The sequence below is a fragment of the Rhizobium sp. TH2 genome, from assembly GCF_024707525.1.
GTDB lineage: Bacteria > Pseudomonadota > Alphaproteobacteria > Rhizobiales > Rhizobiaceae > Rhizobium_E.
In genome coordinates this window covers 1807304-1918803 of record NZ_CP062231.1, presented here as the reverse complement: position 1 = coordinate 1918803, position 111500 = coordinate 1807304, and the positions used below count along the sequence as shown (strand labels likewise).

Annotated in this window: 121 protein-coding genes, 1 tRNA gene and 1 pseudogene (2 of these 123 running past the window's edge); 71 read left to right on the top strand and 52 right to left on the bottom strand. The window is 61.0% G+C overall.

The annotated features are described in order from the left end of the window. From IHQ71_RS09690 to IHQ71_RS09640, 11 genes are all read left to right on the top strand, one after another. On the top strand, window positions 1-763 hold the end of the coding sequence (locus IHQ71_RS09690) for an iron ABC transporter permease (RefSeq protein WP_258161763.1). It extends 1472 nt beyond the left edge of the window; 763 of the gene's 2235 nt are visible here — the last part of the coding sequence; its start codon lies off the left edge, out of view; it ends in the stop codon at window positions 761-763. Beyond that, on the top strand, window positions 760-1821 hold the full coding sequence (locus tag IHQ71_RS09685) for an ABC transporter ATP-binding protein (RefSeq protein WP_258161762.1): 1062 nt from the start codon (window positions 760-762) through the stop codon (window positions 1819-1821). Before IHQ71_RS09690 ends, IHQ71_RS09685 begins: the two co-directional genes overlap by 4 nt. Before the next feature lie 21 nt (window positions 1822-1842). Beyond that, window positions 1843-2643, top strand: a complete 801-nt coding sequence (locus IHQ71_RS09680; RefSeq protein WP_258161761.1) for an inositol monophosphatase family protein — start codon at window positions 1843-1845, stop codon at window positions 2641-2643. Between the two features lie 319 nt (window positions 2644-2962). Then, window positions 2963-3457: an NUDIX hydrolase gene (locus IHQ71_RS09675; protein WP_258161760.1), complete on the top strand. Its 495-nt coding sequence runs from the start codon at window positions 2963-2965 to the stop codon at window positions 3455-3457. Between the two features lie 166 nt (window positions 3458-3623). After that, window positions 3624-5033: an adenylate/guanylate cyclase domain-containing protein gene (locus IHQ71_RS09670; protein WP_258161759.1), complete on the top strand. Its 1410-nt coding sequence runs from the start codon at window positions 3624-3626 to the stop codon at window positions 5031-5033. Between the two features lie 384 nt (window positions 5034-5417). Beyond that, entirely contained in the window at window positions 5418-6164 is a 747-nt protein-coding gene (gene lipB, locus IHQ71_RS09665; protein WP_258161758.1) for a lipoyl(octanoyl) transferase LipB, read from the top strand. A 76-nt stretch (window positions 6165-6240) separates the two neighbouring features. Beyond that, entirely contained in the window at window positions 6241-6918 is a 678-nt protein-coding gene (rpe, locus tag IHQ71_RS09660; RefSeq protein ID WP_258161757.1) for a ribulose-phosphate 3-epimerase, read from the top strand. Between the two features lie 197 nt (window positions 6919-7115). Beyond that, window positions 7116-7832, top strand: coding sequence for a DUF2259 domain-containing protein (locus IHQ71_RS09655; protein ID WP_258161756.1), 717 nt, complete (start codon window positions 7116-7118; stop codon window positions 7830-7832). Window positions 7833-7834: 2 nt separating this feature from the next. Further along, window positions 7835-8389: a hypothetical protein gene (locus tag IHQ71_RS09650; RefSeq protein ID WP_258161755.1), complete on the top strand. Its 555-nt coding sequence runs from the start codon at window positions 7835-7837 to the stop codon at window positions 8387-8389. 61 nt (window positions 8390-8450) lie between these two features. Beyond that, window positions 8451-9752, top strand: a complete 1302-nt coding sequence (purB, locus tag IHQ71_RS09645) for an adenylosuccinate lyase (protein WP_258161754.1) — start codon at window positions 8451-8453, stop codon at window positions 9750-9752. 28 nt (window positions 9753-9780) lie between these two features. Next, window positions 9781-10548, top strand: a complete 768-nt coding sequence (locus IHQ71_RS09640; RefSeq protein WP_258161753.1) for an SDR family NAD(P)-dependent oxidoreductase — start codon at window positions 9781-9783, stop codon at window positions 10546-10548. Between the two features lie 11 nt (window positions 10549-10559). Here IHQ71_RS09640 and IHQ71_RS09635 read toward each other — a convergent pair whose 3' ends face one another. Together IHQ71_RS09635 and IHQ71_RS09630 are read right to left on the bottom strand one after the other, a co-directional pair. Next, complete coding sequence (locus IHQ71_RS09635) at window positions 10560-11369, bottom strand: DUF2189 domain-containing protein (RefSeq protein ID WP_258161752.1); 810 nt, start codon at window positions 11367-11369, stop codon at window positions 10560-10562. 164 nt (window positions 11370-11533) lie between these two features. Continuing rightward, the gene (locus IHQ71_RS09630; protein ID WP_258161751.1) at window positions 11534-13162 is read right to left on the bottom strand and encodes a long-chain-fatty-acid--CoA ligase; all 1629 of its coding nucleotides are present in this window, start codon (window positions 13160-13162) and stop codon (window positions 11534-11536) included. A 134-nt stretch (window positions 13163-13296) separates the two neighbouring features. Here IHQ71_RS09630 and IHQ71_RS09625 point away from each other — a divergent pair, with 134 nt between their 5' ends. Next, entirely contained in the window at window positions 13297-13851 is a 555-nt protein-coding gene (locus tag IHQ71_RS09625; protein WP_258161750.1) for an alpha/beta hydrolase, read from the top strand. Window positions 13852-13915: 64 nt separating this feature from the next. Here IHQ71_RS09625 and IHQ71_RS09620 read toward each other — a convergent pair whose 3' ends face one another. Further along, window positions 13916-14236, bottom strand: coding sequence for a DUF1476 domain-containing protein (locus IHQ71_RS09620; protein ID WP_258161749.1), 321 nt, complete (start codon window positions 14234-14236; stop codon window positions 13916-13918). Window positions 14237-14461: 225 nt separating this feature from the next. Between IHQ71_RS09620 and purC the strand changes: the two genes are divergently transcribed. Genes purC through IHQ71_RS09585 form a run of 7 tightly spaced genes read left to right on the top strand, consistent with a single transcriptional unit; the run spans window position 14462 to window position 17630 of the window. Continuing rightward, window positions 14462-15229 carry a phosphoribosylaminoimidazolesuccinocarboxamide synthase gene (purC, locus tag IHQ71_RS09615; RefSeq protein ID WP_258161748.1) on the top strand — a complete coding sequence of 256 codons (768 nt, stop codon included), beginning with the start codon at window positions 14462-14464 and terminating at the stop codon, window positions 15227-15229. Between the two features lie 24 nt (window positions 15230-15253). Beyond that, window positions 15254-15496 carry a phosphoribosylformylglycinamidine synthase subunit PurS gene (gene purS / locus IHQ71_RS09610; protein WP_258161747.1) on the top strand — a complete coding sequence of 81 codons (243 nt, stop codon included), beginning with the start codon at window positions 15254-15256 and terminating at the stop codon, window positions 15494-15496. 15 nt (window positions 15497-15511) lie between these two features. After that, window positions 15512-15712 (top strand): hypothetical protein, encoded by a 201-nt coding sequence (locus IHQ71_RS09605; protein WP_258161746.1) that lies wholly within the window; start codon window positions 15512-15514, stop codon window positions 15710-15712. Then, on the top strand, window positions 15709-15969 hold the full coding sequence (locus tag IHQ71_RS09600) for a hypothetical protein (protein ID WP_258161745.1): 261 nt from the start codon (window positions 15709-15711) through the stop codon (window positions 15967-15969). The genes IHQ71_RS09605 and IHQ71_RS09600 overlap by 4 nt, the downstream gene beginning before the upstream one ends. Then, window positions 15966-16523: an RNA 2'-phosphotransferase gene (locus tag IHQ71_RS09595; RefSeq protein ID WP_374990012.1), complete on the top strand. Its 558-nt coding sequence runs from the start codon at window positions 15966-15968 to the stop codon at window positions 16521-16523. Before IHQ71_RS09600 ends, IHQ71_RS09595 begins: the two co-directional genes overlap by 4 nt. Then, complete coding sequence (gene purQ, locus IHQ71_RS09590; protein WP_258161743.1) at window positions 16520-17191, top strand: phosphoribosylformylglycinamidine synthase subunit PurQ; 672 nt, start codon at window positions 16520-16522, stop codon at window positions 17189-17191. Before IHQ71_RS09595 ends, purQ begins: the two co-directional genes overlap by 4 nt. A gap of 52 nt (window positions 17192-17243) precedes the next feature. Beyond that, window positions 17244-17630, top strand: a complete 387-nt coding sequence (locus IHQ71_RS09585) for a hypothetical protein (protein ID WP_258161742.1) — start codon at window positions 17244-17246, stop codon at window positions 17628-17630. Between the two features lie 12 nt (window positions 17631-17642). Here the strand turns inward: IHQ71_RS09585 and IHQ71_RS09580 are convergent, their stop codons facing one another. Then, the gene (locus IHQ71_RS09580) at window positions 17643-17885 is read right to left on the bottom strand and encodes a DUF1127 domain-containing protein (RefSeq protein ID WP_258161741.1); all 243 of its coding nucleotides are present in this window, start codon (window positions 17883-17885) and stop codon (window positions 17643-17645) included. 82 nt (window positions 17886-17967) lie between these two features. On the opposite strand from IHQ71_RS09580, the gene IHQ71_RS09575 reads away from it, so the two are divergent. The 8 genes from IHQ71_RS09575 to IHQ71_RS09540 all read left to right on the top strand — a co-directional run bounded on the left by IHQ71_RS09575 (window position 17968) and on the right by IHQ71_RS09540 (window position 26746). Continuing rightward, entirely contained in the window at window positions 17968-19383 is a 1416-nt protein-coding gene (locus IHQ71_RS09575) for a PLP-dependent aminotransferase family protein (protein ID WP_258162791.1), read from the top strand. A 129-nt stretch (window positions 19384-19512) separates the two neighbouring features. After that, a complete protein-coding gene (gene purL / locus IHQ71_RS09570) occupies window positions 19513-21744 on the top strand; it encodes a phosphoribosylformylglycinamidine synthase subunit PurL (RefSeq protein ID WP_258161740.1) in 2232 nt (743 codons plus the stop codon). A gap of 11 nt (window positions 21745-21755) precedes the next feature. Continuing rightward, on the top strand, window positions 21756-21989 hold the full coding sequence (locus IHQ71_RS09565) for a BolA family protein (protein WP_258161739.1): 234 nt from the start codon (window positions 21756-21758) through the stop codon (window positions 21987-21989). 155 nt (window positions 21990-22144) lie between these two features. Continuing rightward, complete coding sequence (locus tag IHQ71_RS09560) at window positions 22145-23212, top strand: calcium-binding protein (protein ID WP_258161738.1); 1068 nt, start codon at window positions 22145-22147, stop codon at window positions 23210-23212. Window positions 23213-23297: 85 nt separating this feature from the next. After that, window positions 23298-23576 carry a hypothetical protein gene (locus IHQ71_RS09555; protein ID WP_258161737.1) on the top strand — a complete coding sequence of 93 codons (279 nt, stop codon included), beginning with the start codon at window positions 23298-23300 and terminating at the stop codon, window positions 23574-23576. A gap of 109 nt (window positions 23577-23685) precedes the next feature. Further along, on the top strand, window positions 23686-24024 hold the full coding sequence (gene grxD, locus IHQ71_RS09550; RefSeq protein WP_258161736.1) for a Grx4 family monothiol glutaredoxin: 339 nt from the start codon (window positions 23686-23688) through the stop codon (window positions 24022-24024). A 99-nt stretch (window positions 24025-24123) separates the two neighbouring features. Further along, complete coding sequence (locus IHQ71_RS09545) at window positions 24124-25404, top strand: multidrug effflux MFS transporter (RefSeq protein WP_258161735.1); 1281 nt, start codon at window positions 24124-24126, stop codon at window positions 25402-25404. A gap of 103 nt (window positions 25405-25507) precedes the next feature. Beyond that, on the top strand, window positions 25508-26746 hold the full coding sequence (locus tag IHQ71_RS09540; protein ID WP_258161734.1) for a multidrug effflux MFS transporter: 1239 nt from the start codon (window positions 25508-25510) through the stop codon (window positions 26744-26746). On the opposite strand, the gene IHQ71_RS09535 is transcribed toward IHQ71_RS09540, so the two are convergent. From IHQ71_RS09535 to rpsD, 5 genes are all read right to left on the bottom strand, one after another. Continuing rightward, a complete protein-coding gene (locus tag IHQ71_RS09535; protein ID WP_258161733.1) occupies window positions 26736-27557 on the bottom strand; it encodes an inositol monophosphatase family protein in 822 nt (273 codons plus the stop codon). The genes IHQ71_RS09540 and IHQ71_RS09535 overlap by 11 nt on opposite strands. Then, window positions 27554-28444: a tRNA 2-thiocytidine(32) synthetase TtcA gene (ttcA, locus tag IHQ71_RS09530; protein WP_258162790.1), complete on the bottom strand. Its 891-nt coding sequence runs from the start codon at window positions 28442-28444 to the stop codon at window positions 27554-27556. Before ttcA ends, IHQ71_RS09535 begins: the two co-directional genes overlap by 4 nt. Window positions 28445-28515: 71 nt before the next feature. Continuing rightward, a complete protein-coding gene (locus IHQ71_RS09525) occupies window positions 28516-29082 on the bottom strand; it encodes a YceI family protein (RefSeq protein WP_258161732.1) in 567 nt (188 codons plus the stop codon). 24 nt (window positions 29083-29106) lie between these two features. Next, window positions 29107-29664 carry a cytochrome b gene (locus IHQ71_RS09520; RefSeq protein ID WP_258161731.1) on the bottom strand — a complete coding sequence of 186 codons (558 nt, stop codon included), beginning with the start codon at window positions 29662-29664 and terminating at the stop codon, window positions 29107-29109. Between the two features lie 100 nt (window positions 29665-29764). Beyond that, complete coding sequence (gene rpsD, locus IHQ71_RS09515) at window positions 29765-30382, bottom strand: 30S ribosomal protein S4 (RefSeq protein WP_258161730.1); 618 nt, start codon at window positions 30380-30382, stop codon at window positions 29765-29767. A gap of 404 nt (window positions 30383-30786) precedes the next feature. On the opposite strand from rpsD, the gene IHQ71_RS09510 reads away from it, so the two are divergent. Together IHQ71_RS09510 and IHQ71_RS09505 are read left to right on the top strand one after the other, a co-directional pair. Then, window positions 30787-31770, top strand: a complete 984-nt coding sequence (locus IHQ71_RS09510; RefSeq protein ID WP_258161729.1) for a TerC family protein — start codon at window positions 30787-30789, stop codon at window positions 31768-31770. Window positions 31771-31875: 105 nt separating this feature from the next. Then, the gene (locus IHQ71_RS09505) at window positions 31876-32241 is read left to right on the top strand and encodes an MmcQ/YjbR family DNA-binding protein (protein ID WP_258161728.1); all 366 of its coding nucleotides are present in this window, start codon (window positions 31876-31878) and stop codon (window positions 32239-32241) included. A gap of 31 nt (window positions 32242-32272) precedes the next feature. Here the strand turns inward: IHQ71_RS09505 and IHQ71_RS09500 are convergent, their stop codons facing one another. The 3 genes from IHQ71_RS09500 to IHQ71_RS09490 form a co-directional block, all read right to left on the bottom strand. Beyond that, window positions 32273-33121: a VOC family protein gene (locus IHQ71_RS09500; RefSeq protein ID WP_258161727.1), complete on the bottom strand. Its 849-nt coding sequence runs from the start codon at window positions 33119-33121 to the stop codon at window positions 32273-32275. Window positions 33122-33201: 80 nt separating this feature from the next. Further along, on the bottom strand, window positions 33202-34707 hold the full coding sequence (locus IHQ71_RS09495; protein WP_258161726.1) for an ATP-binding protein: 1506 nt from the start codon (window positions 34705-34707) through the stop codon (window positions 33202-33204). An 83-nt stretch (window positions 34708-34790) separates the two neighbouring features. Continuing rightward, on the bottom strand, window positions 34791-36476 hold the full coding sequence (locus IHQ71_RS09490; protein WP_258161725.1) for an SDR family oxidoreductase: 1686 nt from the start codon (window positions 36474-36476) through the stop codon (window positions 34791-34793). A gap of 218 nt (window positions 36477-36694) precedes the next feature. Between IHQ71_RS09490 and IHQ71_RS09485 the strand changes: the two genes are divergently transcribed. After that, a complete protein-coding gene (locus IHQ71_RS09485) occupies window positions 36695-37648 on the top strand; it encodes a flagellin (protein ID WP_258161724.1) in 954 nt (317 codons plus the stop codon). Between the two features lie 64 nt (window positions 37649-37712). On the opposite strand, the gene IHQ71_RS09480 is transcribed toward IHQ71_RS09485, so the two are convergent. Continuing rightward, window positions 37713-38927, bottom strand: coding sequence for an NADP-dependent isocitrate dehydrogenase (locus IHQ71_RS09480; protein WP_258161723.1), 1215 nt, complete (start codon window positions 38925-38927; stop codon window positions 37713-37715). Window positions 38928-39388: 461 nt separating this feature from the next. Between IHQ71_RS09480 and IHQ71_RS09475 the strand changes: the two genes are divergently transcribed. From IHQ71_RS09475 to IHQ71_RS09450, 6 genes are all read left to right on the top strand, one after another. Further along, window positions 39389-39979, top strand: coding sequence for a hypothetical protein (locus IHQ71_RS09475; protein WP_258161722.1), 591 nt, complete (start codon window positions 39389-39391; stop codon window positions 39977-39979). Then, complete coding sequence (locus tag IHQ71_RS09470) at window positions 39976-40497, top strand: hypothetical protein (RefSeq protein WP_258161721.1); 522 nt, start codon at window positions 39976-39978, stop codon at window positions 40495-40497. The genes IHQ71_RS09475 and IHQ71_RS09470 overlap by 4 nt, the downstream gene beginning before the upstream one ends. A 69-nt stretch (window positions 40498-40566) precedes the next feature. Beyond that, window positions 40567-41370 (top strand): RNA methyltransferase, encoded by an 804-nt coding sequence (locus IHQ71_RS09465; protein WP_258161720.1) that lies wholly within the window; start codon window positions 40567-40569, stop codon window positions 41368-41370. Beyond that, window positions 41363-42157, top strand: coding sequence for a glutamate racemase (murI, locus tag IHQ71_RS09460; RefSeq protein ID WP_258161719.1), 795 nt, complete (start codon window positions 41363-41365; stop codon window positions 42155-42157). Before IHQ71_RS09465 ends, murI begins: the two co-directional genes overlap by 8 nt. Window positions 42158-42192: 35 nt before the next feature. After that, complete coding sequence (locus IHQ71_RS09455) at window positions 42193-42987, top strand: AraC family transcriptional regulator (protein ID WP_258161718.1); 795 nt, start codon at window positions 42193-42195, stop codon at window positions 42985-42987. Between the two features lie 64 nt (window positions 42988-43051). Beyond that, complete coding sequence (locus tag IHQ71_RS09450) at window positions 43052-43942, top strand: DMT family transporter (protein WP_258161717.1); 891 nt, start codon at window positions 43052-43054, stop codon at window positions 43940-43942. A 3-nt stretch (window positions 43943-43945) separates the two neighbouring features. On the opposite strand, the gene IHQ71_RS09445 is transcribed toward IHQ71_RS09450, so the two are convergent. The 3 genes from IHQ71_RS09445 to recA all read right to left on the bottom strand — a co-directional run bounded on the left by IHQ71_RS09445 (window position 43946) and on the right by recA (window position 49234). Then, a complete protein-coding gene (locus IHQ71_RS09445) occupies window positions 43946-45196 on the bottom strand; it encodes a GGDEF domain-containing protein (RefSeq protein WP_258161716.1) in 1251 nt (416 codons plus the stop codon). A 123-nt stretch (window positions 45197-45319) separates the two neighbouring features. After that, the gene (gene alaS / locus IHQ71_RS09440) at window positions 45320-47977 is read right to left on the bottom strand and encodes an alanine--tRNA ligase (protein ID WP_258161715.1); all 2658 of its coding nucleotides are present in this window, start codon (window positions 47975-47977) and stop codon (window positions 45320-45322) included. Between the two features lie 171 nt (window positions 47978-48148). After that, window positions 48149-49234 (bottom strand): recombinase RecA, encoded by a 1086-nt coding sequence (recA, locus tag IHQ71_RS09435; RefSeq protein ID WP_258161714.1) that lies wholly within the window; start codon window positions 49232-49234, stop codon window positions 48149-48151. Between the two features lie 232 nt (window positions 49235-49466). Here recA and IHQ71_RS09430 point away from each other — a divergent pair, with 232 nt between their 5' ends. Next, window positions 49467-50405 carry a carbohydrate kinase family protein gene (locus IHQ71_RS09430; protein WP_258161713.1) on the top strand — a complete coding sequence of 313 codons (939 nt, stop codon included), beginning with the start codon at window positions 49467-49469 and terminating at the stop codon, window positions 50403-50405. 31 nt (window positions 50406-50436) lie between these two features. Then, a complete protein-coding gene (locus IHQ71_RS09425) occupies window positions 50437-51363 on the top strand; it encodes a pseudouridine-5'-phosphate glycosidase (protein ID WP_258161712.1) in 927 nt (308 codons plus the stop codon). On the opposite strand, the gene cckA is transcribed toward IHQ71_RS09425, so the two are convergent. Further along, complete coding sequence (gene cckA, locus IHQ71_RS09420; RefSeq protein WP_258161711.1) at window positions 51360-53942, bottom strand: cell cycle histidine kinase CckA; 2583 nt, start codon at window positions 53940-53942, stop codon at window positions 51360-51362. The two genes, IHQ71_RS09425 and cckA, sit on opposite strands and share 4 nt — an antisense overlap. Window positions 53943-54229: 287 nt before the next feature. Between cckA and IHQ71_RS09415 the strand changes: the two genes are divergently transcribed. Then, window positions 54230-55681 carry a flagellar biosynthetic protein FliO gene (locus tag IHQ71_RS09415; protein ID WP_258161710.1) on the top strand — a complete coding sequence of 484 codons (1452 nt, stop codon included), beginning with the start codon at window positions 54230-54232 and terminating at the stop codon, window positions 55679-55681. A 66-nt stretch (window positions 55682-55747) separates the two neighbouring features. Next, on the top strand, window positions 55748-56662 hold the full coding sequence (locus IHQ71_RS09410; RefSeq protein ID WP_258161709.1) for a PfkB family carbohydrate kinase: 915 nt from the start codon (window positions 55748-55750) through the stop codon (window positions 56660-56662). Here the strand turns inward: IHQ71_RS09410 and IHQ71_RS09405 are convergent, their stop codons facing one another. Next, a complete protein-coding gene (locus IHQ71_RS09405; protein ID WP_258161708.1) occupies window positions 56663-57091 on the bottom strand; it encodes a CoA-binding protein in 429 nt (142 codons plus the stop codon). Between the two features lie 103 nt (window positions 57092-57194). Between IHQ71_RS09405 and IHQ71_RS09400 the strand changes: the two genes are divergently transcribed. Next, window positions 57195-57482, top strand: a complete 288-nt coding sequence (locus IHQ71_RS09400) for a hypothetical protein (RefSeq protein ID WP_258161707.1) — start codon at window positions 57195-57197, stop codon at window positions 57480-57482. 13 nt (window positions 57483-57495) lie between these two features. Here IHQ71_RS09400 and IHQ71_RS09395 read toward each other — a convergent pair whose 3' ends face one another. Beyond that, the gene (locus tag IHQ71_RS09395) at window positions 57496-57927 is read right to left on the bottom strand and encodes a VOC family protein (protein WP_258161706.1); all 432 of its coding nucleotides are present in this window, start codon (window positions 57925-57927) and stop codon (window positions 57496-57498) included. Between the two features lie 297 nt (window positions 57928-58224). Here IHQ71_RS09395 and IHQ71_RS09390 point away from each other — a divergent pair, with 297 nt between their 5' ends. Together IHQ71_RS09390 and IHQ71_RS09385 are read left to right on the top strand one after the other, a co-directional pair. Beyond that, on the top strand, window positions 58225-59061 hold the full coding sequence (locus IHQ71_RS09390; RefSeq protein WP_258161705.1) for a DMT family transporter: 837 nt from the start codon (window positions 58225-58227) through the stop codon (window positions 59059-59061). Between the two features lie 33 nt (window positions 59062-59094). Continuing rightward, window positions 59095-59526 (top strand): PaaI family thioesterase, encoded by a 432-nt coding sequence (locus tag IHQ71_RS09385; RefSeq protein WP_258161704.1) that lies wholly within the window; start codon window positions 59095-59097, stop codon window positions 59524-59526. A gap of 55 nt (window positions 59527-59581) precedes the next feature. Here the strand turns inward: IHQ71_RS09385 and IHQ71_RS09380 are convergent, their stop codons facing one another. Continuing rightward, window positions 59582-59914 (bottom strand): hypothetical protein, encoded by a 333-nt coding sequence (locus IHQ71_RS09380; protein WP_258161703.1) that lies wholly within the window; start codon window positions 59912-59914, stop codon window positions 59582-59584. A 350-nt stretch (window positions 59915-60264) separates the two neighbouring features. Between IHQ71_RS09380 and rplM the strand changes: the two genes are divergently transcribed. The 8 genes from rplM (at window position 60265) to IHQ71_RS09340 (ending at window position 66429) form a co-directional block, all read left to right on the top strand. Further along, window positions 60265-60729, top strand: a complete 465-nt coding sequence (gene rplM / locus IHQ71_RS09375; RefSeq protein ID WP_258161702.1) for a 50S ribosomal protein L13 — start codon at window positions 60265-60267, stop codon at window positions 60727-60729. Between the two features lie 2 nt (window positions 60730-60731). Continuing rightward, window positions 60732-61199 (top strand): 30S ribosomal protein S9, encoded by a 468-nt coding sequence (rpsI, locus tag IHQ71_RS09370; protein WP_258161701.1) that lies wholly within the window; start codon window positions 60732-60734, stop codon window positions 61197-61199. A 151-nt stretch (window positions 61200-61350) separates the two neighbouring features. Continuing rightward, the gene (gene speB, locus IHQ71_RS09365; RefSeq protein WP_258161700.1) at window positions 61351-62301 is read left to right on the top strand and encodes an agmatinase; all 951 of its coding nucleotides are present in this window, start codon (window positions 61351-61353) and stop codon (window positions 62299-62301) included. A 137-nt stretch (window positions 62302-62438) separates the two neighbouring features. Beyond that, window positions 62439-63371, top strand: a complete 933-nt coding sequence (gene argC / locus IHQ71_RS09360) for an N-acetyl-gamma-glutamyl-phosphate reductase (RefSeq protein ID WP_258161699.1) — start codon at window positions 62439-62441, stop codon at window positions 63369-63371. A gap of 7 nt (window positions 63372-63378) precedes the next feature. Beyond that, the gene (locus IHQ71_RS09355) at window positions 63379-64233 is read left to right on the top strand and encodes an aminoglycoside phosphotransferase family protein (RefSeq protein WP_258161698.1); all 855 of its coding nucleotides are present in this window, start codon (window positions 63379-63381) and stop codon (window positions 64231-64233) included. A gap of 74 nt (window positions 64234-64307) precedes the next feature. Continuing rightward, window positions 64308-65042: a LuxR family transcriptional regulator gene (locus tag IHQ71_RS09350; RefSeq protein WP_258161697.1), complete on the top strand. Its 735-nt coding sequence runs from the start codon at window positions 64308-64310 to the stop codon at window positions 65040-65042. An 81-nt stretch (window positions 65043-65123) separates the two neighbouring features. Then, a complete protein-coding gene (locus IHQ71_RS09345; RefSeq protein WP_258161696.1) occupies window positions 65124-65867 on the top strand; it encodes an acyl-homoserine-lactone synthase in 744 nt (247 codons plus the stop codon). Window positions 65868-65949: 82 nt separating this feature from the next. After that, window positions 65950-66429, top strand: a complete 480-nt coding sequence (locus IHQ71_RS09340; protein WP_258161695.1) for a hypothetical protein — start codon at window positions 65950-65952, stop codon at window positions 66427-66429. Here the strand turns inward: IHQ71_RS09340 and IHQ71_RS09335 are convergent, their stop codons facing one another. After that, complete coding sequence (locus IHQ71_RS09335) at window positions 66430-67533, bottom strand: COX15/CtaA family protein (protein WP_258161694.1); 1104 nt, start codon at window positions 67531-67533, stop codon at window positions 66430-66432. Window positions 67534-67609: 76 nt separating this feature from the next. Between IHQ71_RS09335 and IHQ71_RS09330 the strand changes: the two genes are divergently transcribed. Then, complete coding sequence (locus IHQ71_RS09330; RefSeq protein WP_258161693.1) at window positions 67610-67819, top strand: DUF2842 domain-containing protein; 210 nt, start codon at window positions 67610-67612, stop codon at window positions 67817-67819. A gap of 216 nt (window positions 67820-68035) precedes the next feature. Then, window positions 68036-69241: a GNAT family N-acetyltransferase gene (locus tag IHQ71_RS09325; protein WP_258161692.1), complete on the top strand. Its 1206-nt coding sequence runs from the start codon at window positions 68036-68038 to the stop codon at window positions 69239-69241. 4 nt (window positions 69242-69245) lie between these two features. On the opposite strand, the gene IHQ71_RS09320 is transcribed toward IHQ71_RS09325, so the two are convergent. After that, on the bottom strand, window positions 69246-71480 hold the full coding sequence (locus IHQ71_RS09320) for an exopolysaccharide transport family protein (protein WP_258161691.1): 2235 nt from the start codon (window positions 71478-71480) through the stop codon (window positions 69246-69248). Window positions 71481-71752: 272 nt separating this feature from the next. Here IHQ71_RS09320 and IHQ71_RS09315 point away from each other — a divergent pair, with 272 nt between their 5' ends. Then, the gene (locus IHQ71_RS09315) at window positions 71753-72331 is read left to right on the top strand and encodes a polysaccharide biosynthesis/export family protein (RefSeq protein ID WP_258162789.1); all 579 of its coding nucleotides are present in this window, start codon (window positions 71753-71755) and stop codon (window positions 72329-72331) included. A 9-nt stretch (window positions 72332-72340) separates the two neighbouring features. Then, complete coding sequence (locus IHQ71_RS09310; RefSeq protein ID WP_258161690.1) at window positions 72341-73480, top strand: glycosyltransferase; 1140 nt, start codon at window positions 72341-72343, stop codon at window positions 73478-73480. Here IHQ71_RS09310 and IHQ71_RS09305 read toward each other — a convergent pair. Together IHQ71_RS09305 and IHQ71_RS09300 are read right to left on the bottom strand one after the other, a co-directional pair. After that, window positions 73459-73740 (bottom strand): type II toxin-antitoxin system RelE/ParE family toxin, encoded by a 282-nt coding sequence (locus tag IHQ71_RS09305; protein WP_258161689.1) that lies wholly within the window; start codon window positions 73738-73740, stop codon window positions 73459-73461. The two genes, IHQ71_RS09310 and IHQ71_RS09305, sit on opposite strands and share 22 nt — an antisense overlap. Further along, window positions 73737-73964 carry a hypothetical protein gene (locus tag IHQ71_RS09300; protein ID WP_258161688.1) on the bottom strand — a complete coding sequence of 76 codons (228 nt, stop codon included), beginning with the start codon at window positions 73962-73964 and terminating at the stop codon, window positions 73737-73739. Before IHQ71_RS09300 ends, IHQ71_RS09305 begins: the two co-directional genes overlap by 4 nt. A gap of 122 nt (window positions 73965-74086) precedes the next feature. On the opposite strand from IHQ71_RS09300, the gene IHQ71_RS09295 reads away from it, so the two are divergent. The 3 genes from IHQ71_RS09295 to IHQ71_RS09285 are packed head-to-tail and all read left to right on the top strand — an operon-like array spanning window position 74087 to window position 78047. Further along, window positions 74087-75658: an undecaprenyl-phosphate glucose phosphotransferase gene (locus tag IHQ71_RS09295; protein ID WP_258161687.1), complete on the top strand. Its 1572-nt coding sequence runs from the start codon at window positions 74087-74089 to the stop codon at window positions 75656-75658. Further along, window positions 75655-76902: an O-antigen ligase gene (locus IHQ71_RS09290; protein WP_258161686.1), complete on the top strand. Its 1248-nt coding sequence runs from the start codon at window positions 75655-75657 to the stop codon at window positions 76900-76902. Before IHQ71_RS09295 ends, IHQ71_RS09290 begins: the two co-directional genes overlap by 4 nt. Continuing rightward, window positions 76899-78047 carry a glycosyltransferase family 4 protein gene (locus IHQ71_RS09285; RefSeq protein ID WP_258161685.1) on the top strand — a complete coding sequence of 383 codons (1149 nt, stop codon included), beginning with the start codon at window positions 76899-76901 and terminating at the stop codon, window positions 78045-78047. The genes IHQ71_RS09290 and IHQ71_RS09285 overlap by 4 nt, the downstream gene beginning before the upstream one ends. 61 nt (window positions 78048-78108) lie before the next feature. Here IHQ71_RS09285 and IHQ71_RS09280 read toward each other — a convergent pair whose 3' ends face one another. Next, window positions 78109-79182 (bottom strand): hypothetical protein, encoded by a 1074-nt coding sequence (locus tag IHQ71_RS09280; protein ID WP_258161684.1) that lies wholly within the window; start codon window positions 79180-79182, stop codon window positions 78109-78111. A gap of 165 nt (window positions 79183-79347) precedes the next feature. On the opposite strand from IHQ71_RS09280, the gene IHQ71_RS09275 reads away from it, so the two are divergent. Further along, a tRNA-Pro gene (locus IHQ71_RS09275) sits at window positions 79348-79424 on the top strand. A 151-nt stretch (window positions 79425-79575) separates the two neighbouring features. Here the strand turns inward: IHQ71_RS09275 and IHQ71_RS09270 are convergent. From IHQ71_RS09270 to IHQ71_RS09235, 8 genes are all read right to left on the bottom strand, one after another. Continuing rightward, window positions 79576-79800 carry a hypothetical protein gene (locus IHQ71_RS09270; RefSeq protein ID WP_258161683.1) on the bottom strand — a complete coding sequence of 75 codons (225 nt, stop codon included), beginning with the start codon at window positions 79798-79800 and terminating at the stop codon, window positions 79576-79578. Between the two features lie 419 nt (window positions 79801-80219). Then, the gene (locus tag IHQ71_RS09265; RefSeq protein WP_258161682.1) at window positions 80220-80570 is read right to left on the bottom strand and encodes a DUF982 domain-containing protein; all 351 of its coding nucleotides are present in this window, start codon (window positions 80568-80570) and stop codon (window positions 80220-80222) included. A gap of 150 nt (window positions 80571-80720) precedes the next feature. Further along, a complete protein-coding gene (locus IHQ71_RS09260) occupies window positions 80721-81269 on the bottom strand; it encodes a MerR family transcriptional regulator (RefSeq protein WP_258161681.1) in 549 nt (182 codons plus the stop codon). Between the two features lie 5 nt (window positions 81270-81274). After that, on the bottom strand, window positions 81275-81595 hold the full coding sequence (locus tag IHQ71_RS09255; protein WP_258161680.1) for an integration host factor subunit alpha: 321 nt from the start codon (window positions 81593-81595) through the stop codon (window positions 81275-81277). Between the two features lie 107 nt (window positions 81596-81702). After that, window positions 81703-82674: a beta-ketoacyl-ACP synthase III gene (locus IHQ71_RS09250; RefSeq protein WP_258161679.1), complete on the bottom strand. Its 972-nt coding sequence runs from the start codon at window positions 82672-82674 to the stop codon at window positions 81703-81705. 7 nt (window positions 82675-82681) lie between these two features. Next, window positions 82682-83746: a phosphate acyltransferase PlsX gene (gene plsX / locus IHQ71_RS09245; protein WP_258161678.1), complete on the bottom strand. Its 1065-nt coding sequence runs from the start codon at window positions 83744-83746 to the stop codon at window positions 82682-82684. A gap of 86 nt (window positions 83747-83832) precedes the next feature. Then, the gene (locus IHQ71_RS09240) at window positions 83833-84390 is read right to left on the bottom strand and encodes a DUF177 domain-containing protein (protein ID WP_258161677.1); all 558 of its coding nucleotides are present in this window, start codon (window positions 84388-84390) and stop codon (window positions 83833-83835) included. Further along, window positions 84387-84935 carry a ubiquinol-cytochrome C chaperone family protein gene (locus IHQ71_RS09235; RefSeq protein WP_258161676.1) on the bottom strand — a complete coding sequence of 183 codons (549 nt, stop codon included), beginning with the start codon at window positions 84933-84935 and terminating at the stop codon, window positions 84387-84389. Before IHQ71_RS09235 ends, IHQ71_RS09240 begins: the two co-directional genes overlap by 4 nt. Before the next feature lie 249 nt (window positions 84936-85184). Here IHQ71_RS09235 and IHQ71_RS09230 point away from each other — a divergent pair, with 249 nt between their 5' ends. After that, a complete protein-coding gene (locus IHQ71_RS09230) occupies window positions 85185-85643 on the top strand; it encodes an outer membrane protein assembly factor BamE (RefSeq protein WP_258162788.1) in 459 nt (152 codons plus the stop codon). 93 nt (window positions 85644-85736) lie between these two features. On the opposite strand, the gene IHQ71_RS09225 is transcribed toward IHQ71_RS09230, so the two are convergent. From IHQ71_RS09225 to ribH, 4 genes and pseudogenes are all read right to left on the bottom strand, one after another. Beyond that, complete coding sequence (locus tag IHQ71_RS09225) at window positions 85737-87872, bottom strand: sodium-translocating pyrophosphatase (RefSeq protein ID WP_258161675.1); 2136 nt, start codon at window positions 87870-87872, stop codon at window positions 85737-85739. Between the two features lie 210 nt (window positions 87873-88082). After that, window positions 88083-89297: pseudogene (locus tag IHQ71_RS09220) on the bottom strand (MFS transporter); the annotation flags it as partial. 12 nt (window positions 89298-89309) lie between these two features. Beyond that, complete coding sequence (gene nusB / locus IHQ71_RS09215) at window positions 89310-89789, bottom strand: transcription antitermination factor NusB (protein WP_258161673.1); 480 nt, start codon at window positions 89787-89789, stop codon at window positions 89310-89312. A gap of 1 nt (window position 89790) precedes the next feature. Continuing rightward, on the bottom strand, window positions 89791-90249 hold the full coding sequence (gene ribH / locus IHQ71_RS09210) for a 6,7-dimethyl-8-ribityllumazine synthase (RefSeq protein ID WP_258161672.1): 459 nt from the start codon (window positions 90247-90249) through the stop codon (window positions 89791-89793). A gap of 203 nt (window positions 90250-90452) precedes the next feature. Between ribH and IHQ71_RS09205 the strand changes: the two genes are divergently transcribed. Then, window positions 90453-90692, top strand: a complete 240-nt coding sequence (locus IHQ71_RS09205) for a hypothetical protein (protein ID WP_258161671.1) — start codon at window positions 90453-90455, stop codon at window positions 90690-90692. A gap of 72 nt (window positions 90693-90764) precedes the next feature. On the opposite strand, the gene IHQ71_RS09200 is transcribed toward IHQ71_RS09205, so the two are convergent. Genes IHQ71_RS09200 through nrdR form a run of 3 tightly spaced genes read right to left on the bottom strand, consistent with a single transcriptional unit; the run spans window position 90765 to window position 92942 of the window. Beyond that, window positions 90765-91370 (bottom strand): riboflavin synthase, encoded by a 606-nt coding sequence (locus IHQ71_RS09200; protein WP_258161670.1) that lies wholly within the window; start codon window positions 91368-91370, stop codon window positions 90765-90767. A gap of 3 nt (window positions 91371-91373) precedes the next feature. Further along, complete coding sequence (gene ribD / locus IHQ71_RS09195) at window positions 91374-92459, bottom strand: bifunctional diaminohydroxyphosphoribosylaminopyrimidine deaminase/5-amino-6-(5-phosphoribosylamino)uracil reductase RibD (RefSeq protein WP_258161669.1); 1086 nt, start codon at window positions 92457-92459, stop codon at window positions 91374-91376. Window positions 92460-92462: 3 nt separating this feature from the next. Further along, entirely contained in the window at window positions 92463-92942 is a 480-nt protein-coding gene (gene nrdR, locus IHQ71_RS09190) for a transcriptional regulator NrdR (protein WP_258161668.1), read from the bottom strand. 190 nt (window positions 92943-93132) lie between these two features. Between nrdR and IHQ71_RS09185 the strand changes: the two genes are divergently transcribed. Continuing rightward, on the top strand, window positions 93133-94386 hold the full coding sequence (locus tag IHQ71_RS09185) for a glycosyltransferase (protein ID WP_258161667.1): 1254 nt from the start codon (window positions 93133-93135) through the stop codon (window positions 94384-94386). Window positions 94387-94481: 95 nt separating this feature from the next. Here the strand turns inward: IHQ71_RS09185 and glyA are convergent, their stop codons facing one another. The 8 genes from glyA to IHQ71_RS09145 form a co-directional block, all read right to left on the bottom strand. Then, window positions 94482-95771, bottom strand: coding sequence for a serine hydroxymethyltransferase (glyA, locus tag IHQ71_RS09180; RefSeq protein WP_258161666.1), 1290 nt, complete (start codon window positions 95769-95771; stop codon window positions 94482-94484). 173 nt (window positions 95772-95944) lie between these two features. After that, window positions 95945-96772, bottom strand: coding sequence for a calcium-binding protein (locus tag IHQ71_RS09175; protein WP_258161665.1), 828 nt, complete (start codon window positions 96770-96772; stop codon window positions 95945-95947). Between the two features lie 275 nt (window positions 96773-97047). Continuing rightward, entirely contained in the window at window positions 97048-97875 is an 828-nt protein-coding gene (locus tag IHQ71_RS09170) for a calcium-binding protein (RefSeq protein ID WP_258161664.1), read from the bottom strand. Window positions 97876-98223: 348 nt separating this feature from the next. Next, on the bottom strand, window positions 98224-99525 hold the full coding sequence (locus IHQ71_RS09165; protein WP_258161663.1) for a murein L,D-transpeptidase: 1302 nt from the start codon (window positions 99523-99525) through the stop codon (window positions 98224-98226). A gap of 229 nt (window positions 99526-99754) precedes the next feature. Next, on the bottom strand, window positions 99755-100348 hold the full coding sequence (locus tag IHQ71_RS09160) for a hypothetical protein (protein ID WP_258161662.1): 594 nt from the start codon (window positions 100346-100348) through the stop codon (window positions 99755-99757). 57 nt (window positions 100349-100405) lie between these two features. After that, window positions 100406-100645 (bottom strand): type II toxin-antitoxin system RelE/ParE family toxin, encoded by a 240-nt coding sequence (locus IHQ71_RS09155; protein ID WP_308737931.1) that lies wholly within the window; start codon window positions 100643-100645, stop codon window positions 100406-100408. A gap of 87 nt (window positions 100646-100732) precedes the next feature. Beyond that, window positions 100733-101023, bottom strand: coding sequence for a ribbon-helix-helix domain-containing protein (locus tag IHQ71_RS09150; RefSeq protein ID WP_258161661.1), 291 nt, complete (start codon window positions 101021-101023; stop codon window positions 100733-100735). 61 nt (window positions 101024-101084) lie between these two features. Next, the gene (locus IHQ71_RS09145) at window positions 101085-101441 is read right to left on the bottom strand and encodes a hypothetical protein (RefSeq protein ID WP_258161660.1); all 357 of its coding nucleotides are present in this window, start codon (window positions 101439-101441) and stop codon (window positions 101085-101087) included. 195 nt (window positions 101442-101636) lie between these two features. Here IHQ71_RS09145 and IHQ71_RS09140 point away from each other — a divergent pair, with 195 nt between their 5' ends. After that, a complete protein-coding gene (locus IHQ71_RS09140; RefSeq protein WP_258161659.1) occupies window positions 101637-101870 on the top strand; it encodes a hypothetical protein in 234 nt (77 codons plus the stop codon). Between the two features lie 123 nt (window positions 101871-101993). Here the strand turns inward: IHQ71_RS09140 and ldtR are convergent, their stop codons facing one another. Both ldtR and IHQ71_RS09130 read right to left on the bottom strand, forming a co-directional pair. After that, window positions 101994-102503 (bottom strand): transcriptional regulator LdtR, encoded by a 510-nt coding sequence (ldtR, locus tag IHQ71_RS09135; RefSeq protein WP_258161658.1) that lies wholly within the window; start codon window positions 102501-102503, stop codon window positions 101994-101996. A 147-nt stretch (window positions 102504-102650) separates the two neighbouring features. Continuing rightward, the gene (locus IHQ71_RS09130; RefSeq protein WP_258161657.1) at window positions 102651-103088 is read right to left on the bottom strand and encodes a DUF6163 family protein; all 438 of its coding nucleotides are present in this window, start codon (window positions 103086-103088) and stop codon (window positions 102651-102653) included. A gap of 165 nt (window positions 103089-103253) precedes the next feature. On the opposite strand from IHQ71_RS09130, the gene hemB reads away from it, so the two are divergent. Continuing rightward, a complete protein-coding gene (gene hemB, locus IHQ71_RS09125) occupies window positions 103254-104267 on the top strand; it encodes a porphobilinogen synthase (RefSeq protein ID WP_258161656.1) in 1014 nt (337 codons plus the stop codon). A 176-nt stretch (window positions 104268-104443) separates the two neighbouring features. Here hemB and IHQ71_RS09120 read toward each other — a convergent pair whose 3' ends face one another. Further along, window positions 104444-104644 carry a hypothetical protein gene (locus IHQ71_RS09120; protein ID WP_258163017.1) on the bottom strand — a complete coding sequence of 67 codons (201 nt, stop codon included), beginning with the start codon at window positions 104642-104644 and terminating at the stop codon, window positions 104444-104446. Between the two features lie 35 nt (window positions 104645-104679). On the opposite strand from IHQ71_RS09120, the gene IHQ71_RS09115 reads away from it, so the two are divergent. From IHQ71_RS09115 to IHQ71_RS09100, 4 genes are all read left to right on the top strand, one after another. Further along, a complete protein-coding gene (locus IHQ71_RS09115; RefSeq protein WP_258161655.1) occupies window positions 104680-105144 on the top strand; it encodes an RDD family protein in 465 nt (154 codons plus the stop codon). An 88-nt stretch (window positions 105145-105232) separates the two neighbouring features. Next, the gene (locus tag IHQ71_RS09110; RefSeq protein ID WP_258161654.1) at window positions 105233-105991 is read left to right on the top strand and encodes an arginyltransferase; all 759 of its coding nucleotides are present in this window, start codon (window positions 105233-105235) and stop codon (window positions 105989-105991) included. Window positions 105992-106014: 23 nt separating this feature from the next. Next, window positions 106015-106896, top strand: coding sequence for a DMT family transporter (locus tag IHQ71_RS09105; RefSeq protein ID WP_258161653.1), 882 nt, complete (start codon window positions 106015-106017; stop codon window positions 106894-106896). A gap of 56 nt (window positions 106897-106952) precedes the next feature. Next, window positions 106953-107189 carry an AbrB/MazE/SpoVT family DNA-binding domain-containing protein gene (locus IHQ71_RS09100; RefSeq protein ID WP_258161652.1) on the top strand — a complete coding sequence of 79 codons (237 nt, stop codon included), beginning with the start codon at window positions 106953-106955 and terminating at the stop codon, window positions 107187-107189. Here IHQ71_RS09100 and parC read toward each other — a convergent pair whose 3' ends face one another. Continuing rightward, window positions 107190-109439: a DNA topoisomerase IV subunit A gene (gene parC / locus IHQ71_RS09095; protein WP_258161651.1), complete on the bottom strand. Its 2250-nt coding sequence runs from the start codon at window positions 109437-109439 to the stop codon at window positions 107190-107192. 210 nt (window positions 109440-109649) lie between these two features. Between parC and IHQ71_RS09090 the strand changes: the two genes are divergently transcribed. The 3 genes from IHQ71_RS09090 to IHQ71_RS09080 all read left to right on the top strand — a co-directional run. Further along, on the top strand, window positions 109650-110057 hold the full coding sequence (locus IHQ71_RS09090; protein ID WP_258161650.1) for a hypothetical protein: 408 nt from the start codon (window positions 109650-109652) through the stop codon (window positions 110055-110057). Window positions 110058-110193: 136 nt separating this feature from the next. Next, window positions 110194-110592 carry an Ig-like domain-containing protein gene (locus IHQ71_RS09085; RefSeq protein ID WP_258161649.1) on the top strand — a complete coding sequence of 133 codons (399 nt, stop codon included), beginning with the start codon at window positions 110194-110196 and terminating at the stop codon, window positions 110590-110592. 231 nt (window positions 110593-110823) lie between these two features. Then, window positions 110824-111500: the 5' portion of a hypothetical protein gene (locus tag IHQ71_RS09080; RefSeq protein WP_258161648.1), read on the top strand. The gene runs 514 nt beyond the window's last position; only the first 677 of its 1191 coding nucleotides appear in the window; it begins with the start codon at window positions 110824-110826; its stop codon lies off the right edge, out of view.

Here is a 111500-nt window from a genome sequence, read left to right as displayed (position 1 = left end):
CTCGCTGACGTTCGCCCATTACATCAAGGCCTTCTCCATAAGCTTCGGCGACAATGGCATCGCCTGGACGGGCGTCGCGTGGAACTCGTTCTGGACCACGATGGAAATCGCGCTGATTTCGGCGCCGCTGACCGCAATCGTCGGCTTGCTCACAGCGTACCTGATCGTGCGGCAGAAATTCGCCGGCCGGGAACTGTTCGAATTCGCGCTGATGATGAGCTTTGCCATTCCCGGCACCGTCATCGGCATCAGCTACATCATGGCCTTCAACCTGCCGCCGCTGGAAATGACCGGCTCGGCGGCGATCCTGATCGCATGCTTCGTGTTCCGCAACATGCCGGTCGGCGTGCGTGGCGGCGTAGCGGCAATGAGCCAGCTCGACAAGAGCCTGGACGAGGCGTCGCTGACGCTCCGCGCCAACAGTTTCCGGACGATCCGCAAAGTCGTCCTGCCGCTGCTCCGGCCTGCGATCACGGCGGCACTCGTCTATTCCTTCGTCCGCGCCATCACGTCGATCAGCGCAGTCATCTTCCTCGTCAGTGCCGAGTATAACATGGCGACATCCTACATCGTAGGCCTCGTCGAGAACGGCGAGTACGGCGTGGCGATCGCCTATTCCTCGGCTCTCATCGTCGTGATGGTCGCCATCATCGCGGGCTTCCAATACCTGGTAGGCGAACGTCGTCTGCGACGCGAGAACCGTGTCGCCATTCCCGTCGCGTCCCTCAGCCCCGCGTCCGTGGGCAAGGAGAAAACAGCATGAAGACCATCAAGGCCGGCTCGGTGACCTTCGAGAACGTGAAGAAGACGTTCGGCGCCTTTACAGCGATCCCCGATCTGTCGCTGACGATCCATCCCGGCGAACTGGTGACGCTGCTCGGCCCCTCCGGCTGCGGCAAGACGACGACGCTGCGCATGCTGGCCGGCCTCGAACACCCGACCGCCGGGCGCATCCTGATCGGCGACAAGGACGTGACCATGCTGCCGGCCAATGAGCGCGACGTTTCCATGGTCTTCCAATCCTACGCGCTGTTCCCGCACATGAATGCACTCGACAACGTCGCATACGGATTGGAGTCCTCGGGTTACAAGAAGAAGGAAGCACGCGAGCGGGCCGAGGACGTGCTCAAGACAGTCGGCCTCGGTGGCTTCGGCCATCGCCTGCCGGCCGAGCTCTCCGGCGGTCAGCAGCAGCGTGTCGCCGTCGCTCGGGCGCTGGCACTCGAACCGCAGGTTCTATTGCTCGACGAGCCGCTCTCCAATCTCGATGCGCGCCTTCGTCGCCGTGTTCGCACTGAAATCCGCGAGCTGCAACAGCGCCTCGGTTTTACCGCGGTCTATGTGACCCACGACCAGGACGAGGCGCTCGCGGTCTCCGACCGCGTGGTGATCATGAAGGATGGCGAGATCGCCCAGGTCGGCACGCCGCGCGAGCTCTACGAAACACCCACCTCCGCCTTCATCGCCGACTTCATGGGTGAGGCGAATGTCGTGGATTGCGAAGTGCTGTCGTCGGAAGGCGGCCAGGCGCTGATCCGCATCGGCGGGCTCGAACATCGCGTTCCCGCCAGGGGCGCCCTGCCCGGCCCAGCCCGGCTTGCGGTGCGGCCGAATGCCATCACCCTCGACCCTGCGGCGGAAGCGCCATTTGCCGGCACCATCACGCATGCCGCCTATCTTGGCGACCATGTCGAATACGAGGTCAAGACCGACGTCGGCACTCTCTTCGTCGTGGACCCGGCCGTTGAGCGATCACTGGCCACTTCCTCCAGCGTTGCCGTCGGCCTCCGGGAACGCGGCATCGCACTGATTTCCTCGTGATTTAAAGGACCGATTTTTCCAATGACCATTCATCTTTCCCGCGAGATCGACACGCGCTTCGCACTCGCCCGCGCAATGGCGGACGAGGCGGGCGCACTGGCGCTCGATTATTTCAACCGCCGCGAGACGCTCGTCATCGAACAGAAGCGCGATCCGCAGGACGTCGTCTCAATCGCCGACCGCGACGTCGAGAATCTGATCCGCAAGCGCGTGGCGGAAAAATTCCCCGATGACGGTTTTCTCGGCGAAGAATATGGGCTGCAGGCGGGCACATCGGGCCTGACCTGGGTGGTTGATCCAATCGATGGCACCAGCCCCTTCGTCAACGGCATGCCGAACTGGTGCGTCTCGATCGCACTGCTCAAGGACGAAGAACCGGTCATCGGCGTCATCGCCTCACCCTGCCATCAGGAGGTCTATGCGGCGGCAGCCGGTCAGGGCGCGACGCTCAACGGCAAGCCGCTCAAGCTCGATGGCAGCCGCAACATCCGCAACGCCGTCACCGGCATCGGCGCCAACAATCACGTCACCCCGCAGGTTGTGGCGAAAATGGTCGAGGACCTGCTCACCGCCGGTGGCAACTTCATCCGCAACGGCTCGGGCGCGCTGATGCTCGCCTATGTCGCGGCCGGGCGGCTGGTCGGCTATTACGAGCCCTATATGCACGCTTGGGATTGCCTCGCCGGCTACTGCCTCGTGAAGGAGGCTGGCGGCTGGTACCACCGGTTCCCGACCGCAGGGGATGGCCTGACACGCGGCGCCCCGGTTTTGGCAGCCGCCCCCGGTGCCAAGGATGACCTTCGTCGGGTGGCCGGCCTCTGACGATCCGGAACAACGAACACTCAGGGGCACCGGGAGTTAGAGCCTCTTGCATTGAAATGGAACCGGTTCTGTTGGCTCAAGCGGAGTCGCATGTTTGACCGGCCGGCGCGCGTCGTAGCCAAAGCATACGGCCAAGCCGGCCGGTCAAAGAGGCGGCCCGCTTCAGCCAACCCGAAGGGCCGGGCATCTTGCCGTCAGGATCAGAGGCGATCGGCTCTACCGTACATCTGGGTACGACCTTCGCCGATCGCCTCTGCCCTGACGAAAACCTGCTCCGGCAGAACCGATTCCATTTCAATGCAAGAGGCTCTAAGGCAGAATGTCGACTGGCTCTTCATTTCTCTCCAAGCTGGCGCAAGCCGGTTACATGTTGTTCAGCAACGAACGACGGCAGCAATTTGCCGCGATCTGCTATCGCCACAGCAAGGCGGCCGATGGCTACGAGATGCTCCTCGTGACGGGACGCACATCCGGGCGCTGGGTTCTCCCACGCGGCTGGCCGATGGAAGGCAAGGCGCCGCACCAGGTCGCCGAACGCGAGGCTTTCGAAGAAGCCGGCATCAAGGGCAAGGCCGACAGGCAGCCGATCGGTCATTATACCTATGCCAAGCAGATCGGCGACGGCCGCGTCGCCCCCTGCATGGTCGAAATCTATGCAGTCAAGGTCGAAAAGATCGTCAAGAATTACAAGGAACTCGGCCAGCGGGAGCGCAAATGGGTTTCCTTTACCGAAGCGCAGAACCTCGTCGAGGAGCCGGAACTGCGGGGATTGATCATGCGGTTCGGCGCGTCTCTTGTCCGGCCCAAGCCCTAGATTGGCTATGAAGTCACCGTCCTGACAGTGCCACCTTGATCGCGCTGATCATCACACCGCAAGCGGTGGCAACGATTTCGGCGACGATCAGCGCAGATGCAGCCCCGCCCCCGGACAATTCAAAAAAATCGCTTATACTGCTGCGAATTCAGTATAAACTCTCACCATGAGCGAAACCCAGTCATTGTTTGAGGCGTTGCGCCAATCCGCGCAACCGCACATTGTTGACGGACTTGAGCGGCTGGTGCGGGAGGCACCCGACCGCAAACTCAATCGCGTCAATGCGCTGGCTTTTGCCGCCAGCCATGGCTTTGATGAAGAGCCGACGATTGCCTGTTTCCTGCATGCGTCGCGGCTCGGTATTTTCGACATGTCGTGGAATATCCTGTGTCCGGGCTGCGGCGGCGTGCTCGATGCCAATGCCTCACTGAAAACGGTGCAGAGCTCGACCTATACATGCGCGCTATGTGCCGCCGGTTATGAACCGACACTCGACGAGATGGTGGACGTCACCTTCACAGTGAGCCCGCGTGTCCGCCATATCGAGGGACACGATCCTCACCAGCTGTCGCCGGAGGAATATTTCCGGCAGCAATATTGGGGCTCTGGCGTCGATCTGCCCGAGGACGACTACGACGAAAAAGTCTCTGAATTCGTCGTGGACGCGCTGGAACTGCCGCCCGGTGAGAAAGGCGTCATTTCGCTTCAGTTGCCGGCCGGTTATGCTATCGTCTTCGAACCGGTGACACATGCGGTTCAATTCCTCGATGTTTCGGGCGAGACGACCAGGGATCGCAGGACCTTGTCGATCGTTTATGACAGGGCCCAGGCCCATGGCGAAGTGATCAAGCTGCAGCCTGGCCCGGTGCGCATTCAGGTGGAAAATCATGCCGAGGTCCGCACCCTGCCCTCGGTCTGCCTGGCGAACGATGCGCTTCACAACATGCTGGGTAAGCGACGCCCCTTCCTGACCGCAAACCGGCTGCTCACGCACCAGACCTTTCGTGACATCTATCGGACCGATACGATCGGGGTCGATCAACGGCTCAAGATCACAAGCCTGACTTTCCTGTTCACGGACCTGCGCGGTTCCACCGAACTCTATGACCGCGTCGGCGACCTTGCCGCCTTTGATCTCGTGAAAACGCATTTCAGCATATTGCAGGATATTGTGGCGGCGGAAGCCGGCGCTGTGGTCAAGACGATCGGCGATGCGGTAATGGCGACGTTCCCCACGCCCGACAAGGCGCTCTCGGCGGCAATCCATATGCGCGACGCCATGGGCAGGCTCAATGCGGGAAATGACAAGGAAGACCTGCTGCTCAAGATCGGCATTCATGAAGGGCCGTGCATCGCGGTCAGCCTTAACGAGCGGCAAGACTATTTCGGCCAGACGGTCAACATCGCCTCGCGCGTCCAGCACCTCGCGACCTCGCAGGAAATATTCGCCACGGGTTCGGTCCTCGATGATCCGCAGGCGTCGAGCCTGCTCACCGATCGCGGCCTGAGCCCCGTCTCGCGCAATGTCGCGTTGCGCGGCGTCAGCAACGAGATCACCGTTTTTGCCATTCCCTGAGGATCCCGCACCTCGCTGAACATATCAGGGGAAAACGACCAGTCGGCGCGCAGGCCGGACTTGTCGAAGGCGATGACGACACCTTCAGTTGCAGCTTTCTATCGTGCAAGGCGGCTACAGCGGAAGCGGAAACGACATCGAGAACGAGATGGCGGCGCAGCCGCCGGCGATGATGAGAGCCAAATACTTGGTCATGGCGCAAATCCCTTTGCTTGTGTGAGATATGGGTTAGCACGGCATGATCACCGCAGCTGTTACATTGGGAACATACCTGTTTCCGCCCCACATCAGCGACCGCATCGCCACGGCCGGGTTATTTCGAAAATCTTGCGCTTGGCGGCGAATGACGCCACATAGGCAGGATCGTCATTCGAAGGCCAAGCCATGCACCGCTCCGACATCAACCTATCCATGCTGCCCGCGCCCGGCTCCGCGCCGGTGCGCTGGCGTATTTCCGAACACCCGGTAGGCTATGACGATGCGGTCACTGAGATGGAGCGCGAGGCAACGCTGATCGCGGATGGCAAGTCGGACGAACTCGTCTGGCTCGTCGAGCATCCGCCGCTCTATACGGCCGGCACCAGCGCCGACCCCAAGGACCTGCTCGCACCGCAAAAATTTCCCGTGCATCAGACGGGCCGAGGCGGCGAGTACACCTATCATGGCCCGGGTCAGCGCGTCGTCTATGTGCTGCTCGACCTCAAGCGGCGGCGGCAGGACGTGCGTGCCTTCGTCTCGGCGCTCGAGGATGTCGTGATCGGCACGCTCGCCGACATGAATGTGAAGGGCGAGCGGCGCGAGGATCGGGTCGGCGTCTGGGTCCAGCGGCCGGAGCGCCCCCCCCTGCCCGGCGGCTTGACGGCGGAGGACAAGATCGCGGCGATCGGCATACGGCTGCGCCGCTGGGTTAGCTTCCACGGCTTCTCGCTGAATGTCGATCCGGAACTCGAGCATTTCTCGGGCATCGTGCCCTGCGGCATATCGGGCTATGGCGTCACCAGCCTCGTCGATCTCGGCCTGCTGGTGATGACGAGCGATGTCGATATCCTGATCCGACAGAATTTCGAACGCGTTTTCGGACCGGCCGCCAATGAAGCACCGGTCAAAGCGGTGGAAAGCCTGATGGCCTGAACCATTCGGCGCGCGACGCAATTGCCGTTGCCATCAACGGATGATATGCGGCCTCCATCCAAGGGAGTCCGAAACCATGTCCAGACCTGTGCGCATCGCGCCCTCAATCCTCGCCTCGAACTTTTCGAAGCTCGGCCAGGAAGTGACCGATGTCATCGAAGCGGGCGCCGACTGGGTGCATCTCGACGTCATGGATGGGCATTTCGTGCCCAACATCACCTTCGGTCCGGATGTGGTGAAGTCGCTCCGCCCGCTAACCAAGGCGGTGTTCGACTGCCACCTGATGATCACGCCGGCCGATCCCTATCTCGAAGCGTTCGCCAAGGCGGGTGCTGATATCATCACCGTGCACGCCGAAGCCGGCCCGCATCTCAACCGGTCGCTGCAGGCCATCCGGGCGCTGGGCAAGAAGGCGGGTGTGGCGATCAATCCGGCGACGCCGGAAAGTTCAGTCGAATACCTTCTCGAGCAGATCGATCTGATCCTTGTCATGACTGTCAATCCGGGCTTCGGCGGGCAGAAATACATCGATGCGACGACGGAGAAGATACGACGCGTCCATAAGATGATCGGTGATCGGCCGATCGAACTCGAAGTCGATGGCGGCATCATGGCCGAGACGATCGGTATTCCCTCGGGCGCGGGCGCCAATGTGTTCGTCGCAGGCTCGGCCATTTACAAGGGGGCGGGACTCGCGGACTATCGTGCAAACATCGCTCGGCTGAGAGACGTTGCGGAGAAGGCCAGAGGATAATGCGGCCGTTCAGTTCGTTGCCTACCCCCCTCTGCCCTGCCGGGCATCTCCCCCTCAAGGGGGGAGATCGGCAAGGGGCATGCTCTCCGGGTGGCAACTGTCGTGCCCTGCTGCATTCATTCCTGGTACGTTGGGCGGAACGTCGCCACATCCAATCTCCCCCCTTGAGGGGGAGATGCCCGGCAGGGCAGAGGGGGGTGTTCTTTGCGTTCGCAGTTTCGCTTCTGGTATACATGTCCCCCGCCATCGCCGGCGACACTGCTTCGCTCAACGTTCTCGGCTACTCCCCCGACGGAAAAGTCTTTGCCTTCGAGGAATACGGCTTTTTCGACGGCTCGGGCTTTCCCTATTCCAACATCTATTTCATCGACATCGAGAAGGACGCGTTTCTGCCGGGGACCCCAATCCGGATTCGGGTCGACGAGGAACTGCCGCTGCCCAAGATTCGCAGCATGTCGCGCACCAAGGCCGCGGCGCTGATCGACAAATACAAGGTCGAGGAAAATCCTGGCGTTATCGTCGTCTATAATCCGCCTTCGGAACTCGACAGCCGCGGCCACAAGGTCCGCTTCCATTCCTATGTCTCGGCGCCGCCCTATAGCCACACCAACACGCTGGTGCTGACGGAGCGCAAGTTCCCGCCGACGGAATCCTGCCTCAACATGACCGGCGAATATACTGGCTTTACCCTCAAGCTGACGGAGTATCAGGGTACCGCCGTCGATACGGTCCTGCATGAAGATACGACCGTGCCGGCGAGCCGCTCCTGCCCCAACGCATATAGCATCGGCGCCGTGATCTCCTCCGAGGTCCGGGAAGTCACGATGATGGCCATGATCCTGGTCGACAGTTTCGGTTTCGAGGGAAATGACCGCCGGTGGATCGCCGTGCCAGTCAATCCCTACGGGCCATAGGGATGGCGGAGATAGAGGCGGGTCAGCAACAGGTCCAGCAAGGCTTTTTTCGCAGGCTCGGCACGCGACTCCATGATGCGGTGCCGGACGCCAACATCGTGCTGTTCGGCTCGGCCGCCTGGGGCGTACTGATGGCGATGTCGGCCGTGGCTTCGATCTGGACTCACAATGGCATGCTGATCGCCTCGCCGCTCGCGGTGATCGCCGTCTATTTCTATGGCGGGTCGCTCGGCTTCGCGCCCGGCCTGATGCTTGCGAGATTTCTGTTTGGCCGCAGAGGTCGGGTGGCGCGGTTCATCGGCGGAACGCTCATCATCCTGCTCGCCACCCACACGGCGACGGCGGGGATTTTCGCCCTGCAATACCGCGTGTTCTATTCGCATTGGCATGCGACGTTCCCCAATATCATCTGGTTCTTCCAGTTCGCCTTCACCTCTGCAGGCGCGATCTACCAGTATTCGGTCGACAGCATTTACTACTACTGGCCCTTCTCGCTGCTCTGTTTCCTCGGCTACGGCCTGTGGTTTGCACGCCCCCATGGTCACAAGCCGCATTGAGCTTAGGGCTCTCATTTGTTAGAGGGGCGGCAGCCTCGCCTCTATTCAAGGACTTTCGCCGATGATCCCCCGCTATTCCCGCCCCGACATGGTCGCCATCTGGTCGCCGGAAACCCGCTTCCGCATCTGGTTCGAGATCGAGGCGCATGCCTGCACCGCCCTCGCCGAGATCGGCGTGATCCCGAAGGAGTCCGCGAAGAATATCTGGGAAAAGGGCAATGCCGCGGTCTTCGACGTGGCGCGCATCGATGAGATCGAAGCGGTCACCAAGCATGACGTGATCGCCTTCCTCACCCATCTCGCCGAATTCATCGGACCGGACAGCCGCTTCGTTCACCAGGGCATGACGTCGTCGGATGTGCTCGACACCTGCTTTTCCGTCCAACTCGTCCGGGCAAGCGACATCCTGCTCGCCGATATCGACAAGTTGCTCGAGGCGCTCAAGCGCCGCGCCTTCGAGCATAAGGACACCGTCACGATCGGCCGCAGCCATGGCATCCATGCCGAGCCGACCACGTTCGGCGTCAAGCTGGCGCTCGCCTATGCCGAGTTCGAGCGCTGCCGGGCACGGCTGGTCGCGGCGCGCGAGGAGATCGCCACCTGCGCGATTTCGGGCGCCGTCGGCACCTTCGCCAACATCGATCCGCGCGTCGAGGAATATGTCGCCAAGGCGCTCGGCCTGAAGCCGGAGCCGGTTTCGACCCAGGTCATTCCGCGTGACCGCCACGCGATGTTCTTCGCCACCCTCGGCGTCGTCGCCTCGTCGGTCGAGCGGCTTGCCACCGAGATCCGTCACCTGCAGCGCACCGAAGTGTTGGAAGCGGAGGAATATTTCTCGCCCGGCCAGAAGGGCTCGTCGGCCATGCCGCACAAGCGCAATCCGGTGCTCACCGAAAACCTCACCGGCCTTGCCCGCATGGTGCGCTCCTTCGCGATGCCGGCTATGGAGAATGTAGCGCTCTGGCATGAACGTGACATTTCGCACTCCTCCGTCGAGCGGATGATCGGACCGGATGCGACGATCACGCTCGATTTCGCACTGGCGCGGCTGACCGGTGTGATCGACAAACTGCTCGTCTATCCGGACAATATGATGAAGAATATGAACAAGTTCCGCGGGCTTGTTCATTCCCAGCGCGTGCTGCTTGCCCTAACGCAAGCCGGCGTCTCCCGCGAGGACGCCTATCGGCTGGTGCAGCGCAACGCGATGAAAGTCTGGGAACAGGGCAAGGATTTCCTGGAAGAACTTCTCGCCGATGCGGAGGTGGTTGCAGCACTTTCCGAGGCCGATCTCCGCGAAAAATTCGACCTCGGCTATCACACCAAGCATGTCGACACGATCTTCAAGCGCGTGTTCGGCTAAAGCTCGTTCTTTCGACAGGAGATTTCCAATGCGTGGCCGTCTTGCAGGAAAAGTAGCCGTCATTTCAGGCGGCGCCACGGGCATGGGTGGAGCGTCATCGAAGCTCTTCGCCGCAGAAGGCGCCAAGGTTGCGATCATCGACCGCAATGCCGAGGCGGCTGCTGCCACTGTCAGAGAAATCGAAGCGACAGGCGGCACGGCGATGTATGCCGTCGCCGACGTCTCGAAGACCGCTGAAGTCACTGCTGCCATAGCTGCGGTCACTGAGGCCTACGGGCCGATCACGGTACTTTTCAATCATGCCGGCACGATCGTCATCAAGCCCTTCCTCGATACGACAGAGGAAGAATGGGACTGGCTGCATGATGTGAACGTCAAGTCGATGTTCCTGATGACCAAGGCCGTGCTGCCAGGCATGATCGCGGCGGGCGGCGGATCGATCGTCTGCACCTCCTCGATCTCGGCCGTGGCCGCGACACCGATGGAAGTGCTCTACGACACGACCAAAGGCGCGGTCCACATGTTCGCCCGCGCCATCGCCGTCGAATTCAGGGATCGCAATATCCGTTGCAATGCCGTCTGCCCGGGCTTCGTGCGCACGCCGCACGGCCTGCGCGAGGTCAAGGATCTTCAGGCGCTCGGCGTCGATGTCTCGGAGGCGGCCCTTGCCGCGCAGCAGGGCCGCATCTGCGAGCCGGAGGAAGTCGCGCGCGCCGCACTCTTCCTCGCCAGCGACGAAGCGAGCTTCGTCAACGGCGCGCATCTCTTCGTCGATAACGGCTTTACCGCGCTTTAGCGGCTCCGCCGTCAGCTGTTCAACGCTGGTGGCTCAACCAGTTTGCGGTAGAGATGCCAAGTCGCATGGCCGAGAACCGGAAGCACGACGGCAAGGCCGGCGAAGATCGGAATGCTGCCGATGAACAACAGCACCGCCACGATCAACCCCCAGAGAAAGACTGGCAAAGGATTGGCGGCGGTCGCCCTGATCGAGGTCCAGATCGCCGAAACCGCGCCGACGTCACGCTCGAGAAGCAGCGGGAAGGTCACCACTGATATGGCAAGCACCACGACTGCGAAAACCAGACCGATGAGATCACCCCAGAACATCATCGCCCAGCCCGCCGATGTGCCCAGCACATTCTGGAAGAATTCAGATGTCGTCAGATTGTAGTCGACGCCGAAATAGGCTTCGTAAATCAGCTGTGCAATGACGAGCCAGCCGACGAAGATCGCGAACATGACGGCCGCGACAGCGGCGATCGAAAACAAGGCGGGCGACTTGCGTACTTCGAGTGCCTCGCGCCATGACGGATCCAGGCCAAGTTCGCGCCTGCGGCTAATCTCATAGAGCCCGAGCGCAGCGATGGGGCCCACCAATGCGAAACCGGATGCCAGCGGGAACATCAGCGGCAGCAGGTTGGCGCCGGCACTCCAGGCCATGAGGACTAAGCCAGCGACGGGATAGAGAAGGCAGAGGAACACGTAATGTGAAGGCTTCTCGCGGAAATCGATCCAGCCCCGGTGGAGCGCATCGAAAACTTCGAGCATGCCGATCTTGCGGATATTCGGGTGGGGCACTTCGCCGTCGGCATCCGAGACAATGTGAAGCGCAGTCATGACAATTCCTCCTTTGACGGAAGTTGGCCTGCACGAGCCCGGTCAGCCACGCGACCAAGCAAGACAACGCTAGCACAGATTGTCGCAGATGTCGCCGATATCTTGAACGATCTCAAAAGGATGTGATCGCCTACGTTCGTCGGCATGGCGGTGGAATGGGACCGCTAGGCGTCCGGCAGCCGATAATCCTTCATCTGCTCGCGCAACTCGGTCTTGAGGATCTTGCCGGTTGCGGTGTGCGGGATCGAATCGACGAAGACGACATCGTCGGGCATCCACCACTTGGCGACCTTGCCCTGCATGAAGCCGAGGATGTCCTCCCGTGACGGCATCTGGTCCGGCTTGCGGATGACGATCAAGAGCGGCCTCTCGTCCCATTTCGGATGCGGCACGCCGATGACAGCGGCCTCCGCCACCTGGGGGTGACCGACCGCGAGGTTTTCGAGCTCGATCGAGGAAATCCATTCGCCGCCAGACTTGATCACATCCTTCGACCGGTCGGTGATCTGCATATAGCCATGCTGGTCGATATGGCCGACATCGCCGGTGTCGAACCAGCGGTCCTCGCCGAATTGTTCGGGGCTGCGGCGCTTGAAGTAGTGGTCCACCACCGCCGGCCCCCTCACCTTCAGCTTGCCGAATGTCCTGCCATCCTTGGGTAGCTCCCTGTCGTCATCGTCGGTGATCTTCATTTCCACCGTGAAGAAGGGCTGGCCCTGCTTGGCCTGCACGTCGAGACGCTCCTCCGGCGTCAGTTCGTCGTGGTCGGCGTTCAGCACGCAGACCGATCCGATCGGCGAGAGCTCGGTCATGCCCCAGCCATGGCGCACTCTGACGTCGTATTTCGTCTGGAACGCTTCGATCACCGAACGCGGGCAAGCCGATCCACCGATGAAGACGCGGTCGAGATCAGGGAGCTTGCCGCTCTCCTTTTCGAGATATTGCAACAGCATGAGCCAGATCGTCGGCACCGCCGCCGTCACCGTCACCCTCTCCTTGGTCAGCATCTCATAGATCGATTTGCCATCCATTCCCGGGCCGGGCAGGACGAAGCGGGCGCCGGACATGGGTGCTGCAAACACCGTGCCCCAGGCATTGGCGTGGAAGAACGGCACGACCGGCATCATGGAATCGCCCGACGACATGCCGATCACATCCGGAAATACCGACGTCATCGCGTGGATGACATTCGAACGGTGCGAGTAGACCACGCCCTTGGGGTCGCCCGTCGTGCCGGATGTGTAGCACATTCCGGCAGCGGTCCGTTCGTCGAAGCTTTTCCAGGCGAAGTCGTCATCGGCCTCGGCCAGCCATTCCTCGTAGCAAACCACATCGGCGAGCGTGGTCGCCGGCATGTGCGCCGCGTCAGTCAGCACGACGATCTTGCGGAGAGAGGGAACCTCGGCCGCGATCTTTTCGATCAGCGGCAGGAAGGTGAGATCGACGAACAGCATGCGGTCTTCGGCATCGTTCATGATCCAGATGATCTGTTGGGGAAAAAGCCGGGGGTTGAGCGTGTGATAGACGGCGCCGATGCCTGTTATGCCATACCAAGCCTCCAGGTGACGCCAGGTATTCCACGCCATGGTGGCAATCCGCTCGCCTGAACGGACGCCTTCCATCGCCAACCGCTTGGCAAACTTAAGCGAACGCGTCCGCAGCTCGCGATAGTTGGTGCGGTGGATCGGCCCCTCCACCGAACGGGAAACCACTTCGCGATCGCCGTGACAGTTGCCAGCGTGATCGATGATCTTGTGGCAGAGCAGCGGCCATTCCTGCATGGTTCCCAGCATGATGTTCCTCCCGTTCATGCCGTTGTTCTTAAATGAACCTTAGCGACGTTCCTGTCCCACGCAAGCAATGATGATGCTGCGCTTGCGAAGCGAAAGTCTTGACTTTGGCGGGATTCGAACACATCTGTCGGCGCATGAAAGCCTCAGAAGCCGATATCCTCTTCATTCCCGGCCACCGCAATTCGGGCGACGACCACTGGCAAAGCCGCTGGCAGGCGAAGCTCTCGTCGGCGCGGCGCGTGTCGCAATCCGACTGGGAGAACCCTGTGCGTGACGACTGGGTGGGCACGATCGCCGAGACCATCCTGGCGACGAAGAAGCCCGTCGTGCTGGTCGCGCATTCGCTCGGCATCGCAGCCGCGATCCAGGCGCTGCCGCTCTGCGGCGACAAGGTCGCAGGAGCGTTCCTCGTTTCACCGCCCGACATGGCCCGGCCCGGCGCCAAGTCGCACGAACTGAGGAAATTCGGCGCCTATCCGCGCGAACCCCTCACCTTTCCATCGCTCCTGGTCGCCAGCCGCAACGATCCGCACGGATCGTATGAACACGCCGGCGATATTGCCAATGCCTGGGGATCGCTCCTGGTGGATGCCGGCGAATCCGGGCACATCAACCCCGAGTCGGGGCATGGTCCGTGGCCCGAGGGCACCATGGTCTTCGCGCAATTCCTGTCGCGCCTGAAGGCCTGATATCCGGACATTAAAAAGCCGCCCCGAAGGACGGCTTCAATATTTCCGAGATGTCGAGCCGATATCAGGCAGCGTCCAACTGGGCTATGGCGACCGGCAGAAGCTCGGCCAGCTTGGCGCGGATATCGTCGTCGGAATGCGACAGGCCACCGGCCTTGAGATCGCCGGCCACCTTCCGGACCACGTCCTCGTCGCCGGCTTCCTCGAAATCGGAGGCGACAACTTCCCCGGCATAGGCGGCGGCATCAGTGTCCGACTTGCCGAGCAGGCCGGCGGCCCACAGGCCGAGAAGCTTGTTGCGGCGGGCAATCACCCGGAACTTGGTTTCCTGGTCGTGTGCGTATTTGTTCTCGAACGCCTTCTCGCGATCTTGCATGGATACCATGTTCCTCTCCTGATCTGTGAGCCTTGAATATAGAGTGGTCGCACATAAATCGAAAGGGGCGCAAAGTGCAATACGATATTCAGACGACAGCACCGAACAAGGCTGAAATCAGGGGATCGGCCTGAAGCATGATTGTGAAATGCATGCTTTTCGTTTATGGACGCGTAAAACAAGTCCCGCGGCCGCTCTCGCATGAGTCTGGCCGCCAACAAAAAAGAGAAGAAGATGAACAACCGCCGCCGCCGGATTTACGAGGGTAAAGGAAAAATCCTTTACGAAGGTCCTGAGCCGGGTACGCTGGTGCAGTTCTTCAAAGATGACGCGACCGCATTCAACAAAAAGAAGCATGAGATCATCGATGGCAAGGGCGTCATCAACAACCGGATCTCCGAATTCATCTTCACGCATCTGAACCGCATCGGCATTCCGACACATTTCATCCGCCGCCTCAACATGCGCGAGCAGTTGATCCGCGAAGTCGAGATGATCCCGCTCGAAGTGGTGGTGCGCAATGTCGCCGCCGGTGAACTGTCGACCCGCCTCGGTATCGAGGAAGGCCTCGTCCTGCCGCGTTCGATCATCGAATTCTATTTCAAGTCGGATGCACTCGAAGACCCGATGGTGTCCGAAGAGCATATCACGGCTTTCGGCTGGGCAAGCCCGCAGGAACTCGACGACGTGATGGCGCTCGCCATCCGCATCAATGACTTTCTCACCGGTCTCTTCCTCGGCGTCGGCATCCAGCTCGTCGATTTCAAGATCGAATGCGGCCGGCTCTATGAGGGCGACATGATGCGCATCATCCTCGCCGACGAGATTTCGCCGGACTCCTGCCGCCTGTGGGACATAGAGACCAAGGAACGTCTCGACAAGGACCGTTTCCGCAAGGATCTCGGCGGGTTGCTCGACGCCTATCAGGAAGTCGCGCGCCGTCTCGGCATCATCAATGAGAACGAACCGATCCGCGCCAGCGGCCCGGTCCTTGTAAAGTAATCAAGATTTGAGTTTGAGGGGAAAATGATCAAGGCACGTGTCGTCGTCACACTGAAGAACGGCGTTCTGGATCCGCAGGGCAAGGCAATCGAGGGCGCGCTCGGCTCGCTCGGTTTTTCGGGCGTCGATCACGTCCGCCAGGGCAAGGTCTTCGATCTTGCCATCGAGCACGACGATAAGGCGAAGGCGGAGAGCGACCTCAAGGCGATGTGCGAGAAACTCCTCGCCAACACGGTGATCGAGAATTATACTATCAACCTCGGGTAGAGGTTGGAGGTTTGCATGGCTGAGGTTACGCAAGAAATATACGAAGAGCTTCTTAAGCTTGACGAAAAGGCCGAACGCTTGGCCGAGTCTCTTGAAGAGACCGCAGCCTTCATGCGTGACACAAATCGCGAGCTTGCCGTGGGCCAAGCGAGAACCGAGGCGTTGAAGCAAAAGCTGTTCGGCGACCGCCTTAAGCGCGTGAATGCCGCCGAATGACAGATGTAAGCCAGGAGCTCCTTCACGAGGTACTTCGGCGGCTTCATCAGCGCAATGACAAGTCGGATCTGGCAATCAGAGATTTGAGATCGGAGTGTCACTCGCTGCGGCGAATGGTGACCACGCACCAAAGTGATCTCAACAATCTATATGAATTGGTTCATCGAATAGAAGATCGTATTGACCAGATCGAGAAGCGTCTCGAACTCCGCGATTTCCAGGAAATGGCGCAATCGCCCTTCGATCCGCGCAACTGACCATGCCCGCCAGCGACACCGAGACCTCCAAGTTCCTGAGCTACGTCCTGCGACACGCGCCGCAGGAACTCGACCTTCTGCTCGATGCCGAGGGCTGGACGGACTATTCCGAACTGAGCGGCAAGCTCTGTGAAAAATTCAGCATAGTTGATGCGGATATCCAGCGCGTAATCGCCGAAAATCCCAAGAAGCGTTTCACTCTTGCGGGCGACCGGATTCGTGCCGCGCAGGGGCATTCGGTCGAGGTCGATCTCGGGCTCAAGCCGCAATCGCCGCCTGACATCCTCTACCACGGCACGACTGGCAGGGCGTGGGAGGCAATCGGCACATCCGGATTGAAGCCGATGAACCGAACCCATGTGCACCTCTCGCCCGACGTTGAGACCGCCCGTACTGTCGCGATCCGCCGCAAGGGGCCGCATGTCCTGTTGAAAGTCGATTCCCGCGCCATGCAGGCCGCAGGTTATGCTTTCTTCGCCGCCGACAATGGCGTATGGCTCACCCACGAAGTTCCTCCGGACTATCTGTCCGCCGTCACGGAGACAAACCAATGAAATCAGCCGTCGTCCAGCTTCCCGGCCTCAATCGCGACCGCGATATGATCGCAGCGCTCACCAAGATTTCCGGCCATGCGCCGGTGACGATCTGGCAGACCGAGACCGAGATTCCCGATGTCGACCTGATCGTCATTCCGGGCGGCTTCTCCTACGGTGATTATCTGCGCTGTGGCGCCATTGCAGCCCGCATGCCCGTCATGCAGGCGATCCGCGACAAGGCGAACAAGGGGGTCAAGGTTCTCGGGGTCTGCAATGGTTTCCAGATCCTGGTCGAGGCCGGCATGCTGCCGGGCGCGCTGATGCGCAATGCGTCGCTGAAATTCGTCTGCAAGGAAGTGAAGCTCGAAGTCGTCAACAACGATACGGCGTTCACCCGCGCCTATGACAAGGGCCAGATCATCCGCTCGCCGGTGGCCCATCACGATGGCAATTATTTCGCCGACGAGGAGACGCTTGCAAAGCTCGAAGGCGAAGGCCAGGTCGTGTTCCGCTATGCCGCGGGCACCAATCCCAACGGCTCGATCAAGGACATCGCCGGCGTGATCAATGCCGAGGGCAATGTGCTCGGCATGATGCCGCACCCGGAAAACCTGATCGAAGCGGCGCATGGCGGCACCGATGGCCGCGGCGTTTTCGCCTCCGCGCTCGAAGTCATTGCTGCTTAAGCTTTGGTGGCTAGAACGGGGCATTGCCTGCTCAAAATCCGGAGTGCCCTATATGAACCTCGCGACCCTTTGCATGATTCCCGCCGCCGCCCTGCTTGCGGCCTGTTCAGCGAAGGAAAAGCCGGTCGCGGCGCTTGAGATCGGTGCATTGCCGGTTATGGAGCGTGTGGCGCTCGGCGCCAACCGCTGCTGGTTCAAGTCGAAGGATCCGGCGTTTTCGGCCTACAGGCTGGCGCCGGAGCTGAATTCCTTCACCGGTACGCCGCGCATATTGATCGTCAAGAAGCATTCACCCGAATCGCGGCCGCTTCTCGTCATCCAGGCGCAGGGACATCCCGCAAAGCTCGACGCCTTCGGGCCATTGATGTCCGATACCGCCGTTCATGCCCGCGTCAGCAAGGACGTGAATCATTGGGCACGCGGCGGCAAGGACTGCTAACCGACAACTGGCTCAACGCCCATTGTGCATGTAGTATGCGATCGCCGACCGAGCGGCTTCGCGGTCGGCGGCCTCACGCGTGATACCGATGTCGCCCAGTTGATCGTCGGTCAACTCGAGCAGATCGATGCGGGTATGCCGAAGTTCCCGGTGCCTGAGAAAGCCCGCCCAGAGCGCGCCCAGCAATGTCAACCCCGTTGAGACCGGCGGATGCCGGCCTGCAAATCCTGTAGCAATTGTCTCTATTGTCGTCATTGCGGTATCCCTGGGAGAAATATTGTACCTGAATTTCTTATGCCTTGACCCAAAAAAGAATACAATGTAGAGAATTGTCATGGTGACAAGTTGGATTCCTGAGATCGAAAACCGCAAGGGTCCGCTCTATGTGCGCATCGCGGATAGTGCGGAAGCCGATATCAAGATCGGCAAGCTGGTGGCGGACACGAAGCTGCCGCCCCAGCGCGACCTTGCCTACGACCTCGGCGTGACAATCGGGACAATCACCCGCGCCTATGCGCTGCTGCGCGAACGCGGGCTGGTCAATGGAGAGGTCGGGCGCGGGACCTATGTACAGCCCGGCCTCGCCTCCAACCAGAATTTGAAGGATCCGATCACCGCCAATTTCGGCGGCACGCGCTCGATGTCGCCGCCGCCGGGCAAGCTGCGTTTCGATACGACCGCCGCCGCCGATGTCGGCCAGTCCGCGGCGATCGGGCAGTTCATGATGGAAATCGCCACGAACAATCCCCGCGAGATCGCAAGCTATACCCGCGTCCTCTCACCCGACTGGCAGGAAGCGGGCCGCCGATGGCTCGCCAAAGGCGATTGGGCGCCAGAGGCCACATCGATCATCCCGCAACTGGGTGTGCATGCCGCGATCACCGCGATCATTGCCGCCGTCTCGAGCCCGGGCGACAGGGTCGTCAGCGAACACCTCAGCTATTCGCAGGTTGCGCGCAGCGCCATGCTGACCGGCCGCCAGATCACGCTTGTGGATTCCGACGAGCACGGCATCCTGCCCGAGGATTTCGAACGCGTTTGCGCCCGCGAACATCCCAAGGCCGCGTTCATCATTTCATCCGGGCAGAACCCGACGCTTTCGGTGCTGCCCGAGAGCCGCAGGCGGGAGATCGCCGACATTGCCCGCAGATACAATGTCTGGTTGATCGAGGATTACATCTATGGCGGCATGATCGACGACGATATTCCGCTTCTGGCGCAGATCGCGCCGGATCGCACTTTCCTCGCCAATGGCCTGTCGAAATCTGTTGCCGCTGGCGTGCGCGGCGCCTGGGTCGCCTGCCCCGTCCACTTTGCCCAGCGGGTTCGTGTCACGCAGAAGCTGGTGACCGGCGGTCTGCCCTTCGTCCTGGCAGAACTTGCGTCGCGGCTTGTGCTTTCTGGTGTGGCCCACGAAATTCGCAGCAAGGTCATCCAGGAGATCCAGGCACGCGAAGCGATTGCCCGGCGCATCTTTGCTGGCCATGATTTCCGCTCCCATCCGAATATGCCGTTCATCTGGCTCAAGCTGCCGGAACCCTGGCTGTCCGGCACGTTCAAGCAGGCAGCGTTCAATGAGGGCGTCCTCATCGACGACGAGGACGAGTTCAAAGCCGGCCGCTCCGACCGGGTCTATCACCGGGTCCGCATCAGCTTCAGCGAGGGTACCAATCGCCCGGCGATCGAAGAGGGCATGGCCACCCTCCGCCGCCTGCTGGATGATGGTCCGTCGGCGTATATCGGCGTGAGCTGAGCGGTGTGCGATGTATCCGCGACGCCCAAGCCCTTCCAACGCTGTTGATTCAGCCATTTTCCTGTCGCGCTCGCAAACATCATAGGCTATAGCCACCCAAAGTCCTCAACCCCTCCTCTTGAGAGCCCGATGACCGTTTCCAATGACCGCCCGATCACGCCAGACCTCATTGCCAGCCACGGCCTCAAGCCGGATGAATATGAGCGCATCCTTTCGCTGATCGGCCGCGAGCCGACATTCACCGAACTCGGCATCTTCTCGGCGATGTGGAACGAGCATTGTTCCTATAAATCCTCGAAGAAATGGCTGAAGACGCTGCCGACCAAGGGACCGCGCGTCATCCAGGGTCCGGGTGAAAATGCCGGCGTCGTCGATATCGACGATGGCGATTGCGTGGTCTTCAAGATGGAGAGCCACAACCACCCCTCCTATATCGAGCCCTACCAGGGTGCGGCGACCGGCGTCGGCGGTATCCTGCGCGATGTGTTCACGATGGGCGCCCGGCCGGTGGCCGCGATGAACGCGCTGCGCTTCGGTGCGCCAGATCATCCGAAGACCAAGCATCTCGTCGCGGGCGTCGTCGCGGGCGTCGGTGGTTATGGTAATTCCTTCGGCGTGCCGACCGTCGGCGGCGAGGTCGAATTCGACGCGCGCTACAACGGCAATATCCTCGTCAATGCCTTCGCGGCGGGCCTGGCCAAGTCCGATGCGATCTTCCTCTCCGAAGCCAAGGGCGTCGGCCTGCCTGTCGTCTATCTCGGTGCCAAGACCGGCCGCGACGGTGTCGGGGGTGCGACAATGGCGTCGGCCGAATTCGACGAATCCATCGAAGAGAAGCGCCCGACCGTGCAGGTCGGCGACCCCTTCACCGAAAAGTGCCTGCTGGAAGCCTGCCTCGAACTGATGAAGACCGGCGCCGTCATCGCGATCCAGGACATGGGTGCGGCCGGCCTGACCTGCTCGGCGGTCGAGATGGGCGCCAAGGGCGATCTCGGCATCGAGCTCGATCTCGATAGCGTGCCGGTGCGCGAAGACCAGATGACCGCCTATGAGATGATGCTGTCCGAGAGCCAGGAGCGCATGCTCATGGTGCTCGAACCCTCGAAGGAAGAGGTCGCCAAGGCGATCTTCGTCAAATGGGGGCTGGATTTCGCCATCGTCGGCAGGACGACCGACGACCTCCGCTTCCGGGTCATCCACCAGGGCACGGAGGTCGCCGATCTGCCGATCAAGGATCTCGGCGACCAGGCGCCGGAATACGATCGTCCCTGGACACCGCTGGTCAAGCCGGCGCCGCTGGCTGCTAACGATGTGCCGCAGGCCGACGTCGCCGACGCACTGATCACGCTCGTCGGCTCGGCCAACAATTCGTCGCGCCGCTGGGTCTACGAGCAGTATGACACGCTGATCCAGGGCAATTCGCTGCAGCTTCCCGGTGGAGATGCCGGCGTCGTGCGCGTCGAAGGCCATGAACACAAGGCGTTGGCCTTCTCCTCCGACGTCACGCCGCGTTATGTCGAGGCCGATCCGTTCGAGGGCGGCAAGCAGGCGGTTGCCGAGTGCTGGCGCAACCTGACCGCCACAGGCGCCCTGCCCTTGGCAGCCACCGACAATCTCAACTTCGGTAATCCCGAAAAGCCCGAGATCATGAGCCAGCTCGTGCATGCCATAAAGGGTATCGGCGAGGCCTGCACTGTGCTCGAATTTCCGATCGTGTCGGGGAATGTCTCGCTCTATAACGAGACGCACGGCAAGGGGATCCTGCCGACCCCGACCATCGGCGGCGTCGGCCTGATCGACAACTGGCTGCGCATGGGCCGCGCGCGTTTTGCCGAGGAAGAGCAGCCAATATTGCTGATCGGTGCGCCCGCTTCATGGGGCACCCACCTCGCCCAATCCGTCTACATGCGCGATATCCATGGACGCACCGACGGCCCGCCGCCCTATGTTGATCTGCAGCACGAGAAGCGCGTTGGCGACCTCGTCCGCGAGTTGATCCGCGATGGCCTGGCAACGGCCGTGCACGATTGCTCCTCGGGCGGGCTCGCGCTGGCGATCGCCGAGATGGCGATGGCCTCCGGCATCGGTGCCGATATCAACCAGATCGAGGGCGCCGACCCCATCCCGGTCTTCTATGGCGAGGATCAGGGCCGCTATGTCGTTACCGTAAGGCGCGACGATCTCGACGAAGTGCAGGAGATCGCGGAGACACGCGGCATCTTCGCACCGCTGATCGGCACGACCGGCGGCGTGACAGTCAAGCTCGGCAATGCCCGGGCGGTGGCAATTGAGCAATTGCAAAAGGCCCATGAATCATGGTTCCCTGACTTCATGAGCGGCGAACTTCCGCCGACCGAGTAAGGAGACTGCGGATGCCGATGAATCCGGGCGACATCGAAGACATGATCAAGGAAGGCATTCCCGGCGCCAAGGTGACGATCCGCGATCTCGCCGGGGATGGCGATCACTATGCCGCCGAAGTGGTGGCGGAAGCCTTCCGCGGCAAGAGCCGCGTGCAGCAGCACCAGATGGTCTATCAGGCGCTCAAGGGCAATATGGGCGGCGTGCTGCATGCGCTGGCATTGCAGACTTCAGCGCCGGATTGAGCGTCTCCGGGTGGAACGCGGCGGCGCCCTGACGCCCAGGGCGCTGCATTCGATCTTGCGCGTAAGCCGCGAATTTCTTGCTTTCCGCGGATTGGAATCCGGCGGCAGAGCGATCATACTCCGCAACCCCTGCCCTGAACAATGGAGTGGTTGCGATGGCCATGCTTACACCCCCCTCGACAATTGGTGCCGGTCCGGTGGTCAATCTGGGGACCACCGACTCCGTCACCGTCGGCAAGAACGTGGCGCTCGTCGCGACGTCGGGTTTTGCCATTTACGGAACCGGCGCCGAGCATGAGGTGATCATAGATGGCACGGTTGTGACGTCAGTGTTCGGCGTTGTCCTCGGGAGTAATGAGAACGATTCCGGCAACTCGGTTACGGTCGGCAAATCCGGCAGTGTCATCGCCGTCGGGGGCTCGACGGGCGGCATCGCCTGCTACGGCGCGGACGCAACGGTGACCAACCACGGCTATATCGAATCCGCGTCCTATGGCATCGCTCTGTTCAGCACGTCCGTCGACACGCATTCCACCGTGGTCAATACCGGCACGATCATAGCGGGATCCCGCGGGGTTTTCCGGGACGGCTCGAATACAACCGAAACAATCGTCTTCAAGAATAGCGGATTGCTGGAGTCCGAAGGCGACGCCTATGGCTTCGTAGGCTCCGGGCATACTGGGCGCGATCTGATCACCAACACCGGACGGATGATAGGCAACATCCGGACGCTCGGCGGCGACGACGAGTATGACGGCCGCAAGGGCAGCCTGGACGGAGAAATACTTGCCGGCGATGGCAACGACCGTCTCATGGGGGGCAAGGAAGCCAACATATTCTGGGGCGAAACCGGCCAAGACAAGCTGACTGGCGGCCGGGGTGCCGACCTGCTCACCGGCGGGCTGGATGCAGACCAGTTCATCTATGTCTCGACCAGGGACAGCAGTGCGAAGCCGGCCGAACAGGATACGATCTTAGACTTCCAGGCTGAGAACGACAAGATCGTGCTCAAGACCATCGACGCGGACTCGCGAGCAGGCGGCAATCAGAAGTTCGACTTCATCGGCGACGACGCATTTTCCGGCAACGCTGGCGAGTTGCGTTTCAAGATCGTCGTCAGCGATACCTTCGTCTACGGCGACACGAATGGCGATCGCAAGGCCGACTTCGCTATAAAGCTCGACGCCGCCATGACCCTGGTGGCAGGCGACTTTATTTTGTAGTGGACCGCCGGCACGCACGTCTTATTGTGGTCGATGAAAGGGCGAGTCCATCGCCTGGGATCAACGAGACCAAACGGGAAGCGGCATGGCAGGCGTGATGGAGACTTTCATCTCGGGCATCGTCAAAAGTGCGATGAGTGAGATACTCAAGAAAACGACCGGAAAATCCACCGCCACGAAGCGGAGCAAGCGCAAGACGCGATCATCGACTTCGCTCACGCCGCCTGCGAGCCGCAGCCGATCGAAGAGGAAGGCAGGCCCCGCATCGGGTTCCAGCGATCGCGGTGCCAAGGCAACCCGCGCACCCAAGAAACAGGTGAGCAAGCGACGCACCAGCGCCGCGCGATCCAAGACCCGGCGCTGAAGCCCAAGATTATTTCGCTTTCGGTTCTGGAATTCGCGCCCGCGCTTCACTATACTTGATGCGAAGCAGCCATCCGGGCCTTGAACCCGCTTGTCCCAAGGAAACAAAAATGAGCGCGATCGAACAATTCATCGACAATGAAGTGAAGACCAACGACGTGGTGCTGTTCATGAAGGGCACGCCGGATTTTCCCCAGTGTGGGTTCTCCGGCAAGGTCGTGCAGATTCTCGACTATATCGGCGTGGACTACAAAACCCACAACGTGCTGGCCGACGCCGATCTCCGCCAGGGGATCAAGGACTATTCCAACTGGCCGACCGTGCCGCAGTTTTACGTGAAGGGCGAATTCATCGGCGGCTGCGATATCGTCACCGAGATGTTCCAGTCCGGCGAACTGCAGCAGGCGCTGTCCGACAAGGGCATCGCACTCAAGGGCCAGGCAGCCTAACATTAGGCTCCAAGGTGTTCTGACCCCTTCCGGGCCGGTTTTCCGGCCCGTATTTTTTATATTGATTCCAATATTTCCTCGCCTTTGCGGATCTTTCCGATGCACGACGTGAACCTTGCCGACAATGCGGCGACCCTCAGGCGCAAGGCCAATCTCGGCATGACCGAGTTCGTCGCGATGTGCGCGAGCCTGGCCGCCGTGGCCGCCATGTCGATCGACATCATCCTGCCGGCACTTCCCGCGATCGGCCGCGCGTTCGGGATCGCGGACGAGAACATCCGCCAATTGGTGATCCTGATTTTCGTCGTGACCTTTGCGGTCAGCCAGGCCTTCTATGGTCCGCTCAGCGACCGGTTTGGTCGCAAGCCGCTGATCGCAGTGGGGCTCAGCCTCTATCTCGTCGGCTCCTTTTCGGCGATGTTCGTCACGGATTTCTCCTGGCTGCTCGGGATGCGCATGGTGCAGGGCGTGGGGGCGGCCGCGCTGCAGGTGGTGACGCTCGCGATCATCCGCGATTGCTTCGCGGGACCGGCCATGGGCCGCGTGCTGACCTTTGTCTTCACCACATTCATGATCATCCCGATCATAGCGCCGACCATCGGCCAGCAGATCGAATTCATCGCGACATGGAAGGGTATCTTCGCCTTCAATGCCATCGCGGGGGTGATGATCTTCGTCTGGATGGCGACGAGGCTGCGCGAAACGCTCGATGTCGAGGACCGCCGGTCGCTGGCCTTCGGCAGCCTGCTCGAGGCGCTCGTCGAGATATGCACCAACCGCGTCACGGCCGGCTATGCCGTGGCCAGCACGCTGACGCTCATCGGGCTTTTCTCCTACATCGTGTCGGTCCAGCAGGTCTATGGCGAGCTCTATGGGCTCGGAACGCTGTTTCCTTACGCTTTCGGCGGATCCTCGATTGGCGTGGCACTCGCGGCGCTTTTCAGCGCGCGGCTGGTCCGGCTCATGGGCATGCGGCCGGTGGCGCATGGAGCGCTGGCGATCTTCACCGTTTCGGGGCTCCTTCTCTTCCTGCTGGCGCTCGGCGGCAATCCACCCTTCTGGGTGACCTTCGGCCTGCTGTCGATCTGCATGATGGCCTTCGGCGTGCTGCAGGGCAATATCAGCGCCATTGCGCTCGAGCCGCTCGGCCATATCGCAGGCACCGCCTCCTCGCTGTTCGGCGTGGTGACGACGACAATCGCGACGGTGCTCGCAGGCGTGGTGGGCCAGGCCTATGACGGCACGGTTGTTCCGCTTGCCTTCGCCTTCGGCTTCGGCGGTCTGTTCGCGACGCTTGCGGTGCTCTGGACCGAGCGCGGGCGCATGTTCAGGAACGGCGCATCCTCAACCCGTCAAACTCCGTCATCATCGTTTCACTAAACTTGACTGGACAAGCGTCCAATCATTTTGCATACAGCTTGTGCCGCGAGATGCCTGCTCCCAACGGGCGACCGCGCGTCCATCCAATTGATCGAGTTTTCCGATGTCCGGCCCTGCCCGTCCGATTCCACGCGCTGAATTCATCGCGCTGATTGCCGCATTGATGGCGCTCAACGCGCTTGCCATCGACGTGATGCTTCCGGCGCTGCCCGCGATGGGCCATGCGCTGAATGTCGCCCACGAGAACGAGCGGCAGTATGTGCTGACATCGTATCTGGTTGGCTTCGGTCTTGCGCAACTGGCGTTCGGCCCGATATCCGACCGCTTCGGCCGGCGCATGCCGCTGATGGCCGGCATGGCGATCTATGTCATCGCCGCGGCCCTCGCTGCCATCGCCCCGAGCTTCTTCACCCTGCTTGCGCTGCGCTTCATCCAGGGCATGGGTGCCGCCGCTACGCGTGTCATCGGCACGTCGGCGGTGCGCGACCGCTTCGAGGGCCGTGCCATGGCCGAGGTCATGAGCCTGATCTTCATGGTGTTCATGGCGGTTCCCGTGATGGCCCCGAGCATCGGCCAGTTGCTGCTGTTCTCCGGCCACTGGCAGATGATCTTCCTGTTCATGGCGGGGCTCGCGGCACTCGTCGCGGTCTGGGCCTATTTCCGGCTCGCCGAATCGCTGCCCGTCGAGCGCCGGCGCCCGCTGCATCCGAAAGTGATCGCCGAGGGCTTCGGCCTGGTGTTTTCCAACCGCAGCGCACTGTTCTACGGCATATCGTCGATCTTCGTGATGGGCGGGCTGTTCGGCTTCATCGGCACCGCGCAGCAGATCTATGTCGATATCTATGGACTGGGTGCCTGGTTCCCGATTGCCTTTGCCGGTGTCGCTGGCTTCATGGCCATCTCGTCGTTCCTCAATTCGAGGATCGTCGGCCGCTTCGGCATACGCCGGGTGACGCATGCTGCACTGATCTGGTTCATTGCTATGAGTGGAATCTGGCTGCTCTTGGCGATCAACGACGCCCTGCCTTTCCCTGCTTTCATGATCGTCTTCGCGCTGACCATGTTCTCGTTCGGCATGGTCGGCTCGAACACGCAGGCGCTGGCGATGGAGCCGCTCGGCGCCGTGGCCGGCACGGCCTCGTCCGTGTTCGGCTTCATGCAGACGGTCGGCGGCGCGTTGATCGGGGCGTTCATCGGCTCGCAGTATGACGGCACCGTGGTGCCGACCGCCGCCGGGTATTTCCTGCCCGCGCTGATCGGCATCGGCTGCGTGCTGATCGCCGAAAAAGGCAAGCTGTTCGGCGTCAGCACTCAATACAGGAATACTGAGGTCAAACCGTAAACACCTCGCGGCGCAGTTCGTCCCACATATCCTTGTTGGGCGCGAGGATCAGCCCGCCCGAAATATGGTGCGGCGCGTAGGCTGAGCCGTCGATACGCGCGGCATAGGCGCCCGCTTCCTGCGAGATCAGCGTGCCCGGCAGATGGTCCCAGGGCATCAGCTTGTTGTACATCAGGAAATGCACATGGCCTGCCGCGAAGGTGCGGTATTCGTGGCCGGCGCAACGATAGTTCATCAGGAACCGGACCTTGGCCATGTTGCCGAGCACGGTGGCGCGATCACCGCCATAGAGGTAGCCGGTCGAGGCCATGCCGAACATCTGGTCGAGCGGCGCGGGCTCGATGACCTTCAGCCGCTTTCGGTTGCCATCCGGCGTCACCTGCCAGGCGCCCGAACCTTTTTCGGCCAACACGAAATCATCGCCCATCGGGTCGTAGATCAGGCCGGCAATGGTCTCCCCCTTCGAGACGACGGCCGCCATCACAGCGAAGAGCGGCAGGCCCGAAGCAAAGTTGAACGTGCCGTCGATAGGATCGACGGTCAGCGCCAGATCGGCATCAGCGAGCTTCGGCAGAAGATCGGGGTCCTTGGCGACCGATTCCTCACCCACGAACAGCGCGCCGGGAAGTATCTTCTCGAACCGCGCCTTGATGAACCGCTCGGCAGCCTCATCGCCTTCGGTCACGAGATCGGAGGCTTCGGTCTTGATGCGAATGTCCGCCACGCCCAGCTTGCGGAAACGCGGCATGATCTCGGCCACCGCCGCCTCTCTCATGAGGGCCGCGAGTGCTTCCACGTCAAATTTGATCATTCGGTTTTTCCTTGCGCGGGCCGGGCCATGAGACCCGCGAAATCGAACAGTTTGGGGTCGAGCAGATGCGAGGGATTGGTATGGCCGAGCGCGCGTAGCATGGCATCCTTGCGGCCGGGCATGCGGGCTTCGATATCCGACAGCATCGTTTTCATCACGTTGCGCTGCAGGCCATCCTGCGAGCCGCAGAGGTCGCAGGGAATGATCGGGAACTGCATGGCGGTGGAGAAGCGGGCCAAATCCTCTTCCGCGCAATAGCTGAGTGGCCTGAGAAGCATCAGGTCACCTTCGTCGTTCAGGAGCTTCGGTGGCATGGCGGCAAGGCGCCCACCATGGAAGAAATTCATGAAGAAAGTTTCGAGGATGTCCTCGCGGTGATGGCCGAGCACGACGGCATCGCAGCCCTCCTCGCGGGCGATCCGGTAGAGATTGCCGCGCCTGAGCCGTGAACAGAGCGCGCAATAGGTGGCACGTTCCGGCACCTTCTCTTTCACGATCGAATAGGTGTCGCGATATTCGATGCGATGGGTCACGCCGAGCGCGGTGAGATAGTCCGGCAGGATGTGCTTGGGGAAATTCGGCTGGCCCTGGTCGAGATTGCAAGCCACGAGTTCGACCGGCAGCAGGCCGCGCCATTTGAGCTCCAGCAGCAGCGCCAGCAGCCCATAGCTATCCTTGCCGCCGGAGAGGCAGACCAGCCAGCGGCGCTGGCCGTTCAGCATGCCGAAATCCTCGAAGGCCTGCCGCACCTGGCGGATCAGCTTCTTGCGCAGCTTGTTGAAGCCGGTGGATTGCGGCGCATGCTGGAACAGCGCCTGCAGGGTCGCATCGCCCGAGAAGGCGAGGTTCTCGTCCTCGGGCTCGAAATCCGGATTGGTGGTCAGCATGGGGCTTGCCGCTAGCATTGGTCGTGCCTGAGGCAATAGCGCAATAACCACTGGGGTCAAGCTTAGAGTGTCTAATTCCGCTTGCCGATCAGCTCCATGTCGAGGACGACCATATTGGAATAGACCGGCGTGCCGACTTCCATGTTGAACAGCGCGCGCGACATCTTGCCGGTCACGTGGAATTTCAGCCCGCCGCCGGATTTGCCCTCGTATCGGATGTTGAACTTCGTATCACGCGTGACACCCTTGGCCGTCAGACGTCCGGTGATGACGGCGCTGTCGTCGCCGGTGCGCTTCACGGCCGTCGAACGGAACGACACTTTCGGATAGGTCGCCACGTCGAAGACGGCTTCGGACTTGATAAATTCCTCGACGCGCGGATCGACCGCCTCGACACTGCCCGGTGACAGGGTGAACTGCACGCTCGAACGGCTCGCATCCTCGCCGCCGAGAACGAACTGGCCGGAGAAGCTCTTGAATCGGCCCTCGATCGCCTGTCCACCCATCTGGGCGACGGAGAAGTGGATCACGGAGGATGGCGCCACCTTGTAGCGCCCCTCCAGTGCGCCGAGCGACTCGGCGTGGAGCGAAAACGGTGAGGCGGCCAGCAGGCAGAAATGGATCACGCGAAGCAACATAGGAGCCTCCATTCCCGGCCGACATCATCTAGGGCGCGGCCAGATCATCCGGATCAGAACATCATCCTTGTTCCTGAAATGGTGCCGTAATGCGGCGAGCACGTGCACGCCGACGAGAAAGATCGCGGCATAGGCGAGGAAGCCGTGCAGGCTCGACCAGATCTGCTCGCTGTGCATGGAGATGCCAAGCGGTAGCGAGGGAATGACGAACAGGCCAAAGAAGCGCGTGGCGATCGGCAGCGGCGAGGTCGAGACGATTGACCAGCCGGTGAGCGGCAGGATGATCAGGAAGAGATAGAGCACCGCATGGCTGCCGCGCGCCAGCGTCTTCTCGCCGGCGGGCATCTCGTCAGGCAGTCGCGGTCGGCGCGAGGTGATGGCCCAGAGGGCACGTAGCACGGCGAGACCGAAGATCAGGAACCCGAACGACTTGTGCCATTGATAGAGATAATACTGGTCGAGCAGGTTCTTGACGCCCTGCATGTACCAGCCAAGCCCGAACTGGCCGAGAAACAGTATCGCCATGATCCAGTGGAACAGGATCGAGACAAGTCCCCAGGATGTGTCGGTGTTGCGGATCATGTTGTGCGGTCTACAACGGGTCGGAAAAACATGAAATCCCAGCCAACAAAAAAGCCGCCCTTGCGAGGCGGCTTTTCCAATCTCGTCGGGCTGACAGAAATCAGCGCGAATAGAATTCGATGACCAGGTTCGGCTCCATGACGACCGGGTAGGGAACGTCGGCAAGACCAGGCATGCGGTTGAAAGTGGCCTTCATCTTGTGGTGGTCGACTTCGATATAATCCGGAACGTCGCGCTCGGCGAGGCTGGCGGCTTCGAGGACGATCGCGAGCTGCTTGGATTTCTCCTTGACCTCAATCAGGTCGCCAGCCTTGCAGCGATAAGACGGGATGTTGACCCGGACGCCGTTGACCGTGACATGGCCATGGTTGACGAACTGGCGGGCCGCGAAAATCGTCGCCACGAACTTGGAACGATAGACGACAGCATCGAGACGCGACTCGAGCAGGCCGATCAGGTTCTCGGGCGTGTCACCCTTGCGGCGTTCAGCTTCGTCGAAGGTGGAACGGAACTGCTTCTCGGAGATATCGCCGTAGTAGCCCTTGAGCTTCTGCTTGGCGCGCAGCTGCACGCCGAAGTCGGAAAGCTTGCCCTTGCGGCGCTGGCCGTGCTGGCCGGGGCCGTATTCGCGGCGATTGACCGGCGACTTCGGACGGCCCCAGATGTTCTCGCCCATGCGGCGGTCGATTTTGTACTTAGACGATGCGCGCTTGCTCATCGCATTTCCTTTCTTTTTGTGGCGTGGCCGAAGCCTTTCGCCTTGTTATAAGGAAACACGCCCTCCTCTGAAAAAGCCTTTCGGCCTTTCTGACAGGTGTCTCAGGTTCGCGAGAACCGAAACGCCACGGGACATGCTCTGCTTCTGCGTGACACATGCCAGCAGAAACGCAACACCGGGCATCGCTGCCCGGAGTTGAGCGGCTTCTATGGGTTCGTCTCGGGAAAGTCAACTGCGGCCGCTTGAAATCTTGGACCTTGCGCACCACTTGTCCGTCGCACCAGGGATCCGGGCCCCTCTGGCGTGCAACCGGACTGCACGCGATGTCGGATTTCACTCAGCCAACCTTATGCCAGGGCCCCGCATAGGTAATCCCAGGCATATGTCCGGATCACGGTTGACCGATGCATTTACTCGAATTGTCGCTACTCGGCACGCCCGCATGGATGTGGGCCGTGTTCATCTCCCTTGTCTTCGCTCTCCTCGCGCTCGATCTCGGCGTCCTCAACAAGGGCTCCAAGGAGATCGGCATCAGGCATAGCCTGCTTCTCTCCACCTTCTATATCACCATCGGCGTCGCCTTCGGCGGCTGGATCTGGTTTCAATCAGGCGAACAGCCCGCGCTCGAATATCTGACCGGCTTCGTGGTCGAAAAGTCGCTCGCGATGGACAATATCTTCATCATCGCGATGATCTTCTCCTACTTCGCCATTCCACGACAATACCAGCACCGGGTGCTGGTCTGGGGCATCCTCGGCGTCATCGTGCTGCGCGGCATCATGATCGCGGGCGGTGCCGCTCTGGTGGAGAATTTCCACTGGGTGCTCTACATCTTCGCGGCCTTCCTGGTGATCACCGGCATCCGCATGCTGTTCTCGTCCGGCCATGACGGCAATCTCGAAGACAATGCGGTGCTGAAGTTCCTGCGCCGCAGGCTGCCCGTGACCAAGCGATTGCACGGCGAGCGCTTCGTCATCCGCGAGCCCGACGCGGCGACCGGAAGGATGAAGACCTTCATTACGCCGCTCTTCCTGGCGTTGATCATGGTGGAACTCGCCGACCTCGTCTTTGCGGTCGATTCGATCCCGGCGATCTTTGCGATCACCACCGATCCGTTCATCGTCTATACGTCGAACATCTTCGCGATCCTCGGCCTGCGCGCCCTCTATTTCGCGCTTGCCGCCCTCATCCACCGCTTCGCCTATCTCAAATATGCGCTTGCCGCGGTGCTGGTCTTCGTGGGTTCGAAGATCTTCGTCGCCGACATGCTCGGCATCGCGAAAATTCCGCCGACCCTGTCGCTGGGCGTGACGCTTGCCATCCTCGCGACTGGCATCATCGGCTCGATGTGGGCAACCCGGAACGAGAAGCTCGCCGAAAGCCACTGACCGGCAAACGTGAGGCGCGCGGGCAACCGCGCGCCTCTTGCCTGTTGAAGGTATCAGCGATTTCAGGGACAGTCCGCACTCGATCCCGAGTCGCAGGAGGTCATGATGTCGCTCTTCAACCAAGCCCAATTCGATGCATTCGCCGGCAAGCAGCCTGGCGTCGCCTTCGTCGATCAGTGGGGATCGCGCGTCGCGAAAGTCGGCGGCAAGGTCTTCACACTTCTCCACAGCCCGGGCAATGACGATGCCAACATCGTCTTCAAAGTGCCCGAGGAGTCGTTCGAGATTCTCACGGCCATGGACGGCATTATCCAGGCGCCCTATTTCGCAAAGCGGCAATGGGTGTCGGTGTCGAGCGAGGCGGACTTGCCCGCGAAGGATCTGCAGATCTACATCCTGCGATCCTACAAGACCGTTGCGAAGTCATTGACCAAGAAGCTGCGGACTGAGCTTGGCATCGAAATCGATTAATCACTCTGCCGTCGCGTGACGCGCCGTCTGATCACCTTTGTTCGGCAAACGCCAGGCAGGTGCCGAAGGTATGCGATGGATCAACAACCAACTTCTCGCCGACCCGCGTGCCGTCGATGTGCCTTAGCGCATCCAGGTTGCTGACCGCGATCGTATAGCCCGCCAGATGGGGCCCATCCTGCATGTTCGAAGGCGGGTGGCCGAACGCGGCGCGGAAGGCCTCGGCGGACGATAGGACGATGTCGCCCGTTGCCGTTGAGAACACGACGCGGCCGTCGCCTGGATGGGTGCCGTGGGTGCCGGTGACGATCTCGAAATAGTCTCTCAACCCCAATGCGCCCTCGCCCGAGACCCAGACCTCGCTGACGGTCCGCGCGCCGTTGCTGTGCTCCTGGTTCTCCGGCTGCTGGTAGAATGAGGCATTGTAGTGCTGGCAGGCGAAAAGGCCCAGCCATGGTGCGGCACTATTCGATGTGAAGGCGAGCGAAAAGCCTACCGTGACATCTTCGCCGCTTGCAAGCTTGGCTGGCCGCGAGAACTCGAAGGCTTCATATTGCGGCAAGCCCCGCGCGGCCCAGTTTTTCCGATCGGCCCCAGCATTCCTGGAGTCCAGGACAACCATCGAAAAACCCTCATGGCGGCTTAGGTAATCCCGATTGAAGGCGGAGAACGAAAAGACACCCGGTCTATGCTCGACAATCGCCTCTGGAACGGTGACGGCGAGAAGCTCGAGATAGTTGCCGTGCAACTGGATGATCGTGTTGCCGGTGCCGAAGGGATGTTGCCCCGGAGGCGAAATCTTGAAACCCATCGCCTCGTAGGTTCGGCGCATCGCGCCAAGGTCATGACCTGCCAAAACGAGATGGTTGATTCCGTTCATCCGTCCCCCGTCACGGTGACCCATGGGATCACTGCCCGAGTGACAACGATACCATCGCCAGGTCACAAAACGAAGCTATCTTATTCCGCCGCGTCGCGGGCCTCTTGCTCCGGCGCATCTGGATTGCCCGGCAGCGTCTCCACGCCCAAATCCGGAAACGCCACGATCCTCCCACCGAGCCGGTCCTGGTGGACAACGACCAATCCCTGTTCTTCGAAATAGCCGAGAAGACGGCGGGCGCGGCGGACCGAGTGGGTGCCATAACTGCGGGCGATCGCTGCGTCCGGCGGGCACGGCTGGCCGTTGAGCGCGGCATTGGCCAGCATCAGGAAGACCGCCTTGAGGTCATCCGTTACGGCATGACTCAAGGTAAGGGTCTTGGCCCAGGCGTCCGACGCCATGGTTTCCGCGTCGGCGCCGGAGCGGATGACGGCAAGCCGCCCACGGAAATCGGCAAGCGACAGTTGCGTGCCGACGAGGCGGCGGATGCGGCAGCGGACGAGGAAATCCTGATAGAGTTCCGCATCCGTGCGGAAGGCGTTGGCGCTTTCCATGACATCGGCAAGCGCGGAGGAGACCTGCAACTCGCGTTCCTCTGGTGTCAGTTCGGCGCGCTTCGGACGGGATTCGGTTGTGACTGGCTCCTCCGAACGCGGCTTCGAGAGTTCGGCGAGGATGTCGGTGGCCGGCCGTGGCGCGGGCTGGATGTAGCGGGCGATCGGGCGGGCGAATTCGGCGGGATCGGGCGTCAGGATGAAGTCGGCCGCGTCCTCCATCGCCTCGGGCAGCGGCATGAGCTTGGGGCTCGAAGAGCGCGCCGAGGTCTCGACCTTGCCGATCTGCACCTTGACCGGCCGCTTGGTCAGCGCAGGGCCGAGCGCCACGAAGGCGCCGCGCGGCAGGTCACGGAACATTTCCGCCTGGCGCCGGTCGAGGCCGAGCAGGTCGGCGGCGCGCGCCATGTCGATATCGAGGAAGGTGCGGCCCATCAGGAAGTTGGAGGCCTCGGCCGCCACGTTCTTGGCGAGCTTGGCGAGGCGCTGGGTGGCGATCACACCGGCCAGCCCACGTTTGCGGCCACGGCACATCAGGTTGGTCATGGCCCCGAGCGACAGCTTGCGCACTTCGTCCGTCACTTCGCCGGCGACGGCGGGGGCGAACATCTGCGCTTCGTCGACCACCACAAGTACCGGATACCAATAGTCGCGTTCGGCATCGAAGAGGCCATTGAGGAAGATGCCGGCGGCGCGCATCTGGTCCTCGACATCGAGGCCCTCTAGCGACAGCACACAGGAGACGCGATGCTGGCGCACGCGTGCGGCAATGCCGAGAAGCTCGGCCTCGCTGCGCTCGCCCTCGATCACCACATGGCCATAGCGGTCGGCCAGCGTGACGAAATCGCCCTCGGGATCGATGATCACCTGTTGCACCCAGCCGGCGGATTGTTCGAGCAGGCGGCGCAACAGATGCGACTTTCCCGAGCCGGAATTGCCCTGCACCAGAAGGCGCGTCGCCAGCAATTCCTCCAGATCGAGCTCCGAGCTTTCGCCGCTCGCGCCCGTGCCCATGTCGATACCTGCCGTCATTCCATTCCTCGTCGCCGCGACGGTCTTTCTAGCAAGGATTCGGGATACGCGTGTGAAGAAAAGCGGCAACCCACAGGGTTTTGTCAGGCGTCCTCCAGCCAGCCCTGATAACGTACGACGAGGCCGAACCAGGGATGAGCGATCTCGACGTGGAAACGAAAGCGGCCGTCTTGGACGAACTCGAATGTCCGCCCGCCCGGCGCCATGAACATGGGCATGGGAAGCCCAAGGAAACTCCAGCGGCGGACGATATATTCCAGCCGTCCCTCCTTGGTGACAAGCGCCAATCCCACGGAGACCGGGCCGAAACGTTCGTCGATCAGGTATTCGCTGCGCCCGCCACCCTCGCGTTGCCGACTGCGGAAGATACGGCCTGCAAAATCTCGTTGCCAGAGTTCGCCATCTCCACGCCGTTCGAGAAGAACTTGAACCGGGATTTCCGAGCCTTCCCGAGGAAAACGATAGAGGGCGCCGACGATGCGGGCGATAAGGCCACGCCCACGAGACACTTGCGCCCGGCCTGTGAAGGTTCGACTGGTCTCGACGGTATGGACGTCCCGGATTTGCTCGGGCAGTTGGTCCCAGCCTGTGCCCAGAATGCGCTTGTACAGAGGATCGCTTTTTTCCGAGGATTCACGGATGCCGGTGACGATGTTCTTGACGGCAAAACCGCGCTCGAAATCGGCAAGTGACAACGCCTCGGTGGCCGCCCGCGCACCAGTCTCCGGGCGGTGACCGGCGAGGCATTTGCGGATGATCGCGTCGATCGCCATCGCAGGCACTGAAGGCCCCGTGTCGCCTTCGGCGATGAGATGCCATGAGCGGATGACAGCCCTGCCCTCCGTATCGCGGCCCGACACCTTCACGAACATGCCGCCGCGACGCTCGCCCCATGTCAAGCGATTGGCCACGGAATGAAACAGGCCGGCGAACGCGGAAAGGCCGGGCAGCAATTTCAGCCGCGTGAGCCAGGCCAGTGCCATCAAAATCCCGAGATAGATTTGCGGCGCGGTGCCCGCACCGAACCACGCCGATTTCAGGCTTGGCATGGCTTCGGGAAGCAGCACCAGATCGGGCACGTCAACCAGCGCGAACCGGCGGGAGCCAAGCGGTAGATGGCCCGGCGGGCAGATCGTCATGCGCCGTGATTCCGTGAGGCCGTACCCGCTTTCGAACTGCCCGCCCAGCATCCGTCTTACCGGCTTGCCGGCATAGCTTGCGATCGCGCGGATGACGTTAAGCCCGATGCCCGCGAACGGCGACGGCGCGATACCGCCCTCGACATGCTCGACCGAGGCCATCCCTTTCGCCAGTTCTCGGACCACCGCGGCACTCAACGCCGGTGAGGAACTTGCGGCTGAGAGCACGAAAACCTGGGCCGCCCTCGCCTCCGCGTCGAATGCGCTTATATCACGGGCAAAGGCGCTGCCATCCGAGAAATCGAGATAGTTCACGCCATGTGCGATACATTGCCGGACCAACCGATAGGGATCATCGCCATAGGCCTGGAACGGCCCCGTCGCATCAACGAGAATATCGGGCCTCAGTTCGGCAAGAGCCTTGCCCATGTCGCCGTCGCGATCGAGGGCGTAGGGTATGAGTATGGCAGCCGCAGCCAGCTCATCGCACAGTGCCTGGGCCTTTTCGAGTGATCGTCCGGCGACGATCACATGCAGTCTCGCTTCATCTGCCAGAAGCTCCACCAGCCTGCTGCCGAATGTGCCGTAGCCGCCGATGACGAGGATTTTGAGTTGCCCGGTATCGTCCACGCACGCCCTCCCCGAAACTGTGACCCAAACTCAAAAAGCATGGCAACCGAAGAAATTTTGTCTCTTCCGGTACCGCTTTACCCAGCGTTAAGCATAGACCTGCATTCTACATTAACCATACCGGGTGTTCTCCGCCGTCGTTGCATGATGCTCGACGGATCGGTTCCGGTATCAGTCAGGCAATTTGTAAAGTCCACGTATTTAGTTCGGAAGTAGCCGTGACCAGTATTCTCACCAACGCCGGTGCGACGTTCACCGTCGACCAATTGCGTTCGATCACCAGTGCGCGCACCGACAGGCAGCAGGAAATCGCGACGGGTCTTCGTGTGCAGACCGCCGCCGACAACAGCGCCTATTGGTCCATCGCCACGATGATGCGCTCAGACAACCGCGCGCTTGCCGCCGCCGAGGACGGATTGGGCATCGGCGCCGCCGCCGTCGACACCGCCTATACCGGCATGACCATGGCAATCGACGTGGTCGAGGAGATCAAGAGGAAACTGATCACCGCGCATGAGGCGGGCACCAACTTCCCCAAACTCGACAGCGAAATCACCGAACTCAAGAGCGAACTCAGGACGATCGCCGAAGCTGCCTCCTTCAACGGCGAAAACTGGCTGGTTCGCAGGACCGCCGCGGATGACGCCGGCCGCCAGATCGTCGGGTCGTTCGGCCGTGACTCCCAGGGCAATGTCTCGGTCCAGACGATGGTCTATTCGATGTGGAACGGAAACGGCACCAATCATCTCATCGACGAGGATTCCAATGCCGGCATCCTGACCAATGCCGCCTATGCCGCCGATGTCGGGGCCACCACCGATTGGGTACTGATCAATGGCCGCAACCAGACGCTCCATACCGAGATCAAGCTTGATGCAAGCACCACGCGAGCCCAGGTCAGCGAGATGCTCTCGGTCACCGACCGGATGCTGATCGCAATGACCGATGCATCCGCCGATTTGGGTTCGCTCGTTTCACGCATCGAGATGCAACAGGGCTTCGTCGCCGACCTGCAGCAGACGTTGGACAAGGGTGTGGGCCGTCTTGTCGATGCCGATATGAATTCGGCGGCCTCGCGGCTACGCGCCGTCGATGTCCAGCAGAGCCTCGCCAACAGTGCGCTGTCGATCGCCAACGCGGCACCGCGGAACTTGTTGTCGCTGTTGGGGTGATCTAAAGGAAGGTCCGGCTTTTTTTGCAAAGCCGGGCCTTTGTTTTGTCAGGATGCACCTGGTCTCAGGCAGCCATCGCCTTCTTGAGGTTTTCGTCGATCTTGTCGAGGAAGCCGGTGGTCGAGAGCCAGGGCTGGTCGGGACCGATCAGCAGCGCCAGGTCCTTGGTCATGAAGCCGCTTTCGACGGTCGAGACGCAGATCTTCTCCAGCGTATCGCAGAACTTGGCGAGTTCGGCGTTATCGTCGAGCTTGGCGCGGTGCGCGAGGCCACGGGTCCAGGCGAAGATCGAGGCGATGGAATTGGTCGAGGTTTCCTGACCCTTCTGGTGTTGGCGGTAATGGCGCGTGACCGTGCCGTGGGCGGCTTCGGCTTCCACGGTCTTGCCATCCGGCGTCAGCAGCACCGAGGTCATCAGGCCGAGCGAGCCGAAGCCCTGTGCCACGGTGTCGGACTGCACGTCGCCGTCATAGTTCTTGCAGGCCCAGATATAACCGCCGGACCATTTCAGCGCTGAAGCGACCATGTCGTCGATCAGGCGGTGTTCGTAGGTGATGCCGAGCTTGTCGAAATCGGCCTTGAACTCGCTCTGGTAGATTTCCTCGAAAATATCCTTGAAGCGGCCGTCATAGACCTTGAGGATGGTGTTCTTGGTCGAGAGATAGACCGGCCAGCCACGCATCTTGCCGTACATCAGCGAGGCGCGGGCGAATTCCTTGATCGATTCATCGAGATTGTACATGCCCATGGCAACGCCTGATCCGGGCGACTTGTAGACTTCCTTCTCGATGACCGAACCGTCCTCGCCGACGAACTTCATGGTCAGCGTACCCTTGCCGGGGAACTTGAAATCGGTCGCCTTGTACTGGTCGCCAAAGGCATGGCGGCCGACCACTATCGGCTTGGTCCAGCCCGGAACCAGGCGCGGCACGTTCTTGCAGATGATCGGCTCGCGGAAGATCACGCCGCCGAGGATGTTGCGGATGGTGCCGTTGGGGCTCTTCCACATTTCCTTGAGGTTGAATTCCTTGACGCGCGCCTCGTCGGGCGTGATCGTCGCGCATTTGATGCCGACGCCGTATTTCTTGATCGCGTTTGCCGCATCGACCGTCACCTTGTCGTTGGTGGCGTCGCGGTGCTCGACCGAGAGGTCGTAGTAATCGATGTCAAGATCGAGATAGGGATGGATCAGCTTGTCCTTGATCAGCTGCCAGATGATGCGCGTCATCTCGTCGCCGTCGAGATCGGCGACGGGGTTTGCGACCTTGATCTTGCTCATGGAATTTCCTCTTTCCTTGGGTGGCCGCGGCGTGGGAAGCGCGCCGCAAATAGGCGGATGGCTTGCCTATAACATCGACAAACCGGGACGCAAACGGGATATTCGTTTGGAGCCTTTCTTTGTTGAACGGATACAGTTCTGCCGGGACAGATTTTCGTCAGGACCAAGGCGATTGGCGAAGGTCGTACCAGATGTACGGCCGAGCCGATCGCCTCTGAGCCTGGCGGAAAGATGCCCGGCCCTTCGGGTTGGCTGAAACGGGCCGCCTGATCGACCGGCCGGCTTGGCCGTAGATCTGGCTACGACGCGCGCCGGCCGGTCGACCATCCGACTCCGCTTGAAGCCAACAGAACTGTATCCGGTCAACAAAGAAAGGCTCCCACCATCGAATTGACGGAATTTCTCGGCCGTGTTCCACGTCTTGCATCACAGGGCGGGAATCACCCGGGAAGGAATTTTCCATGAAGAAGGCGTTAGCAATCGCCATCGCACTCATATCGGCGACACCGGCCTGGGCAGGACCCGACGAGCCGGTGAAGGCGATCATGGATCTCGCCACCCAGCTCTGGAGCGACAAGCCGCCCGAGGGCAAGGACTATTTCGACAAGGACCACATCGTCCTGTTCTCGAAGGATTTTGTTGCCGCTTATCGTGAAGCCGAGAAATATCCGATCTACGACGAGGGCGGCGGCCCGTTCGGCTATGACGTGATCACCAACAGCCAAGACGGCTGCCCGCTCAAGGATATGGCCATCGTCGCCGCGCCGGAATCTGCTGGCGTCAGCGACGTGAAGGCCACCTTCAAGCTTATGAGCTGCTATGCCGAGGATCCCGGCAAGGATGCGGTCTCCGAAGTCCATTTTGATGTCGTCACCGAGGACGGCAAGCCGGTCATATCGGACATCCATCGCGTCATCGACGGCAAGCCGGATTCACTCGTCAAGGAGATGAAAGAGCTTGCCAAGACCGGCGCAGAGACGCCAGCCGAACCGCCAACCGCGGACGATCCAAATCAGAACCCAGAGCAGCAACAGGAATCGCAACCGCAATGAAGAGACTTGGCATTTTCTCGCTGGCACTTTTGATGCCGCTTACCGCCTTCGCCGCGTCGCCCGAGGACCCGGTCAACCGCATCATGGATGTCGCCAAGGCCCGCTGGGAGACCAATGAAGGAACGACAGCGGGCTATTTCGATAATCTTGACGGCGACTTCAGCAAGAATTTTGCCGCCACCTATCGCGAAAATACGAAATATCCCGCCTATGACGAGGGCGATACGCCGTTCGACTATGACGTGATCACCTCAAGCCAGGACGGTTGCCCGCTCAAGGATCTCACCGTGTCACCGACGGGTGATGCGAATGACCCAGCCGTCGTCGATGTCCGCTTCAAGCTTTGGACCTGCGCGCCCGATGCCGAGAGCCAGGGCAAGGTCAATGAGCTGAAGTTCGACGTCGTGACAGAAGGCGGCAAGCCGGTGATATCGGACATTCATCGCCTCAACGAAGGCAAGTGGGATTCGCTGGTCGCGGAAATGCAGGACAACATCGAGCGCGGCAAAAATCCGTAGTGGGAATTGCCGGATGCATGCCGGATGTGCGAGTGAGTGCGGGAAACATCTCTTTATCTGGAATAACTGATGTCCGGCACCAATTCCGAACGCGAACTGATCACCGGCGGCCCGGTGATCGTGCTTGTCGAACCGCAGCTTGGCGAGAATATCGGCATGGTCGCCCGCGCCATGGCGAATTTCGGCCTGTCCGAGCTTCGACTCGTGGCGCCACGCGACGGCTGGCCGAGCGACAAGGCGCGTGCGGCCGCCAGCAAGGCCGATCATGTGATCGATGGCGCCGTGGTCTATGAAACGCTCGAAGCAGCGCTGGCCGATCTTAATTTCGTCTATGCTACGACCGCCCGTGTGCGCGATGGCTTCAAGCCGGTACGTTCGCCGATCGTCGCTGCGGAAACCCTGCGTGCGAAGTATGATGCCGGCGAGAAAGTCGGCATCCTGTTCGGGCGGGAAAAATCCGGCCTCTCGAACGAGGACGTGGCGCTTGCGGATGAAGTCGTCACCTTTCCCGTCAATCCCGCCTTCGCCTCGCTCAATATCGCGCAAGCCGTGCTGCTGATGTCCTACGAGTGGATGAAAACAACCATGGCGTCGAAGGATGAGACGCCTTTCCAGGCCGTCGATCAGACGCCCGCCACCAAGGACCAGCTCTTCGGCCTGTTCGACCATCTCGAAGAGGCGCTCGATGCGCGCGGCTTCTTCCGCCCAGTCGCGAAAAAGCCGAAAATGATCGACAATCTCCGCGCCGTTCTCTCCCGCCGCGCTTTCACCGCGCCTGAAATCAAGGTGATGCGTGGAATTATTTCCTCCCTCGACCGGTTCAGCCGCAAGCATCCGCGCGGCACTGGCAACCCGGATGATTTCGATGACTGACGCGCCCAAGCCCATCCTTGTGTTCGATAGCGGCATCGGGGGGCTGACCGTGCTGCGCGAACTCCGGGTGCTGATGCCCGAGCGCAATTTCGTCTATGTCGCCGATGACGCCGGCTTCCCTTACGGCAACTGGGCCGAGCCGGAACTCCGCGTCCGCATCGTCGAGCTTTTCGGCCGGCTGCTGGACGAGTTGACGCCGGAAATCACGGTGATCGCCTGCAACACGGCGTTCACGCTGGTCGGCGCCGATCTTCGGGCCACATACCCCGGCCACACCTTCGTCGGCACCGTGCCGGCGATCAAGCCCGCCGCCGAGCGCACCCGTTCGGGCCTGGTCTCGGTGCTCGCGACGCCCGGCACGGTCAAGCGCGCCTATACCCGCGATCTCATCCAGTCTTTCGCCAGCCAGTGCCATGTGCGGCTGGTCGGCTCGGTCGATCTCGCCCGCATGGCGGAAGCCTACATCCGAGGAGAAACGGTCGCCGATGCCGAAGTAATGGCCGAAATATCGCAATGCTTCTACGAACAAGATGGTGCCAAGACCGATATCGTCGTGCTGGCCTGCACGCATTATCCCTTCATGGCCAATGTCTTCCGCAGGCTGGCACCCTGGCCGGTCGATTGGCTCGACCCAGCCGAAGCCATCGCGCGCCAGGCCCGCCGTCTGGTTCCACTAGATGAGAGCCTGCAGCCGGAGCACCATGCCGACCGCGCTATACTCACTTCGGGCAAGCCGGATTTTTCGACGCGGCGCCTGATGCAGGGGTTTGGGTTGAGCGTGTATTGATTTAATCTGCCACCCTGCACCGGCAGATCGAGGCCATGACCCAAGGCGAATTCAGAATCCTTCGAACGACAACACCCGGCGTCACCGCCGTGGTGGCATCGTCGCGGCATTCCTTCGCCAAGCATACACATGATGAATTCGGCATCGGCGTTATCGAACACGGCGCCCAGAAGTCCCTGTCCGGGCGCGGCATGGTCGAGGCCGGCGCTGGTGATCTGATCACCGTCAATCCCGGCGAAGTGCATGATGGCATGCCGATCGGGGACGAGGGACGGACATGGTCCATCCTCTATTTCCGGCCCGAGTTGGTGGCCGAAGCGGCCGCCGATGTGTTCGAGGAAGACCGGCAGGCCGAGATTAGCCATCCGGTCATGGCCGATCCGCTGCTTGCAAGCCGGTTTCGCGGCCTGTTCCGAATCTTGACCTCGATGCCCGATGCAGGGCTCGCGGGAGAATCCGGGCTGCTGGACATCGTGGCGCGTGTCATTTGCGAACGCCGCGCTCCCGTGGTCGTCTCTCCGGATATTCGCCACGCTCGAGCAATGATCGACGACGATCCGGCGGCCGGCCATACCTTGACCGGTCTTGCGCGCGAAGCCGGGTTGAGCCGATTCCAGTTGCTGCGCGCCTTCGAGAAAACCACCGGCCTCACCGCGCATGCCTATATCATCCAGCGCCGCGTCGATCTCGCCCGCAGGCTGATCGCCGATGGCGTCTCACTGGCCGGAGCCGCCGCATCCAGCGGATTCTCGGACCAGAGCCATATGACCCGCATTTTCATCAGCAAATACGGCATCTCGCCCGGCAGGTTCGCCAGCGCCATCAACTGATCCTGCAATTTCCTTCAAGACACCCCAGCCGCGCCGACATACCTCAGGCAAAACGAGGTGATCGATGTCGGAAAAAATCAAGGGCTATTTTTATCTTATCGCCGCCATGGCAACGGTAGGCAGCACGGTGATTGCGAGCAAGATCATCGCTGCGGGCATGCCGCCATTCACCGCCACGGCGCTGCGCTTTGCCATGGCACTGCCGGTCTTCATTGCAATCATGCTTCTCACGGGCAAGCGCCTGCCGCGACTGTCGCGCCGCGATTGGCTGCTGGTCGTGTTCCAGGCGGTCGCGGGAAGCGTCGGCTACACGACGCTGCTGATCTCGGGCTTGAGCCTGACATCGGCCGCCAATGCCGGTATCATCATCGGAACCTTGCCGGTGGTTTCAGCGGCGATCGCCATCCTGCTGCTTGGTGAGCGTCCCCGGCCCGGCATCTATCTCGCGATCGCAATCGCCGCATCGGGCGTGCTTGCTATCGTGCTCCAGCCCGATGAAGGACAGTCGTCCCTGGTTGGTGACATCCTGATTTTCGGGGCCGTGCTCTGCGAAGGGCTGTTCATCCTGATCAACAAACGGCTACGCACGCCTGTGGAACCGCTGGCGCTTTCGACCCTGGTGACCGCCTTCGGGCTGATCGCCTGCATCATACCGGCAGCTCTGGAACCACACGTCAGCTCGATTGAGATCCAGCCTGCGCTCTGGGCCATAGCGTATTACGCACTTGTCCCGACCGTCGCCGGATTTCTCATCTGGTACGCCGGCGCGCGCCGCGTGTCGGGTGCCGAGGCCTCCGTCTTCACGTCAGTGGCGCCGGTCTCGGCCGTTCTCATGGCAGGAACATTTCTCGGAGAGACAATCTCGCTCAACCATGTGCTTGGTACCGGCTGCGTGCTGGTGGCCGTTCTCGGTCTCGGCTTGAGTGAGATCAGGGCGCGCAAGAGGCCGGCGTGAGGCTCAGGCTCGTTTCACCTGCATTCGCACGCCTGTGCGGCTCAGCCTGGATTCCGCGAGGCCGACGCGGCTTTCCTGGCCGGCTTCGACGATCCTGTGCATGCGCATGGCGAGCGAGAAGAAGCGCAGGCGGTTCCGGCCCTCGTCCTTGGCGATATAAAGCGCGCTGTCGGCGGCCGCCATCAGGTGGTCGAAATCCTGGCCGGCATCGCGAATCGAAGCAACGCCGACGCTGATGGTGATGCGGATCGGATTGCCCATGAAGGGAATTTCCAGCGCCTCGACGCCCGCGCGGATAGACTCGAAAAACTCTCCAGCCTGCCGGTCGGTGACGTCGGGCACGAAGATGCCGAATTCCTCACCGCCCAGGCGACCGAAAACCATACCGGGTTCCAGCCGCTGCGTGACAAAGGCGCCGAAGGTCTGCAGGACGCGATCGCCGCCCATATGGCCGAAGGAATCGTTGATCGACTTGAAGTGATCGAGGTCGATCACTGCCAGCACACCCTTCGCCTGCTTGCGCGCCATCAGGTCCCGCGTCTCGGAGACAAAGAAGCGGCGCGTTGCGGCGGAGGTCAGGCTATCGATCTCCGCCGCCAGTCTGTAGCGCCGTTCGGCGCGTTCCTTGATCAGCATGGTGAAGACGAAGGCGCTCAGCACGGTGAGCGCGAAACCCTCCAGCGCGAAGGCGACCAGCCAGGGCGCCTGGATGTGCCCATCCGCTTCCGTCGCCGGGTAGAGCACCCCAGCCACAATCCGCGCGACAAAGACGACGCCGTGCGCGCCATAGATCACGACGGTCGCCACAAACGTCGGCAGCCGTTCGGTCTGCCACCCCCGCCATGCCGTACGGACGATCGTGACGCTATAGGTCGCCATGATAGAGGTCAGCACGACGATGCGGTAGGTGATTTCCTCTCGAAAGACCTCCAGGCCCGCATAGCATCCCGTCCAGATGACGGCGCCCGCGAAGAGCGGCAACAGCTTCGGCCGATCGCCGGAAAAGACGGCGAAGCCAGCGGAGACGAGCGATATGGTCATGATAACGAAACTATTGCCGATGCCAATGGCGAACCAGGCCGGGGCCACCGTGCGGCTGGCTGCAACCGACACTGCCAACACCCCCATCCACATGGCAACCGCCCACCAGCGCGTCGCTTTTTCCTTGGTGTCATGGGCCGAGAGCAGCGTCAGAGCCACGGCGACCATCAGAAAAGTGATAGCAGTGCAAATGAAGATTGTCGGGACGCTCAAGACGGCATTCAAGATTGCAACTCCCAGCTATGGGAACTGTATACGCCGAAAAGTTTAACAAACGGCGAAACGAACCGCCATTCGTCAAGTATTTCAGGCAATTGGCATGCCGGAAGGCCGTGCTCAGCCGAGCGCGGCTGCAACCGCTTCGAGTGCCTCGTCGGCTTTCGTACCATCAGGGCCGCCGGCCTGAGCCATGTCCGGCCGGCCGCCGCCGCCCTTACCGCCAAGCGCCTGGGATGCGACACGGACAAGATCGACGGCCGAGAAACGGCCCGTCAGGTCGTCGGTAACGGCCACGACGGCGCTTGCCTTGCCATCCTCGGACACGCCGATCAGCGTGACGATGCCGGAACCGGCAGTCTTCTTGCCTTCGTCCGCCAGGCTTTTGAGATCGCGCGGCTCGACACCGGTAATCACGCGGCCGAGGAATTTTACGCCGTTGACGTCGCGCACGCCCTGCTCCGCCGAAGAACCGCCGCCGCCCATGGCGAGCTTCTTCTTGGTGTCGGCGAGTTCGCGATCGAGCTTGCGGCGCTCGTCCATCAGGCCCTCGACACGGGCGAGCACGTCGTCCGGCTGGACCTTGAGGATCGAAGCGAGCTGCTTGACGCGCTCGTCCTGTGTCGAGAGATATTCGCGTGCCGCCTCGCCGGTCAGCGCCTCGATGCGGCGCACGCCGGCGCCCACGGCACTGTCGCTGAGAATACGGATCAGCCCGATATCGCCGGTCTCGCGCACATGGGTGCCGCCGCAGAGTTCCACGGAGTAAGGCCTGCCGGATTTCGCGCCGCGCTTGGCGGTGCCCATGGACACGACGCGCACCTCGTCGCCATATTTCTCGCCGAACAGCGCCATCGCGCCCTCGGCGATCGCGTCATCGACGCTCATCAGTCGCGTCGAAACCGAGGCGTTCTGCACCACGACGTCGTTGGCGATCTCCTCGACTTCCTTCAGTTCCTCCGCCGACATCGGCTTGGGATGCGAAACGTCGAAGCGAAGCCGCTCGGGCGCCACGAGCGAGCCCTTCTGCGCGACATGGGTGCCCAACACCTCGCGCAGCGCCTCATGGATTAGATGGGTGGCGGAATGGTTCGCACGGATCCGGCCGCGGCGGGCGTGATCGACCTCGAGCGTCACCGGATCGCCGGCCTTCAGCGTGCCTTCGGTGATCTCGGCCGAATGGACGAAAATGCCCTCACCCTTCTTCTGGGTGTCGGTGACGATCGCGCGGCCGCCTTCGAAGACGATGACGCCGGCATCGCCCATCTGGCCGCCGGACTCGCCGTAGAACGGCGTCTGATTGACGACGACCTGAACCTTGTCGCCGGCATTGGCTTCGGTGATCTGCTTGCCGCCAACGACCAGCGCCTGCACGACGCCTTCGGCGCGCTCCGTCTCGTAGCCGAGGAATTCGGTCGCACCGTGGGCGTCCTTCAGCTCGTACCAGACGGTCTCGGTTGCGGCGTCACCAGAGCCCGACCAATTGGCGCGTGCCTCGGCCTTCTGCCGCTGCATGGCCTTCGAGAAGCCCTCGGTATCGACGCCAATGCCCTTCTGGCGCAGCGCATCCTGCGTGAGGTCGAGGGGGAAGCCATAAGTGTCGTAGAGCTTGAAGGCGGTATCGCCATCAAGTTCGGCGCCCTCGCCCAGGCCGCCGACCGCATCGTTGAGGAGGCCGAGACCACGCTCCAGCGTTCTGCGGAAGCGGGTTTCCTCGAGCTTCAAGGTCTCGGTGATCAGGGCCTCGGCGCGGATCAGCTCGGGATAGGCGGCGCCCATCTGCAACACCAGCGCCGGCACGAGCCGGTACATCAGCGGATCGCGCGCGCCGAGCAACTGGGCGTGGCGCATCGCCCGACGCATGATGCGGCGGAGCACATAGCCGCGACCCTCATTGTTCGGCAAAACGCCGTCAGCGATCAGGAAAGCGCTCGAGCGGAGATGGTCGGCGATGACGCGGTGGCTTGCGCGACGGTCGCCCTGGTCGTCCACGCCTGTTGCCTCGATCGAGGCCTGGATCAGCGCCCGGAACAGGTCGGTGTCGTAATTGTCGTGCTTGCCCTGCAGCAATGCCGAGACGCGCTCGAGGCCCATGCCGGTATCGATCGACGGACGCGGCAGGTCGATCCGCTCCTCTTTCGTCAGTTGCTCGTACTGCATGAAGACGAGGTTCCAGATCTCGATGAACCGGTCGCCATCTTCATCGGCGGAACCCGGAGGGCCGCCCCAGATATGCTCGCCGTGATCATAGAAGATTTCCGAGCACGGGCCGCACGGGCCGGTATCGCCCATGGCCCAGAAATTGTCCGATGTCGGGATGCGGATGATGCGGCGGTCCGACAGTCCGGCGATCTTCTGCCAGAGGTTAAACGCCTCGTCATCGGTATAATAGACCGTGACCAGCAGGCGGTTGCGGTCGATGCCGTATTCCTTGGTGATCAGGTTCCAGGCAAGCTCGATCGCGCGCTCCTTGAAATAATCGCCAAAGGAGAAATTGCCGAGCATTTCGAAGAATGTGTGGTGGCGCGCGGTGTAACCAACATTGTCGAGGTCGTTGTGCTTGCCGCCGGCGCGGACGCATTTCTGCGCGGTCGCGGCGGTCTTGTAGGGACGGCTTTCGAGGCCGGTGAAGACATTCTTGAATTGCACCATGCCGGCATTGGTGAACATCAAGGTCGGGTCGTTGCGCGGAACGAGCGGCGAAGAAGGAACGACCTCGTGCCCGTTCTTCTTGAAGTAATCCAGGAATGCCGACCGGATCTCGTTCACGCCACTCATAATATGCCTTTCAAACCTTCTAGACGCCGCAATAGGCGCCATTTTGGACACCGGCTTTTATCGCCCGTGCTTGACCATGTCCAGAAAAACAAAGCCCGGCGCGCCGGTTTCGGCGGCGGCCGGGCTGGGTTGTTTCGATGCGCTTATACGCACCGCTTCCAACGGTGTCGATCAGGCGTCGGGCGAGTCCACATCGGCCTCTGGCGAGCCGTTCTCCAGGAAGCGGTCGGCGATCAGGCCGGCATTTTGGCGCAGCGCCAGTTCGATCTCGTTGGCGAGATCCGGATTTTCCTTGAGGAAGGTCTTGGCATTCTCGCGGCCCTGCCCGAGACGCTGGCTGTTATAGGAGAACCAGGCCCCGGATTTCTCGACGATGCCGGCCTTAACGCCGAGATCGACAAGTTCGCCATTCTTGGAGACGCCCTCGCCGTACATGATGTCGAATTCGACCTGCTTGAAGGGAGGTGCGAGCTTGTTCTTGACAACCTTGACGCGGGTCTGGTTGCCGATGACTTCCTCGCGCTCCTTGACCGAGCCGATGCGGCGGATGTCGAGGCGGACGGAGGCATAGAATTTCAGCGCGTTGCCGCCGGTGGTGGTTTCCGGTGAACCGTACATGACGCCGATCTTCATGCGGATCTGGTTGATGAAGATCACCATCGTGTTGGAACGCGAGATCGATGCGGTCAGCTTGCGCAGTGCCTGGCTCATGAGGCGGGCTTGCAGGCCGGGCAGGCTGTCGCCCATCTCGCCTTCGATTTCAGCGCGTGGCGTCAGTGCCGCGACCGAATCGACAACGAGCACGTCGATCGCGCCGGAACGGACCAGCGTATCGGTGATTTCGAGCGCCTGTTCGCCGGTATCGGGCTGCGAGATCAGCAGGTTTTCGAGATCGACACCCAGCTTGCGGGCATAGACGGGATCGAGCGCGTGTTCGGCATCGACGAAGGCGCAGATGCCGCCCTTCTTCTGGGCCTCGGCGATTGTCTGCAGGGCAAGCGTGGTCTTGCCCGAGCTTTCAGGACCGTAGATCTCGACAATGCGGCCCTTCGGCAACCCGCCGACGCCGAGCGCGATATCGAGGCTGAGCGAACCGGTGGAGATGGTTTCGATCTCGATGATGTTCTCGTTCGAGCCGAGGCGCATGATCGATCCCTTGCCGAACGACCGTTCGATCTGGGAGAGCGCCGCGTCCAGTGCCTTGCTTTTGTCCACCGATTTGTTGTCCTCTACCAGTCGCAGCGAATTCTGAGCCATTTGGTCCACCTTTAAGTTATCGGAGCCGACGAAGCAATGTGTCGATGAAGGTTGTGTACCCTATTTGTTCTCTTATTGCAAGTGGGTCTTAAATTATTGAACTTATGGGTCAATCCGATGCGTGTTCTATTTTTGTTTTCGCAATCCCCGCAAGGGTTTATCAACAGGCGCACTTGCTTCTTTTTGCCCCGGGGCGATATGGATGATTCGAGTGGCAGACGGAATTTTTGGCATGACTGACATCCTCGTTCTGGGCGGCGCCCATATCGACCGGCGCGGATTTTCTGGTGACACGGCGCCGGGCGCGTCGAACCCCGGCATGTGGAAGGAAGAGGCCGGCGGCGGCGCCTTCAACTGCGCGCGCAGCCTCTCTCGCCTCGGCCACCGCGTGACGCTGATCTCGCCGCGTGGCGGCGATTCCGAGGGCGAAGCGGTCGCGTCAGCAGCGGAAGCCGCCGGCATCATCGACCGGCCTTTCACCTTTCTCGACCGCCGGACGCCGACCTATACGGCGATCATGGAGCGCGACGGCAATCTGGTCATCGCGCTGGCGGACATGGATCTCTATCGATTCTTCAGCCCCAAGCGGCTGGCCGTGCGACAGGTTCGCGACCAGTTCGACGATGCCGCGTTCGTTCTGACGGACGCCAACCTCCCCGCCGAGACGCTTGCGGCACTGACCAAGGCCGCCGCCGAGAGAAACCTTCCGGTCGCTGCCATCGGCATTTCGCCGGCCAAGGTCGTGCGATTCCAGGACCTGCTCGACCGGCTCGACTATCTCTTCATGAACGAGGCCGAGGCGCGCGCGCTGACTGGAGATACGCCCGCCGACCATCGCGCATGGCCTGCGATCATGCGGGCTAAGGGTCTCAAAGGCGGCGCAATCACGCGCGGCGGTCGGGAAATCGTGGCCTGGGACGAAACCTCGCAGGCATCGCTGCTGCCGCCGCCGCTCGAGGTGATCGGCGACGTGACCGGCGCGGGCGACGGTTTTGCCGCGGGCTTCCTGCATGCGCGGCTGGAAGGTGGTACGCTCGGCGACGGCATCGTGCATGGCGCGGCTTCGGCACGCCTGGCACTCGCCAGCGAAATGGCAACGGCCGAAGATCTCACGCGCGATCTGCTGATGAACACCCTTCCCCTTGTGCCGTCAGCCGAAATCGTGTTGTAAGCCGCCAACCCCGATATTTCAGGATCGACCGATGACCGACACGCACGCCCTCCCCGTTTCCTATTCGTCCGAAGTGGCCACGGCCAAGGCCAATGGCGTGCCCGTCGTGGCGCTCGAATCCACCATCATCACCCACGGCATGCCCTATCCCGGCAACCTTGAAATGGCCCAGAGCGTCGAGGCGATCATCCGCGCGGAAGGCGCGGTGCCCGCAACGATCGCCGTGATCAACGGCAACCTGCATATCGGGCTGGAACCATCCGAACTCGAAGCGCTGGCCAGGACATCCGACGCGATGAAGCTGTCACGCGCCGATCTCGCCTTCGCCATTTCCGAAGGCCGGACCGGGGCGACCACGGTCGCGGCAACGATGATCGCCGCGGCACGTGCGGGCATCCATGTCTTCGCCACCGGCGGCATCGGCGGCGTCCACCGCAAGGCGGAGGAGAGTTTCGACATATCGGCCGACCTCGAGGAACTGTCGCGGACACCGGTGATCGTCGTCTGCGCCGGCGCCAAGGCGATCCTCGACGTGCCGAAGACGCTGGAAGTGCTGGAGACCAAGGGTGTCCCCGTCGTCACGCTGGGCCAAGACGATTTCCCCGCCTTCTGGTCGCGCAGTTCCGGGCTCAAGAGCCCGCTCCGGCTCGACAGCGCCGACCGCATCGCCGCGTTCCAGCATATGCGCGAAGCGCTAGGCATCGCCGGCGGCATGCTGATCGGCAATCCGGTGCCGGAGAAGGATGAGATTCCGGCAGTCGAGATGGAAGGCTACATCCGACAGGCGCTCACGAATGCAGGGGAAAAAGGCATCACGGGCAAGGCGGTGACGCCGTTCCTGCTTTCGGATATCTATTACCTGACCGAGGGCCGCAGCCTTTCGACCAACATCTCGCTGGTCGAGAACAATGCCCGGCTGGCGGCGAATATATCAGTGGCGCTGGCGAAGACCGCCTAGGAATCCAGCATCTCCCGCACTGTCGTCGCCAGTTGCTTGAGCGAGAACGGCTTCGGCAGGAAGCCGAAATTCGAGCCCTCCGGCAGGTTGCGGGCGAAGGCATCCTCCGCGAAGCCCGAGACGAAGATGAATTTCAGGTCCGGCCAGCGCTTGCGGATCTCGCCGAGCAGTGTCGGGCCGTCCATCTCGGGCATCACGACGTCGGAGACGACCACATCGACCTTGCCGTCGAGTTCTTCCAGGATATCGAGCGCCTCGACGCCGGAGCCGGCCTCGTGGACGGTATAGCCACGCGTTTCCAGCATGCGCTTGCCGCCGCGCCGCACCGCTTCTTCATCCTCGACGAGCAGCACGACGGCGGAATTGCCGGTGAGGTCGAGATCGACATCCGCCGCCTTGCTCCTGGCTGCCTCGGCGACCGCCGCCATCTCGCTCTCCGGCTGCTCGACCGGAATGTGGCGCGGCAGGAAGATGTGGAACACCGTACCCTTGCCGAGTTCGGATTCCGGAATCACATAACCGCCGGACTGCTTGATGATGCCGTAGACCATTGACAGTCCGAGCCCGGTACCCTTGCCCACTTCCTTGGTGGTGAAGAAGGGCTCGAAGATCTTGTCCATGATCTCGGGCGCAATGCCGGTGCCGGTGTCGGAGACATCGACGAGCACGAAATCCTCGGCAGCCAGCCCGCGATGGCCCATCCGGCCGGCTTCTTCGGCGGTGACATTGCGGGTGCTGATGGTCAGCGTGCCGCCCTCAGGCATGGCGTCGCGGGCATTGACCGAGAGGTTCACCATGACCTGCTCGAATTGCGAGAGATCGGTCTTCACCGGCCAGAGATCGCGGCCGTAATCGACCTCCAGCTTCACCTTGGTGCCCGACAGCATGCGGGCCACCAGCATGCGCAGATCGCCGATCGCATCGGTGAGGTTGATGACGGCAGGCCGGAGCGTCTGCTTGCGGGAGAAGGCCAGCAGCTGGCGCACCAGCACGGCGGCGCGATTGGCGTTGCGCTTGATCTCCATGAGATCGGCAAAGCTCGAATCCGATTGCCGGGCCTGAAGCAACAAGTGGTCCGAAGACAGGAGAATCGCGGTCAACACATTGTTGAAGTCGTGCGCGATGCCGCCGGCCAGCGTGCCTACGGCGTTCATCTTCTGCGTCTGCGCCATCTGGTTTTCCAGCGCCTTCTGCTGGGTGGTCTCGACGGCATAGACGATCGCCGCCTCCTCGGGCGCCTCGCCCGACTGGTCGATCACGGCATTGACGTAGAAGCGGAAGGCGCGCGCCTCGTCGGCGGGATGGCGCGAATCGACGGGCTCGATATCGACCTTCCGGTCCTTGGCAGCAGCGAGCGCCTCGCCGAGGCGGGCGCGGTCGGCTTCGTGGACGACGACGCTGAGGTCGCCGGTCCCATCGTCATTCGAGACAAGACCGGAAAACAGCTTCATGAATTGGGTATTGGTGCGGAGGATATGCCCTTCCCCATCCACCGAGGCAATCGCCATCGGCGTGTTGTTGAAGAAACGGTTGAAGCGCTGGGCGGCGGAGGAATCATCGTTGGCGGCCGTTTCGTCGCGCTGGCGCTTGAGCACGATGGTGCGGCTTTCGCCCGGCGCGCCGTCTTTCATGGCCGAGACGCGATGGACGATCCGGACCGGCAGGCTCTGGCCGCCAACCTTGCGGAAATCGAGATCGAGCGTTTCGGTACGGGTCTGGCCGGGTTCGGGCTGAATGGTCTCCATGCGGGTCAGGCCTTCGCCGGCCGCGATATCGCGGATGCCGAGCGAACCGGGCTGGAACTGCGTTAGATCGATGCCCAGCCATTCGGCCAACGTCGCGTTGACATAGAAGATCTCGCCCTTGCGCCCGGCCGAGAAGAAGCCGGCCGGCGCATGGTCGAGATAATCGATCGCGTTCTGGAGCTCGCGGAAGAAGCGCTCCTGGTCGTCGCGCTCGGCGGAAATATCCGAAATCTGCCAGAGGAAGATCGGCCCACCGCCCTCATCCTCGAGCTTCAGCGGCCGTGCCTTCAGCCGATACCACCACGCCTGCTGCGGTCCGCCCTCGGGATGGCCGAGCGGATGAGCGAGACGGAATTCCTCATAGCCGGATTTGCCTTCCATCAGGCCGTTGGTCAGCCGGTAGACCGCCTCGGTCGTCTCGCGGTTTTTCGACAACAGCGTTTCCAGCGTCAGGATGGCAGCGGGGTTTTCCGCGCCGGTGAGCCTGGCGTAGGCGGCGTTGGCGTAGATCAGCCGGCCCTTCCGGTCGGTGACGACGGTGCCGTCGGGATGGGTATCGAGAAAGGCGCGCGGAATGCGGTCGGTGCGGTTCTGCGGCATGATCTCGACAAAACCGATGACCGCCGAAACGACGAAGAATATGCCGGCCATGGCCAGCACGCCGAGAATGCCGAGCACGAGTTCGTTTTCCATCTGGTCGCGGAACCAGACGAAGGCCGCCGCCGTCGCCAGCAGCACCAGCGCGAGCAGAACCAGGCGCAGAACCATACCGGGCCTGTGGGCGTTCTCGACCACAGGCATCTGATAGTCGCCCGCCGGTTTCAGATTTGTCATCGATACCTCAATTACAGCGAGACGAACGGTCCCGCGACTCAATCCTTATCAATTCGGGGGCCGGGCAAAAAGCGGCATCGCCATCTATTCACCGCTTTGGCTGGCAAAAACGGCCATGCAGCAAGCCTCGCACAACTCCGTCCCCGGTTTCGGGTGGCTGGTGGCCCAAAACCGCTTGCCAAGCCCGAAAAAAGCCGTCTATGACCAATAGGACTGGCTGATCCGATAAGGATTCAGTTATTTTGGAGGCAGCCGCTCAAAGCTTATAGAACGTTGCCGGAAAGGATATGACCATGCTCGACGGATTGACCCCCGACCTGGCACCTCGGCTTGTTCTCGCGATCGGCGGCGTCGGTGTCGCCTTCATCGTGCTGATCTTCGTGCTGTTGTTTCTCAAGCGGCGGAACTCTCCCCTGTTCATCAAGGGCGGCAAGGCGCGCGAGCCACGTCTGATGATTCTCGATGCGGCCGCCGTCGATCCGAAGCGCCGCCTGGTGCTGATCCGCCGCGACGACGTCGAGCACCTGATCATGATCGGCGGCCCAACCGATATCGTCATCGAGACCGGCATCGCCGACCGCGAGCCGGTGGCGGCGAACAAGGCCGAATTCGCCGTTCGGGATCTGCCAGTCGCGGTAAAAGCGATCGCCGCAAGTGTCTCGGAACCGGTCAGCGAGCCGAAACTGACGCCCGTGGCCACGCCCGAGCGGAGGCCTGAGCCTGCGCCGCAGCCGGTGATGCGTCCGGCCGAGCGCCCCGTGTCGGTACAGGCCGAGGCCAGGCCGGTTATCCCGGAGGCAAAGCCCGTTTTGCCCGAGATCAAGCCGGTTGTTCCAGAGGCCAGGCCTGTCGTGGCGGAAGCGGGATTCGCGCAACCCGAAATCAAGCTGGCGCCGGTCCAATCCGTGGTGCCGCTAGAGGCCCTTCCCGGCCGGAACCAGGAACAGGCCGACAGAAATGTCTCCGCCATGGGTTCGATGCTCTATGACGAGGATCGCGAGCCGATGACAGGCATCAAGCCCGGCGCGCAGACGACGACGGCTTTTCAGCCGATCGAGCGGCCGGTGGTGCAGCAGCAGGAGCCTACTGAGACATCTTTCGCCGGGCCCTCGCCGATCCTGCGGCCAAGCCAGTCGTTCGGCCAACAGGGCGCCGCCCAGCCCTCGGTCGCGACACCAGTCGAGACGCGTCAGGAGCCAGCGGCGCGCGTGATAACGGCCGATGCGGCCGAGAGCGCGCTGGATCAGGCACGGGCGCGGATGCTCGGCACACAGCCCGCTATTACTACTTCGGATCAATCGACGACGGATGCCGATCAGGCAAAGGCGATCGCCGCCCGATTGGAGGCCGCTAGAAGCGACGCGATGCGCCGCGTGCACTCCGCCCAGCCCGCGAGCCAGTACAATGTGCCGCCCGTCGCTCAGCCATTTGCGCGGACCGTCACGCCTCCCGCCTCGCCGATCGTTGACGATGCGGCGTCAGTGGCTTCGCGTGATGCCACCCCGAGCGATTTCGAAAAACTGCTCGAAGCCGAACTGGATGCCAGCGGCATATTCGGCAACGCCAGCGCGCCGCAGCAAGTAAAGGCGGAGACGCGCGAAGCGGCAAATTTCACCGGCAATGCGACGGCGCCCGTCGTGCGGACCACGCCTCCGATCACCGGCGCCACGCCGGATCTTTCCTCGGAGGAAGAGGTCGCGCGCCTTCTCGGCGAAATCGCGGTCAACAGGAAGTCGTAGACGCTTTCTGGCGATTTACTTTAGGCGCCAAGTGCCCTAACCCTTCTCCCAGGAGAGGGAAATCGCATGACAAAGCACGTATTGGTAGCCGGATCGCTGCATCACGACCTTGTCGTCAATGTCGAGAAATTCCCGATTGCCGACGAATACCTGCCGGGTCATTCGCTCCGTTACATCCCGGGCGGCAAGGGCGGCAACCAGGCCATAGCCTCGGCGCGCAACGGTGTCGTGACGTGGTTCGCGGGCCGTATCGGTGACGATGAAGCCGGCCACATCATGGCTGCCAATCTCGAGGCAGCGGGTGTCGATATTTCAATGCTGCAGACCGGCGCCGGCGAGACGTCGGGCGCAAGTGTCGCAATCGTCAATCCATTCGGCGATTTCGGTGCCATCATCGTGAGCGGCGCCAACCTTTCCTTTGACGCCAATGCGGTAGCGATCCCGGCGGACACCGGCTATCTCGTGCTGCAGAACGAATTGCCCGCCGGCGCCAACGTCGCGCTGGCCCGTAAGGCGAAGGCTTCCGGTGCACTTGTCATGCTGAATGACTGTCCCATTCGGCCGGCGCATGAGGAACTGCTTTATCTCTCGGATATTCTCGTTCTCGGCCAGGCCGAAGGCGAAGCCATGGCCGGCCGTTCTTTCTCCAGCCCCAAAGTGGCCCTCGAAGCCATCATACCGTTGGCCGACAAGGTGCCACGCGTCGCGATCATGCTCGGCGCGGGCGGATTGGTGCATATGGAGCGCGGTGGGCGTCCGGAATATCACCCCGCGATGAAGGGCAAGCCTGAATCGATGCACGGGGCGATGGATTTCTTCGTCGGCGCGCTGGCGAGCCAGATGGCTTCGGGATCGGAGTTCGAGGCCGCGGTTCATTATGGCCAGGCGGCCGCGTCGGTCTTCATGTCGACCCCGGTCGAACGCCGTGACCTTATCCGCGCCACACAGGTTCGCGCGCGGCTCGGCGAGGATGATCGCTGATCATCCCACCACGCGCGGATATTCGATCGCAGGGCAGCGGTCCATGATCACCGTCAAGCCCGCTTGCTCGGCCTTTGCCGCTGCCGCATCGTCGCGCACCGTCAACTGGCCCCAGATCACCTTCGGCGGCTTCTTCATCGCCAGAACCTCGTCCACGACTGCGGAAAGCTGGTCGGCGGCGCGGAAAATCTCGACCATGTCGACATCCTCCTCGATGTCGGCCAGAGAGGCATAGACCTTCTGGCCCTGGATTTCCTTGCCGGCATGCCCCGGATTGATCGGGATCACACGATAGCCCTTGCCGAGCAAAAAACGCATGACGCCATAGCTCGGGCGCGCCGGATTCGGAGACGCGCCGATCACGGCGATATTTTTAGTTGTTTTCAAAATGTCGCGGATCAGGTTACGATCATAGTTGTCGTGGTCCATGCGTGCCTCTCATGATGGCTGGCGACGAAGGCCGCGGATCGCGGCGAATGACATAAGGAAGTTGGGAGGACGATGGGGGATGTCAAGGTTGCTGGCGATACTGATGGCAATGATCGCATTCTCATCCGCCGATGCCACTTCCCGCTATTCCGCGATGCAGCTGACCTGCGGCGAGATCAAATCGATCATCCGAAATGAGGGTGCCGCGATCTTTCGTTATCCCTCGCCGCGCCGAAAGGGATTCACCCTCTACGACCGCTATGTGCGCAACGAGCAATATTGCAGCTCGCATCAATCGACCGAGAAAGTCTACATTCCCTCCGCCAATGCCGATCAGTGCCTGGTCCAGCGTTGCGTGACGCGCTCCTGCATGGGCGGCGCTTGTTACTAAGACGCGCGGCTTCTCACGCTTCCAGGACGACATGTCCTTCGGCATTGAGTGGGAAGAACGGGTTATAGGCAATCTCCCAGAGATGGCCGTCCGGATCGGCGAAATAGCCGGAATAGCCGCCCCAGAAGACCTTTTCCGGTTTCTTGACTTCAATGGCGCCACAGGAGAGCGCGAACTTGAAGACCGCATCGACGCCGCGCTCGCTGGTGACGTTATGGGCAAGCGTTATGCCGGAAAATCCCTTCGGCGTATTCTCGACATGGGCATCGTGCGCCAGCGCCTCGCGCGAGAATAACCCGAGCACGGTGCCTTTCAACTGGATGAAGGTGACGGAATCCTGGCTGGCAGAGGATTTCTTCCAACCGAGCCTTTCATAGAATTCGGTCGCGCGGGCCACATCCTCGACCCCTAAAGTTACCAATGAGATTCTGGGGTCGAGCGACATATGCAGTCTCCGTGTTCTATCTTCGTACGCATGATGTACATGATTCATACCCGACGCTTCAATAACATCAATCGCAAAGATCAAGGCTTTTCATCTGAGAGAACAAAATGGCAACAATGGGGCTCGCCCGATAGTTGAAGCGCTCCCTCCCCGGGCGAAAACCGTAAAAGGCCGCCGCGATTGCGTAAAGAGACCTGCTTTTTACGCTTTTCGCTTTGATTTTTGACGCCCGTTCTGTTGAAGCTGCGCGGTCTTCTCATGTCCGGCCCACGCCGGCCCCTCCCGCGGCTGGTCCCGATGCCCTTCGATGTCGTCCTACTTGTTCTTCTCGGCGCCTGCCTGCATGCGACATGGAATGCGCTGGTCAAGTCCGGATCCGACAAGCAGCTCGATTCGACCATGGTGGCGCTCGGCGCGTCGGTCGTGTCAATCTGCGCCCTGCCCTTCGTGCCGCTGCCGCATATCGCGGCATGGCCCTATATCCTCGCCTCGGTCTGCATACATTTTGCCTATTACCAGCTCGTCGGCGCCGCCTATAAACACGGCGATATCGGGCTGGTCTATCCGCTCATGCGCGGTGCCGCGCCGTTGCTCGTGACATTCTCCACCTGGCTGCTGCTTGGTGAAACGCTGAAGCCGACGATGTATCTCGGCATTTTCACGATCTCCGCCGGCGTGCTGGCGCTCGCTTTCGAAGCGCGCGGCGGCAGCGGCCAGGCGATCGCCGTTGCCTTGATCAACGCAGTCGTCATATCGCTTTATACATTCGTGGATGGTCGAGGCGCCCATATCGCCGGCGATCCGATCGCCTACACGCTGTGGATCTGCATATTGCCGCCGATCCCGCTCTTCGCCTATGCCTTTGCGACGCGCGGCACGCGGCCGGTTCTCGCGCATGTCGGCAAGAGCTGGAAACGCGGGCTGTTCGGCGGCGCCGGCTCGGTCGCGTCCTACGGACTCGCACTTTATGCCATGACCAAGGCGCCGATCGCGGCCGTCGCGGCGCTTCGCGAGACTTCGATCTTCTTCGCACTGCTGATTTCGGTCTTCATTTTGAAGGAGAAGGCGAGCCCCTGGCGCTATGTGGCGGGCGGCATCATCGCCGCCGGCGCCCTGGTGATGAAGCTGGGCTAGCCGCAGGCCGATGATCTGGTTTATGAGATATCCATGACCCCCATCCTCACCGCCGAACAGATCGACGAGTTCCTCACACGCGAATTCCCGCAGATCATGGCGGCCGGGCATGCCTATAAATGCGTCGATGTCGCGCCGGGCACGGCGACGCTGCGGTTCTGGCCCACCGAGGCGCATCTCAGGCCGGGCGGCACGGTATCGGGACCCTCGATCTTCGCGCTTGCGGACGTGGCGGCCTATGTCGCGCTGCTCGCCCATATCGGGCCGGTAGCGCTGGCGCTGACCACCAATCTCAACATCAATTTTCTCAACCGGCCAGAGCCGGTGCCGTTGGATGGCGTTTGCCGCATTCTCAAGCTCGGCCGCTCGCTGGCGGTGATGGAAGTGTCCGTCGAGCGCGTCGATACGCGCCAGATCATCGCCCATGCGACGACCACTTATTCGATCCCGCCGGCCAAAATCTAGAATGAAAATCCGGCGGGTTTGATGCCCGCCGGATCCCAGGACGAAGCCTGAGACTTCAGTTCGTGAGCTTCATCGAGGAGCATTCGGCGATCGACTTGCTGCCCATCTGGAAGGCAGAATCCCAGGTCACCGTCACCTGCTTGGGGCAGGAATTGTAGCTCTTGTTGACCAGGATCACGTTGTTCTGTGCAGCGCCGGCCTTGATCAGCACCGACTTGATCCCTTTGGCGCTGCTGATCTTGCAGCTGACATTGTTGGGGATGGTGCAATTCATGCCTGCCGCGCGCGTAGTGCTTGCGGCCTTCATCTGTGCGGCGCCGGCGAGACCGGCCACGGAGAGGATTGCGATCGAGGTTGCCATGATGGCAACATTGCTTTTCTTGAACATTTCCAACTTCTCTTTCTTGTGTTTGCGGGTCAGCGACCGGCATGTTGTTTGTTGGCCGAGGTCGGCCAGGTTTGCTGTCCCACATTGCAAGAAACCGTCTGAAGCCAAGTCACCAAAAAAATACGGTATCTTATTACCTCACATCTACGTCGTTGTTTTTGCGAAGTTATTTGTTTATATCCCGGAAATCCTGCGCTTGACGTTTCCCGGGTAACAGCCTATAAGCCGCGACAGAAATGCCGCCCTCCGGGGTGGCTTTCTTTTTGGGCGCTCAGGCGACCCAATCCAAGCAACAAGAAACGCCCCTTTGCCGGTCCGCCGGTTGCGGGGATCAGATGAGAGACAACATCATGTCCACCTTCGTACAGAAGCCGGCGGAAGTTGAGAAGAAATGGATCCTGATCGATGCCGAAGGCCTCGTGGTCGGACGCCTTGCTTCCATTATCGCCAACCGCCTTCGCGGCAAGCATAAGCCGACCTTTACCCCGCATGTCGACGACGGCGACAACGTCATCGTTATCAATGCCGACAAGGTCGTCTTCACCGGCAAGAAATTCACCGACAAGAAGTTCTACTGGCACACCGGCTATCCGGGCGGCATCAAGGAGCGCACCATGCGCCAGACGCTCGAAGGCCGTTTCCCCGAGCGCGTGCTCGAGAAGGCCGTTGAACGTATGGTTCCGCGCGGCCCGCTCGGCCGTCGCCAGATGAAGAACCTCAAGGTCTATTCCGGCGCAACCCATCCGCATGAAGCCCAGCAGCCCGTCGCCTTCGACGTTGCCACGCTCAATGCCAAGAACATCAAGCGAGGCTGATTATGGCTGATCTTTCTTCCCTCAAGGACCTCGGCACACAGGTCGAAACCTCCGCTCCGGTTCACGTTCGCAAGGTCGACAATTTCGGCCGTTCCTATGCGACCGGCAAGCGCAAGGATGCGGTTGCCCGCGTCTGGGTCAAGGCCGGCTCCGGCAAGATCGTTGTCAATGGCAAGGACTATTCGGCTTACTTCGCCCGTCCGGTGCTGCAGATGATCCTGCGCCAGCCGATGGTTGCCGCTGCCCGTGACAGCCAGTACGACATCATCGCCACGGTTGCCGGCGGCGGTCTGTCCGGCCAGGCCGGTGCGGTTCGCCACGGCATTTCCAAGGCCATGACCTACTTCGAGCCCGCGCTGCGCGGCGTTCTGAAGAAGGGTGGCTTCCTGACCCGCGACAGCCGCGTGGTCGAGCGCAAGAAGTACGGCCGTGCGAAGGCACGTCGTTCGTTCCAGTTCTCGAAGCGTTAATCGCTTCAGGATATCAGGATTTTGGAAGGCCGGGGAAACCCGGCCTTTCTGCTTTTGTGGAGCAGCTGACTCTTAATCAGCGGTTCATCCATGCTTTGACGGATGAACTGGCAGCCTCTAGCCTGTGATCAAGATCGACAGGACCAGAATCATGCCATCACGCACCACCGACAACGCCTTCACCGCCAAAGCCATCAAGGGCGCCGCCACCGACCCGACCTATGCCGGGGCACTGTCCTTCATGCGGCGGAAATACACCAAGAACCTGTCTGATGTGGATGCCGTCGTCTGGGGCATTCCCTTCGATGCGGCGGTCTCGAACCGGCCCGGCACCCGCTTCGGGCCACGTGCCATCCGCGAGGCGTCGGCGATTTTCGACAACGATCCGCAATATCCCTTCCATCGCGACCTGTTCGAGGATTTCGCTGTCATCGATTATGGCGACTGCCTGTTCGACTATGGCGACCATCCGAAGATCCCCGGTGCGATCGAGAAGGAAGCGGCCAAGATCATCAAGTCCGGCGCCTTCCTGCTGACGCTCGGTGGCGACCACTTCGTGACCTGGCCGGTGCTGAAGGCGCATGCCGCCAAGCACGGTCCATTGGCGCTGGTGCATTTCGATGCGCATCAGGACACGTGGTTCGATGACGGCAAGCGTATCGACCATGGCTCCTTCGTGGGCCGTGCCGCGCGCGACGGGGTGATCGACACGAGCCATTCGATCCAGATCGGCATCCGCACACATGCGCCCGAGGATTGCGGCATCCGTTTGGTCTATGGCCACGAGGTCGAGGACATGACGGCGGCGGCGATCGCCGAGACGATCCTCGGCCATGTCGGCGACCGGCCCTGCTACGTCACCTTCGATATCGATTGCCTCGATCCGGCCTATGCGCCGGGTACCGGCACGCCGGTCGCGGGCGGGCCCTCGTCGGCCAAGATGCTGTCGGTGCTGCAGAAGCTCGGCGGCCTCGATATCCGCGGCGGCGATGTGGTCGAGGTATCACCGCCCTATGACCATGCCGGCATCACCGCGATCGCCGGTGCGACCGTGGCGATGTATCTGCTGGCACTCCGGGGCGAGAAGGTCGCGGGCGGCTGACAAAGAGATTCAAGCGGATCAGAAAATGAGTCCGCTCGCAGGCGTAAGCGCTTGGCATGCCCCGTTTTTGTTGCGCTTTTGTCAAACCGAAACTATATGCTGCCGAGCATAAGCCTTCTCGAACAATGGGAATGATCATGAAACCGAAGATCTTCATCGATGGCGAACACGGCACGACGGGTCTGCAGATCCGCACGCGCATGGCCGGCCGCGCTGATGTCGAGCTTCTGTCGATCCCCGAGGCCGAGCGCCGCAATGCCGCGATGCGCGAGGATTTCCTGAATTCGGCCGACATAGCTATCCTCTGCCTGCCCGACGACGCGTCGAAGGAAGCCGTGGCGATGACCGCCGCCAACAACAATGTGCGGATCATCGACACATCGACCGCCTACCGGGTGCATCCCGACTGGGCATACGGTTTCGCCGAGATGGACAAGGTGCAAGGCGAAAAGATCCGGGCGGCACGTTACGTTGCAAATCCCGGCTGCTATCCCACCGGCGCCATCGGCCTGGTGCGGCCGCTGCGAATGGCGGGCATCCTGCCGGAATCCTACATGATCACTGTCAACGCCGTGTCTGGCTATACCGGTGGCGGCAAGCAGATGATCGCCCAGATCGAGGACGCGACCAATCCCGAACATATCGATGCACCGCATTTCCTCTACGGCCTGAGCCTGAAGCACAAGCATGTGCCTGAGATGAAAATCCACGGCATGCTAGAGCGTTCGCCGATCTTCTCGCCTTCGGTCGGCAAGTTCCCGCAGGGCATGATCGTGCAGGTGCCGCTGTTTATCGATCATCTGCTCGATGGGGCAAACCTTGAAAGCGTGCACAAGGCGCTGGCTGATCACTATGCCGGCCAAGACATTGTCGAGGTCGTCCCGCTCGAAGTCTCCGCCAAGCTCCCACGCGTCAACGCGGTCGAACTCGCCGGCAAGGACACGATGAAGCTCTTCGTGTTCGGCGCGCCCGATGGCGAGCAGTTGAACCTGGTGGCACTGCTCGACAATCTCGGCAAGGGTGCCTCGGGCGCCGCGGTCCAGAACATGGACCTGATGCTGTCGGCCTGAGCGCCCGATGGATATCGATGCGGCGGCGGATCTTTGGCATCTCGATGAGATCGAGCCCGTCGCCGACACACCAGGCAGCCTCGTCTATCGCGCCCGAACGCCTGATGGCGGATCAGTCGTCGCCAAGCTTCTCAAGCAGCGCGGCATGGAAGAGCTGGCCGGCATGGATTATCTTGCCTGGCGGCGGGGCCATGGTGCGGTCAGCCTGATCGCCCGGCGGGACAATGCCTGCCTGCTGGAAGACGCCGGCAGCATGACACTCGAAGATTTCCGTGCAAGCCATGGCGAGGAAGCGGCGACCAAGGTCTTTGCCGATATTCTGGCGGAACTGCATGCCCCCTCGCCGCATCCGCCGCGGCCTGGCCTGACGCCGCTCGCACGGCATTTTCGCAGCCTTACGGAACGCGCCGCGCCTGCCCATCCGGATCACGCTCGCGATCTGGTCTGGGCGGGAGAACTTGCTCGCGATCTGCTTGCGAACCAGAATCCTGTCATTCCGTTTCACGGCGACCTCCATCACGAGAACATCATCTCTCAAGACGGCACGATCTGGCGCGCGATCGATCCGCATGGGCTGATCGGCGATCCGGCCTATGACGTGGCCAATTTCTTTGGAAATCCGCTGGGCCGACCGGACATAACCTGCGACACGGATCGTATCCTTGCGATCGCCGTGGTCACGGCTCAAGTGATTGGGTGCTCGGAAAGCAAGATTCTACAGTACGCGGCTTGCCATGCCGCACTCTCGGCGTCCTGGTCAATCGACGGTCCGGTATCGGAAGAAGATGTGAAGGACGCGCAAGATCGCCTCGGCTTTCTCAAAGTTGTACGCGACCTGCTTTCTTCAGAGGCGACTTGTTAACCGAAATACAAGTTCGGTTGGTTTTGGCGGCGCGGAAATCATGCTATAGGTCCGCAACCAAACACGGAGCGCCTATGCGTTCACAAATCGCCAATACGATGTTCGATTTCATCGAAGCGCTGGAAAAGATCACCAGCGAGGAGCAGGCCTTCGTAGAGTTGCGAAAGGTTGCGGACTTCTTCGGCTTCGACTCTTTTGCAATTTCCGGTATTCCGGAACCTCACGAGCGCATCGATCCGTACGTCCTGCTCAACGGCTGGCCGGAGGAATGGGCCACGCGCTACATGGCCAAGCAGTATTTCACTGTCGACCCGGTGATCCAACGCACGATCCTCTCCGACAATGCCTTCGTATGGGAGGATGCGCTCAAGCATATGAATATCGGCAAATCAGGATTGAACTTCATGAACGAAGCGCGGGAATTCAATTTTATCAATGGCTTCAGCGTGCCAATCCATTCCCTGATGGGCTTTCGCGCCATCGTCACTTTTGCCTCGGACCGGATCGACCTGTCGTCGGAGGCGCGCGGGGCGCTCCACATGATTTCCATCTATGCGCATAACAAGATCAAGGAACTGAAGACCGGCGGCAAGCAGGTTGTATTTGACAGTGGCAGGCACCTCACCTTACGCGAGCGTGAATGTATTTCCTGGTGTTCCGAAGGCAAAACTGCCTGGGAGATTTCTGCAATCCTTGGTATATCCGAGAGAACAGTTGCACATATCCTTGAGAATGCACAACGTAAGATGAACACCACCAATCGGACACATCTAATTGCAGAATCTTTACGCGCAGGCCTCATTCGCTAGACTGTCAATAGGGTAAATCTACCTATAGCGCGGTCCGGCATTTGGCTGCAGTTTCCCCCCAAATTGTAGGGGGTTTGACCAGTGATCAGAATTATTACATCGCAAAATACCGAAGATTATCCGGACCTGATGGAAAAGGTCTGGCGGTTCCGCCACGCTCAGTTCGTCGAAAGACTCGGCTGGAAAGAACTGACGAGTGAGGACGGGCGTGAAATCGACCGGTTCGACACGGACGACGCGATCCATCTCGTCGTCGAGAAGGGTGACCGGGTCGTCGGCTATACGCGCCTGCTGCGCACGTCGGGGCCGCATCTGCTGTCGGATATCTATCCGCATATCATGGAAGGCCATGGGTGGCCGCGTGAGCGGACAATCTACGAGTGGACGCGCTGCATTTCCGACGAACATGCAGGCAAGTTCGGAGACGTGCAGGCGTCGCATATGCTGATCACCGGCGTCCTGGAGTTCTGCCTTGTCGCCGGCATCAAGGGGTTGATCGTCGAGACGCATCCGAAGCTCGTCACATGGATGCTGGAAACCGGCTATGTGGCGGAGACGCTGCACACGCCGCAGGTCATCAACAATGTGCCCGTCGTGCCCGTTTATATCGGCGCGACCATGGCGGCGCTCAATCGACACCACCAGATGTTCGGCGTCCGCCAGAGCGTGCTCTCGATCGACGATGAACTGGTCAATCCGGTCACCGGACGCGGTATGCTCAGCCATCTGCCGGGCCTGGGCATCAGGAGGACACCGCTTGCCGCCTACGCGCCTGAAGTGGACTTCGCCGCCATGCGGGAATCGTCGGGCAAAAACTCGCATTGAAAACAGGCGGGCGCGGCAATAAACATGCCGTGTCAACCGTCTCTGATCGGTGGGCGGATTGCCCGCCGTCTCAGGAGTTTCCATGCTTTTCCGCCGCCTTGCATTTTCAGCGCTGATCCTTGGCGCTGGCGTCCCAGCTTTCGCCGCTGATTTCCCCTTCGAGGGCAGTTGGAAGTTCACCAAGGCCACCGTCGCGCCTTGGGAAGATCCCGCCCATCCGATGGTGACCGACGATGCGGAACGCTATATCGGCAAGGTCGTCGAAATCACGCCGGATGCGCTGACGGGCCCCGATCTTCTCGGTTGCGGCAGAACGGAGGTCACGATCGAGCCCCTGCCCTATGCCGGCCTGTTCGAGGGCGGCCTTGCCGCTGACCCCAAGGATCCAGGTGGCAAGTATGATGAGGCAAAGGCGAAAAAGCTCGCGATCGAACTCGGCTTCACGGCCGAGCCGGTGCCGACCCTGTTTCAGGGTTGCTCGGAGATCAGTCTCCACAAGCGCGACGACAAGACCCTGCTGTTCGGAATGAACAACCGGATATTCACACTCGAGAAGCAGTGATCAGCTTCTGACCGCTACGTCGATCGGCCGTGCATATTCACCGTGGAAGCCGCGCCAATGCGCGACGCCGAACCCCAGCACGATCAGCGCCAGACCCTGATGGGTCAGCGCCACGTCGATCGGCACCGCCATCAGCAGCGTGCCGATACCGACTGCGGCCTGGAGACCGACGAGCAGGAAGAACACGACGCCGCGATTGGCATGCGGCGTACCGGGGTGCCGTGCAAGAAGCGCGATCATCTGGATCAGCGCCAGCGTCAGCAGCAGATAGGCGTTCATCCGATGCAGCCACTGCACCGCCTTGGCATTCTCGAAGGCGTTGAGCCAGACGGGCTGCATCACGGTCAGCCCATCCGGCACGATGGCGCCATCCATCAGCGGCCAGGTATTGTAGGCAAGGCCTGCATCCATACCCGCGACCAACGCGCCGAGATAGATCTGCAACAGGATGAAGAACACGATCACACCGGCAAACAGGCTCGCGCCCGTGCCGACTAGCACGCGGCCGGAATGGGCGGAAAGCGCGCGCCACACCCAGGTGACCGCGGCAAAGATCAGGCACGCGACGGTCAGGTGAATCGCCAGTCGGTACTGGCTGACATCGACGCGCTTGGAGAGCCCCGAAGCCACCATCCACCAGCCGATCGCACCCTGCACACCACCGAGCGCCAGGATGCCTACCAGCGGCCAGCGCAGGCGCCTTTCCAGCCGGCCCGTCAGCCAGAAGAAGGCGAGCGGCACGGCGAAGATCACACCGATCGAGCGCGCGATCAGCCGGTGGGCCCATTCCCACCAGAAGATGCGCTTGAACTCCTCGACCGTCATGCCCTTGTTGATCTGGCTATATTCGGGAATGCGCTGGTAGAGCGCGAATTCTTCCTGCCATTCCTCGGCGTTGAGTGGTGGAATGACGCCGTGGATGGGCTTCCATTCGGTGATAGATAGCCCGGAATCAGTGAGCCGCGTCGCACCGCCGACCAGCACCAGCGCGAAGATCGCGAGGAGGACGAGGAAGAGCCAGACGCGTATGGCGCGACGATTGCGCTCGATCCGGTCAATCTCCTTGAAAATCCGGGTTTCGAGGTTTATTGCGCTGTCAGCCATGGCGGGATCCTTTCGCCCAATGCTCTGCATGAGGCCGCTCCGGCTGGCAAGATGAAAACCAGGGATGTGAGACAAAATGCCCGATACACTGCGCAAGATCATCGGCACGATCCTGATGGTCGTTCTGGTCCTCGTCTATGCGCTCCTCGCTGTCACCATCGCATCGGCCACGCTCGGTACCTCGCCGTGGTACGTTCACCTGCTCTATTTCTTCTTCACCGGCTTTCTCTGGATCCTTCCCGCCATGGGCATCATCAAATGGATGCACCGGCCGAAAGCAAAGTAGGAGATTGTTAACCAGGCTTTTCCAAATAGGGGAGGCGCGGGCACCGCTTTAAGTTTTCTTCCGCTTCTTTCCGGCTAAGTTCCCCGCCGGATACATGGTCAGCCGTCAGGTCAGGTTCGGGTATTTCCCCGGGGAGCAGACGCCGTGCAGGCAGCGCAGATAAAATTTCAATCCATGGACTTGCCAGATGATCGCCCGGCATATGAGCTATCTATCGTGAGCGCGGATTCCCTTTTCACGGCCGGCATGATTTCTGTATCGATCCACGACCGGATGGAGCCACTAGAGGCGGAATGGCGCGCGCTTGAGGCGCTCAATATCAATTCGCTGCATCATGGCTACGATTGGTGCCGCGCCTGGATCGCCCAGTACAAGCGCCCGCTGATCATCGTCGAAGGCCGCATGCAGGGCGAACTCGCCTTCATCCTGCCGCTCGAAGTGGTGCGCGGCCGGATGTTCACCAGCGCCCAGTTCATTGGTGCGGAACATTCCAATCTCAATACCGGACTGCTGACGCAGAAATTCGTCGATGCCGCGACGCCGGAGATGATGACGATCATTGGTGCCGCGATCCGCGGCGCCGTCGGCAATGTCGATTTCGTTCTGCTCACCAACATCCCGGAACAATGGCGCGGCGTCGCGATGCCGTTCGCCATGCTGCCCTCGGTCGAGAACCAGAACCACGCCTTCGCGCTCACCATGCAGCAGGATTTTGTGGCCACGCTGGCGCAACTCAGCGCACGCCGCCGCCGCAAGAAGTTCAGCTCCAGCCATCGCAAGCTCGAGGCCATGGGTGGCTATGAGCATGTGATCGCAGAGACATCGGCGGAGAAAAACCGCTTTCTCGATCTCTTCTTCGAGCAGAAGGGCGCGCGCCTGGTCGAGCTCGACCTGCCCAATGTCTTCGCCTGCCCGCGCACCCGCGAATTCCTTCATCAGGCTTCGCAGCTCCCGCAAACCGAAGATCGATTTGCGCTGCGCCTACATGCGCTTCGCATGACCGGCGGCGAACATAGTGGCGAAATCCCGGCAATCGCCGGCCTGTCACGCAAGGGCGACCACCTTATCGTGCAATTCTGCACCATCGGCAGCGGACCGCTGACGCAGGCCGCGCCCGGCGAACTGCTCTTTCATCTGATGGTCGAACAATACAATACCAAGCGTTTGGGTTTGTTCGATTTCGGCATCGGCGACATGGCCTTCAAGCGCTCCTGGACCAATGTCGAAACGGTGCAGGTCAACGTGACCATTCCCGTCACGCCGCTCGGCCGCCTTGCTGCGCTCAAGGAAGAGACGACCACGCGCCTCAAGGCGATGATCAAGCAGAACCCGGCCGTCTATTCCTTCCTGCAGCGCATCCGCGCCAAGGTGCACAACGCTCCGCACGACAAGGCGGGGCAGCAGGACACCGACGAGGATTAAGGGATCAGGCCGCCTTGCGACCGGATTTCGGCGACGGCGGATTGTTCTGGCCGAAGAGCAGCACGACATCCTCGTAGCCCGCTTCGATGAAGCTTCCCGCGGCAGCCTCGATTTCCTCGGCATTCGCGTCGGTGGTCGAGAGGATGATCTCGGCCTGGCCGTTGCGGGCAAGACGCTTGACGCCCTCGACATTTGCCGGACCGCATTCCACGATCACCAGGTCATAGGCATTGGCGAGCGCATCGACGATCATCGCCAGCCGTTCGGCGCCGCGCATGGCGCGCTTGGCGTTGGCATTGCCATGCGGCAGGATATGGGCGTCGGACAGGCGGTCGCCGTGGATCGTGTCGGCGAAGGCCGCTTCGCCGCAGAGCAGGTCGGTGATACCGGGCTGGCGGATGTTCTCGGCCATCAACCGCGTCGGCAGTGCCGAGCCCGTCATGTCGATGAGAATTGTCTTCCGGCCCATTTCGGCGACCGTGCGCGCGAGAATGACGGTGGACGTCGAACCATCGTCGCCGGACAGTGACACCGAGACCGCGACGTTCACATCCGTCTCCACGAGATGGCGCGCCACTGCGTTGACGGAGAATTCTCCATCGATGAAATCCTCTGCTGCCTTTTCCATGCTTTTCTCCAGCGCCGGTGCATCGAGTTCAAGCGAAAGCAGGCTCGCGACGGCGGGCTTTGCAACCATCGGAGCGGGTTCGTCCATATATTCATGCTCATCCGCCGGATCGGGTTCGACGGCAGAAGCGATGGCGACGGCGGGCTCGTCTATCACCCGGCGTGGCTGGGCGACGGGCGCGGGCTCTTCCTCGTATTCCGGGCCGGAATAGCGGATGGCGCGGCCGGAGAAGAGTTCGGCCAGCATGACGAAGATCGAGCTCAGGATGAAGCCCGCCAGTGCCGCCACGATCGTGATCGGCAGGACCTTGGGGAAATAGGGTTCCGACGGCATCGACGCATTGGAGATGACGCGCGCATCGGCCGGCGTCGCATTCATGTCCTGACGCGATACCGCTTCACGATAGCGCGCGAGATAGGTTTCGAGCAGTTGGCGCTGGGCAGTGGCCTCGCGCTCAAGCGCCTTGAGGCCAACCTGCCGCTCTTCGGATTCGGCGTTATCGGCCTTCAGCGTGTTGAGTTGCTGGATCAGCTGCCGTTCGCGTGTTCGCGAAATTCCGGCCTCGTTGACCAGGCTCGACAGGATCTTCTGTGTTTCCGCGCGGATCTGCCGGCGGATACCGTCAAGCTGCGAGCGAAGGCCCTGCAGTTTCGGATGTCCATCGAGCAGCGACGTCGAGAGATCGGCGATCTGGCCTTCGATGCCCGATTGCGTCTCCTTGAGCCGCTGGATCATCGGCGAGCTCACGACATCGGTCAACGTATCGACATTGCGGCCGGATTTCAGCGTCGCGCGCACGCTCTCCGCCCTCGCCTCGGCATTGGCCCGCTCGCCACGGACGCGCGCCAGCTCGACCGAGATGTCATTGAGCTGCGTCTCGGCGAATGTGTTCAACTCGCCTGTCTTGTAGATGTCTGCGGACGACCGGTATGCAGCCACCTTCTCCTCGGCATCCCGCACCTTCTCGCGCAGGTTGGCGATTTCGGGTTCGAGCCATTTGGCGGTCTCGGATGTCGTGTCGAGCTTGGCGCCCGACTGCAGCGACAGATAGACCTTCGCTATTTCGGTCGGCACCTGGGCTGCGAGCTTCGGATCCTTCGACGAGAACTGGATGGCGATGACGCGCGATTTCTCGACCTGGTAGACCTGCAGCTTGCTGGTGAATTCCTTGAGGATGCGCTCCTCGGGCGGTACGTCGAGCGGGTTCTTCGCCAGACGCGTGAGAATAAGAAGCCGGGTCAGCAGGTCGGGATTGGCAGCCGGATCGAATTCGGCGCGATCACCGAGATTGAGCGTCTTGGCGACCTGCTTGATCAGGTCGGATGATTGCAGCAGCGCCACCTGAGAAGCGACGCCCGCCTCATCGAGAATGGGCTCGGGCGCCATCTGCTGGGTCTGCTGGGCGGACGTCAGCCCGGGATTGCGGGTTTCGATCAGGATCTGGGTCTCGGCCTGGTAGCGCGGCGCGACCATGCTCGATATGCCGAATGCGGCGCCGCCGATGACCACGGTCGAGAGCAGCACGAGCATCCTCCGGCGCCAGATCGCACCGACGAGGCCGCCCAGATCGATATCCGCATCCTGATCGCTATACCTATCACTCGACGACATGCCGCAATACTCCACACCTTGCTGGGGCGAAATCTAAAGAAACAAGGTAAGCGAAGCGTTAATGCAACACGGTCGTCTTACGCGGGATATATCCCGGCAAAAAAGAAACATGTTGGAGCAAGGGTTTTACCGGCTGTTAACCTTAATCGAACGATAACAGGGGAATGAAACCGGCCCCACGCGGATATTCCATTCGTTAAGCGCCGGCACCCGAGATCAATATCCGGCCGCAATCCGATGCGACCAGCCGGAAAACGCGGAGAATGACGCGAATGGTAACCGTCGGTAAACGGCAGCGCCTTTCGATCGCCCTGTTTCTGGCAGCGTCCGCCCTGCTCGCTTCCTGCTCGTCATACCGGCCGGCGCCGAAGGCGTTCCATGAAGCAACGATCCGGCCCTATCGCGTCGATAGCGGCGACCGGCTGCGCGTCACCGTCTTCGACCAGAAGGACCTGACCAATACCTATTCCGTCGATCAGGCAGGCTATGTCGCCTTCCCGCTGATCGGCTCGGTGGCAGCCCGCGGCCGCACGATCCAGGAACTCGAGGGCCAGATCGCCACGCAACTGCAAAAAGGCTTCCTGCGCAACCCCGATGTTTCCATCGAAGTCGATCGTTACCGCTCCATCTTCGTCATGGGCGAAGTCGGCCAGCCAGGGCAATACACCTATGTGCCGGGCATGACCATTCAGAACGCCATCGCGCTTGCCGGCGGCTACACGCCACGCGCTCTTCAAGCCAATGCCGACGTGACCCGCAAGATCAATGGTGAGATCCTGACCGGGCGTGTGCTGATTTCGAATCCTGTCCTTGCAGGCGATACGATTTACGTCCGCGAACGCCTGTTCTAAGGATCGATGATGACGGATGACCCGCCATTGCGAATCCTTCATTGCTTCAGATCCCCCGTCGGTGGCATCTTTCGCCATGTCCGGGATCTGGCAATGGAACAGAGCCGCGCCGGCCATGCCGTCGGTATTCTCTGCGATTCCTCGACGGGTGGCGAACACGAGGAACGCCTCTTCCAGACCATCATGCCCTACCTTTCGCTGGGTCTCACGCGCATGGCGATCGATCGGTCGATCACGCCGCGCGACATCCCGGCATTCTGGAGAAGCTACAAGGAAATCAGAAGTTTGCAGCCGGATGTCCTGCACGGTCACGGCGCCAAGGGTGGCGCAATGGCACGTCTCGCCGGCTCGTTGCTGCGGGTGAACAGGTATCGCGTATCCCGCCTCTATACGCCGCATGGCGGCAGCCTGCATTTCAGCCGCCGGAGTTGGAGCGGCTGGGCCGTCTTCACGCTCGAACGCCTGCAGGAATGGTTCACCGACGGACTGATCTTCGTCTGCGATTTCGAGCGTCGCACCTACGAGGAGAAGGTGGGGCGCGTCTTCCGGCGTAATGAGGTTGTTTACAACGGCGTCGGCGAGGCCGATTTCGAGATCGTCCCGGAAAGCCCCGATGCGGTCAACTTCCTCTATGTCGGCATGCTGCGCGATCTCAAGGGGCCGGACATCTTCGTCGATGCCTTCGCCAAGACCGAGCGCCTGCTCAAGCGGCCGCTATCGGCAATGATGATCGGCGACGGCCCCCAGAAGCAGAAATATCTCGACATGATGACCTCGCGCGGTCTTGGGCGCCGCATCACCATGCTGCCGGCGATGAACATTCGCGAGGCCTTCGCCAGTTCGCAGAACGTCGTGGTGCCGTCGCGCGCCGAATCCATGCCCTATATCGTACTAGAGGCCCTGGCAGCGGGCCGCACAGTGATCGCATCGGACGTCGGTGGCATCTCCGAAGTGCTCGGCAAGGGCAGCGATGCCCTCATTCCCCCGGGCGACAGCGATGCACTGGCCAAGGCCATGGCGGAAAGCATCACCGTGCCGGGCTGGAAAGAATCTCATCTGCCCGACCGCGAGAAATTCCACGCGGTGTTCAGCTCGAAGACGATGGCCTCGCGGATCACCGCGCTTTATCAGGAACTGGCTGGGCGTTGAGCCGCGTGCCTGAAGCGCGATATTACGATTTCGTCAGCCGTGACGCGATAGAAGATCACGTATGGATAAGGCGTCAGCACGAGACGCCGATAGCCGTCGCGGCTCGTCATCTGGCCGGCCTGAGGATATTCCTGGATAAGAGCGAACGCAGTGATGATCCGCTTGTTCACGCTCCGCGCACCCTGTGGCGAACGCGACGCTATGTAATCGAGCGTGCTATCGATTTGCCGCAGCGCGGTGCGCGTGTAACGCAGCTTCATCGATCATGTTTGGCGAAGACGGCTCGCGCCTCTTCATCGGTTGCAAATGCGCCGCGCGCGATCTCATCATCCGCAGCGATAAGATCAGCTTCCTCCTCTGATGTCAGCTGATAAATCTGCTCTTCCTGACCAGCCAGGCGCAACAGAATCTGGGCAAGATCATCCTGCATTTCGGGCGAAAGCGCGCGGGCACGCTCGATGGCGATTTCTAGAAGTTCGGTCATATCGGTATTATGCATCTGACCCACAAAGCGTGCAAGTGGATGCCATTCGCAGCTCCCCTCGTAAGCGTTTCTTAGTTCCTTTGCTCTAGTCTGCCGACCAAACGCGTTTTGAGTAAAAGAGCATGAATCAGGCAGACAAGAACGAAGACGAGTTCGACGTCGAGCGCTTGCGCAAGCAGGTCTCCGAGATCCGCACGATCAGCACCGAGGAAACCACGTCGGGCAAGCGGCCGAGCCAGCCCGCCGAACTCAACGATTTCGCCAAGCGCGTCGCCGCGCAGTTCCGCGAGGACAAGTTCTCGCCGGCGATGATGACGGGTCTTTTCCGCCTGGTCGATTTCGTGATGTTGTTCCTGATCGGCTGCGCCATCAGCTTCTCCTACGTCCAGGAACCGCGCGTGATGGCGCTCTATACGCTCACGATCGCGTCGGGCGCGGCACTGAGCGTGCTGTTCATCCAGATGGCGGATTGCTACCAACTGCCGGTGCTCAGGGCGCCGAAATCGTCGCTGCCGCCGCTTCTCGGCGCATGGGCACTGTCCTTCGCCGCCATGACCATGATGCTGTTCTTCTTCAAGGCGGGCGGAACCTATTCGCGCGTCTGGTTCGCCGCCTGGTTCCTGTCCGGCGCCTCCTATCTCGTGGCCGAGCGCTTCCTGCTGGCCTGGAGCCTGAGGCGCTGGCTGCGCAACGGCATGCTCGAGCGCCGCGCCGTCATCGTCTGCGGCGGCCAGCCGGCGCAGGAACTGATCCGCAATCTCGAAAGCCAGCCCGACAACGATATCCGCATCCTCGGCGTGTTCGACGACCGGCTCGACCGCCGTTCGCCTGACCTGATCGCCGGCTACCCCAAGCTCGGCACGGTAACGGAACTGGTCGAGTTCGTGCGTGCTGCCCGTGTTGACATGCTGATCATTTCGCTGCCGATGACGGCCGAGAAGCGCATCCTCGACCTCCTGCGCAAGCTCTGGATCCTGCCGGTCGATATCCGGCTCGCAGCGCATTCGAGCAAGCTGAAGTTCCGACCGCGCGCGTATTCCCACATCGGCAAGGTCGCGATGCTCGATGTGTTCGACCGGCCGATCAACGACTGGGATTCAGTGGCCAAGCGCATTTTCGACATCGTCTTCGCGACGATCGCCATCGCCTGCTTGTGGCCGGTGATGCTGGGCGCGGCGCTGGCCGTCAAGCTCACCTCCAGAGGACCGATCATCTTCAAGCAGAAGCGGCATGGCTTCAACAACGAGACGATCAACGTCTTCAAGTTCCGCTCGATGTACACGCATCTGTCCGACGTCACCGCTGCCAACGCGGTGACCAAGGGCGACCCGCGCGTGACGCCGGTCGGCCGCTTCATCCGAAAGACGTCGATCGACGAATTGCCCCAGCTCTTCAACGTATTGGCGGGCGGACTTTCGCTCGTTGGCCCACGCCCGCACGCTGTCCTCGCCCAGACGCATGACCGCGTTTACGCCGATGTCGTGGAAGGCTATTTCGCCCGCCATCGCGTCAAGCCGGGTGTCACCGGCTGGGCGCAAATCAACGGCTGGCGCGGCGAGATCGACTCGGACGAGAAGATCCGCTTCCGCACCGCCTACGACCTCTACTATATCGAGAACTGGTCGCTCTGGTTCGATCTCAAAATCCTGTTCCTGACGCCGATCCGGTTGCTCAACACGGAAAACGCCTATTGACCGCGATCGGGGCCAGTCACGCCGGAGCGTTCAAACCGGGCCTCGCAAGCGTGCGGCTCGTCGGCTCCGGCCTTGTGGCCTTCGGCGTGTTCCTGTCGGGCTTCGTCATCAACGAACCTGCGCCTTACGAAGTCTTCATGGCGTTCCTGATCGGCGGCTGGTTCATCCTCGGCCTCAGGATCTCTCGCACGACGGGCGCTTTGCTCGCCTTCATGCTTGTCTTCATGACCGGTGGCTTCCTGTCGCTGACCCAGATGGCCAGGATCGGCGAGGCCCCGATCTACATGGGCGTGTCGCTTTTCCTCTGCCTGTCGTCGGTCTTCTTCTCGGCGATCATCGAGGATGACTGGCATCGGCTGAGGCTGATCTTCAACGCCTGGGCGGCCGCCGCCGTGATCACCGCCATGCTCGGCATCGTGGGCTATTTCAAGCTGTTTCCCGGTTCGGAAATCTTCACGCTCTACGACCGGGCCAAGGGTGCGTTCCAAGACCCGAACGTGTTCGGACCGTTCCTGATCGCGCCGTCGCTCTATCTCATTCATTCGATGCTGACGGGCAAGATCGCGACATTCCCGATCAAGGCGTTTTCGCTCGCCGTCATCACGATCGGCGTCCTGCTCTCCTTCTCGCGCGCGGCCTGGGCGCTCTTTCTTTTCTCGGCTATGATGATGGTGCTGGTGATGTTCATCAAGGAGCGCTCCGGCGCCTTCCGCTTGAAGATCATCGCGCTGGCGCTAGCCGGCCTGATCTTCGCGGTCGTCGCACTGGTCGTCGCGTTGCAGATCCCGCAGGTCGCAGATCTGCTCACCTCGCGCGCGTCGCTCGAGCAGGATTACGACAGCGGCCACCTCGGCCGTTTCGATCGCCACAAGCTCGGCTTCCTCGCGGCGATGGGCCAGCCGCTCGGCATCGGGCCGATGGTGTTCAGCACGATCTATCCCGAGGACGAGCACAATATCTGGCTGAAATCGCTGACCTCCTACGGCTGGCTCGGCTTTGTCGCCTATATCGGCCTCGTCTGGACGACGATCTGGTTCGGCTTCCGCTACCTGCTGCGCGAACGCCCCTGGCAGCCCTATCTGATGATCGCCTGGATCACCATCTGCGGCCATGAACTGATCGGCAATGTCATCGACACCGACCACTGGCGCCATCACTTCCTGCTGTTCGGCATTGTCTGGGGCTGTGCGGCGCTCGAGCACGGCTACCAGAAGCGGCGCGCAAGGGCGCCCGCCGCGACATGACGACGAATGCGCAACTCAATATCCTCCAGGTACTGGAGCCAAGCGGTGGCGGCTCCGGCCGTCATTTCGTCGATCTGTGCGGCGCGCTTGCAGGGTCCGGCCACAATGTCACGGCGATCTATTCCGCCACCCGCGCCGAGCAAAGGTTTGTCGATGAACTGACCGCTCAGCCGCTCCAATCCATCATCGCGGTTCCGATGAGCCGCGCGCCCTCCACTTCGGATTTCGCCGCATGGCGGGCCATCAACCGTGTGATGCGCGAACACGGGCCGTTCGACGTCGTCCACGGCCACAGTTCCAAAGCCGGTGCGCTGACCCGCATCAGGTTTCCCGGCCGGCACGTTCCGCGCATCTATACGCCGCATGCGTTCCGGACCATGGATCCGACGCTCGGCAAGGGCGGCCGGCGCATCTATGGAATGATCGAGAGCCTGCTCGGCCGGCATTTCTCCGATGCCGTCATCTGCGTCTCCGAGGACGAAAAGAAGCACGCCGCAACCGCGCTCGGCATTCCCGAACGCCTGCTGCACACCGTGATCAATGGGGTCGATCAGACCCCACCGGGGGACAGGGAAGAAATCCGCGCGCAACTCGGCGTGAGACCCGAAAATTTCGTCTTCGGCTTCGTCGGCCGGCTCTCGCCGCAGAAGGCGCCGGAGCGGCTGATCGAGGCGTTCCGGCGGATCGCCGCCGATCGCGCGGATATCGAACTGGCGATCGTCGGCTTCGGCGAACTGCTCGACGACGTCAAAATCCAGATACTGGAAGCCGGGCTCTCGGACCGGGTGCATGTGACCTCTGATATCCCCGGTGCCCAGGCGATGCAGGCCTTCGACGCATTGATCATGCCGAGCCGCTACGAGGCGATGTCCTATGTGATGCTGGAAGGCGCGGCAGCCGGCCTGCCGATGGTGCTCACCGATGTCGGCGGCGCGACAACAGTGGTCGATCACGGCTTCAATGGCTTCATCGTGCCGAATGACGACGATCCGCATGAGCTTGCGGAAGCCATGCGCACGCTCTCGACGGCCGAGGGCTTCGACGCCATGCGGCACGCGGCCGAGGCTAGGAGGAACCGTTATTCACTGGATGTGATGGCCCGGCAGACCGAAGCGGTGTACCGGCATGTCTTAGCGGCAAGATGATGGGACTCGCTGCCCGACAAGAGGGCGATGCAAAAAGAACGCATGCGACCAAGTGCGGTATTCAAGACTCGTCCTGTGCCTTCAAGGCTTCCTTCAGACGATGCAGAAGATACCGGCTTTGCTTGTGTTTGAGCGCCCATATTTCCGCTGTCGTCTTGGCAAATTCCTCGAGTGTCATCTCATAAGGCTCCGCAGCCTGCGGAATATGGACTTCTCCAAAGAGCGGGTCGCCCGGAAGTTCGCGGCCAAAATATTCTCTCGCAACGGCCCCGTTGCTGGCGCGCATCCGTTCCAGAATTTCTTTCGCCATATCCGGCGGAAGTCCTAGGGGGGGACCTGGATCTTTCACCTTGGAGACAACATCCGAAAGGTTTCCACGCCGCGCAAGATGGTTTTTGTCTCCCACGTTGGGAAGAAATGCGTTGAGAATGCGAAGATATTCGGCCTGCCTCGCATCGAGGCGAGTGTTCAGCGGCTCTTCCGGCTCGCTCCAGCCGATGTCTGCCGGCAAGGCCGCAGCGGCCGCGAAGTCGTCCAGGATATTGCTGTTATGCAGATGATTGAACAATCTCGCTACGATGTTCTCTTTGCCAAAAACTATCGCCCATCGCTGCAGAAGCTTTTCGTAATCGAATCTCGCTGCAATAACGTGTTCGGAGGGGAATCCGAGCGGCTGGGCGCTGCCGCTTCTCACGGCCGTTGAATGCATGCTCAGCATCGCTTCGTCCTGCCGCCTGAGGTAGACGACAATCGTGATCGTCTCCGCCAACGGCGCTAGCAAGTCCCGCAGGCGCCGGACATCGTTCTCGTGAATCAACCGGCTTGAGCAATGCTCGTTAGAGAGCAATATGGCATCACAGCCGCACTCCGACACCTCGCGCGCCAGTTCGCCCAGGAAGTCCGCCTTCAAGCCGGCAGCATCGCCCGGCGATCTGATGCCCGCCATGATCCGGATCTCGTCACCGCGTGCGTCGTCCATGGCGAACGCGGCCAGCTTGATGTGGTTCGTCTCCCCCGGCGCATGAGGATAGAGAACGCCCGCGCTGCGAAGGGCGTCCCTCGAATTGGCAAATGTCTGCTGCAGGTAGGTTGAGGCCGTATTTTCGACGCCGATGTGCAGGACTAATCTTTTCATTGATGAGACATGATGCCTGCCCGCTTCGATGGTGCGTTTCTATCGACCCGGCGGGCTGATTGCAATGCAGGAGCAACCGTTCTGGCCCTTGAGCCGAAAAAACGGATTTTGCCTCTTGCGCTTAAAAGCCGGAAAAGCTAACGAGTGCAAGCCTTCGGGCAGGGTCGGAGTGTAGCGCAGCCTGGTAGCGCACTTGACTGGGGGTCAAGGGGTCGTCGGTTCAAATCCGGCCACTCCGACCATTTTAGATCAATGACTTAGCCCCAGTAAGTCACCAATCAACAATTGACGGATTTCGCCGCCTGAGAAACCACTCGGGGTTTTCGGCACGCCCGCGAAATCAGGAAGCCCGCCGTCGTGGGACGGCGGGCTTCGATTGTGCCGGTTTTGATCTCAATGCTTCGTGTCTGAAAACCTGTCCTGCGCGGTGCGGGCGCACAGATCATAGAGCTTGCCTGTTTCCGTCGTGCCACTCTGATAGGCACGAATGACAAAGGCGCCGAACTGCTGCTGGCGCGCGATATCGCGTGAAAACCAAGGTTCGGCGACGATCTTCCTGAAGACGTCCTGCACCACCTGAAACTCGTCGGACCGCAAAATGCCCGGATAATTCCTCATGCGCTTCCTCCCCCTAGCACCATTAGAACTCTCGTATATATGTAGGGAAGATTTATGCGAACTCCACTAAAAACTGATGCCGGAAAGCCTGCGTACGATAGCGCACGAATCCTGGAAATGCCCGGCCGCTGAACAATTCTCCGGCTTGGAGCGCTTCAGGGTTAAATGGAAGCAGTTCTGTTGGCTCAAGCGGAGTCGCATGTTTGACCGGTGGGCCACGCGTCGTAGCCAAAGCATACGGCCAAGCCGGCCGGTCAAAGAGGCGGCCCGCTTCAGCCAACCCGAAGGGCCGGTCATCTTTCCGCCAGGATCAGAGGCGATCGGTTCTGCCGTACATCTGGGTACGACCTTCGCCAATCGCCTCTGCCCTGACGAAAACCTGCTCCGGCAGAACTGCTTCCATTTAACCCTGAAGTGCTCTAATTCCGGGACTGGAGAAATACCTGTTCGGCGGCGATCAGCTGGCGGGCCACCTCTCCGATCTCCATTTCGAACTTCTCGAAATTGTTCGCACGCTGGTTGACGACGTAAGCGAATTTCGCCGCCTTGGCGGCCTCGACCAGGAAAAGCCGCGCCATATCATCCGAAATATAGCCCTTCAGCGCCCGTGAGCAGCCGACAACGGCGTGCTTGTAGCTGCGGCTGTCCTTCGCCGGCCACTTTTCGAGAAGGCATCGAGCAGCCTCACGCGTGTTGGAAATGCGGACATATTCACGCTTGTCGCCAACGATCTCGATATAGACTACTTTTGTCCACTCTGCCGTCCTCATGGCGGCTCCCCTTTTCGTCATAGAGTCATTCTATGACGTCGGGTGTAGCGCGCCTTGCTTGCACGAAGGTTGCATCTCTTCAAACGGCAGCCGAGGCCGATATCCTCAAAGCCGTGCATGACCTGTTCGAGCGTTAAATTCTGAAGAGGATCAGCGAACCTGATCGAGCAGGCGCTTGCATTCGAGCAGATCGAACAACGCCTCCTGCAACAATGCCCGGTCTTCCTTGCCGATCATATTGCCGGTCGCGGAAAAGTCCTGGTCCTCATTGCCGCTGATCAGGCCGAAGAACCGCCGGCTTGATGGCGCCTTGGGCCGTCCGACGATCTGGTCGTCTTCGAAAACCACATTCTTCTGCTGATTCTGTGCCGTGGGCGTCTCGTCCTCGGCTTCGCTCTGGGCGGCGAGCGCCTCCATGGTCGCGAGATCGCCGGAAGCGGCAGCGGCGACGAATTTGTTGCCGTTGTTCTTCAGAAGCTTCTGCACGCCCTTGATCGTATAGCCGTGATCGTAGAGCAGATGCCGGATGCCTTTCAGCAGTTCGACGTCATCGGGCCTGTAATAGCGCCGGCCACCGCCGCGCTTCATCGGCTTGATCTGCGGAAAGCGCGTTTCCCAGAAACGAAGCACGTGCTGGGGAAGGTCGAGGTCATCGGCGACCTCGCTGATCGTCCTGAAAGCGTCGGGACTCTTTTCCATCAGCCTCAGGCTTTCTTGGTCTTGCGGCTCAGGTGGCTCTTCAGGATGCGGCTCTTGAGCACGTTGGAGGCTTTGAAGGTCATGACACGGCGGGGCGAAATCGGCACTTCCTCGCCGGTCTTGGGATTGCGACCGATCCGCTCGTTTTTCGAGCGCACCTGGAAGGTGGCGAAGGAGGAGAGTTTTACGCTCTCGCCGCGCACGATCGCGTTACAGACCTCGTCGATGACAGTTTCGACGAGCTGGGCCGATTCGGTGCGCGAAAGGCCCACCTTGCGGAAGACCGATTCTGCCAGATCCGCCCTCGTCACAGTCTTGCCGCTCATGATCCCCCGCTTATCATTCACTGATTAAAGTGGATTTTTTGGGAGAGTATTGTTGTTGGCGGTTCGGGTCAAGCGGGATCATGAACAGGCGTATGATACTGTAATGATTACCAGCGTAGCAAAACCGAGCCCCAGGTAAAGCCGCCGCCCATCGCTTCCAGAAGCACGATATCGCCCTCCTTGATCCGCCCGTCGCCTGCAGCCGCGGCAAGCGCCAGCGGGATGGAGGCAGCCGAGGTATTGCCGTGCTGATCGACAGTCACGACAACCTTTTCCATCGGGATTCCGAGCTTCCTGGCCGAACCTTCGATGATGCGGATATTGGCCTGATGTGGGACCAGCCAGTCGATATCCTCGACTTCGAGTGCGGTCGCGGCCAAGGCGTCGTAGACAACATCCGTGATCATGCCGACGGCGTATTTGAAGACCTCGCGGCCTTCCATGTGGATGAAGCCCGCCTGTCCGGTGGTCGATGGACCACCGTTGACATAGAGCTTGTCCTTGTGGCTGCCGTCGGACCTCAGATGCGAGGTGAGGATACCGCGATCGCCGGCAGTTCCCTGCCCTTCCTGCGCTTCGAGCACCACCGCGCCGGCGCCGTCGCCGAATAGCACGCAGGTCGTGCGGTCATTCCAGTCGAGAATGCGGGAGAACGTCTCCGCACCGATGACGAGGACGCGCTTGGCCATGCCGCCACGAATATAGAGGTCGGCGGTCGACATCGCATAGACGAACCCGGTGCAGACGGCCTGGATATCGAACGCCGCCCCATGCTTCATGCCGAGCCGGTTCTGGATATTCACCGCGCTTGCGGGAAATGTGTTGTCGGGCGTAGAGGTCGCCAGGATGATCAGGTCGATGTCGTCGGGCGTCAGCCCGGCATTGTCGAGCGCCGCGCGCGCAGCCGCTTCCCCGAGCGACGCCGTCGTCTCGCTCTCATCGGCGATGTAGCGCTGGCGGATGCCGGTGCGCTGTACGATCCATTCGTCCGTGGTGTCGACCTTGGATTCCATTTCCTGATTGGTCAGCACACGCTTTGGCAGAGCCGAGCCAAAGCCGCGGACCACTGATCGAATCATGCTCAATTCAAACAATCCCTGTCGCCGTTTCTTCCTCGACGTCCGACGGCGGGACGACAAGGGCATGAAATTTCTTCAAATCGGCTTCAATCTTTTCGAAAAGCCCGTTGCGGACCATGTCATAGCCCACCTTGATGGCTGCGGCATAGCCCTCGCCATCGGTTCCGCCATGACTTTTTATGACAATGCCGTTCAATCCGAGAAACACGCCGCCATTGACCTTCTTTGGATCCATCTTCTCGCGGACCCGGTCGAAAGCACTCTTGGCCAGCAGGTAACCGATCTTGGCCATCCAACTGCGCATGATCGATTCCCGGAGATATTCGGCTATCTGCCGGGCCGTGCCTTCAGCCGCCTTGAGAGCGATGTTGCCAGTGAAGCCCTCGGTAACCACGACATCGACGGTGCCCTTGCCGATATCGTCACCCTCGACGAAGCCGAAATAATTGATTGTGTCGAGATTGGCCTCGCGAAGAAGACGACCAGCCTCCTTGACCTCTTCCTGCCCCTTGATCTCCTCGACGCCGACATTGAGCAGGCCCACCGTCGGCCGCTTGACCTCGAAGAGCGCGCGCGCCATGGCGCCGCCCATTATCGAGTAGTCGAGCAATGCCTGAGAATCCGCGCCGATCGTGGCGCCGACATCGAGAACGATGCTCTCGCCGCGCCTCGTGGGCCATATGCCGGCGATCGCCGGCCGTTCGACATTGGCCATGGTGCGCAGACAGAATTTCGACATCGCCATCAATGCACCGGTATTGCCGGCTGAAACCGCGACATCGGTCTCCTTGAGCTTGACCGCCTCAATCGCCTTCCACATCGACGAGGTGTATCGCCCCCGGCGCAATGCCTGGCTGGGCTTTTCATCCATCCGAATGGCAACATCGCAATGGCGAAATTCGGCCTTGGCCTTGAGTTTCGGAAACCGGTCGAGTATCGGCCTGCAGGCCGCTTCCTGCCCGAAGATGATATACTGGATGTTAGGCTCGCGATCGAGCGCTATTGCGGCACCCTCGATGCAGACTTCCGGGCCGATATCGCCCCCCATCGCATCGATCGAAATCTTGACCACGCTTGCGTCTTCCTTGTTGCCTTGACCGTTTTGCCGGCCGATTGTGGTTCCGTGTGGCGACGTCGCGAGATCGCTGACGACCGCCGTTATTCGCCTTTCAGGCTCTTGAGTACCGCGAAAGGGGACGGCTTGCTGTCCTTCTCGGGGCTGCCTTCAATGTGATTTGCGAATGCGATGCCCGGCTTGCGGGGATAGGGATCGAGCGCCATGGCGACGATCTCCGACACGACGGCTCCGACGTCGATCGCATCGCCCATGAAAGTCTCCGGAATATCCGGACCATCCGGATCGATCAGGATCTCGCCCTGGTCGTTCGCCGGAATGCGCGCCAGCGCCGACCCTTCGGGCGCGAACAGCTCATCGAACTCCTCGTCGATAACTTCCGGCACGGGATCGAGAGTCACGACGCAAGCCTGGGTCACTTCGGCATGCACCGTTCCGAAAACCTTGACGCCGTCCTTTTTCCACCGGCGCAGCTTGAGCTCCGCCGATAGCGCCTCTACGCCCAGAATGTCCCAGAGCTTGGCAAGTGCAGCGCGCTCCCCGGCATCGGCCTCGATGCGGACGTCGAGCGCGTTGTGCGAGATATGGCCGACCTTCACGCGATAGCTGAAGGGCGGCGGACCGGACGTGTCCCTCGTCATGCTTCCTCCTTTTCCACCCCGGCGAGATGCGCCTCACCGCTCCTGAGGATGGATTCGGGCACTTTTTTCAATTCTTCTTCTGCCTTCAGCATATAATGCGCCAGTCCGCGCATAGAAAGCGTCTTGTCGGTGTTTTCCGGATGAATATTCCGCAGAAGTGCGGCCTCCAGCGCGATTTCGTCAGAGTTTTCCAACGCCCGGGCGTAGGAATCGAGCCGGCCATAGAACATGCCCGCCAGCTTCTTCATCCGCTTCGGCACGCCGTTGTCGCCGATACCGAGTTCCCGCATCGAATGGTCGAGATCCTCGAAAAAGGCCTCGACAATATCCTGCGCGATCGCCTTGACCTCGTCTCCGGTGCTTGACGTACGGCGGAAATACAGAATCAGCGCGATCGAAAGCATCTCGAAGCGGCCCATCACGGTATCGGGCACGTTCATGGCTTCAAAGAACGCCGGCGCACGGGCAGCTGTTGTCAGAATACCATACTGACGAACCATGATGGCCTGGTTCACCTTATTTTTCCGGAACAGTCTGAAAATCATCAATTTGCCCTGATTTGGCGTTCTGAAATCCGATGCAATCGTGGACGGCTTGTTGCATCCGCAAAGAAGCTGGTTTACCGAAGCAGGCACGAAAAGCAATGGCGCAGGCTTATTCAGGGAAACTGCGTCGCTTCGATGGCAGTAAGACGAAAATGGCGGCCGACCCAGTCCGCCGGGCGACGATCTTGGGAGATAGTGTTGGGAATTGAAGTCAAGAATAACCGCACCCTGAAGGCGAGCGGCATCGTAATGGCTGTGCTTGCGACGACGGTTTCGCTATCTTCCTGTCAGGGCATGGGCGATACGATCCAGAATGGCTATGTCGTGGATGAGCAGACGCTGGCACTGGCCCCGGCGGGTTCGAGCCGCGAGCAGGTGCTGCTGTCGCTCGGTTCGCCGTCTGCAATGGCGACCTTCGACAACGAGGTTTTCTATTACATTTCGCAGAAGCGCACACGAATGGTGGCCTTCATGAAGCCCAAGCTCGTCGAGCAGAGCATTCTGGCTGTCTATTTCAACAAGGACGGAGAAGTCGATCGACTGGCGAACTACAAGCTCGAGGACGGCCGCGTGATCAACATGCTCGGCCGGACGACGCCGACCGGTGGCAGCGAGATGACATTCCTGATGCGCCTGCTCAAGGGTGGCGTCAACCCGGCCGACGCGGCGGCACAGCTGCTCAATACAAACCGCGGCACGAAGTACTGATTTCCGGCCGGGCTGCTTTCCGCCCGGCTTTCGCGGCGAACAAAACAAAACCGCGCCGGATCACTCCGGCGCGGTTTTCTTGTTTCAGCGATATCAACCAGCCAGCACGGCGAGCAGCAGCAGCGCCACGATATTGGTGATCTTGATCGCCGGGTTGACGGCAGGGCCGGCGGTGTCCTTGTAGGGATCGCCCACGGTATCGCCGGTCACCGAGGCCTTGTGCGCCTCGGAGCCCTTCATGTGCTTGACGCCGTCCTTGTCGACGAAGCCATCCTCGAAGCTCTTCTTGGCATTGTCCCATGCGCCACCACCCGAGGTCATCGAGATGGCAACGAACAGGCCGTTGACGATGACGCCGAGCAACGAGGCGCCGAGTGCGGCGAAGGCAGAGGCCTTGGAGCCCGAGATCAGCAGCACGCCGAAATAGACGACGAGCGGCGCCAGAACCGGCAGCAGCGACGGCACGATCATTTCCCGGATCGCAGCCTTGGTCAGCAGGTCCACCGCACGGCCATAGTCCGGCTTCTCGGTGCCCGCCATGATGCCCGGCTTATCCTTGAACTGGCGGCGCACTTCCTCGACGATCGCACCGGCGGCACGGCCGACGGCGGTCATCGCGATACCGCCGAACAGGTAGGGGATAAGACCGCCGAAGATCAGGCCGGCGACGACGTAAGGGTTGGAGAGGTCGAAGGAGATCGTCCCGACATCCGCGAAATACGGATATTGCGTTCCGTTCGCCGCGAAATACTTGAGGTCGTTCGAATAAGCCGCGAACAGCACCAGCGCGCCGAGACCGGCCGAACCGATCGCGTAGCCCTTTGTGACTGCCTTTGTGGTGTTGCCGACCGCGTCAAGCGCATCGGTGACTTTGCGGACCTCGGGATCGAGATGGCTCATTTCGGCGATGCCGCCGGCATTGTCCGTGACCGGGCCGAAAGCGTCGAGCGCGACGATCATGCCGGCAATGCCGAGCATGGAGGTGACCGCGATGCCGGTGCCGAACAGGCCGCCAAGCTGGTAGGTGGCGATGATGCCGAACACGATGACGATCGCGGGAAGCGCGGTTGACTCAAGGGAAACCGCGAGACCCTGGATGACGTTGGTGCCGTGTCCGGTGACGGAAGCCTGGGCGATCGAATTGACCGGCCGCTTGTTGGTGCCGGTATAATATTCGGTGATCACCACGATAAGCGCGGTCACGATCAGGCCGACCAGGCCGCAGAGGAACAGACTGGTGCCATTGACCATGGCGCCTTCCTTGCCGAAATCACCCCAGCCGACGGTCAGATAAGTGGCGCCGGCAAGCGCTCCGATCGACAGCACGCCGGTCACGATCAGGCCCTTGTAGAGCGCGTTCATGATGTTGTTGTCGGAACCGAGCTTGACGAAGAAGGTGCCGATGATCGAGGTGATGATCGAGCCGCCGCAGATGGCGAGCGGATAGATCATGGCGCTTTCGAGCGAAGGCGTGCCGGCAAAGAAGATCGCCGCCAGAACCATGGTCGCGACTACGGTCACCGCATAGGTTTCGAACAGGTCGGCGGCCATGCCGGCGCAGTCGCCGACATTGTCGCCGACATTGTCGGCGATCGTTGCCGGGTTGCGCGGGTCGTCTTCCGGAATGCCGGCCTCGACCTTGCCCACGAGGTCGCCGCCGACGTCCGCACCCTTGGTGAAGATGCCGCCGCCGAGACGGGCGAAGATCGAGATCAGCGAAGCGCCGAAGCCGAGCGACACCAGCGCGTCGATAACATCGCGGCTGCCGCGCTCATGACCCATGACGTCTGTCAGCAGCCAATAGTAAACAGCGACGCCGAGTAGGGCGAGGCCGGCGACCAGCATGCCGGTGATGGCGCCAGACTTGAAAGCGATGTCGAGGCCGGCAGCCAGGCTCTTGGACGATGCCTGGGCGGTGCGCACATTGGCGCGCACCGAGACATGCATGCCGATGAAGCCGGCGGCGCCCGAAAGCACCGCGCCAACCAGGAAGCCGAAAGCCGCTTCCGCCGACAGAAGGAAGAATGCGAGAATGAAAACAGCGACGCCGACAATGCCGATCGTCCGGTATTGGCGTGTGAGGTAGGCCTGAGCGCCTTCCCTGATATAACCTGCAATTTCCTGCATGCGGGCATTGCCCTGATCGGCAGCAAGGACCGATTGGGTTGCCCAGATCGCATAGGCCACGGACAAAAGTCCGCAGACTATGACGGCAAACATGATGCTCATTCCTCAATTCCTCCAAATTTGGCGGACACGCGTCCCGCCCAAAGACTGCCGCGGCCGCCCGGCAAATACTCCCCGATGCACAGGCGTGCGGAACCGCGGGCGAGATTGCTTGCTGCAAAATGCGGCGTCAAGTATCCCCACACCCATTCGTTCGATAGGGTGCAAAGAATTCAGTAGTTTTGCTTAAAATGTTTAGGCCGGGTCGCCCACAGCCACTTTCCGGCGCGACAGGAAGAACAGAAGCACCAGTCCGGTGATCGCAAGAGGCCAGAGCGGGAGAATCATCGCATCCCAGCCATAGGCACTGAAAACCTGGCCCGAGGCGAAGGAAGAGAGCGCCACCGTGCTGAACAGGATAATGTCGTTGAAGCCCTGCACCTTGTCGGCTTCACTTGGACGATAGCTCGCGGCGACGATGGCCGTCGAACCGATGAAGCCGAAGTTCCAGCCGATGCCGAGCAGGATCAGCGCGCCCCAGAAGTTCCAGAGTTCGATGCCGGCATGGGCGACCAGCGCGCAAACCATGAGGATGCCCAGCCCCATTGCCACCACTTTCTCGGCACCGAAGCGGTTGATGAGCCGGCCCGTGAAGAAGCTCGGCCCGAACATGCCAAGCACGTGCAACTGAATGCCCCAGAGCGAGAGGTCGTTGGAGAAGCCGCATTCGATGACCATGGCCAGCGGGGCACCGGTCATCATGAAGGTCATCAGCGAATACGATGAGATGCCGCAGAACATCCCTGTCAGGAAACGCTGCGTCATGACGATCTCGGAAAGCGGCCGTGCCGGATCAGCGCCGGACGCGGCGTGATCGGTTAGCGCGGGCAGCCTGAGAAAAAACATGGTGGCCGCAGCCGCGAGCCCGAGCGGCACGAACATCAGGAAGGCTCCGGCGAAGGGCGCGGCCGCAAAGAGGTTCTGTGAATAAAGCGCCAGTTGAGGGCCAAGGACCGCGGAGATTATTCCTCCGGCAAGGATCCAGGAAATCGCCGAGGCCTTGTAGCTCGCCGGCGACGCATCCGCGGCGGCAAAACGGATTTTCTGCGTGAAGCCGCCGGAGACGCCGCAGACGATGAATGCCGTGACCAGGAGCCAGAAGCTCTGCTGGAAGAGCGCGATCATGGCGACCACGCCGCCGATTGCCGTCAGGCAGGCGCCAATGATGAAGCCGAGCTGGCGGCCGAGCAGGCGGGCGACGATCGCAACGGCGATCGCACCGCCGGAAACGCCGACATTGAAGGCAGTCAGCGGCGCGGTCGCGAGGCCCTTGTCGTCACCCAGCATCTGGTAGGCGGCGATCCCGCCGAGTGCGAAGACGATCGGCGGCGCGCTGCCGAGGATGGCTTGTGCGGTGGTCAGCAGCGCGACGTTGCGCTTGGCCGAGCCGAGATCGATTTCGCTACCCGTGCCCGCCACTGCCGCCATGAGATATCTGCCTTACTTCTTGTCGCCGCGAACTTTTCGCGCAACGGAATCGAGGACCGCATTAACCAGCTTCGGCTCATCCTCGCTGAAGAAGGCGTTGGCGATCTCGACATATTCCGTGACGATCACCGCCACCGGCACATCCTTGCGCTCGATCAGTTCGAAAACCCCTGCCCGCATGATGGCGCGGATGGTGGCATCGAGACGCGACAGCGGCCATCCTTCGATCAGGGAATCGGCGATCAACGGATCGAGCGCACGCTGGTCCTTGACCACGCCCGCGACGATCGACCGGAACCAGGAGGCGTCGGCCTTCAGGTATTGGTCGCCATCGAGTTCCTGGCCGAGCCGGAAATTCTCGTATTCGGAAACGATCTCCAGCACGCCGGTGCCGGACAACTCCATTTGGTAGAGCGCCTGCACGGCGGCCAGCCGCGCCGCGCCACGCTGGTTGGCCTGCTTGATCTCGTCCTTGTTTCCGTCAGCCGTCATTTCAGGCGCCGAACTTCTTCTTGAGCGCGATCATGGTCAGCGCCGCATTGGCAGCGAAACCGCCCTTGTTGAGGTCCTTGAGCTTGGCGCGGCGCCAGCCTTGTTCATCGTTCTCGACGGTCAGGATACCGTTGCCGATGGCGAGCGACTCGCTGACCGCGAGATCCATGATCGCGCGCGCGGATTCATTGGCAACAATGTCGAAATGATAGGTCTCGCCACGGATGATCATGCCGAGGGCGACGAAACCGTCATAATGCGTGCCGTCATTGTCGGCACCGTCGAGCGCCATGGCGATAGCGGCGGGGATTTCCAGCGCACCGGGCACGGTGACGACATCACAGGTCGCGCCGGCTTCCTTGATCGCCTCGGTTGCACCTTCCAGCAGGGCATCGGCCATGTCGTCATAGAAGCGTGCTTCGACGATCAGGAGATGGGGTGCTTGCTTTTTCTTGGCCATGAACATTCCTCAAAGGACGGCAGAAGGCGAATTGCCTCATAATTGAGCGGGGTAAAACCACGGACAGGCTGGGTTGGCAAGTGAATTCTGGGAATGTCACCCCCTCCAAAATAAGAACGATCCGTCAATAGAGGAGCTTTCCAAATCAAGCGGATTGCCGTAGTGTTGACTTGAAAATGCCACTTTGCCGTTAGGAGTACGACATGACCCGCTCGCTCACGATCACGTTCGCATTGTTGGGTTCGATTGTAGCTGGCGGTGCCCATGCCCAGTCGACGACCAACGATCCGACCGGCATCAACGTCATCGACGAGCCGACGATCAACCAGCAGCGTGGTTCGATCGGGCAGACGACCTATAGCTCGATTCCCAAGAACGAGCGCAACTACTGGAATAGCGGACCGCTTCTCGACCTCAACCTCGACGGCGCGGTTGACGAGTAAGATTAAGGCTTTAATCCGTCGGATAATGACAAAGGCGCCCGGTGGACCGAGCGCCTTTTTTGATTCCCGCTGTCAGTCGAATTCCTTGAGCCGCGCGGCGTAGCGCGCCATCGTATCGGCCTCGAAATTCACGAAATCGCCAGCCTTGCGATCGCCCCAGGTGGTGACTTCGAGCGTGTGGCGGATCAGCAGCACGTCGAACAGATCGCCATCGACCTTGTTGACCGTCAGCGACGTACCGTCGAGCGCGACGGAACCCTTCTGCGCCACGAACTTGGCATGGCCCTCCGGCGCACGAAGCGTGTAGCGAACCGCGTCGCCTTCTTCCTCGACCGAGACGATCTCCGCCATGCCGTCGACATGGCCGGACACGATATGGCCGCCGAGTTCGTCGCCGATCTTCAGCGCGCGTTCGATATTGACCCGCGCGCCTTCCTGCCAGACGCCCGCCGTGGTGAGCCGCAGCGCCTCTTCCCAGGCTTCGACCTCGTGCCAGCGCTCGTTGGAACCGGCATCCGGCAGCGCGGTCACGGTCAGGCAGACGCCGGCATGCGAAATCGATGCACCAAGCGCAATGGTCGCCGGATCCTCGTTTGTCGCCACCCGCAGCCGGATGCCTTCGTTGAGCGGCGTGATCCTGTCGATGGTGCCGATATCGGTGACGATGCCTGTGAACATGATCTATGCCTTTATATATTCGCGGAGACGGTCGGCGCCGAAGACCGCTTCCATCCGCAATTTGAAGCCTTCCGGCAGGTTGTCGCGTGTCACCGGCGATGCGATGCCGTCTTCACCGACGACGATGTCGGACGAAAACAACATGATGCGGTCAACCAGCTCCTGCGCGAGAAACGCCGTCGCGGCCCGCCGCCCGCCCTCGACGATCAGCGAGGAGATGCCGCGCCCCGCCAGCATTTCGAGCAGTATCTGGTAGTCCGGACCTGTGATATCAAGCACCTCGACGCCAGCGGTTTCGAGTGCCGTGCGGCGCCCTCCATCCACATCGGGGCTTCCGGCGACGAGCAGCGGATGACCCTCCCTGATGCCGGCCACGAGTTTAGATGACAGCGGCGTCGCGAGCCGCCGGTCCAGCACCACACGCACCGGCGAGCGGTCCTCCAGCCCCGGCAGGCGGCAGGTCAGTTCCGGATCATCGGCAAGCACGGTACCGATGCCGATCAGGATCGCATCGCTCTCGGCTCTGAGGATATGCGACTGCGCGCGCGCCTCGCGGCCCGTGATGGCAACCTGCCCTCCGTCCTCACGGCCGATCATGCCATCGACGGAAACGGCAAGTTTCAGAGTCACTTGCGGCCGTTTCCTGCGTTGGCGATTCATATAGGCTTCAAGCTGCGTCTCAGCTTGCGCCTCGAGCACGCCGGCTACGACCTCGATACCCGCCGCGGCCAGCATCCCGAGGCCCCTGCCCGACACGCGCGGATCTGGATCCGTCGCGGCAACGACGACCCGCGCCACGCCATAGGAAATCAGTGCTTCGGTGCAGGGCGGCGTCTTGCCTTGATGGGAGCAGGGTTCGAGCGTTACATAGGCGGTGGCGCCGCGCGCCGCCTCGCCCGCGTCGGCAAGCGCCTGGGTCTCGGCATGCGGCCGGCCCGTGCGCGCGGTGACGCCACGTCCGACGATGACGCCATCCTTGACGATCAGGCAGCCGACCGAGGGGTTGGAGCCGGTGGCGCCGAGATGCCAGCGAGACAGGCGGATGGCGGCAGCCATGAAGCGTTCGTCTTCATGCCGCTGATCATCCATCACTCAGCGCTCGTTGCCCGGGTCGCGGGCAATCTTCGCCGAGATCTGGGTGATCGCCTCGGAGAAATCCTCGATATGGGTGAAGTCGCGATAGACCGAGGCGTAGCGGACGAACGCCACGTCATCGAGGCTTTTCAGCGATTCCAGCACCTGCGTGCCGATGTCCTCCGACGAGATTTCAGTCTCGCCGGAACTTTCCAGCCTGCGGATGATGCCGGAGACGGCGCGCTCGATGCGGTCACGATCCACCGGGCGCTTTCGGAGTGCGATCTCGAAGCTCTTGACCAGCTTGTCGCGCTCGAAGGGTACCTTGCGGCCGGATTTCTTGATCACGGTCAGTTCGCGCAGCTGCACGCGCTCGAAGGTGGTGAAACGGCCGCCGCAATCGGGGCAGATGCGCCGGCGTCGGATCGAGGAACCATCCTCGGCGGGCCGGGAATCCTTGACCTGTGTGTCTTCCGAATTGCAGAACGGGCAGCGCATGGGAACCTTGGATCGATGATTTATCCTGACATGCCTTTAACGTTAGCCGCTGGCACTCACAAGAGGCCACGCCACGCAATCGCGGCCAGCCTCGATTTCATGTGTGCACCGCGGCGAGCCGCCGCTTGACACGCAAACGCTTTTGGCAAGTATGCAAGCCGGATGCGGGACCGAACTGGAACTAACACGCTTGGCTTCGAGAACGATCGAAATCATCTACTTTGACGCCGGCGGCGGCCACAGGAATGCGATGCATGCCCTATCGCGCCTGCTGGAAAAGCAGCACCCCGACTGGCGGATCGTTCCCGTCGATCTGCAGAAACTGCTCGAACCGATCGATCCCGTCCATCGCCTGACCCGGCGCGTCACGGGTTCGCTGCAACGCCTGCTCATCCCGGTGGCGCCGAAGCTCAATCTTTCGGGCTGGCAGGCACAGGATATCTACAATACGGCGCTCAAACGTGGCACCACGCGGGGCCTCGGCGCGATCCTGCCGATCCTGCAGGGCTTCGTGCGCCGTTATTCACAGGAGATCGAACAGCTTCTCGTCGACCGGTGGCGCAATCCGGAAACGGCGAGGCCCGATCTCGTCCTGTCGGTCATCCCCAATTTCAACCGCGTGATGTTCTGCGCGCTTCGCGCCTTCGCATCAGACATTCCATACCTCACGGTCATGACCGATATGGTCGATTATCCGCCGCATTTCTGGATGGAAGACCAGGATCAGTTCATCGTCGCAGGCACGCCGAAGGCCGCCAAGCAGGCACGCGCCACAGGCTTCTATGCCGAGAACCGGATTTTCGAAGTCTCGGGCATGATCCTCAAGGACTCTTTCTACCAGCCACCGCAATCAAAGGCGATGAGCCTGAGCGGGCTCGGCCTCTCTGAGGATCGTGCGACGGCGCTGATCATGTTCGGCGGCAACGGCTCCTTCGCCGCGACCCACACCATCCTCGGGCAATTCGAGAAATCGGGACTGGATGTCCAGACGATCGTCATGTGCGGCAACAACAAAAAGCTCCTCGAAAGCCTCCAGGTGCGCGCCAATTGCCATCCGGTCGGCTTCGTCAACAATGTCGCGGATTATCTGCGGCTCGCGGATTTCTTCATCGGCAAGCCCGGCCCGGGCAGCCTGAGCGAGGCCATTTTCACCGGCTGCCCCGTCATCATCGAGCGCAATGCAAGCACACTGCCGCAAGAACGCGCCAATGTCGAATGGGTGCGCGACAACGGTCTCGGCATCGTGGTCCGCAGCTTCCGCAAGGACATCGCCGGTGCAGGTGAACGCATGCTGCGTGATCTCTCACGCTACAAGGCCAATATCGCGGCCAATGTCATCGAAAACCGGGCCGTGTTCGAGATCGCCGATATTGTTGACAAGATCATGTCCACCCCGGCGGCACGGCCGGTGCGGCTGGTCTCCTCGCTCGCGCTCGAAGGCTGACAGCCTGGCTACTCGCGCCTTTTGAACAGCCCACACATGAAAAACCCTCCCCGTTGCCGGAGAGGGTTTGATTTTCGGCCTGAAGCCAATCGCGCTTACATATAACCATACATCGGGAAGCGGCCGGTTAGAGCCATGACCTTGTCGCGCACCTTGGCTTCGGTTGCCGCATTGCCTTCATCGGAATTGGCTTCGCGCAGGCCGTCGAGCACTTCGACGATCAGGTTGCCGATCTCGGTGAATTCGGCTTCCTTGAAACCGCGGGTCGTGCCGGCCGGCGTGCCCAGACGGACGCCCGAGGTCACGAAGGGCTTTTCCGGATCGAATGGAATGCCGTTCTTGTTGCAGGTGATATACGCGCGACCGAGGGCGGTTTCGGCGCGCTTGCCCGTGGCGTTCTTCTTGCGCAGGTCGACCAGCATCAGGTGGTTGTCGGTGCCGCCGGAGACGACGTCGAGGCCATTCGACTTCAGCGAGGCTGCGAGTGCCTTGGCGTTCTTGACCACCTGGGCGGCATAGTCCTTGAACTCCGGCTTCAGCGCTTCTCCGAAGGCCACGGCCTTGGCGGCGATGACATGCATCAGCGGACCGCCCTGCAGGCCGGGGAACACGGCCGAATTGAACTTCTTCGCCAGATCCTCGTCATTGGTCAGGATCATGCCGCCGCGCGGACCGCGCAATGACTTGTGGGTCGTGGTGGTGGCGACATGGCAATGCGGGAACGGCGACGGATGCTGGCCGCCGGCGACGAGGCCGGCGATATGGGCCATGTCGACCATCAGGTAGGCACCGACGCTGTCGGCGATCTCGCGGAACTTCCGCCAGTCCCAGAAACGTGAATAGGCCGTGCCGCCGGCAATGATCAGCTTCGGCTTGTGCTGCTCGGCCTTGCGGGCCACATCTTCCATGTCGAGCAGGTGATCTTCCTCGCGTACGCCATAGGAGACGACGTTGAACCATTTGCCGGACATGTTGACCGGCGAGCCGTGGGTCAGGTGACCGCCCGAATTGAGGTCGAGACCCATGAACGTATCGCCGGGCTGCAGGAGCGCCAGGAACACGGCCTGATTCATCTGCGAGCCGGAATTCGGCTGGACGTTGGCGAAGTTGACGCCGAACAACTGCTTGGCGCGATCGATCGCCAACTCCTCGGCGATATCGACATACTGGCAGCCGCCATAGTAGCGCTTGCCCGGATAGCCCTCGGCATATTTGTTGGTCATGATCGAGCCCTGTGCCTCGAGCACGGCGCGGGACACAATGTTCTCCGACGCGATCAGCTCGATCTCGTGGCGCTGGCGGCCGAGTTCCTTGGAGATCGCGCTGGCGATGTCTGGATCGGTATCGGCAAGCGTGCGGGTGAAAAAGGCGTCATTGGCGCTCATGTCTTCGATCTCTCTCCGGGATAGGTGACCTGACTGTCGATCAGGGTCTTAGCGGGAGAGGCTGCCAAGGGCAAGACGGTTTGCGCCGGGCGATGTGGCACTTGCGTCGTACCTTAAAAAGTGACCCTCCGGCACGCAGCTTTGCGCATCGGAGGGTCGGTCGTGTGTGGAAATTATAGAGCAAAGTTGAAGTCGTTGAGCTCCATGGTCTCGATATCGGAATTCTCGAACTGCGCGACATAGGTCCGGCCGCCGGCTTCCGTGCCGTTGGCATCGAACCAGAGCTTGCCTTCGTCCCCTTCGAAGATGAACTGCGCGTGCGTGCCTTGTGCCGTCGCGGTGTCCGAGTTTCTGAGTTCACTGACATCGAAGGTATCGCCGAGGCCGAAATCCGACAGCTTGATGAAGAACATGTCGGCGCCTTCTTCGAAGCCGATGATCGTGTCGTAGCCGCTATCGTTTTTCAGCACGGCTTCCGTGTCGCCGTAGTTCATGGTCAGCGTGTCGAGACCGTCATCACCTTGGATACGGCCGCCGTCATCATGGCTCATGTAGTCGCCGCCGCCAGCCACCAGGTCGTCGCCGTCGCCGCCTCGGGCGATACCGCCGCGGCCTGCTTGCAGGATGTCGCCGTAGCCACTGCCGATCACGTTTTCCACGCGGTTGAACGTGTCACCAGCCGCACCGTCGGCGGAAGTATTTGCAGCGAGCTGAGCAAGCACCTTCTCCGAAGAGCCAGAGTAATCGACCGTATCCTTGCCACGCCCGCCAATGAATTCGTCGGCGCCATCGCCACCGATCATCGTGTCACTGCTGGCACCGCCGATCAGCTTGTCGTCGCCTTCGCCGCCATCGAGAAAGTCATTGCCCTTGCCACCATTCAGGATGTCGTTATCGCCGAAGCCGTAAAGGTGATCGCTGCCACCAAGGCCGGAGAGCGTATCTTGGTCGTCAGTGCCGTCGAGGGTGTTGTTCTTTGCATTTCCAGTCTTGATTGCCATAATTCGTTCCTTTGAAAGTTGAACGGCGTTGGGAGGAGGATGCCGCTTTCGATAGGGCTGGAAGATGCCGGCGTTTCATTTTCAGCGCTGTTCCCGAAGGCACTGCATTAAGCAAAAGTCACGAATAGCCACAAATTTGTGAAATTATTTGGGAATTTTTTCACTTCATGCTTCGCTGGACCAGTCGCCGACTTTGTTCGCGAGTGCTACTGCGAGCAAAAATGAAGGCAGCCGGCGCATGGATGCGCCGGCTGCCTTGCGTGTCAGCGAATGTCTCAGACCAGTTCGAAGTCACCCACATCAAGAGTGCCAGCGATGATGGACGAAGCCACGAACTCGGAAATCAGGGTCAAGCCGCCGGCGCCAGATCCGTTCTGGTCGAACCACAATCGGCCAGCGTCGCCTTCATAGATGAACTGCGCGTTGCCGCCGACCGCCGTGATCGTATTGGAATTGACCAGTTCGTTGGCATCCAGCGAGCCTCCGAGACCGAACTCGGACAGATCGATCATCAACATGTCTGCGTTTTCGGTGAACGACTCGATCGTGTCGTAGCCCTGCCCGAACTGCACCCACGCTGTGGTGTCGCCATAATTCATGTGGAGCGTGTCGAAACCCGCATCGCCGCGAATGACACCGGCTGCGTCGCCGGTCGTGTAGGACGCGCCGTAGAGATTGTCGTTGCCGGCGCCGCCGACTGCCATGCCGTCGTCGCCGGCCTGCAGGTAGTCGGCAAAGGCCGTGCCGATGAGGTTGTCCATCTTGACGAACGTGTCGCCTGCCGCATAGCCGAGCGCAGTGTTGTTGACGAAATAGACTGTCACACCTGATGTCGCCGACGAATAATCCGCGGTGTCGATGCCCTTGCCGCCCTTGAACTGGTCGGCGCCGAGGCCGCCTTCCATCGTGTCGTCGCCCTTGCCACCGGCGAGGATATCGTCGCCGTCGCCGCCGAAGAGAAAATCGTCGCCTTTGCCGCCATTGATGAAATCGTTGCCGAAGCTGCCATAAAGGAGGTCGTTACCGCCCTTGCCGTAGATGAAGTCGTCGTTGATGCTGCCGTTGATGGTGTTGTTGCCACCGTTTCCGTAGTAATTGGCCATTGGTTCGATCCTTCGTATTGGGTTCCAGCGGCAGGAGTGGTTCCGGTAGGCTGCCGCTCTCTATGGACCAATGGTGCGGCCGTCCCATGTCGGGTGCTGTTCCCCACGAAACTGCGAAAGGTGGCCAGACGTCGTAATTCAAGCCAAGATGCTGCTGATTTTGCTTATGAATTTATTTGCATGGATCAGCATCGAAAGAAGGTCCGGCCGAGCCCTCGGCGCCGGGAAAACCTTTTACTTTCAAAATCTTGTAGAAATTCATCGAGACGGATGGCAGATCCGGCCCAGACAAACGAAACCGCCCGGACTTTCATCCGGGCGGCTCGAAATCCATTCCTGTCGGGCGGCTTAGTTCGCGACGACGGGTTCCTGGTTAAGGCCGGTCTGCAGCGCCAGTTCCTGCGCGCCGTCCATCTGGTAGATGTCGTCGCGGAACTGCACGACGCGGTCCTTGGCCGACCAGGCCGTGACATATTTGAAATAGATCGGAATCTCGTTCGTCACCTGGATCGGCGTGTTGACGCCCGTCCTGATCGTCGCCTCGATCTGCTGGCGGCTCCAGTCGGGCTGATCGCGGAGAATCCAGGTCGTCAGGTCGCGCACGTTCTGGCAGCGGACGCAGCCCGAGGATTCAAAGCGCGACAGCTTGTTGAACAGGCCCTGCGACGGCGTGTCGTGCATGTAGGTGGCATGCTCGTTGTGGAAGTTGATCTTCGTCGAGGCCATGGCGTTGATCTTGCCGGGGTCCTGCCGGAACATCAGGTCGGGCGCCTCGGCATTCCAGTCGATCGTTGTCGGATCGACTTCGTTGCCCTTGCCGTCGAACAGCCGGATTTTGTTGTCTGCAAGGTATTTCGGGTCCTTGCGCATCAGCGGCATGATGTCCTTCTCGACGATCGAACGCGGCGCGGTCCAGTAGGGATTGAGCGTGACATTATAGATCTTGGAGTCGAGGATCGGCGTCGGACGGCTGATACGGCCGACGATTGCGGTATGGCGCTGGGCAACGCGATTGTTCTCGACGGCTTCGATATAGGCGGCCGGAATGTTGACCATGACGTAACGCTGGCCGAGATCCACGGTGATCGCGTTGACGCGCTCGAGATTGGTACGCAGTTGCATCAGCCGCGTATCGGCCGGAATGTTGATCGCTTCAAGCGTGTATTTGCCGATGACGCCATCGAGCGGCAGACCGTGGCGGGCCTGGAAGCGCTTGACGCCCTCCTCGACCAGCGAGTCGTATTCGTTGGAAATGCCGGCGGACTTGGCGAGGTCGCCCGATATCATCAGACGCTTGCGGAGTTGCGCGATGGCGGGGTCGCTCATGCCGATCTTGAGCTTGACAGTGGTGCTGACCTTCGGCCAGCCACCATTGGCAACGATCGACTCATAGTCAAAGATCGCCTGTTGCAGGTTCGCGGAGGCGCCAGGTCCGAAGATCGGGTTTTTGGTCGAGATCGCTGCCGCGGTACGCGAGGCCTTGGCGTCGAACTGGTCGTCCCAGTTGCCACGGCGCGGCGCATTGATGATGTCCTCCATCGATATGTCATCCGCCAGCACCGGTCCGGCAACGACGGCGGCGCCGAGGGCGGCGGCCGAAGTCAGGAACCCGCGGCGGGAAATGGATGAAAAACTGTCACGTTCTGACATGCGATCTGCCTTCCTGTTGTCCCGGCAAAAACTGAAAATCAGCCTCTCGCCTAACACGAATATGGTTAACGAAGTGGGGACGCATGTGCAGCTTTGCAGCCGACGAGCGGTTCAGACAATATCAAAACCGTCCGGCGGCGGCCCCTACCCTGTTTGACCACCCTCATGTGGCGTCGATGTCACATTATTGTGGCGGCATTGTGCTGGATTCATCGCATGGTGTGGAACATCAGTTCTGTTCCTTCACAACCCTGAACTTGGTGTAATCCTTGTACTCCGTGAGCTTCTGGAAGTTGGCGCCGAACCAAGCCGAAATCGTCTTGGCCTGGTCCATCGTATCGAGCTTGATGGTCGATGTGCCGGCACCGCGCGGCAGCGTCTGGCCGGGGAACATTTCCTCCAACTGCCCATCGTCGGTGATGCCGCTCAACAGATAATAGTCGCCATCGCGGATGGTGACGAAGCCGAGCCCGCTCTCGCTGAGGCTCGGTCGCAAGCCCTCGATCGTCTGGGCGAAGCGGATGAGGTAGTTGTTCTCGCTGATCTTCCGCGCCTGCACAACAAGCCGGTTGGGCGTACCGTCGTCGAAGGTCACGACGTAGCGCAGAGCCTCGGTTTCGCGCTCCGGCGTGATCGTCGCGAATGCCTTGTAGACCTGCTTGTCCTTCTCGAATGTCTCGAGCCGGAAGGGCTTGTCCGAGGGGAAGCCGGGAATCGCATCGCCCGCCGCCGTCGGATCGGGCAGGACGGTGTCGGATTCAATGGTGCAGGAAGTGACAAGCAAGAGTGCAGCGATCGCCAGCACGGTTTTGAGGACGTTCATATTGGTCTCCAGGCGGGCCATCGGCCCTGTTGGAGAAAGAACGTTTCGGGGCGGGGTTTAATTTGACGGAGGCAATTCGTCTTGATCCTTGGAATCAAGATAAAACCTTTCAAAATCCCGTCCGCCGTAGAAGACGTTGACGATGCGGACGCGATCGGGTTCAACTTTGTAGGCGATCAAAGCCGAATGCTCGAAAGGCACGACACGCAGACCCGGTTCGAGATCTTCGCGAGCGCGGCCGCCGTTGGGCACATCGCCGATGCGGCTGCATCTGGCCCTGATGCGCCTCACAAACATTTTGGCAGTCTCTCGGCTTTCACTTCTTGATTCGACGTAACGATAGATGTCTTCAAGATCATAATGGCGGAGTCTCTATACGAGACCCTAAGACGACGCATTGTCGAGTTCCCGATCCACTCTCTCGAACATCGCTTCGATCGCGGCCTCCGCCTCTTCCTCGGTTAGATCAGGACGAGGATCATCGAGCGACTTTCGGATGCGTCTCTTCATCATCGCAAGCGTTTCCGCATGCTCATCCCGATCCCGCTGCCAAAGCCGCATCGCGTGCCGGATTACTTCGCTCGTGGAGGCATATTCGCCAGCATCGACGCTCTCGCGGATCGAGCGCAACATTTCAGGCGTCATCGTGATCGAGATTTTTTCAGCAGCCTGCATGGATTTTGCCTCCATTTCTCATACTGCGAGAAGTAGCATAAAATCCTACCGGACGCGAGACCTACATGCTGGCGTCGGTCATCTCGTCGGACCGCAGCACGGCATCGACCTCCGCCAGCAATTCCCGGCGGCGGGCGGCGCGGTTGGTGGCGATGCGGGTCATCACGTCCTCGGGCAGGTCGTTGACGACCTTGGCCGTCGCCTCGTTCTCGGCAATATCCATCAGGAGGTTGCGCATGACGCCGTTGGCCTCGCGGAGATCGAGAATCTCGACGGTCATCTCGTCCCGCTGCGTCACCAGCTTCTGCGCGATGATCCGGTCGATCTGCTGGTCGACGAGGCGCTTCTTGGCGGCCATCAGGTTGATCGCGGCAAAAGTCAGCGCTATCGCGCATGCACCGAGAACGAATAACAACATCTGACCTGACCTTTCAAAACCTTCCGACCACGAGTGATATGTTGGGCTTGGAGGGATGGAAGTCAATGGACAGTCGGCAGGTATGGAGAGACGAAATTCGCCGCGCATGGCCCACAGCCCGTCCGATTTCCACAAGGACCCTATGAAACCGGCCCGCTTACTGATAGCACGGCCTTAGCAATTCAGAGAGAGACCATGAAGCCAGAAGAAAAGTACCAAATCATCCTCAATGCATTCCACAGCAACAGGTACGGCGTTTCGCCGACCGCGACGCGCGGCGCAGTCGAAAGCTATGCGAGGAAGCATCTGCTCGAAGGCAAGGATTACACCGAAGCCCTCGAAGGCGCCATGGCCGCCGGGCTTGTCGGCCAGGGTGCGGATGCGATGATCACGATCCGCAATGCCGGACGGAAGCTGCTGCCGCGCTGATCGGGGGGTAATGGCCGATCGAGATCGAGATCGAAACACGAGAAACGCGACGCAGCTTTTGCCACGTCGCATTTCATCTGTCCTGCATGACTGGAGGAAATGCAGTCCGGCCTGCCTAGCCGATTAGAGCCGATACAAAATCTGGTCGTTCCAGAACCGATCCAATCTCTGCAGCAGCTTGTTCATCTGGCCGAATTCGTCGGTGCCGATGCCGCCGACCTTGTGGATCGAGCCGACATGGCGCTGGTAGAGTTTTGCCACCGTTTCGGCGACGTCCTGGCCCTTGTCGGTCAGCGAGATGCGGACCGAGCGGCGGTCGATGCGCGAGCGGGCGTGGTTGATGAAGCCGAGGTCGACCAGCTTCTTGACATTATAGGACACGTTCGAGCCCATGTAGTAACCGCGCGAGCGCAGTTCGCCGGCGGTCAGTTCGGAAGAGCCGATGTTGAAGAGGAGCAGCGCCTGCACGGCGTTGATGTCGTCGCGGCCCTGGCGGTCGAACTCGTCCTTGATGACATCGAGGAGACGGCGGTGCAGCCGCTCGACCAGATGCACGCTTTCGAGATAGAGATTGTGGATGACCTGCTCGGAGGGATCGATCGCCTGGACTGGGGCCTTGAGCTTCGCGTTCATTTTTCTGCCTCACTGTTTAACGGCGGTCTTGTTTTTTCTGTCCGCCTTATGTGATGCAAATTACCGCGTGCCTCTAAAATTCTACTTAAATCATAGGATTAACAGGCTCTTACTGCTTTCATTCCATCTGTCTTGGTCAACAAGCCGTTACCTGGCTGCGAATTTCGGGCCTGCCTTGACCGGCTTTTTGAGCCACAATGTGACCCTGAGCGCCACGTAGAGGGCGACCGTCGAGGCGATCATCAGCAGCGTCGGACCCGAGGTTCCGAAGATGCCCGGAAAGCTCTCGTGGCGTGCAACTTCCACCGCCGCCGTCACCGTCCAGACCACTGGCCCCCAGGAGCCCTTGAGCCACAGGCCTATGGCTGCCACCGGGTAGAGCACCGAAAGTGCCGCCGCCGCCGCCTGCATGTCGGTGTCCAGGAGATCGAAGCGCAATATGCCGTTCGAGCCGTAGCCGATCAGATCCGACCACGTGTCGAGCGCGAACCACAGGCAGGCCACCGCCACCATGCGCATGAAGATCGTCATCAGCAGTTCCGGCAGGAAGAAAGTCGCCCGCGGCAATGTCTCGGTATCGGTCATATCGCGTTTCTAGCCGATCGAAACTCCGATGAACAGTCTTGGGCGGAAATCCTGCCTGCAATCCAATAATGGGACGATCCGCCGCCCTCCCCCGCCCGGCAATCCCTTTTCCTTTTGCCTCGGCGCATGCTAATCCGGCCCCGGATCGATCGAAGGACGAGCAGGATGACCGACAAAACCCATCTCGTGGACCACATAACCGGCCACCGCCGCATGCGGCGCAACCGCAAGGCCGACTGGACACGGCGCATGGTGCGCGAGAACCAGTTGACGGTGGATGACCTGATCTGGCCGATCTTCCTTGTCGCGGGCTCGGGTATCATCGAGCCGATCCCGGCCATGCCCGGCGTCAACCGCATGAGCGTGGACAAGGCTGTCGAAGCGGCGAAGCAAGCGGCCGATCTCGGCATTCCTGCCCTTGCCACCTTCCCCAACGAGGATCTATCGCTGCGCGACGAGACGGGCTCACATTCGCTGGTCGAGAACAACCTGATCAACGAGGCGACCCGGGCGATCAAGAAGGCGGTGCCCGGGATCGGCATCATCACCGATGTGGCGCTCGATCCGTTCACAAGCCACGGCCATGACGGCATCCTGCGCGGCGGCATCATCGTCAACGACGAAACGGTGGATGCGATTTCCCGCGCGGCCGTCATGCAGGCAGACGCGGGTTCCGACATCATCGCGCCTTCCGACATGATGGACGGCCGGGTCGGCGCGATCCGCCGGGCGCTGGATGCGGCCGGGCATCAGGATGTCGGCATCATGTCCTATGCGACGAAATTCGCATCCGCTCATTACGGACCTTATCGCGAGGCGATCTCGACCAGCGGCCTGCTGCGGGGCGACAAGAAGACCTATTACATCGACCCCGCCAACGGCACCGAGGCGCTGCGCGATGCCGCGCTCGATGTCGAGGAAGGCGCCGACATGCTGATGGTCAAGCCAGGCCTGCCCTATCTCGATATCTGCTGGCGCATCAAGCAGGAGTTCGGCCTGCCTGTTTTCGCCTACCAGGTGTCGGGCGAATATACGATGGTGAAAGCCGCCGCAGCCCAGGGCTGGATCGACGGCGAACGGGTGATGCTCGAACAGTTGCTGTCTTTCAAGCGTGCCGGCTGCGACGGTATCCTGACCTATTTCGCCATGGATGTGGCAAGGCTGCTTGCAAAGCGCTGATCGCAACTCCGCTTCCCGGGCGTTCGGAACCCTTTCCGACATAGTCGGCTTGAGGACGGCGCCTTTTGCATATGAGGAATGTTGAATTGTGCGTTGCAGCATCGACGCTGCCACACCAACTTTGGATGCAGAATTAACAACGGAGAATCCCGATGTCCCGCATCCAATCCAGGACTTCAAACTACCTTGGCCGTGCCCTCACCGTGTTTGGCGCGGCAGTCGCGGCCGCCGCAGCAGCCGAAAGCGGCCACCAGCCCCGTTCGCGTGACCTTCGCACTCTTGGCGTAGACCCCGACGCCTTCGCGAAGATTCATCTGCGCTAATAAACCGCGAACGAAATTCGCCAAACTCTTGCGCCGGCGCGCTTCAATGTCCATCTCTCAGTCGAGTGTTTGGCAATGGGATGACTGCGATGACTGATACATATCAACAGGACGGGCAAAATCTCGACCATGCCTTCGACGGCGTGCTGACGCGACGCGTCCTGGCATTCGTCATCGACTACATGCTGATCGCGGTGCTGCTGGTGCCGGCCTGGGTGATCCTGTTCTTCTTCTCGATCCTGACGCTCGGCCTGGGCTTCATGCTCTATCCGGTCTCCTTCTTCATCGTCGCGGGTCTCTATTTTGCGCTGACGCTAAGCTCCGAACGTCAGGCGACGCCCGGCATGCAGGTGATGGACCTGACGATGGAGCGCGACGATGGCCGCCGCATCGATTTTTCGATCGCCGTCGTCCATGTCATCGCCTTCTGGGTGATCAACTCGCTGTTGACGCCGTTCCTGCTGCTGGCCGGCCTGTTCACCTCGCGCAAGCGGCTGATCCACGACATGCTGCTCGGCACCTGCATGATGCGCGCCAGTGCGACGTATCGATAGAAACCATCGTAATAATCCGGGATTGACGTTTCATAATCTTTCGCCATGCTTGGTCGAATAGCCAATGGCGAGAGAATCTCTCTAGAGAATGAATACGCAGGTCCACCCTTCGCCGCAGTTTTTCATGACGGCCCCCGCGCCGTGCCCCTATCTGCCGGGCCAGACCGAGCGCAAGGTCTTCACGCATCTCGTCGGCCAGCGCGCGCCGGAGATGAACGATATCCTCACCCAGGGCGGGTTCCGCCGGTCGCAGAACATCGCCTATCGTCCGGCTTGCGAGAACTGCCGCGCCTGCGTCTCGGTCCGCATCATCATCGACGAGTTCGAGCCGACAAAATCGATGAAGCGGGCGGTCGCCGGCAATGCCGACCTGCTGGCCAAGGAATATCCCGCCGAACCCTCGACCGAACAGTTCGCGCTGTTCCGGCAATATCTCGACAGCCGCCACCAGAAGGGCGGCATGTCCGACATGACCGTGCTCGATTATGCAATGATGATCGAGGACACGCATGTGAACACCAAGGTCATCGAATACCGGATACGCGAGGAAGGTGACGGCATCGCCGAAAAACCGGCCGGAAGGCTGGTTGCGGTGGCGCTTACCGATTCGATGGCCGACGGCCTCTCCATGGTCTATTCCTATTACGATCCATCGCTGACCGACCGCTCGCTCGGCACCTTCATGATTCTTGACCATATCCGCCGCGCGAAGGCCAAGGGCCTGCCGCATGTCTATCTCGGCTATTGGGTCGAGGGTTCGCGGAAGATGACGTATAAGACCCGCTTCCTGCCGCAGGAGCATCTTCTCATGCAGGGCTGGACCCGCTACACCCCACCTGCCGAATAATTCCTTTCGCGGATTCCCGCATCATGCCCTTTTCAAAATTGTCCCCTCACATGAAGGGCGTCTTGCTGACCTTTTGCGGCGGCCTGGCACTGTCCTTCGATATCCCGGTCCTCAGGCTTGCCGAGGGCGAAATCTGGTCGGTGCTGTTCATGCGTTCGATCCTGACGGTCGGGATCGCCATCCTCATCATTTTGGTCATCCGCTTGGTGACCGGCAAGGCACCGCTGCTCGTGCCGGGCTTCCCCGGCGTGATCGTCGCGATGCTTTACGCAGCGTCGACCGTGTTCTTCATGCTGGCCGTGTTCAACACGACGTCAGCCAACGTCGCCTTCATCCTGGCCTTCAACCCGATGTTCGGCGCTCTGCTTTCCTGGCTGTTCCTCGGCGAGAAGCCACGCCGCGCGACCTTCGTCGCCATGGCTGCGATGACAGTGGGCGTGCTGATGATCGTGGCGAACGGCCTCGAAAGCGGCCACTTCTGGGGCGACCTCGCGACGGCCGCCTCTGCCCTCTCGATCGCCGGCGCGCTGACTTACAGCCGGGCCTCGCGCCAGGATTTCGGCTTCACCCCCATGGTCGCGGCCATCCTGCCCGCCATTATCGGCGGGATCGTGATGTTCCAGGGCACCGGCTACCAGATCGACGTGCCCATCTGGATCTACCTCAACGGACTGTTCCTCACCCCCTTCGCCTTCTGGGCGCTCGCCATCGGCCCGAAGTACCTCTCGGCCGCCGAAACCGGCATGGTCTACCTGCTCGAAACGGTGCTGGCCCCGGTCTGGGTCTGGTTGATCTTCACCGAGGAACCGCCGGTGCCGACCTTGATCGGCGGCGCGATCATTCTCATCGCGCTGGTATGGCACTCGACGCACACGATGCGGCGGGAGGAGATACCGCTGCATTGATTACCTCGAGTTGCATGTGATACCTTACCAATATCCATCGTAACCGAGCGATCAAGATGGAAAATCCGCAAAACGACGACACCCTGGGCATCCTGTTTCCAGACGAAGTGGTCGAAGAGATTGGGCTTAAAGAAGGCGATGTCTTCGATGTCGTCGACACTGGTGATGGCTTCGCTTTACGTCCGGTGAACCCGGAATTGGCAGAACGAATGCGGGGCGCATTTCAAAATCCTTCGACGTTTAAGGCGATCTTGCAGGACCTGTCTAAACAGAAGCGCCGGTTCCCGCTCTGATCAGCCCGCGAACTTACCAGACCGTGGGAAACCCTTGGGCACCGTCCGGCCGGCGGTCGCGCGATCGCCCATCCACTCCGTGAGCTCTTCCCGCTTCCGCACGAAGTTCCGCCCGGCGGAATCGTCCCAGGAGAGCCCGTCCTCCATGTTGAACACGCGGAGATCGGAGATTCCGCCGTCCTTGAAGCGCTGAAGCCGGACGCCCTTGCCGCGGCTCATCTCCGGTAACTGTGCCGCCGGAAAGACCAGCATCTTGCGGTTCTCGCCGACCACCGCGACATGATCGCCCTTGGCCGGAATGACCAGCTTGGCCTCGTCGGGCATCGACACGTTGAGGATCTGCTTGCCCTTGCGGGTATTGGCGACGAGTTCGCCCTCGGGCACCAGGAAGCCATAGCCCTGATGCGAGGCGACAACCAGCTTGCGCGACGTGTCGAGCACGAAGGCGGTCAGCACGTCCTGGTCGTTGTCCATGTCGATCATGATGCGGAGCGGCTCGCCGTGGCCACGCCCGCCCGGCAGCTTGTCGGCGCCGAGCGTAAACGCCTTGCCACCCGTGGTGAAGATGATGACCTTGTCGGTGGTCTGGGCATTGAAGGCGATCTTGAGGCTGTCGCCTTCCTTGAACTGCAGTGCCGAGCGATCCGTCGTGTGGCCCTTCAGTGCGCGGATCCAGCCCTTTTCCGAGACGACGACCGTCACCGGCTCCTTCTCGATCATCGCCTGGCTGATTGCCTCTTCATCAGTCTCTGGCGCATCGGCAAAATCGGTGCGTCGGCGGCCGAGCGGCGTTGCCTTGGCGAATTTCTTCTTCACCTCGCCGACTTCCCAGGCGATGGTGGTCCACTGCTTGTCCTCGGAGGCGAGCAGCGCCTCGATGCCCGCCTTCTCGGTGGAGAGATTGTCGAACTCGGTGCGGATCTCGAATTCTTCCAGCTTGCGCAGAGAGCGCAGCCGCATGTTGAGGATCGATTCCGCCTGCAGGTCGGTGAGGCTGAACCTCGCCATCATCACCTGCTTCGGCTCATCCTCCTCGCGGATGATGCGGATCACCTCGTCGATGTTGAGATAGGCGATCAGGTAGCCGCCGAGGATTTCCAGCCGGCGGTCGATCTCTGCCAGACGATGCCTCGAGCGGCGGATCAGCACTTCCTTGCGGTGCGCCAGCCATTCGACCAGCACCTCCTTCAACGACATGACCCTGGGCACTTTGCCCATGGACAGCACGTTCATGTTGAGCGAGATGCGGTTCTCGAGCTCGGTCAGGCGGTAGAGCTGCTCCATCAGCAGCGCCGGATCGACGGTGCGGCTCTTCGGGATCATCACGATCCGCACGTCCTCGGCGGATTCGTCGCGGATATCCTCGAGCAGCGGCAGACGCCGCGCGAGTAGTAGTTCGGCGATCTTCTCGATCAGCCGCGACTTCTGCACCTGATAGGGAATTTCGGTGATGATGATCTGGTAGCCGCCGCGGCCGAGATCCTCCTGCACCCATTTGGCGCGCACGCGGAAGCCGCCGCGGCCGGTCGCATAGGCGTCGATGATCGTCTTTTTGTTGTCGATGATCGTGCCGCCGGTGGGGAAATCCGGACCCGCGACATGCTCGACAAGGTCCTCGATGGTCGCATCGGGTTTCTTGATCAGCAGCAGCGCGGCATCGCAGAGTTCATGCACATTGTGCGGCGGGATGTTGGTCGCCATGCCGACAGCGATGCCGGACGAGCCGTTGGCGAGAAGATTGGGGAAAGCGCCCGGCAGCACGACGGGCTCTTCGTCTTCCTCGTTGTAGGTCGGGCGAAAATCGACCGCATCCTCGCCGATGCCTTCGAGCAGCAGTGAGGCGACCTCGGTCATCCGCGCTTCGGTGTAACGCATCGCTGCCGGGTTATCGCCGTCGATATTGCCGAAATTGCCCTGGCCATCGACGATCGGATAGCGGATGGCGAATTCCTGCGACAGCCGCACGAGCGCGTCGTAGATCGACTGGTCGCCATGCGGATGGAATTTACCCATCACGTCGCCGACGATACGGGCGCATTTCTTGTAGGCGGTATTGGGCCGCACGCCCATCTCGCTCATCGCGTGGACGATGCGGCGATGCACCGGCTTGAGGCCGTCGCGGACGTCAGGCAGCGCACGGTGCATGATCGTGGAGAGCGCGTAAGCTAGATACCGCTCCTCGAGTGCTGTCTTCAGATCGACCGGCTGGATGTGGTCGCCGCCGCCGGGCGGCTTTTCGATGCTTGCCATGGATTCGCTTTAGCCAAACGAGCAGGAAAGGGCAAGGATTCCACGTGATTGCGCTGTGGATAGCCCGTCGGGATAGATGCCGAATTGACACGTATTAACTGCAACTTGGAAAATCATCACGGGTGGATTGAATGGCAAATATATTTCCTGCTATCAGCGATAGCGGCGCAACCATCACGCGCCATATGCAAGTATAGTTCAGGGGCATCCATGCGCATTATCATTCAGGCTCTCGCTTCACTGGCGATCCTGCTTTCCACTTTATCGCCGGCTTCGGCCGAAACGCTCGACGCGAAGGCCAACACCGTCAATGAGGTGGGCTTTTTCTACTTCTACGGTAGCCGAGCCTATGGCTGCCACACGCTGGGCAAGGGTGTCGTGAGAGTCAACCGCCAGCCGGAGCACGGCGCGATCAGGACCGAGTGGCGCAAGCTGCCGATGAGCAATGCCCGCGGCTGCAAGGGCAACGTCGGACAGGGACTGGCGGTCTGGTACACCCCGCACAAGGGCTACAGGGGCACGGACAAGTTCAGCTTCACCATGAACGTGCCAGGTCTGGCGCCCGGTGCCAGCTATGGCGGCTCCAAGCACTGGAACATCAAAGTCAACGTGAAGTAATTCACGTGGCGATTTTCCGGACATTCCATACCGGGCCAGATCGGCGCGCCCACGGCGGCGCGCCGGCAATCCAATAGCGGGCATCGGTACCACGCCGCATGCCGCCGTCTCAACAACATGCCACCAGGGGCCTCTCATGCGTCTTTTCGCTATCGCTTCCGCAGCCTTTCTTGCCGTCATCTCCACAAGCGTGCTCGCCGGCACTTTGGAGGGCGGCGTACCGGCCAACCGCACAACCAGAATCCACGCATTCACTGTTGCCGACTTCTCGAACTGCACTGTGGCGGGAAAGCCCAAGATGACGATTTCGACAAAGCCCCAACACGGTACCATCACGTTCAAGTGGGAATTTGTCCCTGCCGGGAAAATACGGAATTGCACCAACAACCGGACCAAGGCGATGTCCGTCTATTATACGCCGGCTCCCGGCTTTCATGGGACCGACACCTTTACAGTTGGATATCGCCTGCCCGACATGTCGGACTACCAGACCATCGGCTACCGGGGCCAGAAATTCATCCTGCATGTGAAGTGATAGTGAGCACCAAAAGAGCCGGGATCTGCTGTGGCGAAAACCCGTTACGAGAATCATTTGGCTGACTTCGGGAAAGCTTGAACTCGCGGTTACCATAACCGCGAGTTCCCCAAAAAAAGTCTGAATTCCAGTGGGATATTGCCTGGCTTGAGAATATAAACGGCGCATCAACCGTTTTTGCCTGTGGATGCATTCCAACCGAATTCTGACCTCTTAGAAAGGGACCACCCCATGAAATTGAACCGCTCCTTCAGCGTGTTGCTCGCCGGCACCGCGTTTTTCGGCTTTGCAAATTCGGCCTTCGCGCTCGACGGCAATGACGTGCTCGCCAAGATCAACGCGGTTTACAGCGTCCAGGGCGGCAAGATCGAGGCTGCTTCGACCTCCGTTGATGGCGCCAATGTGAAGCTGACAGGCGTCACCGTCAGCGCCGCTGGCACGGACGGCAAGTCCTTCCCGATCGGTGATGTCACGCTGGAAAATGTCGAAGAAGGCGACGAAGGCTACACGATCGAGAAGATCGCATTTTCCGATATCAACACCACGCAGGAAGGCGCGACGATCACCGCCACCGGCATGAGCATCGGCGGCGTCTATATCCCGAACGAGCCGAAGCCCGGCACGATCGATTCCATGATGCTCTATGAAAACTTCGCCGTCGGCCCCGTCACCGTATCGGCGCAAGGCAAGCAGGTTTTCGCGTTCGAAGGCGCCGAAGGCAATCTCACCGCCGCCGAAGACCAGAGCAAGTTCGATTTCGACGCCACCGTTTCCGGCGTCAATATCGACATGACCGCCGCTCCCGATCCGAAGGCGCAGGAAGCCATCACCGCACTCGGGCTGCAGAACGTCAAGGGCGAAGTCACCATGAAGGGCTCGTGGACGGTCGCCGACGGCAAGTTCGAAAT

Bases quoted from the DNA above. Each gene is read 5' to 3' on its own strand.
- IHQ71_RS09685 (WP_258161762.1), top strand. From the start codon at position 760: ATGAAGACCATCAAGGCCGGCTCGGTGACCTTCGAGAACGTGAAGAAG.
- IHQ71_RS09680 (WP_258161761.1), top strand. From the start codon at position 1,843: ATGACCATTCATCTTTCCCGCGAGATCGACACGCGCTTCGCACTCGCC.
- IHQ71_RS09675 (WP_258161760.1), top strand. From the start codon at position 2,963: ATGTCGACTGGCTCTTCATTTCTCTCCAAGCTGGCGCAAGCCGGTTAC.
- IHQ71_RS09670 (WP_258161759.1), top strand. From the start codon at position 3,624: ATGAGCGAAACCCAGTCATTGTTTGAGGCGTTGCGCCAATCCGCGCAA.
- lipB (WP_258161758.1), top strand. From the start codon at position 5,418: ATGCACCGCTCCGACATCAACCTATCCATGCTGCCCGCGCCCGGCTCC.
- rpe (WP_258161757.1), top strand. From the start codon at position 6,241: ATGTCCAGACCTGTGCGCATCGCGCCCTCAATCCTCGCCTCGAACTTT.
- IHQ71_RS09650 (WP_258161755.1), top strand. From the start codon at position 7,835: ATGGCGGAGATAGAGGCGGGTCAGCAACAGGTCCAGCAAGGCTTTTTT.
- purB (WP_258161754.1), top strand. From the start codon at position 8,451: ATGATCCCCCGCTATTCCCGCCCCGACATGGTCGCCATCTGGTCGCCG.
- IHQ71_RS09640 (WP_258161753.1), top strand. From the start codon at position 9,781: ATGCGTGGCCGTCTTGCAGGAAAAGTAGCCGTCATTTCAGGCGGCGCC.
- IHQ71_RS09635 (WP_258161752.1), bottom strand. From the start codon at position 11,369: ATGACTGCGCTTCACATTGTCTCGGATGCCGACGGCGAAGTGCCCCAC.
- IHQ71_RS09630 (WP_258161751.1), bottom strand. From the start codon at position 13,162: ATGCTGGGAACCATGCAGGAATGGCCGCTGCTCTGCCACAAGATCATC.
- IHQ71_RS09625 (WP_258161750.1), top strand. From the start codon at position 13,297: ATGAAAGCCTCAGAAGCCGATATCCTCTTCATTCCCGGCCACCGCAAT.
- IHQ71_RS09620 (WP_258161749.1), bottom strand. From the start codon at position 14,236: ATGGTATCCATGCAAGATCGCGAGAAGGCGTTCGAGAACAAATACGCA.
- purC (WP_258161748.1), top strand. From the start codon at position 14,462: ATGAACAACCGCCGCCGCCGGATTTACGAGGGTAAAGGAAAAATCCTT.
- purS (WP_258161747.1), top strand. From the start codon at position 15,254: ATGATCAAGGCACGTGTCGTCGTCACACTGAAGAACGGCGTTCTGGAT.
- IHQ71_RS09605 (WP_258161746.1), top strand. From the start codon at position 15,512: ATGGCTGAGGTTACGCAAGAAATATACGAAGAGCTTCTTAAGCTTGAC.
- IHQ71_RS09600 (WP_258161745.1), top strand. From the start codon at position 15,709: ATGACAGATGTAAGCCAGGAGCTCCTTCACGAGGTACTTCGGCGGCTT.
- purQ (WP_258161743.1), top strand. From the start codon at position 16,520: ATGAAATCAGCCGTCGTCCAGCTTCCCGGCCTCAATCGCGACCGCGAT.
- IHQ71_RS09585 (WP_258161742.1), top strand. From the start codon at position 17,244: ATGAACCTCGCGACCCTTTGCATGATTCCCGCCGCCGCCCTGCTTGCG.
- IHQ71_RS09580 (WP_258161741.1), bottom strand. From the start codon at position 17,885: ATGACGACAATAGAGACAATTGCTACAGGATTTGCAGGCCGGCATCCG.
- purL (WP_258161740.1), top strand. From the start codon at position 19,513: ATGACCGTTTCCAATGACCGCCCGATCACGCCAGACCTCATTGCCAGC.
- IHQ71_RS09565 (WP_258161739.1), top strand. From the start codon at position 21,756: ATGCCGATGAATCCGGGCGACATCGAAGACATGATCAAGGAAGGCATT.
- IHQ71_RS09560 (WP_258161738.1), top strand. From the start codon at position 22,145: ATGGCCATGCTTACACCCCCCTCGACAATTGGTGCCGGTCCGGTGGTC.
- IHQ71_RS09555 (WP_258161737.1), top strand. From the start codon at position 23,298: ATGGCAGGCGTGATGGAGACTTTCATCTCGGGCATCGTCAAAAGTGCG.
- grxD (WP_258161736.1), top strand. From the start codon at position 23,686: ATGAGCGCGATCGAACAATTCATCGACAATGAAGTGAAGACCAACGAC.
- IHQ71_RS09545 (WP_258161735.1), top strand. From the start codon at position 24,124: ATGCACGACGTGAACCTTGCCGACAATGCGGCGACCCTCAGGCGCAAG.
- IHQ71_RS09540 (WP_258161734.1), top strand. From the start codon at position 25,508: ATGTCCGGCCCTGCCCGTCCGATTCCACGCGCTGAATTCATCGCGCTG.
- IHQ71_RS09535 (WP_258161733.1), bottom strand. From the start codon at position 27,557: ATGATCAAATTTGACGTGGAAGCACTCGCGGCCCTCATGAGAGAGGCG.
- ttcA (WP_258162790.1), bottom strand. From the start codon at position 28,444: ATGCTGACCACCAATCCGGATTTCGAGCCCGAGGACGAGAACCTCGCC.
- IHQ71_RS09525 (WP_258161732.1), bottom strand. From the start codon at position 29,082: ATGTTGCTTCGCGTGATCCATTTCTGCCTGCTGGCCGCCTCACCGTTT.
- IHQ71_RS09520 (WP_258161731.1), bottom strand. From the start codon at position 29,664: ATGATCCGCAACACCGACACATCCTGGGGACTTGTCTCGATCCTGTTC.
- rpsD (WP_258161730.1), bottom strand. From the start codon at position 30,382: ATGAGCAAGCGCGCATCGTCTAAGTACAAAATCGACCGCCGCATGGGC.
- IHQ71_RS09510 (WP_258161729.1), top strand. From the start codon at position 30,787: ATGCATTTACTCGAATTGTCGCTACTCGGCACGCCCGCATGGATGTGG.
- IHQ71_RS09505 (WP_258161728.1), top strand. From the start codon at position 31,876: ATGTCGCTCTTCAACCAAGCCCAATTCGATGCATTCGCCGGCAAGCAG.
- IHQ71_RS09500 (WP_258161727.1), bottom strand. From the start codon at position 33,121: ATGAACGGAATCAACCATCTCGTTTTGGCAGGTCATGACCTTGGCGCG.
- IHQ71_RS09495 (WP_258161726.1), bottom strand. From the start codon at position 34,707: ATGACGGCAGGTATCGACATGGGCACGGGCGCGAGCGGCGAAAGCTCG.
- IHQ71_RS09480 (WP_258161723.1), bottom strand. From the start codon at position 38,927: ATGAGCAAGATCAAGGTCGCAAACCCCGTCGCCGATCTCGACGGCGAC.
- IHQ71_RS09475 (WP_258161722.1), top strand. From the start codon at position 39,389: ATGAAGAAGGCGTTAGCAATCGCCATCGCACTCATATCGGCGACACCG.
- IHQ71_RS09470 (WP_258161721.1), top strand. From the start codon at position 39,976: ATGAAGAGACTTGGCATTTTCTCGCTGGCACTTTTGATGCCGCTTACC.
- IHQ71_RS09465 (WP_258161720.1), top strand. From the start codon at position 40,567: ATGTCCGGCACCAATTCCGAACGCGAACTGATCACCGGCGGCCCGGTG.
- murI (WP_258161719.1), top strand. From the start codon at position 41,363: ATGACTGACGCGCCCAAGCCCATCCTTGTGTTCGATAGCGGCATCGGG.
- IHQ71_RS09455 (WP_258161718.1), top strand. From the start codon at position 42,193: ATGACCCAAGGCGAATTCAGAATCCTTCGAACGACAACACCCGGCGTC.
- IHQ71_RS09450 (WP_258161717.1), top strand. From the start codon at position 43,052: ATGTCGGAAAAAATCAAGGGCTATTTTTATCTTATCGCCGCCATGGCA.
- alaS (WP_258161715.1), bottom strand. From the start codon at position 47,977: ATGAGTGGCGTGAACGAGATCCGGTCGGCATTCCTGGATTACTTCAAG.
- recA (WP_258161714.1), bottom strand. From the start codon at position 49,234: ATGGCTCAGAATTCGCTGCGACTGGTAGAGGACAACAAATCGGTGGAC.
- IHQ71_RS09430 (WP_258161713.1), top strand. From the start codon at position 49,467: ATGACTGACATCCTCGTTCTGGGCGGCGCCCATATCGACCGGCGCGGA.
- IHQ71_RS09425 (WP_258161712.1), top strand. From the start codon at position 50,437: ATGACCGACACGCACGCCCTCCCCGTTTCCTATTCGTCCGAAGTGGCC.
- cckA (WP_258161711.1), bottom strand. From the start codon at position 53,942: ATGACAAATCTGAAACCGGCGGGCGACTATCAGATGCCTGTGGTCGAG.
- IHQ71_RS09415 (WP_258161710.1), top strand. From the start codon at position 54,230: ATGACCATGCTCGACGGATTGACCCCCGACCTGGCACCTCGGCTTGTT.
- IHQ71_RS09410 (WP_258161709.1), top strand. From the start codon at position 55,748: ATGACAAAGCACGTATTGGTAGCCGGATCGCTGCATCACGACCTTGTC.
- IHQ71_RS09405 (WP_258161708.1), bottom strand. From the start codon at position 57,091: ATGGACCACGACAACTATGATCGTAACCTGATCCGCGACATTTTGAAA.
- IHQ71_RS09400 (WP_258161707.1), top strand. From the start codon at position 57,195: ATGGCAATGATCGCATTCTCATCCGCCGATGCCACTTCCCGCTATTCC.
- IHQ71_RS09395 (WP_258161706.1), bottom strand. From the start codon at position 57,927: ATGTCGCTCGACCCCAGAATCTCATTGGTAACTTTAGGGGTCGAGGAT.
- IHQ71_RS09390 (WP_258161705.1), top strand. From the start codon at position 58,225: ATGCCCTTCGATGTCGTCCTACTTGTTCTTCTCGGCGCCTGCCTGCAT.
- IHQ71_RS09385 (WP_258161704.1), top strand. From the start codon at position 59,095: ATGACCCCCATCCTCACCGCCGAACAGATCGACGAGTTCCTCACACGC.
- IHQ71_RS09380 (WP_258161703.1), bottom strand. From the start codon at position 59,914: ATGTTCAAGAAAAGCAATGTTGCCATCATGGCAACCTCGATCGCAATC.
- rplM (WP_258161702.1), top strand. From the start codon at position 60,265: ATGTCCACCTTCGTACAGAAGCCGGCGGAAGTTGAGAAGAAATGGATC.
- rpsI (WP_258161701.1), top strand. From the start codon at position 60,732: ATGGCTGATCTTTCTTCCCTCAAGGACCTCGGCACACAGGTCGAAACC.
- speB (WP_258161700.1), top strand. From the start codon at position 61,351: ATGCCATCACGCACCACCGACAACGCCTTCACCGCCAAAGCCATCAAG.
- argC (WP_258161699.1), top strand. From the start codon at position 62,439: ATGAAACCGAAGATCTTCATCGATGGCGAACACGGCACGACGGGTCTG.
- IHQ71_RS09355 (WP_258161698.1), top strand. From the start codon at position 63,379: ATGGATATCGATGCGGCGGCGGATCTTTGGCATCTCGATGAGATCGAG.
- IHQ71_RS09350 (WP_258161697.1), top strand. From the start codon at position 64,308: ATGCGTTCACAAATCGCCAATACGATGTTCGATTTCATCGAAGCGCTG.
- IHQ71_RS09340 (WP_258161695.1), top strand. From the start codon at position 65,950: ATGCTTTTCCGCCGCCTTGCATTTTCAGCGCTGATCCTTGGCGCTGGC.
- IHQ71_RS09335 (WP_258161694.1), bottom strand. From the start codon at position 67,533: ATGGCTGACAGCGCAATAAACCTCGAAACCCGGATTTTCAAGGAGATT.
- IHQ71_RS09330 (WP_258161693.1), top strand. From the start codon at position 67,610: ATGCCCGATACACTGCGCAAGATCATCGGCACGATCCTGATGGTCGTT.
- IHQ71_RS09320 (WP_258161691.1), bottom strand. From the start codon at position 71,480: ATGTCGTCGAGTGATAGGTATAGCGATCAGGATGCGGATATCGATCTG.
- IHQ71_RS09315 (WP_258162789.1), top strand. From the start codon at position 71,753: ATGGTAACCGTCGGTAAACGGCAGCGCCTTTCGATCGCCCTGTTTCTG.
- IHQ71_RS09310 (WP_258161690.1), top strand. From the start codon at position 72,341: ATGACGGATGACCCGCCATTGCGAATCCTTCATTGCTTCAGATCCCCC.
- IHQ71_RS09305 (WP_258161689.1), bottom strand. From the start codon at position 73,740: ATGAAGCTGCGTTACACGCGCACCGCGCTGCGGCAAATCGATAGCACG.
- IHQ71_RS09300 (WP_258161688.1), bottom strand. From the start codon at position 73,964: ATGACCGAACTTCTAGAAATCGCCATCGAGCGTGCCCGCGCGCTTTCG.
- IHQ71_RS09295 (WP_258161687.1), top strand. From the start codon at position 74,087: ATGAATCAGGCAGACAAGAACGAAGACGAGTTCGACGTCGAGCGCTTG.
- IHQ71_RS09285 (WP_258161685.1), top strand. From the start codon at position 76,899: ATGACGACGAATGCGCAACTCAATATCCTCCAGGTACTGGAGCCAAGC.
- IHQ71_RS09280 (WP_258161684.1), bottom strand. From the start codon at position 79,182: ATGAAAAGATTAGTCCTGCACATCGGCGTCGAAAATACGGCCTCAACC.
- IHQ71_RS09270 (WP_258161683.1), bottom strand. From the start codon at position 79,800: ATGAGGAATTATCCGGGCATTTTGCGGTCCGACGAGTTTCAGGTGGTG.
- IHQ71_RS09265 (WP_258161682.1), bottom strand. From the start codon at position 80,570: ATGAGGACGGCAGAGTGGACAAAAGTAGTCTATATCGAGATCGTTGGC.
- IHQ71_RS09260 (WP_258161681.1), bottom strand. From the start codon at position 81,269: ATGGAAAAGAGTCCCGACGCTTTCAGGACGATCAGCGAGGTCGCCGAT.
- IHQ71_RS09255 (WP_258161680.1), bottom strand. From the start codon at position 81,595: ATGAGCGGCAAGACTGTGACGAGGGCGGATCTGGCAGAATCGGTCTTC.
- IHQ71_RS09250 (WP_258161679.1), bottom strand. From the start codon at position 82,674: ATGATTCGATCAGTGGTCCGCGGCTTTGGCTCGGCTCTGCCAAAGCGT.
- IHQ71_RS09240 (WP_258161677.1), bottom strand. From the start codon at position 84,390: ATGACGAGGGACACGTCCGGTCCGCCGCCCTTCAGCTATCGCGTGAAG.
- IHQ71_RS09235 (WP_258161676.1), bottom strand. From the start codon at position 84,935: ATGATTTTCAGACTGTTCCGGAAAAATAAGGTGAACCAGGCCATCATG.
- IHQ71_RS09230 (WP_258162788.1), top strand. From the start codon at position 85,185: ATGGCTGTGCTTGCGACGACGGTTTCGCTATCTTCCTGTCAGGGCATG.
- IHQ71_RS09225 (WP_258161675.1), bottom strand. From the start codon at position 87,872: ATGAGCATCATGTTTGCCGTCATAGTCTGCGGACTTTTGTCCGTGGCC.
- nusB (WP_258161673.1), bottom strand. From the start codon at position 89,789: ATGACGGCTGACGGAAACAAGGACGAGATCAAGCAGGCCAACCAGCGT.
- ribH (WP_258161672.1), bottom strand. From the start codon at position 90,249: ATGGCCAAGAAAAAGCAAGCACCCCATCTCCTGATCGTCGAAGCACGC.
- IHQ71_RS09205 (WP_258161671.1), top strand. From the start codon at position 90,453: ATGACCCGCTCGCTCACGATCACGTTCGCATTGTTGGGTTCGATTGTA.
- IHQ71_RS09200 (WP_258161670.1), bottom strand. From the start codon at position 91,370: ATGTTCACAGGCATCGTCACCGATATCGGCACCATCGACAGGATCACG.
- ribD (WP_258161669.1), bottom strand. From the start codon at position 92,459: ATGGATGATCAGCGGCATGAAGACGAACGCTTCATGGCTGCCGCCATC.
- nrdR (WP_258161668.1), bottom strand. From the start codon at position 92,942: ATGCGCTGCCCGTTCTGCAATTCGGAAGACACACAGGTCAAGGATTCC.
- glyA (WP_258161666.1), bottom strand. From the start codon at position 95,771: ATGAGCGCCAATGACGCCTTTTTCACCCGCACGCTTGCCGATACCGAT.
- IHQ71_RS09175 (WP_258161665.1), bottom strand. From the start codon at position 96,772: ATGGCAATCAAGACTGGAAATGCAAAGAACAACACCCTCGACGGCACT.
- IHQ71_RS09170 (WP_258161664.1), bottom strand. From the start codon at position 97,875: ATGGCCAATTACTACGGAAACGGTGGCAACAACACCATCAACGGCAGC.
- IHQ71_RS09165 (WP_258161663.1), bottom strand. From the start codon at position 99,525: ATGTCAGAACGTGACAGTTTTTCATCCATTTCCCGCCGCGGGTTCCTG.
- IHQ71_RS09160 (WP_258161662.1), bottom strand. From the start codon at position 100,348: ATGAACGTCCTCAAAACCGTGCTGGCGATCGCTGCACTCTTGCTTGTC.
- IHQ71_RS09155 (WP_308737931.1), bottom strand. From the start codon at position 100,645: ATGTTTGTGAGGCGCATCAGGGCCAGATGCAGCCGCATCGGCGATGTG.
- IHQ71_RS09150 (WP_258161661.1), bottom strand. From the start codon at position 101,023: ATGCAGGCTGCTGAAAAAATCTCGATCACGATGACGCCTGAAATGTTG.
- IHQ71_RS09145 (WP_258161660.1), bottom strand. From the start codon at position 101,441: ATGTTGTTATTCGTTCTCGGTGCATGCGCGATAGCGCTGACTTTTGCC.
- IHQ71_RS09140 (WP_258161659.1), top strand. From the start codon at position 101,637: ATGAAGCCAGAAGAAAAGTACCAAATCATCCTCAATGCATTCCACAGC.
- ldtR (WP_258161658.1), bottom strand. From the start codon at position 102,503: ATGAACGCGAAGCTCAAGGCCCCAGTCCAGGCGATCGATCCCTCCGAG.
- IHQ71_RS09130 (WP_258161657.1), bottom strand. From the start codon at position 103,088: ATGACCGATACCGAGACATTGCCGCGGGCGACTTTCTTCCTGCCGGAA.
- hemB (WP_258161656.1), top strand. From the start codon at position 103,254: ATGACCGACAAAACCCATCTCGTGGACCACATAACCGGCCACCGCCGC.
- IHQ71_RS09120 (WP_258163017.1), bottom strand. From the start codon at position 104,644: ATGGACATTGAAGCGCGCCGGCGCAAGAGTTTGGCGAATTTCGTTCGC.
- IHQ71_RS09115 (WP_258161655.1), top strand. From the start codon at position 104,680: ATGACTGATACATATCAACAGGACGGGCAAAATCTCGACCATGCCTTC.
- IHQ71_RS09110 (WP_258161654.1), top strand. From the start codon at position 105,233: ATGAATACGCAGGTCCACCCTTCGCCGCAGTTTTTCATGACGGCCCCC.
- IHQ71_RS09105 (WP_258161653.1), top strand. From the start codon at position 106,015: ATGCCCTTTTCAAAATTGTCCCCTCACATGAAGGGCGTCTTGCTGACC.
- IHQ71_RS09100 (WP_258161652.1), top strand. From the start codon at position 106,953: ATGGAAAATCCGCAAAACGACGACACCCTGGGCATCCTGTTTCCAGAC.
- parC (WP_258161651.1), bottom strand. From the start codon at position 109,439: ATGGCAAGCATCGAAAAGCCGCCCGGCGGCGGCGACCACATCCAGCCG.
- IHQ71_RS09090 (WP_258161650.1), top strand. From the start codon at position 109,650: ATGCGCATTATCATTCAGGCTCTCGCTTCACTGGCGATCCTGCTTTCC.
- IHQ71_RS09085 (WP_258161649.1), top strand. From the start codon at position 110,194: ATGCGTCTTTTCGCTATCGCTTCCGCAGCCTTTCTTGCCGTCATCTCC.